The following is a 113560-nucleotide window of genomic DNA, read 5'->3' on the forward strand; positions in this document are numbered from 1 at the left end:
AGGCCACTTGGTCACGACTCAGTACCCGAATTTCTTGACGACCATAGAGCGTTGGAACCACCTGATCCCATCCCGAACTCAGCAGTGAAACGATGCATCGCCGATGGTAGTGTGGGGTTTCCCCATGTGAGAGTAGGTCATCGTCAAGATTAAATTCCGAAACCCCAATTGCGAAAGCAGTTGGGGTTTTGTTTTGCCCGCAGGAAAGTTTTTGTTCGCACCACCGAACAAATTTGCACAGTTATTTTCGTATCAGAACACTAGAATAGCCCCATCTTTTTCGGAGCCAGAGCCTTTATGTCAGATCCGGTTGACGCCCCAGGGCTGTCAGATTTACCGCTGGAAGACCTGGTGGCCTGTCACGAGTGCGACCTGTTGATGCGCAAGCCGAAACTTGCCCACGGCGAAAAAGCCCTGTGCCCACGCTGCGGTTACGAGTTGTACGCCCACCGCCACAATGTGGTGCAGCGCAGCCTTGCCTTGGTCATCGCGGCACTTTTGCTCTACGTGCCAGCGAACTTTTTACCCATCATGCAGCTCAATCTTCTCGGGCAGTCGTCGCACGACACTGTCTGGAGCGGTGTTGTGGGTTTGTTCAACACCGGCATGCAAGGTGTTTCGATCGTCGTATTCCTGTGCAGCATGGCCATTCCGTTAATCAAGTTGCTGTGCCAATTGGCGGTATTGCTGACGATCCGCTTGAACGTTGGGCGTAGCTACGGCCTGTTGCTCTATCGCATTTACCACCACCTCAAAGACTGGGGAATGCTCGAGGTCTACCTCATGGGCGTACTGGTGGCGATCGTTAAACTGGCGGACATGGCGGCCATCACCGTCGGCCTCGGTCTGGCGTGTTTCATCGGCTTATTGTTGATTCAGGTCTGGCTGGAGGTGGTGATGTCGCCGCATCAGATCTGGCAGGCGTTATCTGGAGAGGATGCTCATGCGGGCGATTGATGCGGGCATTCTGACTTGTACCGAATGCCACGAGTTGAACAGGCAAGACGCGGACACCGACGAGCAAACCTGCACGCGCTGCGGCGCACTTGTTCACCCGCGCCGTCCGAACAGCCTGGCCAGAACCTGGGCACTGCTGATCACTGCAGCGATTATCTATATCCCGGCCAATGTGCTGCCGATCATGACTGTCAGTTCTTTGGGGCAGGGTGATCCGAGCACCATCATGTCCGGGGTGATCCAGTTGGTGCAGCACGGCATGATCCCTATTGCTGCGGTCGTGTTCATCGCCAGTATTCTGGTGCCGACTTTCAAACTGGTGGGCATCGCACTGTTGCTGTTTTCGGTGCAACGACGTCAGCCGTTGTCCGCGCGTCAGCGCATCTGGATGTACCGTTTTATCGAATTCATTGGCCGCTGGTCGATGCTCGATATTTTTGTGATCGCCATCCTCGTGGCGGTCGTCAACTTCGGCCGGCTTGCCAGTGTCGAAGCCAATCTTGGCGCCATCGCCTTCGCCACTGTGGTGATTCTGACGATGCTTGCTGCAGTAACTTTCGATCCCCGACTGATTTGGGATAACACGGAGTCGGATGACGACCATGACTGATTTGCCTGTAGCGAAAACCCGACCGGCCTCGAACTGGTCTGCCATTTGGGTACTGCCTTTGATTGCGCTGATCATCGGTGGCTGGCTCGGCTGGCGTGCTTACTCCGAAACCGGTATCGAGATCCAGATTCGCTTCGAGAGCGGCGAAGGCATCCAGGCCAACAAGACCGAGGTCATGTACAAAGGTATGTCGGTCGGTAAGGTCAAGACGCTCAAGCTCGACGATGAAGGGAACTCCAAAGGAGTGATCGCCACGGTCGAGATGAATAAAGACGTCGAGCCATACCTCAAGACCAGCACCCGTTTCTGGCTGATCAAACCAAGCGTCACGCTGGCCGGTATCACCGGGCTGGAAACACTGGTCTCCGGTAATTACGTCGCCATCAGTCCCGGCGAAGGCGAGCCTTTGCGCAAGTTCAAGGCGCTGGCTGAAGAGCCGCCGCTTTCTGATGCCAAGCCTGGTCTGCACCTGACCATCAAGGCTGATCGGCTCGGCTCGCTGAGTCGTGGCAGCCCGGTGTTCTACAAACAGATCAAGGTCGGTCAGGTCAAAAGCTATCTGCTTTCGGAAGACCAGAGTACCGTCGAGCTCAAGGTCTTTATCGAGCCGACCTACGCCAAACTGGTGCGTAAACACACACGTTTCTGGAACGCCAGCGGCATCAGCATCGACGCCAACCTGTCTGGGGTAAAAGTGCGCAGCGAATCGCTGGCGAGTATTGTCGCCGGCGGTATTGCCTTCGCCACGCCAGAGAATCGCAAGGACAGCCCGGCGACCGATCCAAGCTTGCCGTTCCGTCTTTATGAAGACTTCGACGCCGCCGCTGCCGGGATCCGCGTGAAGGTCAAACTCAGTGACTTCGAAGGTCTGCAGGCCGGTCGTACGCCGGTGATGTACAAAGGTATTCAGGTCGGCAATCTGAAGGCGCTGAAGGTCGATGCGGATCTGAACAGCGCCACTGCCGAACTCACCCTTGATCCATTGGCCGAAGACTATCTGGTCGATGGCACGCAATTCTGGGTGGTCAAACCGTCGATTTCCCTGGCTGGTATCACCGGGTTGGAAGCACTGGTGAAAGGTAACTACATCGCCGTGCGCCCCGGTGACAAAGGGGCTGCCCCGAAACGTGAATTCGAGGCCAGACCAAAGGCACCGCCGCTGGATCTGCGTTCGCCGGGCCTGCACCTGGTGTTGTTCACCGATGCCCTTGGTTCGATTGAGGTCGGCAGTCCGATTCTTTACAAGCAGGTCAAGGTCGGTTCGGTACAGAGCTACCAGTTTTCCAGGACCAGAAAGCAAGTGGTTATCGGTGTTCACATCGAGAAGGAATACGAGAACCTGGTTAACGCCTCGACCCGTTTCTGGAATGTCAGCGGTATTACGCTGACCGGTGGCCTGACGGGCGGCATTCAGGTGAAGAGCGAATCACTGCAGACGCTGATGGCCGGTGGTATTGCTTTCGAAACGCCACAGGCCAAGGCGCCATTGCAGAAACGCATTCCGCGCTTCCGCCTGTTTGCCAGCCATGACGACGCCAATCAAAAGGGCGATGTCGTGACGATCAAGGTTGATCGCGCCGATGGTTTGCGCAGTGGTACGCCAGTTCGCTTCAAGGGGCTGGATGTCGGCAAGATTGAAAGTGTCGATCTGACCGACGATCTGCAAGCGGTGATCCTCACCGCACGCATCACGCAAGTGCCGGAGAAAATTGCCCGGGTTGGCAGTCAGTTCTGGGTGGTCAAACCGGAGTTGGGGTTGATCAAGACTTCCAATCTGGAAACCCTGGTCACCGGGCAATACATCGAAGTGCAACCGGCGGCGAAGAATCTCGGGCCGCAAAAAAACTTTGTCGCGCTGGCTAATGCACCGGAAGTGATCAGGCAAGAGGCGGGTTTGAGTCTGGTATTGAGCGCGGCTCGTCGTGGCTCGCTGAAACCGGGTGTGCCAGTGACCTACCGTGAAATCACCGTGGGCAAAGTTACCGGTTATGAACTGGGCCAGACCGCTGATCGCGTGTTGGTGCACATTCTGATCGAGCCGAAGTATGCGCCGTTGGTACGCAGTGGCAGCCGCTTCTGGAACACCAGTGGTGTGGGTTTCGATATCGGCTTGTTCAACGGCTTGACGGTACGCACGGAATCGCTTGAAACGGCGATTCAGGGCGGTATCGCGTTTGCCACGCCGGATGGCGAGCGCATGGGTAATCCGGCGCGGCCTGAGCAGACGTTCCCGCTGTTCGATAAGTTCGAGGATGAGTGGCTGACGTGGGCGCCGAAGATTTCGCTCGGTAAATAACCCGGAGTTGATGTGGCGTCTGAAAAGATGCCTTCGCGAGCAGGCTCGCTCCCACAGTGGATCGGCGGTAGACACAGATTCTGTGCCAACCATAAATCCCGGTGGGAGCGAGCCTGCTCGCGAAAAGGCCTCAGCGTTCAGCACACATCCCAAGCCATAAAAAAGGGCCGCGATCCAATCAGATCGCGGCCCTTTTTATTGCCTTCAGTTAACGCCGATCAAACCGCATCCAGCTCCGGCTCATCCGCTTCAACATTCACCGTGGCTTTGACCACATCATGGCGGCGGATGTACTTCCAGTCCGCCTCGTCGATGTAGATCCCCGCTGGGCCGCTGCCACCTTCCAGGTCGATGGCGACACTGGCGCAGACCTGCGGCTTCACACTCGCCAGAATCGGCACGAAGCCCAGCTGCAGGCTGGTTTCCAGCAAGGCTGCCTGGTTCTTCTCGTCAATGTCCGCCGCCTCATCGAGGTAGTACGGCAGGCGTACACGACCGGCCTGATCGCGGTCCATCAAGTGCAGCAACAAGTACATGTTGGTCAGCGCCTTGATGGTCATGGTGGTGCCGTTGGACGCCGCGCCGTCGATGTCGGTGTGGATAACCGGTTGGCCGTTGACCTTGGTGATCTCGAACGCCAGTTCGAACAAGTCCTTGAGGCCGAGCTGGTTGTGGTTTGCCGCCACCAACCGCGCCAGGTATTCCTTGGCCTCTTCGTTCTTGTTGTCCTGCTCGGCGCTCTGGCTAAGGTCGAACACCGACAGGGTTTCGCCTTCTTCGTACTGACCGGCGCTGTGGATGATCTGGTCGATGTGCTTGAGCGCTTCCTTGTTCGGCGCGAGGACGATACGGAAGCTCTGCAGGTTGGACACCTGACGCTTGTTGATCTCGCGGTTGAACAGCGCCAGTTGGTGCTCGAGGCTGTCGTAGTCGCTACGAATGTTGCGCAGGGTCCGGGCGATGTCGGTGACTGCCGCACGCCGCGCCTTGCCGAGGGTCAGCGCCTCGTCGGTACGGTGCGCGTAGGCGTTGATCAGCAGTGACAGGCGGCGCTCCATGTCGTCTTCGCTGTCGAACTTGGCCACGCCTTTGAGGCGCACTTGCGCGTACAGCGCTTCGATCTGGCCATCGGCGCGCAGCAGACCCTGCCAGCTGTCCTGATAGTCGTTGAGCAGCGGCAGCAGGTTGTCCATCGAATCGTCGACCGGATCCATGAACGGCGTGCCGAACGGCAGGTCCGCCGGCAGCAACTGACGGCGGCGCAGGGCGTCGTCGAGGGTACGTTGCTTGGCTTCCATGTCGGCGATCTGCCGGCCAACCAGTTGCAGCTTGGCCGACAGTTGCTGGACGCGCTCGGTGAACGCGTCGCTGGAGCGTTTGAGTTCGTCCTGCGCGCCTTCCATCTGCGCCAGTTGCTCAAGCTTGTCGCCTTCTTCGGCGCTCAGGGTCTGGCAGCGACGGAAGTCTTCCAGCGCCTTTTGCGCATCCAGAACCTGCTGATACAGCGCTTCGGTCTGGGTCTTGCTCGCGGCGCGGTCGGCGGCCACGGCTTGCTGGGTTTTCAGTTGCTTGAGCTCTTTATCAAGACGCCCTTTCTGATCGCGCAGCGCGGCACGGTCGGCCAAGGCTTGCAGGGCCGGTGGCTCGATGTGCGAGAGGTCGATCGACAGGCCCGGCACTTCGAAGCGCTCGCCTTTGAAGCCATCGAGAATCAGCTCAACCGATTTGACCCACTCGCCATTGTCGTCGAGGGTGATGCCGTGCTCGCCCAGCGGCAAGCTGAACAGTGCGCTGTTGAACAGACGCATCAAACGCTCGACATCAGGCTGCGAGAACTCTTCGCGCAGACGGGCGTAGCTGTTGTTGTCGGCGTGATCGAGTTGCTGCTTCACCGACTTCAGGCGTTTTTCCAGATCGCGCAGACGCTCTTCCAGATCTTCGGCGCTGAACTGACGCGATTGCGCCAAAGCACCGGCCAACTCGTCGTGAGCGTCTTTGGCGGCGAGCAATTGCTGCTCCAGCACTTTGACGTCATCGACCAGCGCAAAGCGATTTTTCAACACCGACAATTCACCGAGCCAGCGCTGGATGCCGGAAATTTCCCGTTCCAGACGCATCAGTTCTTGTGTACCGCCACGCTGATTGTTTTGCAGTGCATCCTGCTCGCCGCGGTAGTGATCGGCCTGAATCGTCAGCTCTTCCTTGCGCGCACCGGCGTAATCCGACCAGGTGCCGAGCAGCGAATCGAGTAGCGGCGACAGGCGGTGCAGTTTGCCGCGCAGCACGTCGCGCTGTTTCACGCCATTGGCCAAGGCTTCGACCAAGGGACCAGCGGCGACCAGCGAGTTGTAGTCCTGTTCCATGCGGCGTACGTCGCGGAACGCTTCTTCGCACGCAGCAATGTAATCAACGCTACCCGAACGCAAGCTGTGCTCAAACGCATCGAGGAACAGTTGCTTGAGTTTGGCCGCGGTGATTTCGCGCATGTGCAGCAGGTTGATGAACAGTGCGCGGAACGTCTTCAGGCTCTGCTCACTGGTGGACCGCAGCGGGATCAGGGTCAGGTCCAGCGGGATCGACGTGTGACCGCCAACCAGCAAGCGACGCAGTTCGTCAGGCTTGAGTTCGTAGGCTTTCAGGCCTTCTTTCTCAAGGTTGCTGAACAGCTCTTTCTGGCGCAGGCAAGTGTCGTTTTTCTGGTAGTGGGCCAGATCGAGTTTGCCGGCGTAGGCGAAGAACTGGTGACCGAAACCACCGCCCGGGCCGCGACCGACCACGCCGATAACGTGCGGGCCGTGGGGCAGGCTTACTTCGACAAGGATGTAACTGGTGTCGGTCGCGAAGTAGAAGCGCCGCGATTGTTCCAGACTGTACTTGCCGAAACTCATGTCCGACATGCGCGCCAGAATCGGGAACTGCAAGGCGTTGATCGACGCCGATTTACCGAGGTTGTTCGCGCCATAAACCGACAGCGGTTCTTCCAGCGGGAACAGGCCGAGGCTGTAACCGGCGGTGTTCAAAAGGGCAAAGCGGCGGATGCCGTAGCGTTCCTGGCTCATGCGTCGGACTCCTGTTCTTCGGCAATGGCGCGGGCCAGTGCGTCTTCTTCGCTCTCTTCTTCAAATTCCGAGAGATCGAGCGGATCGTCGGTTTCGAGGAATTTGGCTTCGGCAGCTTCGTCGATCAGCACTGGCGCTGGCAGCGGCAGAACGCTGTGCACGCTGGCGGCCAGGTCGCGGTCTTGCTGAACCGACAGGCACACATCGAGGAATCGGTGCATCGGCGGCAGGAAACGGTACACACCGTTCTCTTCGCCGGCGAAGCCGAGCTGGGTCATGCGGCGCATGATCTTTTCTTCCAGCTCTTCAACGGTCTGTACTTCGGCCTGAATAAACAGATCGCGGTACTTCTCCAGCAACGATGGCAGCTCTTCGCGGCCGAGGCTGCCACCATCAAGCACAGCAATCGGGTCGCGGCCCTGATCGGCCAGATGCTCGACGAGGATGAAGGTAAACAGGGCCAGACGCTGGGCCGTCTTGTTCACCGCCGCAGCGGCCAGGTCCGGTACGAAATAGTAGAAACCACGGGTGTCGCAGACCAGTTCAAAGCCCAGGGCCTTGAACAGCGTGCGGTACTGATCCTGAAAGTTCGACAGTTGCGCGTACAGCTCCGGATCACGGCGGCTGACGTGGTAGCCCTTGAACAGTTCGCGGAAGATCGGCGCGAGTTGAGACAGTTCGGAGAGATCAAGATGCATTTGGGATGCTCGCAGAATCCTCGGCGGCGGGGTCGCGGGCCGAGAGCAGGGCGAAGGAGCGCAGGCTGACCTGGTGCTCGTGAGTGTGGTATTCGCGGCGTTCCAGACGTTCGCGCTTGAAGCGTTTTTCCCGCGACAGGCGCGAGAACCAGTAAAGCAATTCGTCGGTGGCGCCGTCCGGTTCCTGCTCCAGCAGCCAGACCATAAGGTCCGGCATCGGCAAGGCGTCTTCGCAGCGCTCGAGCATTTCGCGTACCGTGCGTGGCGCACGTGGAGCTTCGCCACCTTTTTGGGTTTTGTGGGCCTTGGGGAAACGCGCCGGCTTGGGCTCGAAACGCGCCAATGCATAAACGTAGGCTTCGACCTGGCTGGCGCTGCCGAGGAAGGTGCTTTGCGGCCGGGTGAACAGCGGCATCGCCGCTTGCGGCACCGCATCGATACCTTTGCGGCGGATCGCGGCCAGCGCCAGTGCGGCGCCACGGGTCACGGCGTTGTGCCGTCGCGCTTCTTCACGCAGCGGCAGCAGCAATTCACGGGCATGACGCAGGGTCAGTTGGGCGCTGGTCTGCATTTCGAGGATGCGCGCGTGCGTGCGCAGCAGCATGTCGTCATCGACCAGATGGCCGAGGCGTTGCTGTTCGCTGAGCATCTTCAGCAGTACGGTTTCGACCTTGCGCACGCCTTGTTCGAAGGCACCGTCGGCGTTGACCAGATCGATCATCGGCTCGACGTATTCGTCCCAGGTCGCCAGGACTTCGGCGTAACGCTGACGCAGTGGAATCTGTCGGTCGCTGGTCTTCGCGCGCTCGGCCACGGCCACCAGCGCCTGCTCGTCGTTGTCGAGCTTCTTCAACACGTCGCGTACGCGCATGTCGAGCAAGCGCAGCTGGCGGGCCAGGTCGTGGCCATCGCGGATATCGAATGCGTCCTGAATATAACCAGCCAGGCGCTCGAGGTGCCGCAGATACGCTTCGATTTCCAGGCACAGGCCCAAACGGTGCTCTCGGCGCAGGTAGGCGAGGAAGTCGTGAATCTGCGCATTGAGTTCGAAACGGTTCGGGCTTTTCGCCACGGGCACCAGAATGTCGAGGCGAATCCACACGTCGAGCAGACTGGTGATGTCCTGCGGCGTGCTGTCCAGTTGTTGGGCGGCCAGTTGCGTGCGCAGTTCGTTGAGGCTCAGTGTGCCTTGGTCGAAGTGCTCGCACAGTGGCTCCAGAAGTGCCCAGTGTTCAGCGAGGGCGCGCAAGACGCGCTTGGGTTCGATCATCGGAATGGCCGGCTGGTTGGCGATTAAAAGCCGCGATTGTACTGCATCACGAAGGATGCGATTCACTCTCGGGACGGGCTGTCGCTTTTTTCAAGGTAAAGAGCATGGATAAAGCGCCAGGCTCAAGACTATCGATCAACAGCGAGCGATCTTGAGCGAAGGGCGGTAGAATCGGCGCACTTCAGTTATCCACAAGTGGCCGACCTTTGCTTATCGAGTCCCGCCGCCGCGCCTATTTGAACGCCATGCAGGTGGTCAATTGGCTGCCGCGCACCGAATTGCCCTTCGCTGCCCCTTCGCGGCCCGAGCTGCTGGACATGCCCGAGCCCGAAATCGAGGCGCCGGTTGTGGCTGCGCCTCAGGCCGAAACCCCGGTGCAGCCTGTCGTTCGCCCCACCGAGCGGCAGAAGATCGAAGTGCCGCGACCTTCGTCGCCGAGTACTCGAGCCAGCACAAAATCGGTCGAGGAGGCGGACGACACGCCGGTGGTCGCCAAACCTGCGCCAGTGCCCCCCCCGCGTTTCGCCCTGCAACTGCTGCGCGCCGGGCGTTGCCTGCTGCTGGTGGAGTTACCCACAGGTGAATCCTTCCAGAGCCGCGATCCGGCGTATCTCTTGCTCAAGGACATGTTGCGTGCCGCCGGTCTGCCGGATGCGCCGCAGATCGTCGGCGAGCCGGTGCGCTGGCCGTGGTTGAATCGCGGCACGATGGATCAGGGGCCGGAAGCTGCGCGCGACTTCGTGCAAGGTTTTCTTTCGGTACAAATGGAAGCGGCGCCGTGCGCCTGCCTATGGCTGATCGGCCTGCCGGCGGTGCGTTTTGCCGGTGAAGCTGACGCCGAAGCGTTCAATCGTGAATTGCAGATCGAAGGTCTGGGCCCGGCCTGGGCCATTCCCGGTCTGGAATTGTTAATGGAAGAGCCACAGCGCAAAGCCGCTGTGTGGCAAGCCATGCGTCGGCTGATGGCGCGCTGGAAAGAATCGAATGAGTGACGCTGTAACGTTCCGCCCGATGACCGAGGCGGACCTGGACGCTGTGCTGAAGATTGAATTCGCCGCCTACAGCCACCCGTGGACCCGTGGGATTTTTCTCGACGGCCTGGGCAAATACCAGATCTGGTTGATGTTCGAAGGTCAGCAGCAGGTCGGTCACGGCGTGGTGCAAATCATTCTGGATGAGGCGCACCTGCTCAACATCACGGTCAAACCGGAGAATCAGGGGCGTGGGCTGGGGCTTACGTTGCTGGAGCATCTGATGTCGCGGGCGTATGCCGCCCAGGCGCGCGAGTGTTTTCTGGAGGTGCGTGACAGCAACCAGTCGGCGTTCCGTTTGTATGAGCGGTATGGCTTCAACGAGATTGGCCGGCGTCGGGATTATTATCCGGCGGTGGGTGGGCGTGAAGATGCGGTGGTCATGGCCTGCACCTTGGTTGACTGATCCCACTGATGTATGGCTGAGCCCCCTGTAGGAACTGCCGAAGGCTATGATCTGTTGATCTTGCTTTGGATGTTGAACAACAAGATCAAAAGATCGCAGCCTTCGGCAGCTCCTACAGGGATTGTGTTACTGCAGGTAATCAGCGATTGCCATCCAACGGTTCGCGCCGCGCCAGCTCTGCTTCATCCAGACCATTGCCGCCGCCGATATCGTCTTCATCGACCACGCTCAAATCCCAGTCCGCAGGATTGTCTTCACCGGATTCGCTGGCATCTCTGGCGCCATCCTCGCGAATCAGGGTTTCCGGGCTCATGTCATCGTCGGTCGGCTCATGGTCGGCAGTCGACGCGCCAGTGAGACCCGCTTCACGCACGCGCTCTTCTGGCATCAGTTGCTTGCGCTCCTGCTCCGGCAGTTCGTCGCCGATTTTCGCGCTGGGCTGTTCGTCGTCGAAATCCAGCTCGTGCATCGAACCCATGCGATCTTCGTTATCATCGATGGGTTCCGGTTGCACCGCATCGTAAGGGCGTCGTGAATCAGTCATGGCAAATCCTCATAGTGTGGGCCTTACTAAGGTGGACTCGCCGGGCACACGAGAATTCCAACAAAAACACTTGCGATCCTTTCGTGACCCCGACCGACGGTCGTCTGTCAAAGCAGCGCATCTTTCTTGAGGCCTTACAGCATGCATGACTTACAAGACCTGATTGATAACAACGAGCGTTGGGCTGACGCGATCACCAAGGAAGACCCGGATTTCTTCGCCAAGCTGGCGCGTCAGCAAACCCCTGAATATCTGTGGATCGGCTGTTCCGACGCACGGGTGCCGGCCAACGAAATCGTCGGCATGTTGCCGGGCGATCTGTTCGTACACCGCAATGTCGCCAACGTCGTGCTGCACACCGACCTTAATTGCCTGTCGGTGATCCAGTACGCGGTCGATGTGCTCAAGGTCAAACACATTCTGGTCACTGGCCACTACGGTTGTGGCGGTGTGCGGGCGTCGATGCAGGATCGTCAGCTCGGTCTGATCGACGGCTGGCTGCGCTCGATCCGTGACCTCTATTACGACAAGCGTGACGAACTGGCCAAGCTGCCGACCGAAGAAGAGCGGGTCGATCGCATGTGCGAGCTCAACGTGATCCAGCAAGTGGCCAACGTCGGCCACACCAGCATTGTGCAAAACGCCTGGCATCGCGGGCAGAGCCTGTCGATCCACGGTTGCATCTACGGCATCAAGGATGGGCGCTGGAAAAGCCTGAACGCGACCATCAGCGGTTTCGAGCAATTGCCGCCGCAGTATCGCTTGCGTCCTGTCGGGGCGCCGTAGCCGCCGAAGGTTGCCGCGCGGATCAGCTTGAGCCTTGCCGTCGCCAGCGCTGTAAAAAGTGCTGGCCCTCGATGCTCGGGGGTTCGTTGTAACCGGTGATCCACCCACGGCAACGTACAGAACCGCAATCGCAGGCAAACTGACGCAGCAGTTTGTCTTCGGTGGCGGCGTAATCTGTGGTCAGCCGCTCACCCCTGTGGATATCTTTCAACGCCCACAGCCACAGTTCGCTCATGTCGAGAAATACGTTCGGGTCGCAGGCGTGTTCGAGTGCTCCGCAAAAGCGTTGATCGTAGACGTGGATACCGTTCAACAGCTGTCGGGTCTGTCGACAGCGGTAGGGCAGTAACTGTCCAGACACCCTGCAAATTCGGCAGGTGCGCTGAAATTCCCGACGCGCCGCGACGCCTGTCGGGGTGCCGTGCTCATCGTGGAAGACTTCGAAGTCGGCGCTGGACGGAAACCCGAGGCGCACCGGGAGGCCAGCGAAGGGATAGATGCCTTCGGTATCGCGTGGAACAGATCCAGCAATCGCATGGGTATTCATAACAGTCCTTGTTGCAAGGATGGCGCGACTTCCTTTATCTGACGCCCTGTCAGCACGGCGCCACTATTCTTTGGATCCAATGTAGTTGTAATAGGTATAGACGGTCTACTGTCAGATCTGACAGGCGAGATAGACGCTTTCCCGCGTCAGTCATGGCTGACACGGGAATGACATCAACGCGATTACAAGTGTGGAGCGGGGGTCGCAGTGGCGGGCAGCGGGGCTTTGAGCTGTTGCAGTTGAGCCTTGACCGGTGGGGTGGCGCACTGGGTGGTGGCTTGCTCCGGGGTCAGGTTGCGAATGGAGGTGTAGAACAACTCGCAGGTTTTGACCTTTTGCGTGACTTGCCAGGTCTGTGTGCACGTACTGAGCGTGCTCTGCGCATCGCTGTCCGGTTTGCTGCCCATGTCGGCCTGCCAGCAGGCGGCGCTCAAATCCTGCCCCATTACCCTCAGGCCTGCCGCGTCAGCCTTGGCTTGCGCATCGTCGCCGGTATAGCTTTTGGGATCGGCGGCGTACCAGATGTAACTGGGGTGGTTCGAACCCAGCACCGGCACGTTCACCCCTGTGCTGGGGCTGATGGTCGCCAGGCCGAGGACGTTCACGGTCGGACCGTATTGCTGCTTGATCCAGTTCCTCACCGGTGCACCGAACGCCACCATCGGCAGCGTCTTGCCGCTGGCGGTCTGGCTGAACTGCTTGACCAGCGTGGTCTGGTAGTCCTTGAAGTAGTCATAGACACCCTCCAGGTCACTGCCGGCGTTGGACGGCGCGGCGATCGGGGCGATGTCGATGATGGTCTGATAGGCCGGGGTCTGATCGGCGGGGATGCCATTGACCGTCAACAGCGTTGCCCAGCGGTCGGTGGTATTGGAGCGCAGATAATCCTGAGCCTGGGTCAGCGAGTAATCCGGCGGAAAGTGCAGCAATTCGACGCTTTTACGGTTTTCCAAGGCCATGCCCAACGGCAGGAACAGATACCAGCTGTACGCCCATTTGCCATCGGCGTTGAGCTTGCTGGCGCCGGTGTAGGCCAGATCTCCCGCGTCCAGCAGCGCCGACAGCGGTTTGTCGTAGCCCTGCGGCACGCCGCTGATTTCGGCGTAGATCTGGTCGTTATCGGTTTTGACCAGGACCTTCGCATTGGCATAGCCGTCGCGTTGCACGCTCTGGGTCAGGTAATGCGCGACGGTCTGCTCCAGCGTCCAGTTGCGGAAGCAGATCACGCTGCAGTTGTTGGGGTAGGCGAACAGACGTGTGACGCGCTCGGTGCTGCCCAGTTTCAGGTCGACATCGGCGTGGGCGGCGGCGCTCAGTGTCAGCGCGGCGAGGGTAAGTCCTGCGAGTTTGAACATGCTCAGATCCTTTTCAGCGTGGTTCCCGGTTGCGGGGCGGGTACATACTGAAACCACGGATGTCGCGCGGTCTAGCGGGCAGTAGAAAAGTTATCGAGTGAGTCGTTGCAAACGTGGGAGTGAGCCTGCTCGTGATAGCAGGCTCACTCCCACATTGGTTTTATATGGTGAGGTCGAACGCTTTACGGCATCACCGGCGGCGTATACGCCAGTGTCGTCCCGAGCGCCCACAGCAACAGCAGCACCAGCGGTGTATGCACCAGCAATTGCACGAACGAGAAACCGATCAGGTCCCGCGCCTTCAAGCCGAGCACGCCCAATAGCGGCAGCATGTAGAACGGGTTGATCAGGTTCGGCAAGGCTTCCGCCGCGTTGTAGATCTGCACCGCCCAGCCGAGGTGGTATTGCAGATCGTTGGCGACTTGCATCACGTACGGCGCTTCAATGATCCACTTGCCGCCGCCGGACGGGATGAAGAAACCGAGAATTGCCGAGTACACGCCCATCAGCAGCGCATACGTGTCGTGCGAGGCGATGCTGACAAAGAACGTCGAGATGTGGTGGGCCAGGGTTTGCGCGTCGGCGCCTTTGACGGTGGTCATCAGCGCGGCAATCGAGCCGTACAGCGGAAACTGGATCAGCACGCCGGTGGTGGTCGGCACCGCGCGGGCGACGGCATCAAGGAAGCTGCGCGGGCGCCAGTGCAGCAAAGCGCCAAGCATGATGAACAGGAAGTTATAGGTGTTGAGCCCGGAAATCGCGGTAATCGCCGGTTTCGTCGAGAACTCGTGGAACAGCCATCCCGCCGCCAGCAGCACCAACACGATGATCAGCAGCGGACTGTGTTCCAGCCATTCGCCAGGGCGCGTGCGCGGTTGCAGCGGCGGCAGGTTGAAGGCCGGGTCAATCCCGCAGGCCTCGGCGCTGCGCGCAGAGTTAGGGCCGGGGGCGGTGGCGTAGGCAATGATGATCGAAACCACGATCAGCGCCAGCAACATCACGCCGGACTGCCAGAGGAAAATGGTTTCGGTGAACGGGATAACGCCAGTGATCGACAGAATCGACGGCGGCAGGCTGCCAGGGTTGGCCTGCAACTGCGCCGCCGACGACGACAGCCCCAGTGCCCACACCGCGCCAAGCCCCAGATACGCGGCGGCGCCAGCTGCACGGTAATCCATTTTCAGATCGGTGCGGCGGGCTAGGGCACGGACCAGCAAACCGCCGAATACCAGCGACAGGCCCCAGTTCAGCAACGAGGCAACCATCGAGATCAACGCGACCCAGGCCACGGCAGAGCGGCCGTTTTTCGGGATACGCGCCAAGCGATCAATCAGTTTAACGGCAGGCGGAGAACTGGCGACCACATAGCCGCCGATCACCACAAAGGCCATTTGCATGGTGAACGGGATCAGGCTCCAGAACCCGTCGCCGAATGCCATGGCGGCGGCGGTCGGTTTGGCGCCCATGGCCATTGTGGCCAGCGCAACGATGATCACGGCCAACGCCGCGAATACCCAGGAATCGGGAAACCAGCGTTCGGCAAAACTTGAACAGCGCAGGGCAAAGCGTGCAGAGCGGCTATCTTCGATATCAACGGCCACGGGAGTACCTCGGATTTTTTATGGTTATTGTGGTCCGCGGGAGCCGCCGCCCCTCTCGACAGCAAAGAGATCCCCTGTGGGAGCGAGCCTGCTCGCGAAGAGGTCGGCACAGTCAACATCGAGGTTGCCTGAACTGACGCTTTCGCGAGCAGGCTCGCTCCCACATGGGGTTCACTGCGGTTGGTCGGCGTTGCGTCGTCCCTCTGGACAGGCCTGAACAGTAATTCAAGCCAAGCCATTTTGTGAGCAGGTTTTGCAAAATCGGGACTATGGTCTAACGGGTTGTCCATCGACGCATTTGCGTAGACCATGTGCGCCTTGGTTTATTGCCTGCCAGAGTTCTTTGCCATGACTGCCCAAAACACGGCCAAACCGGTGCCGTTCAGCCGCTCCGACTACAAGACCCTGGGCCTTGCGGCCCTTGGCGGGGCTCTGGAAATCTACGATTTCATCATCTTCGTATTCTTCGCACTGACCCTCAGCCAGTTGTTCTTCCCGCCGGAAATGCCCGAGTGGCTGCGTCTGCTGCAAAGCTTCGGAATTTTCGTCACCGGTTATCTGGCGCGGCCGCTGGGCGGGATTCTGATGGCGCATTTCGCCGACCGGATGGGCCGCAAAAAAGTCTTCAGCCTGAGCATCCTGATGATGGCGCTGCCGTGCCTGCTGATCGGGATCATGCCGACTTACGCCCAGATCGGTTATTTCGCACCGCTGCTGTTGCTGGCGCTGCGCATCTTGCAAGGCGCAGCGGTTGGCGGTGAAGTGCCGAGTGCCTGGGTATTCGTCGCCGAGCACGCACCGACCGGGCATCGCGGTTATGCTTTGGGCTTCTTGCAGGCCGGTTTGACCTTCGGCTATCTGATCGGCGCGCTGACCGCGACATTCCTGGCACAAGTATTCACCCCGGCGGAAATTCTTGATTACGCCTGGCGCTATCCGTTTCTGCTGGGCGGCGTGTTCGGTGTGATCGGTGTCTATCTGCGCCGCTGGTTGAGCGAAACCCCGGTGTTCATGGCGATGCAGGCGCAGCGCGAGGCGCGGGTCGAGCTGCCGCTGCGTACAGTGCTGCGTGAACATCGACTGGCAATGCTGCCAGCCATGTTGCTGACCTGCGTGCTGACATCGGCAGTGGTGGTGTTCGTGGTCATCACCCCGACCATGATGCAGAAAACCTTTGGCATGACCGCCAGCCACACTTTTGCGCTCAGCGCCCTGGGCATCGTCTTTCTCAACATCGGTTGCGTGATCGCCGGGTTGCTGGTGGATCGCATCGGTGCCTGGCGCACGGTCATGCTGTATAGCGTGCTGCTGCCGCTGGGCATTGGCGTGCTTTACAGCTGCTTGATCATGGGGGGCGGTTGGATTGGTCTGGCGTACGCGGTGGCCGGTCTTGCCTGTGGCGTTGTCGGTGCAGTGCCGTCGGTGATGGTCGGGTTGTTTCCGGCGCGTATTCGGGTTTCCGGCATTTCCTTCACCTACAACATTGCCTACGCCGCCTGGGCGAGTATCACGCCGTTGTTGCTGATCGGTCTGATGCCATGGAGCCCGTGGATCTGCGTAATCTTCTGCGCGGTGATGGGCGCAGTGGGTGTGCTGAGTGCGGCGTATTTTGGCGCGCGGATGCCGCGTACAGGGCCATGTCAGGTTGCCGGAACTGCCTGACTCGCAGAGCCCGAACTATTTTTGACTGACGAGTCTCAATTGCTCTTCAGAAAAGCTGTCCAAGGCCGATGGTTAGGCTGTATCCCGCTTTCCACCCTGCCCATCGGTGCTTTCCCATGTTCAATAAACGCTTGAAGCAAGAGCTGGCTGCTCTTCGTGAAGAACTCTCCAGCCTTGTGCAAGTGAAGGAAAGCCTCGAAAGCGAGATGATGGTGCTGACCCTCGAGCCGGATGGACGGGTTCAGTCGGTCAACCAGAACTTCCTCGACGAGATGTTCTACAAGAGCCATGACCTGATTGGCCGGGCCATCGATGACATCGTCCCGGCCCATGTGAAATCCGACGAATTCCATCAGCGCTTCAAGAACGCCATGACTCGCGGCGAGCATTTCGCCGGCGCTGTGCGACTGCTGCGTGGCAATGGTGACGAGGCCTGGTTGCGCTCGATCGTGCAGCCGGTACGTTCTTCGGATGGGCGGATCAAGCACATCTCTATCTTCTCCAGCGACCTGACCCGCACGATCGAAGCCTCCCGCGAGCATGAAAACCTGATCGGTGCACTGGTGCGTTCCACCGCGGTGATCGAGTTCGATTTGAACGGTAACGTGCTCAACGCCAACGAACGCTTTCTCAGCGGCATGGGTTACAGCCTGGCGCAGATCAAGGGCAAACATCACCGCATGTTCTGCATGCCCGAAGAGTACAACAGTGCCGAGTATCAGAATTTCTGGCGTCGTCTGAACAACGGCGAGTTTGTGGCTGCCCGTTTCAAACGTATCGACAGCCATGGTCGTACAGTGTGGCTGGAGGCCTCCTACAATCCGGTGGTCGATGCCAACAACAAACTGTACAAAGTGGTGAAGTTCGCCACGGTAATTACCGATCAGGTCAATCGCGAACAAGCTGTCGCCGACGCGGCCAGCATTGCCTACAGCACCTCGCAACAAACCGACAGCACTGCCCAGCGCGGCACGACTGTAGTGACCGAAGCGGTCAACGTGATGCGCGACTTGTCGCGGCACATGCAGGCCGCCGGTGAAGGCATTGAAGCGCTCAACGAGCAGTCGCTGGTGATTGGCACCATCGTCAAAACCATCAGCGGAATTGCCGAACAGACCAACCTGCTGGCGCTCAACGCCGCCATCGAAGCCGCGCGTGCAGGCGAGCAGGGCCGCGGGTTTGCGGTGGTGGCCGACGAAGTGCGGCAACTGGCGTCGCGAACTAGCCAGGCGACCGATGAAATCGTCGTGGTGGTACGGCAGAACCAGGAAATGGCACGCAACGCCGTGGCACTGATGACCGACGGCAAGCTCCAGGCCGAGCAAGGGCTGGCGCTGGCGGCGGAGGCCGGAACGGTGATCGTCGAGATTCAGGATGGCGCGCAGAAAGTCGTGGATGCGGTGGGGCAGTTCGCCAATCAACTGTCTAACTGATGCTCCCTGTAGGAGCTGCGGCACGCTGCGATCTTTTGATCTTTTGATTTCAAGTCTCAGAGTCAGGATCAAAAGATCGCAGCGTGCCGCAGCTCCTACAGTGGGGGTCGCCAGCCATTCTGACGCTACAATCAGCTCCTTTTTCCCGGAGCAGATCCCCATGAGCGACTCCCACCGCGGCCCGGTTCCCCTGAACAAAGCCTACCGCCTGCTCAATCACGGCCCGACCGTGCTGGTCAGCGCCGCCCATGACGGCCAGCGCAATATCATGGCCGCCGCGTGGGCGATGCCACTGGACTTCGAACCGCCGAAAGTCGCCGTCGTCCTCGACAAATCCACCTGGACGCGGCAGTTGCTCGAGGCGTCCGGCACCTTCGTACTCAACGTTCCTTGCGTCAATCAGGCCGATATCGTGCAAACCGTCGGTTCGACATCGGGTCTGGAAATCACCCAAAGCCAAGGGCAGGACAAGTTTCAGGCCTATGGCTTGCAAACCTTTAGCGGCGACAAGGTTGAAGCGCCGCTGCTCGAGGGGTGCGTTGCGTGGCTCGAATGCCGCTTGCTGCCGGAGCCGCGCAATCACGATCAATACGATCTGTTCCTCGCCGAAGTCATTGCCGCCCATGCCGATGAACGGGTGTTCAGCGAAGGACGCTGGCATTTCGAAGGGCACGACGGCCTGCGCACTTTGCACCATGTGGCCGGCGGGCACTTCCTGACGATAGGCGCCCCGGTGGACGGCAAGACGCTGGCGGTTTGAGTTTCGTTGATCTCAATCGCCCAGCGCTTCTCCCTCGCGCCGTGGATCTGCGCCACCTTCCAGCGATGCATTTCCCTGCGCATCCTTGACCCGCACGATGGCCTGGGTACCACTGGTCATGTCGATTTCGTTGACGGTGTGGCCCTTGTCTTTCAAAGCCTGAATCAGTGCCGGGCTGAACTGGCCTTTTTCCAGTTCGGTTGGGCCGTTGCGGCTGCCGAAGTTGGGGAGGCTGATGGCGCTTTGCGGGTCGAGGTTCCAGTCGAGCAGGCCGACGGTGGTTTTGGCGACATACTCGATGATTTGCGAGCCGCCCGGCGAGCCGACGCTGGCGAGGAATTCGCCGCTGGTGCGGTCGAAGATCAGCGTCGGGGCCATGGATGAGCGCGGACGTTTGCCGGGTTCGACGCGGTTGGCGACTTTCTGCCCGTTCTCTTCGGGGATAAACGAGAAGTCGGTCATCTGGTTGTTCAGCAGAAAGCCCTGAACCATCAAGTGCGAACCGAACGCCGCTTCGATGGTGGTGGTCATCGATACCGCGCCGCCGAGGTCATCCACCGCGACCACTTGCGAGGTGGAGATGCGCAGCGGTGAGCGATCCGGTGCGTAAGCCACTTGCACGCCCGGCGGTGTGCCCGGTTTGGCGCTGCCCATGCTGCGTTCGCCGATCAGGCTGGCACGGCTGGCGAGATAGCCCGGATCGACCAGGCCTTTGACCGGCACCGGCACGAAGTCAGTATCAGCGACGTATTGCGCACGGTCGGCATAGGCCAGGCGTTCAGCCTCGGCGATCAGGTGCACGGCTTGCGGCGCCGGTTCGAAGCCGGCGGGTTTGTCGGTCTTCAGCGGTTTCAACGGTGCCAGCGCCAGGCGCGGATCGCGGGTCTCCAGTGCCTGCAAGGTGCCGAGGATCTGCGCCACGGCGATCCCGCCCGATGACGGTGGCGGCATGCCGCAGACCTGCCAGCGTTTGTAGTCAGTGCACAAGGGCGCGCGCTCCTTGGCTTTGTAACCTTGAAGATCGTTCAACGACAGGCTGCCGGGATTGGCGTGGCCCTGCACCTTGGCGACGATCTCCTCGGCGATCGGGCCTGTGTACAGCGCATCGGCACCTTCGCTGGCAATGCGTTTGAGCACGGCAGCCAAGGGCGGATTTTGCAGGCGAGTGCCGACGGCTTTGACGCTGCCATCGCCATTAAGAAAGTAAGCAGCCATGTCTGGCGAGCGGCGGATCACCGGATCGGATGCCAGCAGCGAATACAGGCGCGGGGAAATCGCAAAACCGTGTTCGGCCAGTTTGATCGCCGGTTCAAACAGCTTGGCCCAGGGCAGACGACCGTGCTGTTTATGCGCCATCTCCAGTGCACGCAATACGCCCGGTGTACCCACAGAACGCCCGCCGATTTGCGCTTGCGGGAACGGCATCGGTTTACCGTCCGCTTGCAGGAACAGTTTCTCGGTGGCGCCGGCCGGCGCGGTTTCGCGGCCGTCATAAGTGCGCACCTGTTTGCCATCCCACAACACAATCATCGCACCGCCACCGATGCCGGAAGATTGCGGTTCCACCAGCGTCAACACCGCTTGCATCGCAATCGCAGCATCAATCGCCGAACCGCCCTGACGCAGCATTTCCCGACCCGCTTCCGCGGCCAGCGGATTGGCCGCCGCCGCCATGTGTTTGTTGGCGTGACGGGTTTGCAGGTCGGTGCGATAACCGGAGGCGGCTTCCGGTGCCAGCGGCAGGGTCGAGGAGGGCGGGGTGTTGCACGCGGTGAGTGACAGGGCGCTGATGATCAGCGTCAGGGCAGGCAGGCGAAAGCGGCTCAAGGGCAAGGCTGAAAACACGCGGGCTCTCCGTCCGTGGATAAAAAGTCTGAGGGACTTTATCGACCGACCGGTCGCGACGCAAACCGGTGGGCATTATTGTCTTTCTTTTCAGGGCGGATGTTCGCTAGGGTCAATGTCAAATTAATCGAACTGAAACAAGCCCCTGTGGGAGCGAGCCTGCTCGCGAATACGGTGTATCAGCCAGCCTTGATATTGAGTGAAACACCGCTTCGCGAGCAGTCTCGCTCCCACAAAAACAAAACCTACAAGAGGCCAGTAATGCACAGCGAGTTCCCCACCGAGTCCAGCTACCGCGACCAACGCGAACAGTTCATCACCGCGGCCAATGCCGCCGGAGCCACGCTTACCTCCTACGCCCATCCCCGCTGCGGCCCCTTTGGCGAACTCCTGAGCACCGACGTCGCCGTGCTCGGCGATCCACAGGCCAAACGCCGACTGGTAGCGCTCAGCGGCACGCACGGGGTGGAGGGTTATTACGGCTCTGACTGCCAGATCGACTGGCTGAAAACGTTCGTGCCGGGTTCGCTGCCCAAGGATGTCGCCGTGGTGATGGTGCACCTGATCAACCCGTGGGGCACGGCGTGGCTGCGCCGGGTCAACGAAGACAACATCGACCTCAACCGTAATCACCTGGATTTCACCCGGCCTCTCCCAGATAACCGCGCGTACGCCGCACTGCATGAAATCTATGCGTGTACTGACTTGAATGGCCCCGAGCGGCTGCGCGCCGATGCGTTGCTGGATGCGCAGATCAGCGAGCATGGCTGGCCCGCAGTGATGTCGATTGTCGAGGGCGGTCAGCACAGTCATCCCGATGGGCTGTTCTATGGCGGCCGTGCGCCGAGCTGGTCGAATCGAACGTTGCAGCAAATCATCGCTGAGCATCTGACGGGGGCTGCAACCGTGATGTGTTTCGACCTGCACACTGGCGCCGGTGAATATGGCCATCCGATGCTGCTGACGATTACTGAAGCGCCTTATCCGGCGCTACGGCAGGCCCAACAGATTTACGGCCCGTGGCTTTACACGCTGCACACCGGCGCCGATGCCCTGAGTGAAACCGGTGTTGCGGCCACCGCTACCGGCTATACGTCGCAGGCTTTGCTCAATGCGTTGCCGGGCGTGCAATTGATGCCGTTCGTGATTGAGTGCGGGACGTATCCGGGGGCGGATGTGCATCGGCATCTGCGCGATGATCATTGGCTACATCTGCATGGTGATCCACTGGATGCGACGGGGAGGGTGATCAAACTGAATCTGCTGGAGCAGTTTTATCCGGCTGACCCGGATTGGCGGGCGATGGTGGGTTTGCGGACTCGGCAGATCTGGGCGAAGGGTTTGGCGGCGTTGGCGGCGTTGGCGGGGGGAGGGGCCACAGACAAGCTTGAGTTTCGTTGCGCGTTCACTGTTTGAAGCCAGGCAGTCCATTGGCTGCGCGCCATTTTTTTACGGTTTCGGTGATGCCTTCAGGAGTGCAATTCACATCATCCTCCGGCCAGTAGATCAGGTCAGGACCAGCGGGATGCTCGGCGAGTTCACAGAAATTATCTAACATATTCGCCAACACAGTCTCTGGCGTGCCATCCCCATTAGAAGTGAATATATCTTGCAATAAACTAAGCTGTTCGTCTGTGTGCAGCGTGCCGTCGCTCATCTTGGTCGGCAGCATTGCGAGTATTAACACGCTGGCCGGCCCTCCTGCGCCGCGTATGGCCCAGTCGAGGCGTTGTTGCAGAACGCCACCGCCCGCCAAACGCCCCAAGGCCAGATCGGCAGCTATCGTCGTCGCGACAGCGGTGTCGAAGAGGGATTTGAATCGAGCCATGACAACTCCCTCTATGGCTTTGAATCGAGTCGGGGGAGCTTGCCGGTCAATAGGGGAGTCGGGCAAACCGAACGGTTGAGTTACAGGCGCCTGGTTTCACGAAAAATCCAATTCGTACCAGGGTCGAATCCGTTTTCTACGGCGCTTTCTCGGCCTGGCGGAACAGGAGATTACCGAGACTTTTCTACAGGCATAAAAAAACGGCCTACCTTTCGGTAAGCCGTTTTTAGTACTTGGTGGCTACACAGGGACTTGAACCCCGGACCCCAGCATTATGAATGCTATGCTCTAACCAACTGAGCTATGTAGCCAAGTGGCGCGCATTATTCCCCTGAAATGGAAAAGCGTCAAGCGTAAATTTAAAATATTTCTTCTTATTTTCAACCGCTTATCCTCCGGCCCCGAAAATCGTGCCGGGCAGGGCATCAACGAAGCTGAAATCTCGCGGTGTTGGTACTCAAGGCATGACTGCCCTGACTCAAGGTGTCCGCCGCCAGATTCACCGCGCGCGCGCCTTCGAGCAATCGCACTGCTGCCTGATCGACTTGCTGAATACTGCTGCTGACCTCGTCGGCGGTGCTCGCTTGCTCTTCAACCGCCGTGGCGATTTGCGCCAGGGTGTCGGTGACGCTTTGCACGGCGCTGGCAATTTCGCCCAGGCGTTCGCCCAGCCCGGTCACCGCTTCGGCGTCCGTTTGTGCCTGGCCGCAGGCTGCTTCCATCAGGCTCACGGCTTCGTTGACCGTGGCGCGCAGGCTGTCGACCGTGCTGGCGATCTGCGCGGTGGACGATTGCGTGCGTTGCGACAGGCTACGCACCTCATCGGCAACCACGGCGAAACCGCGGCCCTGTTCCCCGGCTCGCGCGGCTTCGATGGCTGCGTTGAGCGCGAGCAGGTTGGTCTGCTCGGCCACACCGCGAATGGTGTCGACCACCAATTGAATCTGCTGCCCTTGCTCACTGACCCGGCCTAGCGCGGCTGCGGTGTCGTTCAAGCGGTGGTTGAGTTGTTGAATGCTCGCTGTGGTGCGCTGACTGTCGCGGCTGCTGTCGGCGGCGATGCGGCGGGTGTTTTGAGCGCTGCCAGAGGCCTGCTCGCAGCTCTGTGCCACGCCTTGGGAGGTCGCGGCCAGTTGCGTGGCCGCAGCGGCAATCTGACTGATTTGCAACTGCTGTGCTTCGACTTCGCTGAGGGCACCGCTGGAATGATCGTTGAGGCTGCGCACCGCGTTGCTCAGTTGTGAAGTCTCGTGATCGACGCCGATCATACTGGTGCGCAATTGCACCACGGCGACGTTGAGTGCGGTGCTGATCGCCGCCAGTTCGTCGTGTCCCACGACCGGTACTTGCAGGCTCAGATTGCCGTCGCGCAGGGCTTCGGCAAGAACGGTGATGCCGCTGGCGCTGCGGCGGATCGAGGCTTGCAGGCAGATGAACAGGTACAGCGCCGCCAGCAGCAGACAGCCGAATACCGCCGCGACGATGATCAGCTGGCGAACCGCCGAGCCGTGATGGTCTTCGAGGCGCTGATCCAGCGACATCAGCGATTGCTGGCGCAGAGAGGCGAGATCAGCCAGCAACGCATCAAGGCTGCGCTCGAAGTCTTCCGGTTTGAGATTGATGCTGCCACCGAACACGCCGTCGTCCAGCACTTTGAGGCCGTTGTCCAGGCGCTTGAGGCTGTCGTGGTATTGGCTAGCCCAGGATTGCAGGCCTGGGGGCAGGCGCGCTTCCAGCAAGCCTGCGGTTTTCACCAACTGCTCACGGGCATCGCCGATGCGGCTACGCAGGTCGCGCAACTGCAAGCGACTTTGCAAAGTGAACTGACCGGACACCACCGACGCCTGACCGACCGCCGCGAGGCGCCCGACCCGTTCGATCAGGTCCGGTGCATGCTGCGTGGAAATCTGCGTCAGCAGATAGGTTTCCAGCCATGGCGCGAGTGTCAGGCGGTTGTCCATGACGATTTGCTCGCGCAGTGCTTGCAGGGCGCTGAGGGCGTTGGTGAAACGGTCGTAACCGTCCGGCCACCAGCCGACGCCGCTCAGGCTTTTCGAGTCCAGGCCGCCGAGCGCGGTTTGCAACGCCTGATAACGGGTGAGGGTTTCGCCTTCGGCGCCCTCGTTATTCAGCGCATTGCCCAAGTCAGTGGTGGCTTGCTGGACAGCTGGCTGCACAGCATCAAACGCAGCCATGGCGGCGAGCGTCGCGGGTGTCGGCTGACGATTGGTTTCCGTGGCACGCCAACGGGCGGCGCGGTCGCGCTGGGCCGCGAGCAGGTTGTCGAGCGCATCGAGCGCGAGCAACTGACGCACGCCGGCACGTTCGCCGGAAATCAGATTGAGTTTGTCGCGATAGTCCTGGCCGATCATCAACAGGCTGCCGGCCAACGGCAAAATGAATAGCAGAAACAACAACTGGAATTTACGTGCGAAGCCAAACCGCCCCAGCAACTTGATCCCCGGTGAAAGGAAAGCCTGCATGCCCCATGACTCCTCTGGACACCACGCACCAATGGCGTGCATCGCGGTCGGTCGACGTTGATGTTGTGCCCTGCTAAAAGGCCTCGAAAGTTCACTCTTGTTCGCTCTGTGGGCAAACTTTGTAGCGAAACTTCCCATTGTCGATCACCTTTGTAAGGCGACCGCGTTCAAGCCAAGAAGCAAGGCAAGATTCAGACCATGGCGTTGCGCTATCACCTGGTCAATGACGAACAGTCAGTTAGTTAGCTGGCTAAGGGGATAGCCTTGGCGCACCGAAAAATGGCACATTGACGCACCTGCCTGCGTGCACCCATCTGCTGTCCGGAAATTTCCATGGCTATCAGCAACGCTCCGACCGCCACTGTTTCGGCGTCCGCTCCACCCCAAAGCAGCCCACTGGTGATGCGCATCATCGGCGCAGTGGCACTGGCGCATCTGATCAATGACTTGATCCAGTCGGTTTTGCCGTCGATCTACCCAATGCTGAAGGCCAGCTACGGCCTGACCTTCACCCAGATCGGGCTGATCACGCTGACCTTCCAGCTGACCGCTTCGCTGTTGCAGCCGTGGGTCGGGTATCACACTGATCGGCACCCGAAACCATGGCTGTTGCCGGCGGGCTCAATTTGTACGCTGATCGGCATCGTGATGATGTCGGTAGTCGGCAGTTTTCCAATGATTCTGCTGGCGGCGGCGCTTATCGGCATCGGCTCCTCGACCTTTCACCCCGAGGCGTCGCGGATCGCGCGACTGGCCTCGGGTGGGCGCTTTGGTCTGGCGCAGTCGACCTTTCAGGTCGGCGGTAACGCCGGTTCCGCGTTCGGTCCACTGCTGGCGGCAGCAATCATCATTCCGTTCGGTCAGGGCAATGTCGCGTGGTTCGGTTTGTTCGCGGTGTTTGCGCTGTTCGTGCTGTACCGCATCAGTCGCTGGTACGCCCATCACTTGAACCTTTTCAAACTCAAGGCGGGCCAGGCGGCGACTCACGGGCTGTCAAAGGGCAGGGTGACCAGTGCGCTGGTGGTACTCGGCCTGCTGGTGTTCTCCAAGTACTTCTACATGGCCAGCCTAACCAGCTATTTCACGTTCTACCTGATCGAGAAGTTCGACCTGTCGGTGGCCAGCTCGCAGTTGCACCTGTTCCTGTTCCTTGGTGCGGTGGCGGCGGGCACGTTCTTCGGTGGCCCGATTGGCGACAAGATCGGGCGTAAGGCTGTGATCTGGTTTTCGATTCTTGGAGTGGCACCGTTTACGCTGCTGATGCCTCACGTCGATCTGTTCTGGACCAGTGTGCTCAGCGTGATAATCGGCTTTATCCTCGCTTCGGCGTTCTCGGCGATTGTGGTGTACGCGCAAGAGTTGGTACCGGGGAATGTCGGGATGATTGCCGGGATCTTTTTCGGTCTGATGTTCGGTTTTGGCGGGATTGGCGCTGCGTTGCTTGGGCATCTGGCGGATGTGCACGGGATTGAATACGTGTACTTCCTGTGCTCGTTCTTGCCGTTGTTTGGGGTGTTGGCGATTTTCTTGCCGCGCACCAAAAAGCCCTGATTTACGCATTACCCATTGCAGGAATGTGTTGGGCCATAAATTTCAGACACAAAAAAGCCGCGTATCAAACGCGGCTTTTTCATGGGTGCAGATTTTATACGTTGAAGCGGAAGTGCATCACGTCGCCGTCTTTGACGATGTAGTCCTTGCCTTCCAGACGCCATTTACCGGCCTCTTTGGTGCCGGCTTCGCCCTTGTACTGGATGAAGTCGTTGTAGGCGATCACTTCGGCGCGGATGAAGCCTTTTTCGAAGTCGGTGTGGATCACGCCAGCAGCCTGAGGTGCGGTGGCACCGACTTTGACGGTCCAGGCGCGGACTTCTTCGACACCGGCAGTGAAGTAGGTCTGCAAGTGCAGCATTTCGTAACCGGCGCGAATGACGCGGTTCAGGCCAGGCTCTTCCAGGCCCAGGGCCTCGAGGAACATGTCCTTCTCTTCACCGTCTTCGAGCTCGGCGATCTCTGCTTCGATCTTGTTGCAGACCGGAACAACGATGGCGCCTTCTTCTTCGGCGATGGCGCGGACAACGTCCAGGTGCGGGTTGTTCTCGAAACCGTCTTCAGCGACGTTGGCGATGTACATGACCGGCTTGGTGGTCAGCAGGTGGAAGCCTTTGATCACTGCTTTTTCGTCAGCGCTCATGGACTTCATCAGGCTGCGCGCAGGCTTGGCTTCGGTGAAGTGAGCGATCAGTTGCTCCAGCAAAGCCTTCTGAACGACCGCGTCCTTGTCACCGCCCTTGGCATTGCGCGCGACTTTCTGCAGTTGCTTCTCGCAGCTGTCGAGGTCGGCGAAGATCAGTTCCAGGTCGATGATTTCGATGTCGCGTTTCGGGTCGACGCTGTTGGAAACGTGGATCACGTTTTCGTCTTCGAAGCAGCGCACCACGTGAGCGATGGCGTCGGTTTCGCGAATGTTGGCGAGGAACTTGTTGCCCAGGCCTTCACCTTTCGAGGCGCCGGCAACCAGGCCAGCGATGTCGACGAATTCCATGGTGGTCGGCAGGATGCGCTTGGGATTGACGATGGCCGCCAGTGCGTCCAGACGTGCATCGGGCATCGGCACGATGCCGCTGTTCGGCTCGATCGTGCAGAAGGGGAAGTTCTCGGCCGCGATGCCGGATTTGGTCAGCGCGTTGAACAGGGTGGACTTGCCGACGTTAGGCAGGCCGACGATGCCGCAATTGAATCCCATGGTGTTTCCCCTCGGATAAGAGTCAGGCCTTCTGGCTGTGCAGGTTTTTCATCGCACGGTTCCATTCTCCGGCGAGGATATCCGGCAGCACGCCGAGGGCAAAGTCGATGCTGGCATCGAGTTTTTCCTGTTCGGCGCGTGGCGCACGACCCAGGACGAAATTTGAAACCATACTGGCGACGCCCGGGTGGCCGATGCCAAGCCGCAGACGGTAAAAAGTATTCTGATTGCCCAGTTGCGCGATGATGTCGCGCAACCCGTTGTGACCGCCATGGCCGCCGCCCTGCTTGAGCTTGGCGACGCCCGGAGGCAGGTCGAGTTCGTCGTGCGCCACCAGGATTTCTTCAGGCTTGATGCGGAAAAAACCGGCGAGTGCCGTCACGGCCTGGCCGCTGCGGTTCATGTAGGTGGTGGGAATCAGCAGACGAACATCCTGACCCTGATGCGAGTAGCGCCCGGTCAGGCCGAAATATTTGCGATCGGCGACAAGGTTCACACCTTGTGCGGCGGCGATGCGCTCAACAAAAAGGGCCCCTGCGTTATGCCGGGTCTGTTCGTATTCAGCGCCTGGATTTCCCAGGCCAACGATCAGTTTGATGGCAGTCACGATAGGGGCCCTTCCTTGGAGTGGTGGATAACATCGCCGCAATCAGGGAGAGCGGCGAAAGTGGACGAAAAAAGCTCATTTACCATAGATGTAAACTCCGCGTTCTCGCCCGCTTTCTCGCTACGTTCCAGTCCGCGATGTTACTTGATCACTCCGGCGTCACAGAGTGAATTACTCTGCTGCGCCTTCTTCGGTAGCTTCTGGAGCAACACGTGGAGCGTGGACGTTGGCAACAGCCTTGTCATCGCCGTGTGCCAGAGCAACGAACTCAACACCTTTAGGAGCTTTGAGGTCCGACAGGTGAATGATGGTGCCGATTTCTGCTTTCGACAGGTCGACTTCGATGAACTCAGGCAGGTCTTTCGGCAGGCAGGTCACTTCGATTTCCGAAGTAACGTGCGAGATTTCGCCGCCTTTCTTCACTGGAGCTTCTTCACCAACAAAGTGCACAGGCACGATAGCGGTCAGTTTCTGACCTGCTACAACGCGTACGAAGTCAGCGTGCAGAACGTGGCCTTTCGACGGGTGACGTTGCAGAGCTTTGATGATGACGTTCTGCTTGGTGCCACCAACGTTCAGCTCGATGATGTGGCTGTAAGCCGCGTCGTTTTCAAGCAGTTTGGCAACTTCTTTGGCCAGCATGCTGATGGATTCAGGGGCTTTTTCGCCACCGTAAACAACAGCTGGAACCAGAGCGGCGAGACGACGCAGGCGGCGGCTCGCACCTTTCCCCAGGTCGGAACGCACTTCAGCATTCAGAGTAAAATCGTTCATTTTGTATCTCCAAAATAGCCATGACCGAGCGGCGTTTGCGACCAGCGCCTAACACGGTATGGGCAAAAAAGCCCCGCCCCGACAGGAATGCCGGGGCGGGGCGCTTTTCGTCAACGAGACATTTCGAGAAGGGCAGGGCCCTTAGCGGAACATCGCGCTGATCGATTCTTCATTGCTGATGCGGCGAACCGCTTCGGCAACTACCGGTGCAATATCCAGTTGACGGATACGTGCACAGGCTTGTGCTGCAGCGGACAGCGGGATGGTGTTAGTCACCACCAGCTCGTCCAGCACGGAATTTTCGATATTCTCGATGGCCCGACCCGACAGCACAGGGTGTGTGCAGTAGGCAAAGACCTTGGCTGCGCCATGCTCTTTCAGGGCCTTGGCCGCGTGGCACAGAGTGCCGGCGGTATCGACCATGTCATCGACCAGAATACAGGTACGCCCTTCGACATCACCGATGATATGCATCACTTCAGAGTGATTGGCTTTCTCACGGCGTTTGTCGATGATCCCGAGATCAACACCCAGCGACTTGGCAACAGCACGTGCACGCACGACGCCACCAATGTCAGGGGAAACGATCATCAGGTTTTCGAAGCGCTGATCTTCAATGTCATCCACCAGAACCGGGGAGCCGTAGATGTTATCTACCGGAATATCGAAGAAACCCTGAATCTGGTCAGCATGCAGATCAACCGTGAGAACACGGTCGATGCCGACTACGGTAAGCATGTCAGCGACGACTTTCGCGCTGATAGCCACACGTGCGGAACGCGGACGGCGATCCTGACGGGCATAACCAAAATAAGGAATAACAGCAGTGATACGAGTAGCCGAGGAGCGGCGGAAGGCGTCAGCCATCACTACCAGTTCCATCAGGTTATCGTTGGTCGGAGCGCAAGTCGGCTGAATAATGAAAACGTCTTTACCACGAACATTTTCATTGATCTCGGCAGTAATTTCGCCGTCGGAAAATTTGCCGACAGAGATGTCACCGAGAGGGATATGCAGCTGACGTACAACACGCCGAGCCAGATCGGGGTTAGCGTTCCCCGTAAAGACCATCATCTTGGACACGCGCAGTACCTAGAGGCTGAGGGTAACCTGGATGAGTATGGAAAATGGCAGGGGCGGCTGGATTCGAACCAACGCATGGCAGGATCAAAACCTGCTGCCTTACCGCTTGGCGACGCCCCTGTATCTGTTGCATCAAGTGCCGAGCACCTGGTTCCTTTAGAGCAGACTTTGCAGCTTGCGATGCAACATCGAAATGTTGCTTCCTTTCGCTACAAACCCTGTAAGGGTCTCTGTCAGAAGGGCCGAGACTTTATCAGCTTCAGCTTTGTTTGGGAAGCCCCCAAACACACAACTTCCAGTTCCGGTGAGCTTTGCTTCGGTAAATTTACCTAACAAATCCAATGCGTTACGTACCTCTGGATAACGCCTTGCAACCACCGGCAAGCAGTCATTTCGACTGTTTCCCTCGGGAACGGGGCGCACTTTAATGGGCGGCGTGTTACGTGTCAACAAAGGATCGGAAAAAATTTCTGCCGTACTTACAGAGACTTGCGGCACGAGCACCAGATACCACTGTTCTTCAGGGTTCACCGGAGTGAGTTTCTCGCCCACGCCCTCGGCAAACGCCGCGTGACCACGGACGAAAACCGGAACATCGGCACCTAGCGACAAACCCAGTGCCGCCAGCCGATCTTCATCCCAGCCCAGTCGCCACAGATGATTGAGACCCAGCAAAGTCGTCGCGGCATTTGAGCTGCCGCCACCAATGCCGCCGCCCATGGGCAGAACCTTGTCGATCCAGATGTCGATCCCCAGCGCACAGCCGGACTGTTGCTGAAGCATCTTCGCCGCACGCACGATCAGATTGCTGTCATGCGGCACGCCGGCAAATTCGGTATGCAGTTGAATCACACCGTCATCGCGCACGGCGAAAGTGATTTCATCGCCGTAATCGACAAACTGAAACAAGGTCTGCAACTCGTGATAACCGTCTTCACGGCGACCCAGAATGTGCAACATCAGATTGAGTTTGGCCGGCGAGGGCAGGGTCAGGCGTGCAGCGGTCATGCGTTATTGCCCCAACTTGCGCGGCTGCCAGGTCTTGATCACCAGCGTCACATCGAGGTCGGTGCCGTGCAGCTTGATGCGCTCGGGCAGCCAGTAACCGTTTTGTTCGGTGTAAGCGGTGTATTCGACTTTCCAGCCATCCTGTTCAAGGTTGGCCAGGCGGCTGTTGGCATCCAGATTCAGTCGGCTTTTGCTGTTCGGCGCAGGCAGGCCGCGGACCCACCAGGCCAGATTCGACACCGGCAATTTCCAGCCCAACTGCTCTTCGAGCAAAGTCTCCGGCGATTGCGATTCGTAGCGGCCCTGATTGGCGACTTCCAGCGAAACTTTGCCCGGACGCCCGGTCAGGCGTGCCGCGCCACGACCCAGCGGGCCGGACAGGCGAATGTCGTAATAGTCCTGACGCTGTAGCCAGAACAGCGTGCCGCTACCGGAATCTTTAGGTGCCCGGATGCCGATCTTGCCGTCGATCTGCCAGCCGTCGAGGCCGGTCAGCTGTTGTTTGTTCGCCGCCCATTGGGCCGGGCTGCCGTGGCCTTCGACCGATTCACGAGCACCGAAACCCGCGCAACCGGCGAGCAGGGCGATAAAGCTGAAAACTATAACGTGGCGCAAAAACATGAGTTAAAGAGTCTCGGATCCGGTCAGGCGCTTGATGGTGCTGCGCAGAATGGTGCTGTCGGGCTGATCCTTGAGGAATTTGCCCCAGACTTGTTTGGCTTCACGCTGGTTGCCCTTGACCCACAATACTTCGCCCAGGTGTGCGGCGACTTCGTGGTCAGGGAAACGCTCCAGCGCTTGGCGCAGATATTTCTCGGCGTCGTCCAGATTGCCCAGGCGGAAATTCACCCAGCCGAGGCTGTCGAGTACCGCCGGGTCTTCCGGATTGATCTGGTGTGCCTGCTCGATCAGCGTCTTGGCTTCAGCGTAGCGGGTCGTGCGATCGGACAGGGTGTAGCCCAAAGCGTTCAGCGCCATGGCGTTGTCCGGGTCGCGCTTGATGATCAGGCGCAGGTCTTTTTCCATCTGCGCCAGGTCATTGCGTTTTTCCGCGAGCATGGCCCGGGTGTACAGCAGATTCAGATCGTCGGGGTATTGCAGCAAGGCTTGTTGCAATACCTTCCAGGCCTTGTCGTCCTGTTTGTTGGCAGACAGGGTTTCCGACTCGATCAGATACAGCTGAATCGCGTAATCCGGTTGTTCGTCGCGTTCGGCCGCCAGTTTGCTTTGGGCTTCGGCGGTCTTGCCGTTGTTCATCAGGATATCGGCCTGACGCAGCTGTGCCGGCAGATAGTCGTTGCCCGGGCCTACCTGGGCGTACTCGATCAATGCGCCCTGCGGGTCGTTGCGTTCTTCGGCGATGCGCCCCAGGTTCAGGTGCGCCGAATCGACATGGCTTTCCCGAGCGATCAGGTCTTCCAGATAGCCTTTGGCCTCATCCCAGGCCTTGGCTTCCAGGCATACCAGCGCCAGCGAATAACGCAGTTCGTCGTCTTCCGGGTACTGCTGAACGAGGCTGGAGAACTCGGCCTTGGCGTCGTCCATCCGATCCTGCTCTACCAGCATGCGCGCATATGTCAGGCGCAGACGTTTGTCGTCCGGATATTTCCTGATGCTTTTTTGCAGCAGTGGCAGGGCCTCGTCGCCACGGTTCAACAGCTGGAGCAGACGGGCGCGCAGCAGAATCGGGGCAATTTCGCCGTCCTCTGGCGTATTGTCTTCTAGCAGTGCCAGAGCCGCTTTGTTGTCGCCATCCTGTTGCAGGAGCAGGGCCTTGCCGAAAATCAGCTGACTGTTGTTCGGGTGACGTTGCAACAAGCGGTCAAAACTTTTCATCAGACCGTTGCGGGTTTCCTGATCGGTATCAGCCGCCGACAGCGCGAGGAAGTCGAAATGGGTGTCGCCCTTGCCTTGCAGGACTTTCTCCATATAGACCATCGAATCGTCATAACGCCCGGCACGCGCCAGTTGCACGGCGGCGGCGCGTTGCGCTTCGAGGTCGTCCGGCGCGTTTTTCGCCCAGATCAATGCGGTATCCAGCGCAGGCTGATCCGCACCGAGGTATTCGGCGATGCGGAACGCGCGCTCGGAGACGCCCGGATCCTGAGTGTTGATGGCCTGAGTCACGTAGTTGTCCAGGGCAATGTCGAAACGATTGCGCTGGCCGGCGAGCTCGGCGCTCAGCAGGCTGAACACGGTTTCTTCACTGAACGAGCTGTAAACCTTGGGTTTTTCAGGCGCAGGGGTGGTGTCTTCAACCGGCGGCGTACCGTCCGGCGACACGGGGGCCAAGGCCTGGCAGCCGCTGAGGAAGACAAAAGCGAGGAGCAACGCGGAGGATCTATTCATATAGGAAGAGGACGACTAACCTGCGGTCGGATCATCATGACACAAGCCTTCGGCCAAACATAACCGAGTCTCAATTGTGCCCATTATAGGGGCCGACAATTGGGACAATAGTCTGCGGTAGTTGTTCTGAATCTGACGAAGGTGGACAATTGCCGGCTTCACGTCACCATCAGCGACTTTGAATGGCCTTCCTTGCACTCGGTATCAACCACAAGACTGCTTCAGTAGACGTCCGCGAGCGCGTGGCCTTTACCCCTGAGCAGCTGGTTGAGGCGTTGCAGCAGCTCTGCCGACTTACCGACAGCCGCGAAGCTGCGATCCTCTCCACCTGCAATCGCAGTGAGCTTTATATAGAACAGGATCAGCTGTCGGCGGATATCGTGCTGCGCTGGCTCGCCGACTATCACCATTTAAGCCTCGAAGAGCTGCGCGCGAGTACTTATGTGCATGAAGATGATGCGGCAGTTCGTCACATGATGCGCGTCGCCTCCGGACTCGACTCGCTGGTGCTGGGCGAACCGCAGATTCTTGGCCAGATGAAATCGGCCTACGCCGTGGCCCGCGAGGCTGGCACCATCGGTCCGCTGCTCGGGCGACTGTTCCAGGCAACCTTCAATGCCGCCAAACAGGTGCGTACCGACACCGCCATCGGTGAGAACCCGGTGTCCGTGGCGTTTGCGGCGGTCAGTCTGGCGAAACAGATTTTCAGTGACCTGCAACGCAGTCAGGCTTTGCTGATCGGCGCCGGCGAGACCATCACCCTGGTCGCCCGCCATTTGCATGAGCTGGGGGTCAAGCGCATCGTTGTCGCCAACCGTACGCTGGAGCGCGCAAGCCTCCTGGCTGAGCAGTTCGGCGCCCACGCGGTGTTGCTGTCGGACATTCCGGCGGAACTGGTGCGCAGCGATATCGTTATCAGTTCGACCGCCAGTCAGTTGCCGATCCTCGGTAAAGGCGCGGTCGAGAGCGCATTGAAGCTGCGCAAGCACAAGCCGATCTTCATGGTCGACATTGCCGTTCCCCGGGATATCGAGCCGGAAGTCGGCGAACTCGACGACGTTTACCTCTATAGCGTCGACGATCTCCACGAAGTGGTCGCCGAAAACCTCAAGAGTCGTCAGGGCGCAGCGCAAGCGGCCGAAGAAATGGTTTCGGTCGGCGCCAGCGATTTCATGGTGCGCCTGCGCGAACTGGCAGCGGTTGATGTGCTCAAGGCCTATCGTCAACAGAGCGAACGCCTGCGCGACGAGGAGCTGCAAAAAGCCCTGCGCCTGCTGGCCAACGGCGGCAACGCCGAAGATGTACTGGGGCAACTGGCCCGCGGCCTGACCAATAAACTGTTGCATGCGCCCAGCGTGCAACTGAAAAAGCTTTCTGCCGAAGGCCGCCTCGATGCGCTGGCCATGGCTCAGGAACTCTTTGCCCTCGAGGGCTCACCGGATAGCTTTTCGGATAAAAAACCGCAATGAAAGCGTCACTGCTCAATAAGCTGGACATCCTCCAGGACCGTTTCGAGGAACTGACCGCGCTGCTCGGCGATGCCGAAGTCATTTCCGATCAGACTAAATTCCGCGCCTATTCCAAGGAATACGCCGAACTTGAGCCGGTCGTACACGCCTATAAAAAACTGCTCAGCGTACAAAGCGATCTTGAAGGCGCGCAGGCGCTGCTCAAGGACAGCGACCCGGACATGCGTGAAATGGCTGTGGAAGAAGTCCGCGAAGCCAAAGAATCGCTGATCACGCTGGAAGGCGATCTGCAACGCATGTTGCTGCCCAAGGATCCCAACGACGGGCGCAACGTGTTCCTCGAAATTCGCGCCGGCACCGGTGGCGACGAGGCGGCGATCTTCTCCGGCGATTTGTTCCGCATGTACTCGCGTTACGCCGAGCGACGTGGCTGGCGTGTGGAGATCCTGTCGGAAAACGAAGGCGAGCACGGTGGCTATAAAGAGGTCATTGCGCGCATTGAAGGCGACAACGTTTACGGCAAGCTGAAATTCGAATCCGGCGCGCACCGCGTACAGCGTGTACCCGCTACCGAATCCCAGGGCCGTATCCACACCTCGGCCTGCACCGTGGCGGTGTTGCCCGAGCCGGACGAGCGCGAAGCGATCGAGATCAACCCGGCGGATTTGCGCGTCGACACGTTCCGCTCCTCCGGGGCCGGTGGTCAGCACGTCAACACGACCGACTCGGCGATCCGCATCACGCACTTGCCGACCGGCACCGTTGTCGAGTGCCAGGAAGAGCGTTCGCAGCACAAAAACCGTGCGCGGGCGATGGCCTGGTTGTCGGCCAAACTCAACGATCAGCAAACCACTGCGGCGGCAAATGCCATCGCCAGCGAGCGCAAATTGCTCGTCGGTTCCGGTGACCGTTCCGAGCGGATTCGCACCTACAACTTTGCTCAGGGCCGTGTGACCGACCATCGCGTCAACCTGACCCTGTATTCGCTTGATGAAATTCTCGCCGGTGGCGTGGAGGCGGTTATCGAACCGTTGCTGGCCGAATACCAGGCTGACCAACTCGCGGCGATAGGTGAATAAATGACCATCATTGCCAGCCTGTTGCGCGCCGCCGACCTGCCGGATTCACCGACCGCACGTCTGGACGCCGAATTGCTACTGGCCGCGGCGCTGGGCAAATCGCGCAGCTTTCTCCACACCTGGCCCGAGCGCATCGTGCCGACTGACGCCGCGCTGAAGTTTGCCGAGTACCTGCAACGCCGCCGCGCAGGTGAGCCGGTGGCTTACATCCTCGGCCAGCAGGGTTTCTGGAAACTTGATCTGGAAGTCGCACCGCACACGCTGATCCCGCGCCCGGACACCGAGTTGTTGGTGGAGGCTGCGCTGCAATTGCTACCCGCGACACCGGCCAAAGTCCTCGACCTCGGCACTGGCAGTGGCGCGATTGCCTTGGCCCTGGCCAGCGAGCGTCCCGCGTGGCAGGTCACGGCTGTGGATCGCGTGCTCGAAGCCGTGGCGCTGGCCGAGCGTAATCGCCAACGCCTGCATTTGAACAATGCCAAGGTGCTGAGCAGTCATTGGTTCAGTGCGCTTGAAGGTCAGCGTTTTCAGCTGATCATCAGCAACCCGCCGTACATTGCCGCGACCGATCCGCATCTGATCGAAGGCGATGTGCGCTTCGAACCCGCCAGTGCATTGGTGGCCGGTGAGGACGGGCTCGACGATCTGCGTCTGATCGTCGCCCAGGCCCCGACGCATCTGGAGGCAGGTGGCTGGCTGATGCTCGAACACGGCTATGATCAAGCCGAAGCCGTGCGCGATCTGCTGCTCGGTCGCGGTTTCGAAGAAGTCCACAGCCGCACCGATCTGGGCGGCCATCAACGTATCAGCCTGGGGCGCCTGCCGTGCTGAATGATCAGGAATTGCTGCGCTACAGCCGGCAGATTCTGCTGCAACACATCGACATCGACGGCCAGTTGAAGCTCAAGGACAGTCGCGTCCTGATCGTCGGCCTCGGTGGTCTCGGCGCGCCGGTTGCGTTGTATCTGGCAGCGGCGGGTGTCGGTGAGCTGCATCTGGCGGACTTCGACACGGTCGATCTGACCAACCTGCAGCGCCAGATCATCCACGACACCGACAGCGTCGGCATGAGCAAGGTCGACTCGGCGCTCAAGCGTCTGGGCGCGATCAATCCAGAGATTCAACTGATCGCCCATCGTCAGGCGCTGGACGAGGATTCCCTCGCGGCGGCGGTGGCGGCGGTGGATCTGGTGCTCGATTGTTCGGATAATTTTTCCACACGCGAAGCCGTCAACGCCGCGTGCGTGGCTGCGCGCAAACCCTTGGTCAGCGGCGCGGCGATTCGCCTTGAAGGGCAACTGTCGGTGTTCGACCCGCGTCGCGCCGAGAGCCCGTGCTACCACTGTTTATACGGGCACGGCAGCGAAGCCGAACTGACCTGCAGCGAAGCCGGCGTGGTCGGACCCCTGGTGGGATTGGTCGGCAGTCTTCAGGCGCTTGAGGCATTGAAGGTGCTGGTCGGTTTTGGTGAACCGCTGGTAGGCCGCTTGCTGCTGATCGATGCGTTGGGTTCGCGCTTTCGTGAATTGCGCGTCAAACGTGATCCGGGTTGCAGCGTCTGTGGATCGCAGCATGCGTGATGCGCCGATCGGCGTGTTCGATTCCGGTGTCGGCGGTTTGTCGGTACTGGCTGAAATTCAGCGCTTGTTGCCCAATGAGTCGCTGCTGTACTTCGCCGATTGCGGGCACATCCCGTATGGCGAGAAAACCCCGGAATTCATCCGTCAGCGTTGCAATGTGATGGCCGGTTTTTTCCGCGAGCAGGGCGCCAAGGCGTTGGTGGTTGCCTGCAATACCGCCACCGTGGCGGCTGTTGCCGATCTGCGCCGCGACTTTCCCGACTGGCCGATTGTCGGGATGGAGCCTGCGGTCAAACCCGCCGCCGCCGCTACCCGCAGCGGCGTGGTCGGTGTGCTTGCCACTACGGGCACCTTGCAGAGTGCCAAGTTCGCAGCCTTGCTCGACCGCTTCGCCACCGATGTACGCGTGATCACCCAGCCGTGCCCCGGTCTGGTTGAATTGATTGAAAGCGGCGATCTGCACAGTGCCGAGTTGCGCACGTTGCTGCAGGGGTATGTCGATCCGCTGCTGGCCAGCGGTTGCGACACGATTATTCTCGGCTGCACGCACTATCCCTTCCTCAAGCCGATGCTCGCGTCGATGATCCCTGAGACCATCAGCCTGATCGATACCGGTGCCGCTGTAGCGCGACAACTCCAGCGCCTTTTGGCCGAACGCGATCTGCTCGCCGCAGGGCCTGACCGACCAGTCAGATTCTGGACCAGTGGTGACGCGAAGCATTTCAGCCAAACCCTGCCCCTGCTGGGGCAAACCGCGTTCGACGTGCAAAAATTCAGTTTGTAAAAAAAATGTGAAATAACTGAAAATCAGCTGAACTTCTGATCAAGCGCTGGCTTCTATAGCGATGAGTTATCCAGAAAACCGAACGATCGTTCCGTAAAGGGAAGTTTCAAAGTGAAGCGACTATTCTGCTTGGCCGCGATTGCGGCCGCATTGATGGGGCAAAGTATTACCGCACAGGCTGCCGGCGTTGAATTCGCCGTTGGCGCTACCAGCGATTCGACCATGACGTATCGCCTGGGCATGAATTTCGACTGGGACAAGAGCTGGCTGCAGAGCGACGTCGGTCGCCTGACCGGTTACTGGAGCGGTGCTTACACCTATTGGGAGGGTGACAAGACCTCCAGCAACAACAGCCTGTCGTTCTCGCCAGTGTTTGTTTACGAATTTGCCGGTGAGTCGGTGAAGCCGTACATCGAGGCGGGGATTGGTGTTGCAGCGTTCTCCAACACCAAATATGAGTCGAACAATATCGGCGGTTCGTTCCAGTTCGAAGACCGTATCGGTGCTGGCGTGCGCTTCAATGGCGGGCATGAAATCGGGATTCGTGCCACGCACTATTCCAACGCCGGCCTGTCCAGCGACAACGATGGTGTAGAAAGCTACGCGCTGCATTACACGATGCCGCTGTAAGCGCACCGTGCGCCGGGCTTGCCCGAGTTTGCGCTGTGTCAGTTGACATCAATGTTGACTGACACAGCGCTTTCGCTAATGAGCCTGCGCACTGTCAGATTTCAGTTTATCAGCGCCGACTAATCAAACCCTGGGCGCTTGGATATATGATGCGCAGGCTGGTTTTGCCGCGTCGGATCAAACTTCTTCATGACCTCTTCTAGCCTGTCGAGCATTTTACCGGGGCAGGGCTCACTCCTCATAATCGCTCTCAGTTGGCTTTTCTCCTCAGGTTCAGCCCTGCTGAAGCCCTCAAGCATGGCCCAGACGCGGCGCTGTAACTGCTGACGCTCGATCCGGAACTCCGGCGTCATGCTCAGTCGGCGAATTACCGGGTTTGTGTCTGCTCCCAAAGCGCTCCAAAGCTCCAGTTTTTCGCGTCTCCCTGCTTCTGGCACATTGTGTAACCAGAGATTCGCCGAGGTGTCGGGATCCATTTTTCCCAGCCAGATGTCGCTGCCGGTCTGGTGACGCGCTGCAATGAATCGCCTTTGGGACGCTGCATCCAGAAGCGGATTGCCCGCCAGGTTAAACCCCTTTCTGAGCTCAAGAGACTCGGGGATTGATGAGATGAAGTTGTCGGCAAGATTCAGTGATGTCTGGGGAATCTCGGAAGTAACGCCTTGCGGAAAGCTGTCGATATGCGTCTCGCGAAGATCGACTTCGCGCAATGCAGTCATTCCTCTGAACGACGGCGCAACAAATAGCGGATTGGCACTCAGATTTAATATCTCCAAATGCAGTGGACCGTTCTGCGGGCCAATCTCGGCAGGCAACTGGGTGATGCCAGTATGTGCCAGATCCAATTCTCGCAAGGCTCTCATGCCTCTTAGCGAAGGGGCATCATCGAGGTTGTTTCTGGCGAGTTTCAATATTTCGAGGCGCATCGGACCGTCCGGCGTACCCAGTTCGGTCGGTAGTTGAGTGATTCCAGTGCCTGTCAGATTCAACTCCCGCAAGCCTGTCATGCCATTGAGCGACACGCCGCCCGTCAGTTGAGTATTTTCGCATCTCAATACCTCAAGCCGCGCCCGCCAGACATTCGCGTTTAATCCACCAAGGCGTCCGCTCAGTGTGTTGAATGACAGATCCAGCTCGCGCAAATAGGACATATTGGTAAAGTCAGGCAGCTCTTCCAAATACACGTTATTGCTCAGATCAAGCACTTGCAGGCGTGACGGACCGGGGCTCTCGGTGAGTCCCCTCGGTGAGAACTGCATGTTGCTGTGGCGGATTCTCAATACCTGCAACTCGGTCAGGCCGCGCACCGAAATAGTATGGTGGACACTGCATTCGATCAGGGTCAGCTCGCGCAGGCGGGGCAATCCAGAGAAGCTCGTAAATTCATGTGTCCACGGGAGCGTGCATTGATGAATCTCCAGTAGTTTCAGCTCCGTGAACCGGTTCATTGCCGCAAACAGTTCTTCGCCTTCGCCCGCCAGGTTCCGGACTTCCAGTGCTTCAACATGAGAAAACGCCGAAAACAGTGCATCCAGTTTCTGCACGGCAGTTCCCTTCAAACCCAGAGAAACAATTGAGTCGACTCGAGTGGAAAGAATCGGCGGCTGTAGATTGGCGCGACTGCCCAGGTCCAATTCAAGCTTGAAGCCAATCAGTTGCCCATCGCGATAGACTTTTTCCGCAGCGTCGCCTTGCCACTTGTACAGTCGATGCAACGTCTCACTGATTGCAAAGCGCCTGATGAGCTCGTCGTTATCAGCCCCTCTATAAGCCGCTACCCAGGCGCTGAGTTCGCGAACCAGTCCAGGCAACCCAAGCCGAAGCCGCTCCAGCTCTGCTTCTGCCTGCACCGAATCACCAAATCGCGCGATGAAGTCATCGGCGTGTTGATCAGTTGCTTCGGGAAAATAGCGTTTGACCTGTGCTCGCGTGGTGCCGACAACGGGCGGGGGTTGCCTGCCTGAGGGGCCTGGCGTGGTGTCGAGCCAGGGCCGGTGCAAATTGCCCGGGTTGGCCGACCCGGGCTCATTGCGCCGCATGCCTCCCCTCAACCCCACGAAGATAGAAACCCAGGCGTTGTCCTCGTTGCGAGTAATGGCCAGGCTCTCGCCGCTTCGGCTGGCGCGGTAGAGGTTGGCACTATCGCTGGCAACGGGATCAGTGGGTTTAACAATGCGCCACACCTTATTCGAGGGTGTGGACGCATCAAGATCATGCAGTGCCTGATACGCGTGATTGAAGATTACTGCGTAGCGCTTGCCGTCGTGGCGATACAGACCGTCGCTATCCGCTTCGGCCGAGCTGAAATCCAGCTCGGTGCGAAACGCCTGCAGACGGGTTTCAGTCAGTGGTGCGGTGTCTTGCGCAGCGTCATTGCGCACATGCCAGAGGCCGGTATCGGGATTACGCTGCAGCTCAGGGCCGGACGGCTGCAATTCGTTTGCGCGTCGGGCTCGGTACAGGCCAGTTTTGGCGTCGAGTGCGACAAGAACGATGCCGCCGTCGGACAAATCCACATACTGACGTTTGTTGTACACCCTGAAGCCATCACTGTCGGCATGCGGCAGTTTTATCTGCGCATCGATCAGGTAGTGCTCCAACAGCGGCTGCGTGGAGGGACGGGTTTGAGTTGCCATTGAAGTCTGCTGCACCGTGACAATCGCAGCCGGCAGAATTGCATCAATGTCGATCTCATTCACGGAGCTGGGCCGCGTTGCCGAGTCCACTTTGAACGTCAAGGGATCGAAGCCGTTTTGATTCAGCCCGTCAGGATGGGTTGAGTCCCCTTGTGATTGCCGGTTGGGGCTGACGTGGACATCGGCCTCTACGTGGGTTTTGCCACCGCGAGGTGGTTTTACTGCCATATTTCTTCATCCTTGAAAAATTGCCCTCGGCGCTTGCGAGGCTCGGTATTTCGGCATCCTGCCGATTGACGTGTTGGGAGCGATTCAGCTGTCGATCGTTTCGCACCAGACGGGCAAGCAATCGACCAGCCTGCTCAAACTGATACCGAGATAAAGCCGTCGAATATCGGCGTTATTTTGCGGTGTGTCTTGACGCGATCAGCACCCTCGAACTAGGACGTGAACGATATCGACTGGAGATACTGAATGAGATCAGAAACGCAGACAGGGGCGGCAGGAAATGACGGCAACACGCGTAGGAACTGATTGACCTGCAGGGCAGCAGGTTATGGCCTGGTCCATTTGCAAAAGGATCTCCAGCCACCCGCCGTCCTCGACCAGAAACAGCTGGCTGAGCGATGCCGGTTCATCGCACAGGCTCGTTGAAAGATCAGCGATATACCGTGGCAATGCCCCGGCGTTCTTCGATGCACTCCGGCGCGCCCATTTCGAACTCGCGACAGATCAGCGGACGCTTCTCATAGATCGTGCACATCATCGTGTCGCGATCCAGCGCCGCACACCAGCCGTCGTCCAGACGCAGCATCACTTCGCCGCCCCATTCATCGGTATCGATAAAACGATCAGGCACGCCGGTGTCGGTGATCAGCATCACTTCGAGCTGGCAGCAGCAGGCTGCGCAGGTCGAACAGGTGACCGCCGGTTCGGCGATTTGTTGGTGGGGAATGGTCTTCATGGGCGGCAGTGTAAGGCAGTGGATGCTGCGTGTGTGAACGCTCTGACAGACGCTCAATGAGCCAAGCGTCGAGCCATCAGGTGCAGCAGCGGGAACAGCAACGCCCAGAGCAGGCCGATGCCGATCAGACTGGGGAGCTCGCCGTAGGGAAATTGCACGCCGGCCAGGCGCCCACCGCCGTAATACGACAGCGCACCACCGACGGCCCCTAGCACGCTGGCCAGCCACCATGGCCGTGCGGTCCATTGCAGACAGTGGCGCAGCGTGGTTGCCAGCAACGCCCATAGCAGCATCAGCCACAACGGAATCAGCGGTGACGAATCCTCGAACGCGAACACACCGAGGCTGCGCAAAACGCTGTCCACCGCCGTACCGACAATCACCACGCTGAGAATCAAACGTCCCTCCGCCGCCCAACTGCTGATCCAGAGCAGATGAATCACCAGCGCCGCCAGCGCCAGCAACAGCCACAAACTGTTGCCGCCGAGCACGCAGGCCAGCCAGCCGATCTGGAACAGCACGGCATTGGCGATCCGCTTAAGCATCGAAGCGTCCGAGCAGCGGCGCGGGCATGGCGGCCGGTTTGGCCAGCAACAATTGCGCGGTGCCGATGGTGCGCTCCAGGAAGCCACCCTCGCAGTAGCACAGGTAAAACTCCCACAACCTGAGGAAGTAATCGTCGTAGCCCAGTTCGCTCAAGCGGCCATGGGCGCGGCGAAAATTCTCGTGCCACAGGCGCAGGGTTTTGGCGTAGTGCAAGCCGAAATCTTCCATGTGCAGCAGGTTCATGTCGGTGTCGCGGCCAACGATTTCGAGCATCTTCTGCACGCAGGGCAGGGCGCCGCCGGGGAAGATGTAGCGCTGGATGAAGTCCACGCCGCGCTTGGCTTGCTCATAACGCTGCTCGCGGATGGTGATCGCCTGTAGCAGCATCAGGCCGTTGCTCTTGAGCAACTGCGCGCATTGCTTGAAGTAGGTCGGCAGGAAGCGGTGGCCGACCGCTTCGATCATCTCGATCGACACCAGTTTGTCGTACTCGCCGGTGAGGTCACGGTAATCCTTGAGCAACAACGTCACTTGATCCTGCAGGCCCAGTTGTTCGATGCGTTTTGCGGTAAACGCGTACTGCTCTTTCGACAACGTGGTGGTGGTCACGCGACAGCCGTAATTTTGCGCCGCGTAAAGCGCCATGCTGCCCCAGCCGGTGCCGATTTCCAGCAGGTGATCGCTGGGTTTGAGCGCGAGTTTCTGGCAGATGCGCTCCAGTTTGTTCAGTTGCGCCTGTTCCAGGTTGTCTTCGGGGGTCAGGAACTGCGCCGCCGAATACATCATGGTCGGGTCGAGAAACTGTTCGAACAGCTCGTTGCCGAGGTCGTAGTGCGCGGCAATGTTTTTCTGGGAGCCTTTGCGCGTGTTGCGATTGAGCCAGTGCAAGCCTTGCACCAGTGGTCGGCCGACACGAGCCAGCCCCCCTTCCATCGCATCGAGAACTTCGAGGTTGCTGACGAACACTCGCACCACGGCGGTCAAGTCCGGCGAGCTCCAATAGCCGTGGATAAACGCTTCGCCTGCGCCGATCGAGCCGTTGCTGGCGACCATGCCCCAGGCGGCGGCGTCGAGAATGTGGATCTCGCCCACCAAAGCACTGCCGGATGCGCCGAACAGCATCCGTTCGCCATCCTCGACCACCACAAGCTGACCATGTTTGAGCCGGGCCATTTGCCGTAGCACGCCACGACGCAGCAGCGAACCGGTCAAGCCGTTGGCACTGAGCCGACTGACCGACAGACTAGAGGATTTCATGGCGGTGTTCCTTGGTAGGCACGGTGGCGGTTTGAAAGCTGCCGTCAGCAGCCTGATGAGAAAAAATCGGAGCGCGTTTGAACAGCAGTCGTACGGCTTGCCAATAAATCGCCAGAGCGGTTTTCGCGGTCATCCACGGGAAGCGTCGCAAGTAGCGGTGCAGGCTCTGACGGTCGAGCGTTTCGCGTTGCAGGTTGAGCGTGGCGTCGAACAGTTTGTGCTCGCCCTGCCAGTCGGCCATGTGTACGCCGAGGGTTTGTGCGGCGGGGCTGAAGCTCATGCGGTATTCGAGATCGCGCGGCAGAAACGGTGAAACATGAAAGGCCTTGGCTACCGCGAAATGCTGATGAGCGCTCTGCGGATCGATTGGCGCGCGCGCAGGCAACACATAGTGATAGCGCTCGCGCCACGGTGTGTTGGTGACTTCGCAGACAATCGCCGCCAGTTGCCCGTCGGCCTCATGGCAATAAAAGAAACTCACCGGATTGAACGCCAGCCCCCAGCTGCGCGGTTGCGTGAGCAGGCACACCGACCCTTGCGGTTCATGGCCGATGGCGATGCCGACCTGCTGGCGCACGGCGTCGATCAAGCGCATGCCGGTGCCGGTGAAGGCCTTGAGGTAGTCGGTCTCGCGAAATGAAAACGGCGCAAAGCGACTGCGGCTGGCCAGCGCCGACAGGCCGAACAACGCGTCCTGTTCGGTCAGATCGAGGTACAGCAAACCAATCCGGTAACGAAATTCGTGTCGGCGCGGGGAGAAACGCCGATGGCCGATCCAGCCGCTGTAGAGGGCGCTGTTCATAGGGTTTCCCCGAACGCGGCCGCCACGCGCAGTGCGCTGACCACACCGTCCTCATGAAAACCGTTGGCCCAATAAGCGCCGCAGTAGTGCGTGTGCTGGATGCCATCCAGTTCGGCCCAGCGGTTCTGTGCCGCCACCGCCGCGAGGCTGAACTGCGGATGGGCATAAGTGAAGCGGGCCAGCACTTTGTTTGGGTTGATGCCGGCGCTCTGGTTGAGGCTGACACAGAACGTGGTATCGCTTTCGATGCCCTGAAGAATGTTCATGTCGTAAGTGACGGCCGCGTGAGTATGGCCAGCACCGCTCAGGCGATAGTTCCAGCTGGCCCATGCCAGTTTGCGCGTGGGCAACAGTTGCGTGTCGGTGTGCAACACCACTTCGTTGTCGGCGTAGGGCAGGGCACCGAGGATCGCGCGTTCGGCCTCGCTCGGGCTGGCCAGTATTTGCAGGGCCTGATCGCTGTGACAGGCGAACACCACTTTGTCGAAGTGTTCGATCCCCGCCGGGCTGTGGATAACCACGCCGTGTTCGTCGCGGTCCACTCGCTTCACCGGACAATTGAGGCGAATCCTGTCCTTGAACGCGGCGGTCAGTGGCGCGATGTAAGCGCTGGAACCGCCCTCGATCACTTGCCATTGCGGCCGGTCACTGACTGACAACAAGCCATGATTCTTGAAAAAGCGCACAAAGAATTGCAGCGGAAAATTGAGCATCTCGGCCATCGGCATCGACCAGATCGCGGCACCCATCGGCACGATGTAATGAAGGATGAAGCGCTCGCCGTAGCCGCCGGCCTTGAGGTAATCATCCAGGGTCATGTCGGCATCGATGCGCAGCTCGTTGAGGTCGCGCTGGGCTTCTTTATTGAATCGCAGAATGTCGCGCAGCATGCCCCAGAATCCCGGCGACAGCAGATTGCGCCGCTGGGCAAACAGGCTGTTGAGGTTGTTGCCGTTGTATTCCAGGCCGCTGTCCGGATCGTTGACCGAGAAGCTCATTTCGGTCGGTTTGAAGCTCACGCCGAGCTGGCCGAGCAGGCGGATGAAATTCGGGTAGGTCCAGTCATTGAACACGATGAAACCAGTGTCCACGTCATATTGGCGACCTTCGACGCTGACCTGCACCGTGTGCGTGTGGCCACCGACCCAGTCGCCGGCTTCGAACACCGTGACGTCATGTCGGCGATTGAGCAGGTGGGCGCAGGTGAGTCCTGCGATACCGCTGCCGATAATGGCAATTTTCATACTGGATCTCGCTGCGGTGGCGGTTTGCGCACCATGCGTTTACCGATTGCCAGTTGCAGACCCGTTGGCAGTTTCGATAAGGGCCACAGCGCGGCCATGAACAGCGCCGGGAAGGCGATCTCCAGTGGGCGATCCTTGAGTTTGGCAAAGATATGCCGCGCAGCTTTATCCACAGGCCAACTGAGCGGCATCGGGAAATCGTTCCTGGCGGTCAGCGGTGTTTCGACAAAACCGGGGCTTATGATCGTGACTTCGATGCCCTCATCCGCCAGGTCGATGCGCAACGACTCGAACAGATAGCGCAGCCCGGCCTTAGACGCGCCGTAAGCTTCTGCCCGTGGCAACGGCAGGTAAGTGACCGAACTCGCCATCCCCACCAGATGCGGCGCGGTGCCTTTGCGCAGTAGCGGCAGGGCGGCTTCGATGCAGTAGGCGCTGGCGAGCAGATTGGTGCGCACCACGTGCTCGACGATGGAAGAATCGAATTGCCGGGCATCGACATATTCACAGGTGCCGGCATTGAGGATCACTGTGTCCAGCGACCCCCAGTCCTCAGCGATCTGCTCACCGATTTCACGCACGGTCTGGCTATTGGTCAGATCGCCCGGCACCACCAGCACTTGTCCCGGATAGCGTTGCGACAACACTTTGAGCGCGGCGACCTGGCGCGAACTGACGGCCAGGTGCGCGCCGGTGGCGAGGATGCTCTCTGCCAATGCTGCGCCAATGCCACTGCTGGCACCCGTCAACCAATAACGCCGTGGAGGTGTACGACTCATCCCATTCTCCTTTTCAGCCAGGCGATCACCCGGCCCAATATTGGCAAGTGTTCATACAGCAGCGCCCCGGCATCGAAATAATCCCGGTGACGATAAACCTTGTCGCGCCACAGCAAGTGCGAGCAGCCGCCGACGCGGATCTCCCGACCACTGGCCAAGCGCGGGTGGCGATAACTCATGACCCAGCGCAGGTAGCCTTCACCCTCGCCAATCTGGTCGTAGCCGTGAAAATCGAAACGCAGCTCGCTGACGTTGGCGTACAGCTCACCGAAGTAATCGCGTAGCTGCGCCAGCCCCTGAACTTCATGCAACGGGTCGGTGAAGTGAATGTCATCGCTGTACAACTCGCCCAGACGTTGCAGGTTGTCTTTGTTCAGCGCTGAAAATTGCCGGGCGAAGCTGCGCAGGAATTCACTCATGATCGACTCCGGCTGGTTGGCGGGAGGGCAGGTTCTTGAACGCAGTCAGCGCCCGCTCCCGTGATGCACTGAGGTTGACGATCGGCTTCGGATAATCCGCCACGCCGAACAAGCCTCCGGCACTGGCCGGGTCATGCACCTGTTTTTTGTCGAGGTCGGCGAGTTCCGGCAGCCAGTGCTTGATGAACAGGCCCTCGCTGTCGAATTTTTCCGATTGGCTCAACGGGTTGAAAATGCGGAAGTACGGCGCCGAATCGGTGCCGGTCGACGAGCTCCATTGCCAGCCGCCGTTGTTCGCCGCCAGATCACCATCGATCAAATGACGCATGAAAAACCGCTCGCCTTCGCGCCAGTCGATCAGCAGGTTTTTGGTCAGGAACATCGCCACGACCATGCGCAGGCGATTGTGCATCCAGCCGGTTTCGAGCAATTGGCGCATCGCCGCATCGATGATCGGCAGTCCGGTACGCGCCTCTTGCCACGCCGCGAGTTCGTCGGGGGCGTCGCGCCAGGCCAGCGCTTCGGTTTCCGGACGGAAGGCGCGATGGCGCGAGACCCGTGGATAGCCGACCAGAATGTGTTTATAGAACTCGCGCCACAACAGCTCATTGATCCAGGTAATAGCGCCGACTTTGCCGCTTTCGAATTCACCCTGATTGCTTTGCAGGGCGGCGTGCAGGCATTGGCGTGGCGAAACCACGCCAGCGGCCAGATACGCTGACAGCTGACTGGTGCCGGGCTTGGCCGGGAAGTCGCGTTCGCTTTTGTAGTAATCGATTTGGGCGTCGGCGAAGGTATCGAGACGGCGCCGGGCTTCTTTCTCACCGGCAGGCCACAGATCGCGCAAGGTTTCGCTTGGCGTGGCGAAACCGGTGACGGATGCAGGAATCGGATCGCTGTCGATGCCCAGTGGCGACTGTTTGCCGGGTGCGGCCACCAACGCCGGGATCGAGCGATGCAGGCGTTCGTAGCAGACCTTGCGAAACTGGCTGAACACCTGGAAGTAAGTCCCGGTCTTGGTCAGTACGGTGCCAGGCTTGAACAGCAATTGATCGAGATAACGGTGAAATTCGATGCCCTCGGCCTGCAATGCCTCGGCCACGGCCGCATCGCGCCGGCTCTCGTTCAAGCCATATTCTTCGTTGACGTGCACGACCTTGATATTCAGTTGGCGACAGAGTTTGCACAGTTCTGCCGGCGCCTGGTCCCAATGCGCCGCCGTACGGATCAACAGAGGAATATTCAGTTGGCCGAGGCTTTTGCTCAGTTCGTGCAGATTGCGCAGCCAGAAGTCGACCTTGCAGGGCGCGTCGTCATGTTCTTGCCATTGCTGCGGGCTCACCAGATACACGGCAACAGTCGGACCGTGCGCTGCGGCAGCCGCGAGTGCGGTGTTGTCATGTTGGCGCAAGTCGCTGCGCAGCCAGATCAATTGCATATCGGTCGTCGTCGAGTCCATTAAATCAGCCCACGCTGAACGAGTGCCTGATGCGCTGACAGTGGATCTTCAGCCAGGTACAACTCAGCAGTTTCCAAGGTTCTTGCGGACAACTCGGCCTGGTGGATGCAAACCGTTGGTCCGACGATGATTTTCGGGCAAGCGACGCCAGCCAAAAGTTTTGGCAACTGCGCAAGCTGCATGGCTTTGCTGGAATACAGCAGTACGCCGCGGGCTTGCAGGTGTTCGACCGCCAGTGCCAGCTCTCCGGAGGGCAGTGGCCAGTCAAACACCTGCACCGGGCAATCAGCGCTGCTGACCAGCCACGCGCACAGCCACAGGTGAGGTTCCAGTGACAGGTCGGAATGATTGATCAGCAACAGTGGCGCGGTGTGCAATTGACGGTTGTTATGGTAGATGCGCGCGCCAAATTTGCTGCGTAACCACGAATAAAAAAATACCCGTTCCATCTGCGCGCCGAACTGGCCCTGCCAGCGCTGTTCAAGTTCAGCCAGCAGCGGCACCAGCAACTGCTCACACAGCGTGCGCGGGGGATACAGGGCCATGACTTGATTGATGCTGTCGTCGATGGTCCGTTCATTGAGTTGCGTAACGGCCATGAGCAGGGTCTGGCGCAAGCGTTGCCAATCGTTTTCCACCGACTCGCCGAGGTCTTGCGCAGTGTCGAGAAGCGGCTTGACCTGGCTGACCGCGACGCCACGGTTGAGCCAGGTGAGGATCGTCAGGATGCGCTGCACGTGCTCGGCCGAATACAACCGATGACCCTTGGGCGTGCGTTGCGGGACGATCAGACCATAGCGCCGTTCCCACGCACGTAGCGTGATCGCATTGACGCCGGTTTGCCGCGCGACTTCGCGGATCGGCAACCAGCCATCGTCGAGGGCTTTCTTGAAATCGGCGCCGAGGTCTTCCTGGGCGCTGGTGTCGGGGCTCACGTTCATCAAATCAAGTTTCGCAGGCTGAGATTTTCCGGGTGCGGTTGCAGGTAAACCTGTCGCGCAATGTACGGGTCGGGGTGTTGGCGAAAGTGATGCTTGAGCAGGGTCAGCGGCACCACGAGCGGAACGATGCCCAACCGATATTGGCCGATCACATGCACCATCTCCTGCTTGTCTTCGGCGCTGATTGCCTGTTTCAAGTAGCCGGTGATGTGCTGCAGAACATTGCTATGGGTGCCGCGGGTCGCACATTTTTTTAGCGCTGCCATCAATTCGCTGAAGTAGCGCGGGCCAAGTTCGGCAGGGTCGCTCTGCGCCATGTTGCCCAGCAACTTGCCTAGCGCCTTGTATTGCAGCGGGTTGTGCGCCATCAGCTGGTATTTGTAGCGTGAGTGGAATTCGGTGAGCACACGGCGGCTCAGGCCTTGGGCAAGCACTTGCTGCCAGGCGCTGTAGGCGAGAACCCGGGTGATGAAGTTTTCACGCAGCACCGGATCATTCAGGCGCCCGGCTTCTTCCACCGGCAAGTCCGGGTGTCGCGCACAGAAGGCCTGCGCGTAGATGCCCCGGCCACCGCCATTCACCGGCGCGCCGTTATCGTGATAGACCTTGACCCGTTCCAGCCCGCAGGAAGGTGATTGCTGCATGAAGATGTAGCCGCAGATGTCATTGAGCTCGCCGGCCATTTTCTCGCCGTACTCGGCCAGAGGCGCGGTAACGTTGATCGAGGGATTGACAGTGCCGACGGCTTGCGGGCTTTGCGGATCGCCAACCAGACGGATCGGTTCGCGGGGGATGCCCATGCCGATGGCGACTTCCGGGCACAGCGGCACGAATTCGAAATGTTCAGCGAGGGTGCGGCTGCACAGGCGTGATTCCTTGTGACCGCCGTTAAAGCGAACCTCGGCGCCCATCAGGCAGGCACTGATGGCGATCTTCGGCCGGGACATGGAAAGGTCTGACATGGATACCTCTCGAATCTATACCTGTACAGAGATTGATCTCTGTACAACATTTCCTAAGCATAGATTCATAGCTGTACAAGTCAAATCATTTGTATAAGTTTTTCTGTAGGCGCTGCCGCAGGCTGCGATCTCTTGATCCTGTCTTTGATTTGGGGGTTTTGAGAAGCAAAGATCAAAAGATCGCAGTCTTCGGCAGCTCCTACATGAGCCAGCCGATTTTCCATTGGGCGTTGTTTTGTAAAGCATGCCAATCGAATCGTTCGACGCGCTTGGTCAGCACCGCCTGCAACTCGACTTCGAGCACCGTGCCCTCTTCATCGCAAATCAGCTCAGTCACCAGGAAATGTTTTTCACGGTTTTGCGGGTGGGCTGCTGTCCATTTCGACAGCAGCAATTTGCGTGGGTTGATGCGATTCATTGCAAGTGCTCATGCAAGCGGCGGGCAGCTTCCTGGCCGCTGAGCCAGGCACCTTCGACGCGTCCGGACAGGCACCAGTCGCCGCAGGCATACAGGCCCAGATCAGCATCCGCCAGCGTGCCCCATTCGTGGCCCGTCGCCGGGCGTGCATAGAGCCAGCGATGGGCAAGACTGAAGGTCGGTGCGGGCATCGCGCTGTGCAGCAATTCGGCGAATGCGCCGTGCAGTTGCTCGATCACCGCTTCCTTGGGCAGGTCGATGTGCTGTCGGCTCCAGGCGCTGGTCGCGTGCAGTACCCACGTGTCGAGGGTGTTGTCGCGCCCCGGTTTACTGCGATTGCGCGCCAGCCAGTCGAGGGGACTGTCCTGCACGAAGCAACCCTCGATCGGAGTATCCAGCGGCGTATCGAAGGCGAGGGCGACGGCCCAGGTCGGGTCCATTTTTACCCCGGCGGCGGCACCGGCGAGTTTCGGTGCGGCGGCCAGCAGCGCGGTAGCTTGCGGTGCCGGTGTGGCGATCACGACATGACTGAATGGGCCGTGGGTAAAGCCTTCGGCGTCTTGCAGATGCCAATGCTCTTCGCCGCGATAGACCTCGGTAATCCGACAGGCAAATTGCACCTCCAGCCCCTCGAGCAAGCCGCGGGTGATGGCGCTCATCCGCGGTGCACCGACCCAGCGGGTCTGCTCGTCCGGCGACAGATTCAGTTGCCCGCCCTGGAAGGTGTAGAGCTGCGGTGTCCACTCGGCGACCCAGCCCTGACTTTGCCAGCGCTGTACCTCGGTGACAAAACGCCGATCACGGGCGGTGAAATATTGCGCGCCCAGATCCAGCGAACCGGCGTCGCTGCGTTTGCTCGACATACGTCCGCCGCTGCCGCGACTTTTATCGAACAATTGGACGGTGTGCCCAGTCTCCGTAAGAGCCTGAGCCGCCGAGAGTCCGGCGATGCCGGTGCCGATGATTGCGATAGGTACAGTCATAGGGGCCTCGTTTACCTTTCTGTACAGACTACGCCGTCGTTGAAACCTGTACAATTTTGTTTTTTGGTATAACTTCTAGCGTTCTCGTTCTGGCAGCTTGGCCTATGGTTAAACAATAGAACCTGCCCGATAGAAAAGATCCCTGCTTTTAAAAATAGACTAGTGATCCGGGTAAAACGCCACGCGAGGAAGATGTCATGCACATATTGCTGACCGGCGGTACTGGTTTGATCGGACGTCAACTCTGTCGACACTGGTCGGGGCAGGGGCATCACCTGACGGTTTGGAGTCGACGCCCGGAAGCGGTCGCGAAAATCTGCGGGACGCAGGTGCGCGGCATTGCAACGCTGGAAGAGCTTGGCGAAGAACCCGTCGACGCAATCATCAATCTTGCTGGCGCGCCGATTGCCGACCGACTCTGGACCCATCGACGTAAAGCGTTGCTGTGGAGCAGCCGCATCACGCTCACGGAAACCTTGTTGGCGTGGCTGGAAAAACGCGCGCAGAAACCGGCGCTGCTGATTTCGGGTTCGGCCATCGGCTGGTACGGCGACGGTGGTGAGCGCGAGTTGACCGAAGACTCACCGCCAGTAATCGACGATTTCGCCAGTCAGTTGTGCGTTGCCTGGGAAGAGACTGCCCAGCGCGCAGAGGCGTTGGGCATGCGCGTGGTGCTGGTGCGAACCGGTCTGGTGCTGTCGGCCGAGGGCGGCTTTTTGTCGCGGCTGTTGCTGCCGTTCAAACTTGGATTGGGCGGGCCTCTGGGCAATGGCCGGCAGTGGATGCCGTGGATTCATATCGACGACCAAATCGCCCTGATTGATTTTCTTCTGCATCGTGATGAGGCCAGTGGTCCTTATAATGCGTGCGCGCCAAAACCTGTGCGCAATCGCGAATTTGCCAAGACGCTGGGCAGTGTTTTACATCGTCCGGCGTTCATGCCAATGCCGACCCTGGCACTGAAGGTCGGTCTGGGCGAGTTGTCATTGCTGTTGCTGGGCGGCCAACGGGCCACGCCGGCACGCTTGCTGGAAGCGGGATTCAGTTTCCAGTTCACGGATTTACGCGCGGCTCTGGATGATCTCTCCAGCCGCCTCTGAAATAGGACGTTGCATGACCGATCACGCCTTGCTTCTGGTCAACCTGGGTTCCCCGGCCTCCACCTCGGTGGCCGATGTACGCCGCTACCTCAATCAATTTCTGATGGATCCGTACGTGATCGACCTGCCGTGGCCGGTGCGGCGTTTGCTGGTGTCGCTGATCCTGATCAAGCGACCCGAGCAATCCGCGCACGCCTACGCCTCGATCTGGTGGGAGGAGGGTTCGCCGCTGGTGGTGCTCAGCCGTCGCTTGCAAGAGCAGATGAAGGCGCAGTGGAAGCATGGCCCGGTCGACCTGGCCATGCGTTACGGCGAGCCTTCAGTTGAAACGTGCCTGACAAGGCTGGTCGCGGCAGGGCACAAGCGCATCACGCTGGCGCCGCTTTATCCACAGTTCGCCGACAGTACGACGACCACGGTGATCGAAGAGGCCCGGCGTGTAATCCGTGCGAAGAACCTCGATGTGAAGCTGTCGATCCTGCAACCGTTCTACGATCAGCCGGAATACCTCGACGCGCTGGTCGCCAGCGCCAGGCCGCATTTGCAGCAGGATTATGACCACCTGCTGCTGAGCTTCCATGGTTTGCCGGAGCGGCATCTGACCAAGCTTGATCCGACCGGGCAGCATTGTTTCAAGAACGAAGACTGCTGCAAGAACGCATCCCCAGCGGTTCTGGCTACCTGTTATCGCGCGCAATGCCTGCGCACGGCGGCACTGTTCGCCGAGCGCATGGGGCTGGCGGACGGCAAATGGTCGGTGTCGTTTCAGTCCCGTCTGGGCCGGGCGAAATGGATCGAACCCTACACCGAAGCGCGGCTTGATGAGTTGGCGAAAAGCGGCGTGAAGAAGCTTCTGGTGATGTGCCCGGCGTTTGTGGCCGATTGCATCGAGACGCTGGAAGAGATTGGCGATCGCGGCAAGGAGCAGTTCCGCGAAGCGGGGGGCGAGGAGCTGGTGCTGGTGCCGTGCCTGAATGACGACCCGCAATGGGCGAAGGCGTTGGCTACCTTGTGTGAACGAGCGCCTTTGGCCCTTTAGAGCCAACAGCTTCGCAAGCAGGCTCGCTCCCACATTTGATCTTCAGTGCGCTGAAGAACCTCTGTGGGAGCGAGCCTGCTCGCGAAAGCTATCTGTCAGGCAATAAACATCTTGAAGCCTTAGATCAGCGGCTCGTCCGGCTTCTTGTTCTTCCAGCCATCATTGCCCGGCAGCAGCAGGTTCAGCGCAATCGCCACCACCGCGCACAGCGCGATGCCTTTGAGGCCGAAGTCGTCCGGACCGGTGCCAGTGCCAACCAGCACACCGCCAATCCCGAACACCAACGTGACCGAAACAATCACCAGATTGCGTGCTTCGCCCAGATCGATCTTGTGGCGGATCAGGGTGTTCATGCCCACCGCCGCGATCGAACCAAACAACAAACACAGAATCCCGCCCATCACGGGTACCGGGATGCTTTGCAGCAGCGCGCCGAACTTGCCGACAAACGCCAGGCTGATGGCGAAGATCGCCGCCCAGGTCATGATTTTCGGGTTGTAGTTCTTGGTCAGCATCACTGCGCCAGTCACTTCGGCGTAGGTGGTGTTAGGCGGGCCGCCGAACATCCCGGCTGCGGTGGTGGCGATGCCGTCACCGAGCAGGGTGCGATGCAGGCCCGGCTTCTTCAGATAGTCACGACCGGTCACGCTACCGACTGCAATCACGCCGCCGATGTGTTCGATCGCCGGGGCCAATGCCACTGGAACGATGAACAGAATCGCCTGCCAGTTGAACTCCGGCGCGGTGAAATGCGGGATCGCGAACCACGGTGCTGCGGCAATTTTCGCGGTATCGACCACACCGAAATAGAACGCCATGGCGAATCCGACCAGCACGCCGGAAATGATCGGCACCAGACGGAAAATGCCTTTGCCGAACACTGCCACGATCAACGTGGTCAGCAGCGCTGGCATCGAGATCATCATTGCAGTCTGGTAATGGATCAGTTCGGAACCGTCGCCAGCCTTGCCCATCGCCATGTTCGCGGCAATCGGCGCCATGGCCAGGCCGATGGAGATGATCACCGGACCGATGACCACTGGCGGCAGCAGGCGGTCGATGAAACCGGTGCCTTTGATCTTCACGGCCAGGCCAAGAAAGGTGTAGACGAAACCGGCCGCCATCACGCCGCCCATGGTCGCGGCCAGGCCGAACTGGCCCTTGGCGAGAATGATCGGGGTGATGAATGCAAAGCTGGACGCCAGGAACACCGGCACCTGACGGCCAGTGACGATCTGGAACAGAATCGTCCCAAGACCTGCGGTAAACAGTGCCACGTTCGGGTCAAGGCCCGTGATCAGCGGCATCAGCACCAGAGCGCCGAAGGCCACGAACAGCATCTGGGCGCCGGACAGCACCGTGCGCCAGAGCGGATCGTTGAACTCTTGTTGCATGGTCACGCGTCCTTCTGCTTGGTGCCGAAGATCTTGTCACCGGCATCGCCAAGCCCTGGGATGATGTAACCGTGTTCGTTCAAACGTTCGTCAATCGAGGCGGTGTAGATGGTCACGTCCGGGTGAGCCTTTTCTACAGCGGCAATGCCTTCCGGCGCTGCAACCAGCACCATCGCGCGGATTTCCTTGCAGCCAGCCTTTTTCAGCAGGTCGATGGTCGCAACCATCGAGCTACCGGTGGCGAGCATCGGGTCGATGATCATCGCCAGACGTTCGTCGATTTCCGGAACCAGTTTTTCCAGATAGGTGTGGGCTTGCAGGGTTTCTTCGTTGCGGGCAACACCCACAGCGCTGACCTTGGCACCCGGGATCAGGCTGAGCACGCCTTCGAGCATGCCGATGCCGGCACGCAGGATTGGCACGACAGTGATCTTCTTGCCGGCAATTTTCTCGACCGACACGGTGCCGCACCAACCTTCGATATCGTAGGTTTCCAGCGGCAGGTCTTTAGTTGCTTCGTAGGTCAGCAGCGCACCGACTTCCTGAGCGAGCTCGCGGAAATTCTTGGTGCTGATGTCTGCGCGGCGCATAAGGCCAAGTTTGTGACGGATCAGCGGATGGCGGATCTCTTGGATGGACATGGGGAAAGGCTCCGGCGGCGGGCAAAAAAACCGGCCTAGATTAATCTATCCGAGGGTGATGTCCTATAGGACATAGAGTACGTTAGTCCATAAAGGCTTGATTCAGCCGTGCGAGATGCGTACCTTTGCCCGCTTTTCGCGACTATACCCCCCTTCAACCACCCCCCGGAGAGCGCCATGTCCGCTGATCTCGAGCATATCCGTCAAATCATGCGAGAGGCTGACTGCCTGTACACCGAGTCTGAAGTCGAGGCCGCCATTGCCCGCGTCGGTGCACAAATCAACGAAACACTGGCCGAGAGCAACCCGGTGGTGTTCTGCGTGATGAACGGCGGGCTGATTTTTTCCGGCAAGCTGCTGACTCATCTGCATTTCCCGCTGGAAGCGTCCTACCTGCACGCGACTCGCTATCGCAACGAAACCAGCGGCGGTGATCTGTTCTGGAAGGCCAAGCCAGAAGTCTCGTTTCTTGACCGTGACGTGCTGATCATCGACGACATCCTCGATGAAGGTCACACCCTCGGCGCGATCATCGATTACTGCAAACACGCCGGCGCGCGCAAAGTGCACACCGCCGTGCTGATCGACAAGGATCACGACCGCAAGGCGCGTCCTGACCTGAAAGCAGACTTCGTCGGCCTGCCGTGCATCGACCGTTACATCTTCGGTTACGGCATGGACTACAAAGGCTACTGGCGTAACGCCAACGGGATCTTTGCTGTTAAAGGGATGTAAGCAAGATCAAAAGATCGCAACGTTCCGCAGCCCCTGCAAGGGATTGATGTACACCCTGCAGGAGCTGCGGAACGCTGCGATCTTTTGCTTTTAATCCCATGCTAGAGTGCTTGGCCCCGCCCTCCGGAGCCTGCCATGAGCCTCTTGATTCGCAGCCTTGCCGCCCTGTTGCTCACCCTCAGCCTGCCTTTGTCCGCCGCGCCGATGCACAGCCAGTTCCTGCCGCCGGACGATCTGACCCTGCGCGATGCCGAGCCCGAACATCAGCAACTGATGCAGGTCACGGACTATTCGGTGGTGGTCGGCGCGCAACGTCAGTCCAATCAGCAGCCGATTCCGGTCACCTCGCCACTGATGATCCGCCTCAAGGGCAAATCCCTGAACAAAGGTGCGACAATCACTCAGGTGCTGGTCAGCTTCGATGGCGAAAGCAAAAGCCTGAAAAAACCGCTCTATGACGACAAAAGCAAAACCCTGACGCTGTTTTATCCGCTGGCTCAATACCGTGTGGTGATCGATCTGCTGCGCAACGACACCGTCTATGCGCAATTCCTCAGTTACGCCAACGGCCATATCTGGGCCGATTTGCACACCGGTAGCGTGCGTGCGCGTTGAGCCGAGCGGCAGGGCAGGGGTAAACTGCCCGCCCCGTGTCATGTCTGCGAGCTGGAGTCGGCAATGCGTAAAGATAAGAAACAAGTGATTGGTGACGAGATCGGCGATGAGCAGATCAAGCTGTTCCTCGATTTTGAACCGGTCGACGCCACTTCGCCGTCGTTGCACAAACTGATCAAGGCTTACCGTGGTCTGCGAATCGACGATTTCGAGCGGTTTCTGACGTTCTTTGTGGCGGCTGGGTACGATGTCGACGGCAAGGACGAGCAGGGCCAGACGTTTGTTGACCAGATCCGCGATCAACGCAACGCTGCGGAATACATCGAACTGATCGACAAGGCTCGCGGTTAAGGTCTAAAGACAAGATCAAAAGATCGCAGCCTTCGGCAGCTCCTACAGAGGATTGGTGTTCACCCTGTAGGAGCTGCCGAAGGCTGCGATCTTTTGCTTTTTGGCAGGCATAAAAAAACGCCCCGCACTCAGTGAGCTGCGGGGCGTTTTTTATGCGGCACGATCAAGCGTAGCTTGGCGTCTCGCTGCTTTCTTCAACCAGTTCCAGGGCGATGTTGTTCTGCGTGTTGATCTTGCGATACAGCGCAGCATCGGTTTCCAGAACCTTTTCACGGGCCGGGAAGATTTCCGCCAGTTTGCCAGCCCACTCGCCGGACGCTTTGCCCGGGAAGCACTTCTCGATCAGTTCCAGCATGATCGAAACGGTCACCGATGCACCTGGCGATGCGCCGAGCAGGGCCGCAAGGGAACCATCCTTGGCCGCGACCAGTTCGGTCCCGAATTGCAGGATGCCGCCCTTTTTCGGGTCTTTCTTGATGATCTGTACCCGTTGGCCGGCCACTTCCAGGCGCCAGTCTTCGGCTTTCGCCTCCGGGTAGAAACGGCGCAGGGAATCCAGACGCTGCTCCATCGACTGCATCACTTCGCTGACCAGGTACTTGGTCAGGTCCATGTTGTTTTTTGCCACCGCCAGCATCGGCCCGATATTGCCGGCGCGAACCGACAGCGGCAGGTCCATGAACGAACCGTGCTTGAGGAACTTGGTGGTGAAACCGGCGTAAGGGCCGAACAGCAGGGATTTCTTGCCATCGACCACGCGGGTGTCCAGGTGCGGCACCGACATCGGTGGCGAACCTACGGCAGCCTGGCTGTAAACCTTGGCCTGGTGCTGTTTGACCACTTGCGGGTTGTCGCAACGCAGCCACTGGCCGCTGATCGGGAAGCCGCCGAAACCTTTGCTTTCTTCGATGCCCGAAGCCTGCAGCAATGGCAGGGCCGCGCCACCGGCGCCGAGGAAGACGAATTTGGCATCGACTTCACGGCTGCTGCCGCTGTTGACGTCCTTGATGCTGACGGTCCAGCCGCTGCCGTTACGCTTGAGGCCGGTGACGCGCTTGCAGTATTTGACCTGGGCGTCGGGAGCGCTGGTCAGGTGCTTGAGCAACTGATTGGTCAGGGCGCCGAAGTTGACGTCGGTGCCGTTCATCACGCGGGTCGCGGCGAGCACTTCGTCCGGCGAGCGGCCCGGCATCATCAGCGGCATCCACTCGGCCATTTTGGCCTTGTCCTCGGTGTACTCCATGTCGGCGAAGGCGTGGTGCTTGCTCAGCACATCGAAGCGTGACTTGAGGAAGGACACGCCACTGTCGCCCTGCACGAAACTCAGGTGCGGCACCGGGCTGATGAAGGATTTGCACGAGCCGAAGGTGCCTTTTTTGGTCAGGTACGACCAGAACTGCTTGGACACTTCGAACTGGGTATTGATGTGCACGGCTTTCTTGATATCGACGCTGCCGTCGGCCGCTTGCGGCGTGTAATTCAGCTCGCACAGGCCAGCGTGGCCAGTACCGGCGTTGTTCCACGGATTGGAACTCTCCGCAGCACCGGAGTCCATCAGCTCGACAACTTCCAGTTTGATCGCCGGATCGAGCTCTTTGAGCAGCACTGCAAGGGTGGCACTCATGATGCCGGCCCCAACCAGTACTACGTCGACTGCTTCGTTATGCGCCATTTAACGCGTCTCCAAAATCTGCAGCACCAAATTGTCGGCATGGCTGCCAGGCATTCAGGGACAGGTCAATTATGTCCCGGCTATCCGTGGTCAGGTTCGCCATGTCCGAATCTTCGCAATTTTTCGCAACTTTGACGGATGCGTGCGGCGTGGCTTCCAGAGCTCCATGAACTCATTTCAGCGCCCGGCTGGCAATTCGACTTATGGTCGAGACATCCGTTTTTGTGCAACCAAATCCGTAGCGGACAGGCTTCAGGCTCCGGTATTCGAGGTATACCCGGTCCTGTGTCGTTGGGCTGTTTCAGACGCTAATGGTGCATGTTCAGACGCAAAACTATTCATTTGCTCGCCACACTCTTGTGAAGTTGTGAAAACCCGTTTTTTTCACGCTCTTTTGAAGACGTGAACCTCAAAAAAGGGCTGTCCAAGCCTGGCACCCTGCCCGCAAAGGCAAAACAACGCGGTGGCCGAGCGTCATGACAGCTCTGCAGATTCGCGAAAAGCGGGGGTTTTGCCGGAAGAACAGGCAAGCGCGCCAACTTCACTCGATCTGTGTGGGCGACTCTCTGTGGGCGATTTTGGATGCCAATGCAAACGCATTGACGGTGTTGCGGGGCCCGATCAGGAGACGTCCTTATAATCGGGGGGAGATTGTATCGAAGAAATGCGCGGAGTTGGTCGAGTTTAATGACTTTTATTAGGCATCCGGTCAGATGCTCAACTGCACCTGCGCCCGTGCGCGCATTTGACGCGGTACGACCCGGGCGCTGGCGGGCAGCGGCTGGTTCAACCAGGTAAGGCGGATTTCTTCTATTTCCACCCAGCCATCGCCCATCGGCTGCAGGCTGCACTGCTTGAAGGCCTGACAGTGACCGTTGCGGTCGAGCAGGGCAAAACTGCGATGCAGCGGGCGTGGCGCGAACAACGAGATCAGATAACGCATGGCCGAGTACCTGGTTGGAGGACTGATTTGAAGGATGCCGACCAGCCGTGACGTGTACATGTATGGCGGGTGAAGAATCTGTGACAGGAACCGCTTTCGACGGGGTTTGTCAGACATTTCAGTATTCACTGTGCGGCGCTGGTTACCCGCAGTGGCCCACCGCTATACTGCCGGCCTGTTTGTGCCTGATTCTGGAGAGAAAAGCATGTTGCAACGCCTGTTGTTCGGTTTGATCACTGTGGCCGGTTTGACTCTGGCCGGCTGCGCCCACAGCCCGCAACAACTGAGTCCGGAACCGAAGCTGACCACGCAATTGCCTGCGGTCGGCCGTGGCCAGCCAGTCGTCGTGCGTGTGGTTGACGGTCGTCCGTCGCCAACTCTGGGCACCCGTGGCGGTCTGTATCCTGAGACCAGTGCCATTACTGTACAGCGCGAGCAGATCCTGCCGAAGTTGCAGGCTCAGGCTGAAGCCGCCGTGCGTTTGCTCGGGTTCACCCCGACCAACAACGCGCCCAACGCTCCGCAACTGACTGTGACCCTGGCCGAACTGAAATATCAGTCGCCCAAAGAAGGCATGTACGTGACTGAGGCGACCATCGGCGCGACCTTCCGCTCTGACGTGCAGAACGCCAACCGTCGCTACAGCGGCCGTTACGGTGCTTCGCTGGACCAGCGCTTCGGCATGGCGCCGAACCAGGAAACCAATACCAAACTGGTCAGCGATGTGTTGAGCGATGCGCTGACGCGTTTGTTCAAGGATCCGACCGTGGGTCAGGTTCTGGCTGAATAAGCGGGTCGCCTGATGTGAAAAAGCCCGGTGCCAGTGATGGTTCCGGGCTTTTTCATGCCTACATCTCTACCTGCATAACCCCCATCCCTGTAGGAGCTGCCGCAGGCTGCGATCTTTTGATCTTGTTTTCAAACAATCAAAATCAAAAGTTCGCAGCCTGCGGCAGCTCCTACAGGGGGCGTATCGTTCAGGCAGCCTGCGAATAAAAATCGAGAACGCTAACCCCCGTCAGCAAATCTGTCTCGGGCAAATCCGCGTGCTGATGCCCGCCCAGCGCGCAATACACCAGCCAATGACGATCCTGAACATTGAAGGCGAGGCTGCCAACGAGACTTTGCTGCTCGTCGTAGGGGGTGATGAGGTACAGACGATCCTGGTTTTCAGCGTGAAGCATGACGCGTTCCATGTGTGTTTCGAGGCGCGCATGGTGGTGCATCCACATGACGAAGCCGTGACACAGGACAGCCATCGGTCGATTGCCGGGTTATTTGTCGTAAATGAGAGGCGTCGGGGACAGGTTTCGGTAGAATCCTGGCGCGGTCGTCTGTCTGGCGTCTGCCACACTGATTAAGTTTGAGGTCTGTGATGTCGCTGCATTTGATGACGCTGTTTACCAACCATCCCGCCAAATTGATCAATCTGCTGGCGCTGCTGTTGGCGTTCCCCGGCAGTTGGCTGCTGCACGCGACCCGCCGCCGCGAACAACGCGCATCGGCCAGCATCGCCGCGCAGCGCCAGGCTCAGCCGAACGCTGAACCGATCCTCGATTGGTCGACGTTGCGCATGAACCGCTTTTTCTATCGCTTCGGTTTTGCCTGCCTGGGCTTGGCGCTGGTCATTTCCTGGATCAGCACCCAATTCTGAATTGAATGCAAAACCCCTCGCCACCGTCACGTGGTGTCAGGAAAAAAAACGGCGCCCTCGGGCGCCGTTTTCGCGTCGGATCGAAGCCGCTTATAACGGCAACCCAGCCTTGACCCGATACTGGTTACGCACCGGCGTTGCATATTGCAGCACCAGATACGGACGATGCTCTTCAGGGCAAGCGTCCAGCCGTGACTGCCACTCTTCCTGCGCCTTGGCCAGCTCATCCGCCGGGAACACCTCGGCAGCTTTCGGCACATTCAGTTGCGGATCAGCATCGGCCCACTGCGCATACGCCAGGTAATGCACCGGGAACAACCGGTAGCCGCCGAGAATCTGCTTGTCCATTTCGACTGCCAATTGCTTGGTGTCTTCAAACAGCTCGGTAATGGGCGCGGCAAAGTTCACGTGCACCCGGCCCTTATAGCCGGTGATGCCCTTGGCAATGCTCACGTCATCTTCGCCCGACACTTTGCTGTAGGTGCCGGTAGTGGCGCGGATGTACAGCTCGCGGGCCTTGGCCTGGTCGCACGGATCGTATTCGTAGCTGATCGACACCGGGGTGACGTTCAGCGACTGAATCACTTCGCCGAACGGCTCGTCCTTGCGGCTCATGTGGAACATCTTGAGAATCGCCGATTCGGTGCGGTCGTCGCCATCCTTCGCCCGGCCTTCGGCCTGTGCAATCCAGATCGAGGCGCAATCATTGCGGATCGAGTGGTTGATGTACGCCGACAGCAACTGATACGCGGCCATTTTTTCGCGACGGCCGGTGATCGAGCGATGCACGATGAAACTCTTGTTCAGACGCATCAGGTCGCTGACAAACGGCTTCTGCAACAGGTTGTCACCAATCGCGATACGCGGGGTCGGCAGGCCGGCGTGGTACACGGCGTAGTTGACGAAGGCCGGGTCCATGACGATGTCGCGGTGGTTGGCGATGAACAGATACGCGCTGCCGGACTTGAATTGCTCGACCCCGGTGTAGGTCACGCCGTCGGTGGCGCGCTCGATGGTGTGGTCGACGTACGCCTCGATTTTGTCCTGCAAAGTTGCCACCGATGTCACGTCGGCAAACTCACGACGCAGCCGATGGGCTATAAGTGGTTTGAGCATCCAGCCGAAAGGACCGGCAAAACGCGGGAAGCGGAAGTGGGTGAGGATATCTAGAAACGCCTTGTCGCCGAGCAGTCTTGCCAGTACCACGGGTACTTCGCTGTCGTCGTAAGGTCGGATGGCATCGAATTCGCCCATCATGCTCTCTTGTTGGAAACGGCTAGGGTAAGTAAAGGTTTTGATCGAAAACCAACGGGGCACGGTCTGAAAAAATAGCCAGACAAAAATAGCCCTGCAAATAGACCGGCGATTATACGCACAAGTCACTTGGGAGACCGCGATGCTGGAAGCTGCACTGTATGAATGTCCTTATTGTAGGGAGCAGGTCGAGACGTCAGTGGACTTGTCCGGCGGCGATCAGACTTATATCGAGGACTGTCAGGTGTGTTGTCGCCCGATCACGTTTGTATTGCAGGTTCACGGTGAGGAATGGCATCTGGAAGTGTTCAGCGAAAACGAGTGAGGGGCGCCCATGCAGCGGATCTACGAACCGGAAAACCTGTTGGAAGGCGAAATGCTCAAGGGCATGCTCGCCAGCGAAGGTATCGAGGCGCATCTGGTGGGCCGGGATTTGCTCGGCGGCGCGGGCGAGTTGCCGATTTTCGGGTTGCTGGGGCTGTCGGTCGATAACGATCAGGCCCAATACGCCCTCGAACTGATCACCGCGTACAATGCCGCGCTGCCGCTGCCCGGCGACGAACCGGAGAGCTTCCCCGGTACGCTGGTCTGTTAGGCTGACGTTCGTTTTATTTTTTGAGTTGTGTTGCCCCATGTGTGGACGTTATGCCCTGTTTCGCTGGAACCGCGACTTCGCGGCTCTGCCAGGTTTTCCTGCCGATCAACTGGCGCAGTGGAACATTTCCCCCAACGATTCGGTGTTGATGCTGCGTGCCGGTGAAGACGGCGAGCGCACGCTGGCCCGCGCCCGCTGGGGGCTGACGCCGCCGTGGTTGACGGACTTGTCACGCACGCCGGCGCATGCCCGCGCCGAAACCGTGGCCGAGCAACCGATGTTTCGCGAGGCGCTACGTTTGCGTCGCTGCCTGCTGCCGGCCAACGGCTTTTATGAATGGCGCGGCACCCAGCGCAAGCGCCCGTACTGGCTGACGCCGGGCGAGGGGGCTTCGCTGTTTTTTGCGGCGATCTGGGAAGCGTACCCGGTGCAGGAGCAGGTGTGGTTGAGCACGGCGGTGATCACTCAATCAGCGGCCAGTCAACGCCGGCCGTTGATTCTGGATGAGGCGGGGCAGGCTGCGTGGCTTGATCCCGCGACGCCGCTGCATGCCTTGCAAGCATTGCTCGCCAGTGAACCGGCCGCGTTGCGCGAGCGGGTGTTGGCGAACATGGTCAATGATCCGAAACTCAATGGGCCGGAGTGTCTGACGCCGGGTTAAAGCGAAAGCCCCTCCCTCCAGCCCTCAGGGAGAGGGCTGGGGGGAGCTTTTGCTCTGCGGGATATGTCTGAAAGTCGCTGCAACACGTCCGTTGTATCTGGCGCCAATACAATTACCCACCTACGATACGCGACAGGTTTTCAGGGAGCTTTTGAATGAACAAGACATTGGTTGTAAGTGCACTGAGCGCAGCGCTGTTGCTGGCCGGTTGTCAGTCGGTCAACACCACCAGCGGCGGCGCCGTGGGTGTGGAGCGCAAGCAATACATGTTCAGCATGCTGTCCTCGCAAGAGGTCGATCAGATGTATGCCCAGTCGTATCAGAAGACCGTGGGTGAGGCGTCGGCCAAGGGTGTGCTGGACAAGACCAGCAGCGACGCCAAGCGAGTTCAGGCCATCTCCAGCCGTCTGATCGCCCAGGCGCCGAATTTCCGTCCGGATTCGGCGCAGTGGAAGTGGGAAGTCAATCTGATCAAGAGCGACGAGCTCAACGCCAACTGCGGCCCTGGCGGCAAGATCATTTTCTACACCGGGCTGATCGACAAACTGAAACTCACCGACGATGAAATCGCCGCAATCATCGGCCATGAAATCGCCCACGCTCTGCGCGAGCATGGTCGTGAAGCGATGTCCAAGGCCTATGGCATTGAAATGGCCAAACAGGGCGCGGGCGCACTGCTCGGTCTTGGCCAGGACAGCCTGGCGCTGGCCGATACCGTGGCCAACTACGGCATGACCCTGCCTAACAGCCGCGCCAACGAAAACGAAGCCGACCTGATCGGCCTGGAGCTGGCCGCTCGCGCCGGCTACAACCCGAACGCCGCGATCACTCTGTGGAACAAGATGAGCAAGGCGTCGGAAGGTTCGCCGCCAGAGTTCATGAGCACACACCCGGCGTCGACCAGCCGGATTGCTTCGTTGCAGGCGGCGATTCCGAAGGTGATGCCGCTTTACGAAAAAGCTCCGAAGTCCTGATTATCTTTCAGCGAGGCTGATGCTCCCTTCGCGAGCAGGCTCGCTCCCACAGGTTCGGTAGTGCTCACACAATCTGTGAGCGCCGTAAATCCCTGTGGGAGCGAGCCTGCTCGCGAAGAACGATGACGCGGTTTATCGACTTGTGCCGTTAAATCCAGCCGCTGCTCTGCATCGCCTTGTACACCGCAACCAGCGCCAGAATCAGGAATGCCGAGGCCGCCAGGCGTCGGATCAAGGTCAGCGGCAGTTTGTCCGCGGCAAAATTACCCGCCAGTACGACCGGCACGTTGGCAATCAGCATGCCCAATGTGGTGCCGATGATCACCAGCCACAACTCCGGATATTGCGCGGCGAGCATCACCGTCGCAACCTGGGTTTTGTCACCCATTTCTGCAAGGAAGAACGCGATAAGCGTGGTCAGGAACGGCCCGAACTTGCGCGCGGTGCTGGCTTCATCGTCATCCATTTTGTCCGGGACCAACGTCCACAGTGCAGTGGCTGCGAAGCTTGCGGCGAGAATCCAGTGCAACACGGAGTCGGAGAAGAAGCTGCCAAACCAGGCACCTACCGCACCGGCTGCTGCGTGGTTGGCCAGGGTCGCAGCGACGATGCCGGCAATGATCGGCCAGGGTTTGCGAAAGCGAGCAGCCAGAATCAGCGCGAGCAGTTGCGTCTTGTCGCCGATTTCGGCCAAGGCAACGATTGCGGTGGGAACGAGTAATGAGTCCAGCATCAGGATTTTCCTAAGGGGCGGGTCGACACGGCTATGACACGTACAGCCTTCCCGCCCCGGGTAAGGTGTGCGTGTCATAGGTCTTGTCAAACCCTGCAATCCGTCTGATGCGGACGCTTGGGTCGCATACGCCATGATCTGAGGATCAAGTATGTTGACGTATGCCGGACGAGCTTGGTGCTCGTGGGAGACTACTCCCCTAGGACGGAGCGGATTCTGCCTTCGCAAATCCGATAGAGCAAGAACAAATTTTCAGCCGCGCTTGGCCCGGTAAATCCGGAAACCGTTACCCTCAGCCTTGATCGCACAGATTCCGAGGTGCTCTTCAATCAGCGGTTGATACTTCAGGAAGCTATTGGCAACCAAGCGAAGTTCGCCACCGTTTTTCAGATGTTTGGCCGCTTTTCGCAGCAAGTTCTCGGTGGCGAAATAATCGGTATGAACGCCGACATGGAACGGCGGATTGCTCAGAATCGCGCTCAGACCCATCGGTGCAGCATCGATACCGTCACCGGTCAGTACTTCAGCCTCCAGCCCGTTGGCTGCAAGTGTCAGACGGCTGCTGGCGGCGGCAAAAGCATCGACGTCGAGCAAAGTGACCTGATTGTGCGGGTAGCGACGTTTTACCGCAGCCCCCAACACTCCAGCGCCACAGCCGAAATCCAGCAGGTGGCCGCTCGGCAGTTTGTCCAGATGCTCCAGCAACAGCGCGCTGCCGCGATCCAGTCGACCATGGCTGAACACGCCCGGCAGGCTGATGACTTTTAGCGCACCTTCGGCCAGCGGCAACTCATACGTTTGAGCCAGGCTTTCCAGCGACTTCACTTCAGGGGCATCGGCTACTGTGACTTGCCAGAGCTGGCAGTGCCGCGCGCTGTCGAGCTTGCGCGGCTTGCCGAACGGGTTGAGCTGCTTGGAAGCGCCTTCGATGCCGCTGCGTTTCTCCCCGACCAGAAATACTTCGCGCCCGGCCAGGCGCGCGGCCACGGCGTTGAGGATGTAGTCGGTCAAGTCCTTGGACTTGGGCAGGAACACCACGGCGCTGTCGAACTCGCGCTCGGGGATGTTCACGCCGAAATGGCTGCGGCCTTCGAAGCGCGCCTCCAGGGCGTTTTGATCACCGGCATGCCAGCACCAGCCAAACGCGTTGGGCAGGCGACCGAGCAAATCGTCGGCAGGCAAACCGGCCAACAACAACGAACCCTGGAATAACTCGGGCTGACGAAGCAGTACTTCACTGCGCGGATCCATATCTGCTCCTCAAAAAAAAGTGCCGCAGTTTATCAACTGACGACTCGCAGCGCCTTACCGCTGAAGAACGCTTCGGCGTTTTCGGTCAATTGACCGACGATGCGCTGCCGCGCCTCACGGCTGCCCCAGGCGTTGTGCGGCGTGACGATGAGACGCGGAATGTCGGCGGCCAGCAGCGGATTGCCCTGAGTGGGCGGCTCGACACTCAGCACGTCAGTGGCGGCGCCACCTAGATGACCGGCGCGCAAGGCATCGGCCAGCGCCTGCTCATCGATCAGTCCGCCGCGGGCGGTGTTAATCACGAGCGCGCCGGGTTTCATCGAAGCCAGTTCGCGAGCGCCGATGAAGTGGCGAGTGTGTTCGTTGAGCGGGCAGTGCAACGTCAGGGCGTCGATCTGCGGGAGCAACTCATCCAGCGGCAAACGATCCGCCCGGGCGGGGCGCCCTGGAATCTGTCCGAGCAATACGCGCATGCCGAACGCTTCGGCCAGTCGCGCAACGGCGCCGCCGAGTTCGCCATGACCGAGCAAGCCGAGGGTTTTGCCTTGCAGTTCGACAATCGGGTAGTCGAGCAGGCAGAACTGTTTCGCCTGCTGCCAGCGACCTTCACCGACGGCTTTTTGATAATCGGCCAGGCGGGTGGCGAGGTTGAGCAGCAGCATGATGGTGTGTTGCGCCACCGATGGCGTGCCGTAACCCTGGCAGTTGCACACCGTGATGCCGTGGGCGCGAGCGGCCACCAGATCGACGTTGTTGGTGCCAGTGGCGGTGATCAGGATCAGTTTCAGGTCAGGGTTGGCGGCCATGGCGGCGGCGTCGATCAGGATCTTGTTGCTGATCGCCACGGTGGCACCTTGCAGGCGTTGGGCAACCTGTTCAGGCAAGGTCTGAGCGAACAATTGCAAGTCGCTGAAGCAGGCGCGCAACGGGCTGAGGTCGAGATCGCCAAGATCCAGTGAAGGATGATCAAGGAATACGGCGCGGCGCGGGTTCGTCATCAACTGTACCTTTTGTGCTGTGAACGGAAGGCGTAATCTGCCGAGCCTACCAGATGAAACAATTGGTTACTCGGTGTCGGCGGTGCTCCAAAATCCTGTGGGAGCGAGCACCTGCGCCTTGAGTCCGATTTGACTGATCAACTCCAGAGGAGCCCCCATGTACTGGACCGAGTTCTTGACCGTTGCACTGATCCACCTGCTGGCCGTCGCCAGCCCCGGCCCGGACTTTGCCGTGGTCGTGCGCGAAAGCGTCACCCACGGAAGACGCGCCGGTACCTGGACGGCGCTGGGTGTGGGCACGGCGATTTTCCTGCATGTGGGCTATTCGCTGCTGGGCATCGGTTTGATCGTGTCGCAGTCGATTGTGCTGTTCAACGCACTGAAATGGGCGGCTGCGGCGTACCTGCTATACATCGGCTTCAAGGCGTTGCGTGCGCAACCGGCAAAAGCCGTCAGCGATGACCTGCACAAGGAAGCGGGCGAGCGCACCGCCCGTGGTGCGTTCACTTCGGGCTTCGTGACCAACGGCCTGAATCCGAAAGCCACACTGTTCTTCCTGTCGTTGTTCACCGTGGTGATCAACCCGCACACGCCCCTGGCGATGCAGGCCGGCTACGGCGTTTACCTCGCCGTAGCGACCGCTTTCTGGTTCTGCCTGGTGGCCATGCTGTTCAGCCAGCAACGTGTACGCGCCGGTTTCGCCCGCATGGGCCACTGGTTCGACCGCACCATGGGCGCTGTGCTGATCGCCCTCGGTGTGAAAATCGCGTTCACCGAAATGCATTGATCGATGAGAAACGGGCAAATGCTGGCGCAAAGCTAGCATTTGTACGGCTCTGCAAATCATTCCTTTGGCTGATTTGGCTGGCGTATAAGGGTTTTAGAGTACAAATCTCTCCGCCAACACCGAGCCGTCAGAAAAGGGATTCTTATGTTGCAGACTCGCGTCATTCCCCCAGCCGATGGGGCCTACCAGTATCCATTGCTGATCAAACGGCTGCTGATGTCCGGTGCCCGTTACGAGAAAACCCGCGAGATCATCTACCGTGACCAGTTTCGCTACAGCTACCCGACCCTGATCGAGCGCGTGGCGCGGCTGGCCAACGTGTTGACGGCTGCCGGCGTCAAGGCCGGTGACACCGTGGCGGTGATGGACTGGGACAGTCACCGTTACCTGGAATGCATGTTTGCCGTTCCGATGATCGGCGCGGTGATCCACACCATCAACGTGCGCCTTTCGCCGGAGCAGATCCTCTACACCATGAACCACGCCGAGGACCGCTTTGTGCTGGTCAACAGCGAGTTCGTCGGGCTGTACCAGGCGATTGCGCCGCACCTGACCACGGTCGAGAAAACCCTGCTGCTGACCGATCTGCCGGAAAAAACCGCCGAGCTGCCGAATCTGGTGGGCGAGTACGAGCAACTGCTGGCCGCCGCCAGCCCGCAGTACAACTTTGAGGACTTCGACGAAAACTCGGTCGCCACCACGTTCTATACAACCGGCACCACCGGCAACCCGAAAGGTGTGTACTTCACCCATCGGCAACTGGTGCTGCACACCATGGGCGTGTCGACGATCATGGGCTCCATCGACAGCGTGCGCCTGCTCGGCACCAACGACGTCTATATGCCAATCACGCCGATGTTCCATGTCCACGCGTGGGGCCTGCCGTATGTGGCGACCATGCTCGGGCTCAAACAGGTTTATCCGGGGCGTTACGATCCGGAGTTTCTGGTGGAGCTGTGGCGCAAGGAGAAGGTCACGTTCTCCCATTGCGTGCCGACCATTTTGCAAATGCTGCTCAACGCCAAAGGTGCGCAGGAAACCGATTTCGGCGGCTGGAAAATCGTCATTGGCGGCAGCGCACTCAACCGTACCTTGTACGAAACCGCCAAGGCTCGCGGCATTCAACTGACCGCCGCCTATGGCATGTCCGAGACCGGACCATTGGTATCGTGCGCACACCTCAACGACGAACTGATGGCCGGCACCGAGGACGAACGCACCACTTATCGAATCAAGGCCGGTGTGCCGGGCCCGCTGGTGGAAGCCGCGATTGTCGATGCCGAAGGCAACTTCCTCCCGGCCGATGGCGAAACTCAGGGCGAGCTTGTGCTGCGTGCGCCGTGGCTGACCGAAGGTTATTTCAACGAACCGCAAAAAGGCGCCGAACTGTGGGCCGGCGGCTGGCTGCACACCGGCGACGTCGCGACGCTCGACAGCATGGGCGTGATCGACATCCGTGACCGGATCAAGGACGTGATCAAGACCGGTGGCGAATGGATTTCCTCGCTGGACCTCGAAGACCTGATCAGCCGTCACGTCGCGGTACGCGAAGTAGCAGTGGTGGGCATCGCCGATCCGCAGTGGGGCGAGCGCCCGTTTGCCCTGCTGGTGATCCGTGAAGGGCATGAAATCGGGGCGCGGGAGCTCAAGGAACACCTCAAGCCATTTGTGGAGCTGGGGCATCTGAGCAAGTGGGCGATTCCGAGCCAGATCGCTCTTGTTACGGAAATTCCCAAGACCAGCGTCGGCAAGCTCGACAAGAAGCGCATCCGCCTCGACATCACTGAATGGCAGGCCAATAACAGCACCTTCCTCTCGACCCTTTAAGTCCCTGCTGGCGCGCCGAAAACGGCGCGCCAGACCCGCCAAGCAAGCGCTTGCCTTGTGAAATCGAAAATTTCAGCCATCCTTGCCATGCCGACACGTGTCGGCCTGGCGAAAGGACTGTTCCAGAGTGGTCGGCAGCTGCAAATCACACTTTAGAGGGATCAAGCTCTACAACCTGCTGGCTATAGTCCACTTAAGGATTTTTAAGAACGTGGCACACGCACAAGATGGGGCGATGCATCTTTGGAGTGACGTCGGACAGCCTTTGGCATCCGGTCCTCCAGACGTTTTTAAAAGTACTCACTGCCATAACAATAATGCACATGGAGTAGCGTCGATGACCTCAGTAAACCAGTTCTGGCGCCGGGCGAAACTGCCTCTGGCGGTCAGTCTTGCTTCTTCGCTCGCCGGGCCTGCATTCGGCGTCAGTTTCAACGTTGGTGAAATCGAAGGTCAGTTCGATTCATCCCTGTCGATCGGCGCAAGTTGGTCTACCCAGAGCCCGAACAAGAACCTCATCGGCGTCAACAATGGTGGTCACGGCCTGTCGCAGACTTCTGACGATGGCCACGCCAACTTCAAGAGCGGCGAAACCTTTTCGAAGATCTTCAAGGGCATCCATGACCTTGAGTTGAAATACGGCGACACCGGCGTGTTCGTCCGTGGCAAATACTGGTACGACTTCGAACTCAAGGACGAAAGCCGTCAGTTCAAGGACATCAGCGACAGCAATCGCAAGGAAGGCGCCAAGTCTTCCGGCGGGCAGATCCTCGACGCCTTCGTCTACCACAACTACGCCATCGCCGATCAACCGGGCTCGGTTCGTCTGGGCAAGCAGGTAGTGAGCTGGGGTGAAAGTACCTTCATCGGTGGCGGCATCAACTCGATCAACCCGATCGACGTGTCTGCATTCCGTCGTCCAGGTGCCGAGATCAAGGAAGGCCTGATCCCGGTCAACATGTTCTACGTGTCTCAGAGCCTGACCGACAATCTGTCGGCCGAAGCCTTCTATCAGCTGGAATGGGACCAGACCGTCGTCGATAACTGCGGCACCTTCTTTTCACAGCCGGACATTGTCGCCGACGGTTGCAACGACAACCTGCGCGTGCTGAACAAGCGTTCGACTATTCCAGCCGTTGCACTGGGGCCGTTGGCCGCCAACGGCGTCGATGTCAATCAGGAAGGCGTTCTGGTGCGCCGTGGTCCGGATCGCGATGCCCGTGACAGCGGTCAGTGGGGCGCGTCCCTGAAGTACATGTTCGAGCCTCTGGATACCGAGTTCGGCGCGTACTTCATGAACTACCACAGCCGTGCGCCGATCTTCAGCGCAACCGGTGCGCCGCGGTCGGTCTACAACACTGCCGCCGGTCTGCCCGGGCCGTTCGCAGCTCTCGCACCACTGCTGGTGGCGGGCAACTCGAATTACTTTATTGAATACCCTGAGGACATTCGCCTCTACGGCCTGAGCTTCTCCACCACCCTGCCTACCGGTACGGCGTGGAGCGGTGAGATCAGCTATCGCCCGAATGCACCCGTACAACTGAACTCCACCGACATCCTGTTCGCCGGTGTTCGTCCGCTGGGCGGCGCACTGACCAACGCTTCGCTGCTAAATGGCGTTCCTGGTCAGGATCTGCACGGCTATGAGCGCAAGGAAATCACCCAACTGCAGACGACCTTCACGCACTTCTTCGATCAGGTCATGGGCGCCAGCCGTCTGACCCTCGTGGGTGAAGCGGGCATGACCTACGTGGGCGGTCTGGAAAGCCGTTCCGACAAGCGTTATGGCCGGGATCCGGTTTATGGCCCGGGTGAGTTGCCGGCCACTGGCGGTATCAATACCTGCGCCAACATTCTCAACGCCAGCACCATCAATGGTGCAGGGCCGGGTTCGCCGCAGAACAACCGCAGCCGCAATTGCGACAACGACGGCTTTACCACATCGATGTCGTGGGGCTATCGCGGTCGGGCCATCTGGGATTACAACGACGTCTTCGCCGGTGTGAACCTCAAGCCGAACGTGGCCTGGTCCCATGACGTCAGCGGCTACTCGCCGGGCCCTGGCGGCAACTTCGAGGAAGGTCGCAAAGCGGTCAGTCTGGGCGTCGATGCCGAGTACCAGAACACCTACACCGCGAGCCTGGCCTACACCAACTTCTTCGACGGCAAGTACACCACCGTGGATGACCGCGACTTCGTTGCGCTCAGCTTCGGCGTGAACTTCTAAGCACTGCATTTCAGGACGAACGAATTTATGAAAATAACAAAAAGTCTGTTCCACGCCGGTGTTCTGGGTCTGTCGCTGCTGGCGACCGGCGTCATGGCCGCAGTGCCTGCTGGCGAAGCGGACAAGCTGGGCAAGAGCCTGACCCCGATGGGCGCAGAAATGGCGGGTAACGCCGATGGCTCGATCCCGGCCTGGAAGCCGTTGCCGAAGAATGCCGGTGCGGTCGATGCGCGTGGTTTCCTGTCCAACCCTTACGCCAGTGAGCAACCGTTGTTCACCATCACCGCCAAGGATGTCGACAAGTACAAAGACAAACTTGCGCCGGGCCAGTACGCGATGTTCAAGCGCTACCCGGAAACCTTCAAGATGCCGGTCTATCCATCGCATCGCGGCGCTACCGTGCCGGATGAGGTGTTCGCCTCCATCAAGAAAAACGCCACCACCACCACGCTGGTGTCGGGCGGCAACGGTCTGGAAAACTTCGAAACGGCTGTGCCGTTCCCGATTCCGAAAACCGGCGTCGAAGTCATCTGGAACCACATCACCCGCTATCGTGGCGGCAGCGTGACGCGTCTGGTGACCCAGGCCACGCCGCAACCGAACGGCTCTTACAGCCTGGTGTATTTCCAGGATCAGTTCGTGTTCCGCGACAAGATGAAAGACTACGATCCGGCGAACCCAGGCAACATCCTGTTCTACTTCAAGCAGAAAGTGACTGCGCCGGCACGTCTGGCCGGTGGTGTGCTGCTGGTGCACGAGACCCTCGACCAGGTTAAAGAGCCACGTTCGGCGTGGGTCTACAACGCCGGTCAGCGCCGTGTGCGCCGCGCACCGCAAGTGTCCTATGACGGCCCGGGTACTGCGGCGGACGGTCTGCGTACCTCCGACAACCTGGACATGTTCAACGGCGCGCCGGATCGCTACGACTGGAAGCTCGAAGGCAAAAAAGAGATGTACATCGCCTCCGACAGCTACAAGCTCGACGATCCGAAACTGAAATACGCCGACATCATCAAGGCCGGCCACATCAACCAGGATCTGGCACGTTACGAGCTGCGCCGCGTCTGGCACGTGGTTGCGACCCTGAAGGAAGGTCAGCGCCACATCTACGCCAAACGTGACTTCTACATCGACGAGGACACCTGGCAAGCAGCGGTCATCGACCATTACGACGGTCGTGGTCAGCTGTGGCGTGTGGCCGAGGCGCATGCCGAGAACTACTACGACAAACAAGTGCCGTGGTATGCCCTGGAAACCCTCTATGACCTGCAATCCGGCCGCTACCTGGCGCTGGGCATGAAGAACGAAGAGAAGAGTGCGTATGACTTCGGCTTCACCGCGACCACCAGCGACTTCACCCCGGCCGCTCTGCGTCAGGAAGGTGTTCGTTAAACCGCTGTAAACCCGAGGCCGCATCCTCGTGAAAACGCCCCGACTGGTTCGGGGCGTTTTTTTTATGATCATTTTTGTACCGCTTTGTGTAGGCGCTGCCGCAGGCTGTGATCTTTTGATCCTGCTTTGGATTCAGAAACATTCTCGTCAAAAGATTGCAGCCTTCGGCAGCGCCTACAGGATTTGGCGTGCAGGTCGTTGTAGCCTTTTTGTAGCCATTTGTAGCAACTACCTTCATTACCGGTTCGTTTAAGGCTAGTCTGCGGACATCTGCAACGCCGCCAACAGCAAATCGAACAAGAGCCGGCCATGACTGATCTGTCCCCACTTCCGGGTCCCGCAAGCGTTGCCGTCGCGGCACTGGACGGGCGTTTTTTTCGCCCGCCGCTGCCTGACGGACACGTGTTGCGACCACGCCTTTGCGAGCGCCTGCAAGCAGGACTCGGTGGACGGCTGTTGCTGGTCAGCGCCCCCGCAGGCTTCGGCAAGAGTTCGCTGGCCGTGGAGTTTTGCCAGAGTCTGCCGGCGCATTGGCAAAGTCTCTGGCTGGGCCTGAGCCCACGGGACAGCGACCCCGGTCGCTTTCTCGAGCGCTTGCTCGAAGGCCTGCAGGACTATTTCCCCCAACTGGGCAGCCGCGCGCTCGGCCTGCTGAAGATGCGTCAACGCCACCAGCCGTTTGCCTTTGAAGAATGGCTCGACGGGCTGCTCGACGAACTGACACAGCACCTTGATCCCGCGACACCCTTGTTGCTGGTGCTCGACGATTATCATCTCGCCCAAGGCCCGGTGCTCGACCGTTGCCTGCAGTTTTTCCTCAACCACTTGCCCGAGGGTTTGCTGGTGATGGTCACCAGTCGGCAGCGCCCTGACTGGCACCTGGCGCGCTTGCGACTGTCGCGGCAATTGCTGGAGCTGCACGAGCAGGATTTACGCCTGACCCACGACGAAGCCCTGACATTGCTCGATCGCCACAGCACTTCTCTGCGCGGCGAAGCGCTGGAAAACCTCATCCAGCGCAGCGAAGGCTGGGTCGCCGGGCTGCGTTTCTGGCTGCTGGCAGCATCCGAAGCCGGCAGTGAAGCGGCATTGCCGCAAGCGCTGAACGGCGGGGAAGGGCTGATCCGCGACTATCTGCTCGAAGAAGTCATCGATTGCCTGCCCATCGAAGTGCAATCATTTCTCTACGACACCGCACCGCAGGAGCGCTTTTGCAGCGAGCTGTGCGATGCCGTCCGCGAAGCCCATGACAGTGCCGAGATCCTGCGTTTCCTGCAGGCGCATCAAGTATTCCTGGTGCCGCTGGATGAGCATGGTCACTGGTATCGCTATCACCACTTGTTTTCCGACCTGTTGCGCAGTCGCCCGGTTGCTCAGGCCTTGGTGCCCACCGGAACGCTGCATTTGCGCGCCTGTCGCTGGTTCAACGCTCAGGGCTTGCTCGACGAAGCGGTGGAGCAGGCATTACGTGCCGGCCATCTGGATGTGGCGGCGAATCTGGTGCAGAACCTGTCGGAGGAGCAACTGCTGGCCGAGCAGAATGTCGGCATGCTGTTGCGCTGGAAGATGGACTTGCCCGACAGCTTGCTGATCAGCACGCCGCGCTTGATCGTGCTGTACAGCTGGGCGCTGGGGCTGGCGTGTCAGCTCGACGCGGCTGAAGAATTGTCCAGCCATCTGAGCCGCTTCCTGCCGGCGCCGTCCGCTACGGCGCAAAAGTCGATGCTGGCGCAATGGCTGGCGTTGAGCGGGATCATCGCGCGCGGACGCGGGCATCGCGAGTTGACGCTCAAGTACTGCAGCGAAGCGCTCGAAAGTCTGCCGGCCAAGCGCTACGGCCAGCGGCTGATGTGTTTGTCGACGTTATCCAACCTGGCGATTGCCGACGGTGATCTGTGGCGCGCGCGGGGATTGAACCGTGAGTCCCTTGAGTTGGCGCAACGCGTCGGTAACCCGTTATTTGAAGCACTGGCGCATTACGATCGCGCCCGCGTTTTGCAGGCTCGCGGTGAAATTCTGCGTTCGCTCGATGAAGTCCATCAGGGTCTGGAACGGTTGCGCGGACTGTCCCCGCAGCGCCTGTATGCCGTGCGCGCGCGACTGACGCTGTACGAAGGTTTTCTGTTGGCGATGCGCTTGCAGCCGCAGCTCGCACGCGTGCGGTTATTGGCCGGGCTCAGTGAAGCACGGGCCTGTCGCGACATCAGCGTGTTGATCGGTCACTGCGTGATCGCGCGTCTGGATGGCGCCAGCGGTGAGTTCGCCAAAGCCTTCGCCGAACTCGCCGAAGCCGAGCGGCTGATGCACATCTGGGACGTCCCGCCGATCTACTATCTGGCGATGATCACCCTGGTCAAATGTGAACTGTGGCTGGCGCAGGGCCGCACCGATCTGGCTGAAGCCTGGCTCACGCGGCTGGGCCAGACCTATACGGGCGAACGTGCGGCGGCGCCGCCGGAATTTCATCCACAACTGCCTTTGCATGTCGAACTGCAACAGGCACTGCTCGATGTGATTCAAGGGCAACCGATGCTCGCCGAAGGGCGCTTGAACGTATTGCACGAAAACGGCCAGCAAACCGGGCGTCAGTTGCTCAGCGTGATGGCGTTGACGCAGAAGGTGGCGTTGCTGTTGGCGAGCGGGCGCGAAGCGGAGGCGCGCAAAGCGCTGAATCAGGCGTTGGAGGCAGCGGCCGGGGGCGTGCTGCAACCGTTCGATGGTTTGGTCAAAGGGCACGCGGACTGGTTGCGCGGACAATTGCTGACGTCGCCAACGCTGGCAGGACAGCAATTGCTGCAACACTTTCCGCCAGCGGCGCCCCGTCCGGCCGTGGAATCAAGTACTACCGAACAGCTCAGCAGTCGCGAACTGGCGGTACTGCGGTTGATCGCCCAAGGCTGTTCGAATCAGGAAATCAGCGAGCAATTGTTCATCTCGCTGCATACCGTGAAGACTCATGCCAGCCATATCAACAGCAAGCTTGGGGTTGAGCGGCGTACGCAGGCAGTGGCGCGGGCGAAGGAACTGGGGGTTTTGAGCTAGCCGCGACAAACGGCGGTCGATAAAAAACGCCCCGATTGATCGGGGCGTTTTTTTGAAGGTGACCCGGTCCATCTTGTCGGCCGGGTCGGGCAGAAGAAGGTCAGGCCATCAGATCGTTGGCACTGAAGGAGTTCACCCCCAACAACTGGATTTCGAAGTCCGCACCGGCGTTGCCGCTGACGTTGCCCGACAAAATGTGGTCAACGAAACGCAATTGACCCGCACCCGTGAAGGTGTCCGCACCAATGAAGGAGAACGTGTTGACGCCATTTTGCAGCAGGTTGGCATCAAGCATTCTGAAATCGATCTTGTCACCCTCAAGGCTACTGAAGTCGTTGATGACGTCCCTCGAACTGCCAAGCCCCATATGCTCCAAGTGGATGAAGGCAAACTGGTCGCTGCCAGTCCCACCGATCAGCGTGTCCTTGCCGGGTCCGCCGACCAATCTATCGGCCCCAGCCCCCCCATCTAGCAAATCGTCGCCGATGCCACCGTCCATTATGTTGTCGTCGGCATTACCGATCAGCTTGTTGTCAAAAAAATTGCCCCATAGTGTGAAAGCACCTGTGCCATTGATTTTCAGGTTTTCCACGTATTTTAGATAAGGCGTATCCAGGTTTATAAAACTGCTCTGATTTTCAGTAGAAAAATCGATAACCACCCAATCCTGCCCACTGTCAGCCGCCTCTTTGACCCGCGACAATTCGATGGATTGATCAAGAATGTAGGTGTCATCGCCGCTACCACCGATCATGGTATCCATCCCGGCACCACCGTTAAGGATATCGTTGCCATCCCCACCATTGAGGGTGTTGTTGCCGTCATTACCAGTCAGCACGTTGTTCTTCTCGTTACCGGTACCGTTTAGGTCGTCGATGCCGACAAGTGTCAGGTTTTCGAGGTCGGAGCCAAGGGTGTAGTTGACGGAAGACATGACCTGGTCGACATCGTTCGCCTCGCCCCCCATGTCCATGACGAAGTCAAATTTGTCATCGACGTAGTAGGTGTCTGAGCCAGCGCCGCCCATCAACAGGTCGCGACCCGAGCCGCCGTTGAGGATGTCGTCACCGGCCCCTCCTTCGAGCGTATTGTTTTCACTGTTGCCAGTCAGCATGTTGTTCAGATCGTTGCCGGTGCCTTTAATCGCACTGCCGGTGAGCACAAGGTTTTCCAGATTGGCGCCAAGGATCCAGTTGATCGATGAACGCACAGTGTCGATTTCGCTCGGCAAGGTGCTTTTTTCAATGATCGTGTCGCCGACGTTATTGACAATGTAAGTGTCATTGCCCAATCCGCCGATCAGCGTATCGGTACCCAGGCCACCATCGATAATGTTGTTGCCGGAATTGCCTGTAATAACGTTGTTATAGCCGTTGCCTGTGCCATTCAGGTCGGCGTTGCCAGCGAGTGTGAGGTTTTCGAGGTTGACGCCAAGGGCGTAATCGATCGTCGCGATTACTTCGTCGATAGCCGTTGGCGACGTATCAGTCTCGATCACCTGATCGCCAATGTTATTGACGTGGTAACGGTCGGCGCCGTCGCCACCGATCATGATGTCGTTGCCCAGACCACCGATCAGAGTGTCGTCACCGGCACCACCGTAGAGCGTGCTGTTGCCGTTGTTACCGTGCAACTCGTTGTTCAGTTCGTTACCGGTGCCGACGAGGTTGTCATGGCCGGTAAGGACGAGGTTCTCGAAGTTGGCGCCCAGAGTCCAGTTGATCGACGACCATACAGAGTCGATTTCGCTGACCAGGTTGCTGGTCTCGCTTACGGAGTCGCCGGCGTTGTCGACTACGTAGGTATCGTTGCCCAGCCCACCGATCATCTCGTCAGCCCCGAGGCCGCCGTCGAGGACGTTGTTGCCAGCGTTACCGGTCATGCGGTTGCTGACGGCGTTGCCGGAGCCTTTGAGATCGGCGTTGCCGATGAGGATCAGGTTTTCGACGTTGCTGCCCAGCGTGTAATCAATGGATGAGAACACTCGATCAAGGGCAGTCAACGAGGCGTCAGTTTCAATCACCACATCGCCGGCGTTGTCGACGTAGTAGGTGTCGATGCCGTCGCCGCCAGTCATGACGTCAGCGCCGGTGCCGCCATCCAGAGTGTTGGCGCCGGCGTTGCCGGTGAGAGTGTTGTTCAGTGCGTTACCGGTGCCGTTGACTGCATTGCCAGTGAGCACCAGGTTTTCCAGGTTGGCGCTCAGGGTCCAGTCGACCGATGAACGCACCGTGTCGATCTCGTTCGCCAGCGTGCTGGTTTCACTGACGCTGTCGCCGATGTTGTCGACGATGTAAGTGTCGTTGCCCAAGCCGCCGGCCATGCTGTCGGCACCGAGACCGCCATCAAGGATGTTATTGCCGCTGTTGCCGGTCAGCATGTTGTTAAGGCTGTTGCCGCTGGCGTTCAGGTTGTCGGTGCCGGCGAGAAAGAGGTATTCCAGGTTGGCGCCCAAGGTCCAGGTGACCGACGACCAAACGGTGTCGATCTCGTAGGAAGCCGTGCTGGTTTCGCTGATGGTATCGCCGACGTTGTCGATGATGTAGGTGTCATAGCCGGTGCCACCGACCAGTCTGTCGGCGCCGATTCCGCCGTTTAGGGTGTCGTTGCCCGCACCGCCGTCGAGAATGTTGTTGCCACTGTTGCCGGTCAGCGTGTTGTCCAGGCTGTTGCCGGTGGCGTTCAGGTTGTCGGTGCCGGCCAGGTAAAGGTTTTCGAGGTTGGCGCCCAAGGCCCAGCTGACCGACGACCAAACGGTGTCGATCTCGTAGGAAAGCGTGCTGGTTTCGCTGATGGTATCGGCGACGTTGTCGACGATGTAGGTGTCATAACCCAGGCCGCCGATCATCAGGTCGGCACCGAGACCGCCATCAAGGATGTTATTGCCGCTGTTGCCGGTCAGCATGTTGTTAAGGCTGTTGCCGGTGGCGTTCAGGTTGTCGGTGCCGGCGAGAAAGAGGTATTCCAGGTTGGCGCCCAAGGTCCAGGTGACCGACGACCAAACGGTGTCGATCTCGTAGGAAGCCGTGCTGGTTTCGCTGATGGTATCGCCGACGTTGTCGATGATGTAGGTGTCATAGCCGGTGCCACCGACCAGTCTGTCGGCGCCGATTCCGCCGTTTAGGGTGTCGTTGCCCGCACCGCCGTCGAGAATGTTGTTGCCACTGTTGCCGGTCAGCGTGTTGTCCAGGCTGTTGCCGTTGGCGTTCAGGTTGTCGGTGCCGGCCAGGTAAAGGTTTTCGAGGTTGGCGCCCAAGGCCCAGCTGACCGACGACCAGACGGTGTCAATCTCGTAGGAAAGCGTGCTGGTTTCGCTGATGGTATCGCCGACGTTGTCGACGATGTAGGTGTCATAACCCAGGCCGCCGATCATCAGGTCGGCACCGAGACCGCCGTCGAGAACGTTGTTGCCATCGTTACCGGTCATGCGGTTGCTGGCGGCGTTACCGGTGCCTCTGAGGTCGGCATTGCCGATCAGGATCAGGTTTTCGACATTGGCGCCCAAGGCGTAGTTGATCGACGAGAACACCCGATCAAGGGCCGTTGGCGAAGCGTCAGTCTCAATCACTACATCGCCGACGTTGTCGACGTAATAGGTGTCGAGACCGTCGCCGCCAGTCATGACGTCAGCGCCGGTGCCGCCATCCAGAGTGTTGGCGCCGGCATTGCCGGTGAGAATGTTGTTCAGTGCGTTACCGGTGCCGTTGACTGCATTGCCAGTCAGCACCAGGTTTTCCAGGTTGGCGCTCAGGGTCCAGTCGACCGAGGAACGCACCGTGTCGATCTCGTTCGCCAGCGTGCTGGTTTCACTGACGCTGTCGCCGATGTTGTCGACGATGTAAGTGTCGTTGCCCAAGCCGCCGGCCATGCTGTCGGCACCGAGACCGCCATCAAGGATGTTATTGCCGCTGTTGCCGGTCAGCATGTTGTTAAGGCTGTTGCCGGTGGCGTTCAGGTTGTCGGTGCCGGCGAGAAAGAGGTATTCCAGGTTGGCGCCCAAGGTCCAGGTGACCGACGACCAAACGGTGTCGATCTCGTAGGAAGCCGTGCTGGTTTCGCTGATGGTATCGCCGACGTTGTCGACGATGTAGGTGTCATAGCCGGTGCCACCGACCAGTCTGTCGGCGCCGATTCCGCCGTTGAGGGTGTCGTTGCCCGCACCGCCGTCGAGAATGTTGTTGCCACTGTTGCCGGTCAGCGTGTTGTCCAGACTGTTGCCGGTGGCGTTCAGGTTGTCGGTGCCGGCCAGGTAAAGGTTTTCGAGGTTGGCGCCCAAGGCCCAGTTGACCGACGACCAGACGGTGTCAATCTCGTAGGAAAGCGTGCTGGTTTCGCTGATGGTATCGCCGACGTTGTCGACGATGTAGCTGTCATAACCCAGGCCGCCGATCATCAGGTCGGCACCGAGACCGCCGTCGAGAACGTTGTTGCCATCGTTACCGGTCATGCGGTTGCTGACGGCATTACCGGTGCCTTTGAGATCAGCGTTGCCGATCAGGATCAGGTTTTCTACGTTGCTGCCCAGCATGTAATCAATGGACGAGAACACTCGATCAAGGGCAGTCAACGAGGCGTCAGTTTCAATCACCACATCGCCGACGTTGTCGACGTAATAGGTGTCCAGGCCGTCGCCGCCAGTCATGGTATCGGCACCGATGCCACCGTTGAGGGTGTTGTCACCGCTGTTGCCGGTCAGCACGTTATTGAGGTCGTTACCTGCAAGAACTGTCGATGCATTGCCCAGCAGTACGGCTTCTTCGATGTTGGCACTCAGGGCGTAACTTACCGAAGCACGCACGACGTCGTAGCCTTCGTTAGTCTCCTCGATGATCTGATCGCCAGAATTGTCGACGATGTAAGTGTCGTTACCCAGGCCGCCGATCAGCGTGTCCGTACCGTAACCACCATCCAGAACGTTATTGCCACTGTTACCGGCAATACGGTTATCGCTGTAGTTACCCGTACCGTTGAGGTTGTCTGAGCCCATCAGGTACAAGGACTCGATATCGGTCGTCAGGGTGTAGTTGACGGACGCATACACTTCGTCGTAGTTGGCAAAGCCGTTTTCCACGACAACGTCGCCGATATTGTCGACCATGTAAATGTCATTACCTGCGCCGCCGATCATTCTGTCGGCGCCCAATCCACCGTCGAGAATATTGTTGCCATCGTTGCCGGTCAGAGCGTTGTTCAGTTTATTTCCGGTGAGGTTCAGCGACGCGGTGCCCAGCAGTTCGCTGTATTCGATGTTGGCGCCGAGGGTATAGGTGACCGATGTGCGAACCAGATCCGTGCCTTCGTTCGCGAATTCGACCAGTGAGTCTTCCAGGCTGTTGATGATGTAAACGTCATCGCCAGTGCCACCCATAAGTGTGTCACTACCGGCGCCGCCATCAAGCATGTCGTTACCGGCGCCGCCCTGCAGATTGTTGGCGAAGGCATTGCCGACGAGGGAGTTGCCCCGATCGTTGCCAAGCACATTGAAAGTGCCTGTACCGTTCACGGTAACGTTTTCGAGATTGCTCAGCGAATTGCTGTTCAAGTCGATCAGGGTGCTGGACTGCACGCCATATTCAAGAACCAGCGTATCGCTGCCCTCGTTGACGTTCTCCTTGACCAAGTCCAGTTCAGCGGCCTGATCAATGACATAGGCATCGTTGCCGGCGCCGCCGATCAGGGTATCCAGACCGCCCAGACCATTAAGAACGTTGTGGCCGGCGTTGCCGGTCAGGACGTTGTTCTGACCATTGCCGAAGGCATTGATGTTGGAATTGCCGCTGAGTTCGAGATTTTCCAGGTTGTCGCCCAACGTCCAACTGATCGATGCGCGTACGGTATCTATTTCACTCGCGAGGGTACTGGTCTCACGGATGACGTCGGCTGCATTGTCGACCACATACGTGTCGTTGCCTGTCCCACCGATCAGGGTGTCGACGCCGGCGTCACCGTCGAGAATATTGTTGCCGGAGTTACCTGTGATTACGTTATTCGATGCGTTGCCATAGCCATTGATATTGGCATTGGTCAACAGCGTCAGATTCTCCACATTCTCGCCGTTGTACAACAGGCTGAAACTGGCCGTCGAGAATACCGCGTCGATCTCGCTGGGCGAGTTGCTGGTTTCAATAATATTGTCGTCGCGGCTGTCGACGTAGTAAGTGTCATTACCGGCACCGCCATACATCGAGTCGTTACCTGTTCCGCCATTGAGGACGTTATCCAGGTCGTTCCCGCGCAGTATGTCGTTGAAATTCGAGCCAATGGCATTTTCGATTTTGGCGCCATAGGCAATAGCCAGGCCGCTATGGAAAATGGAGCCTCCCGTGAGATTGGGTAAACCAATGCTGCTATAGGCACCTTCGTTCAGGTTGATGTCGACTCGATCAGCCTGGGAGCTTGCGTCGATCGTGTCGTTGCCGCCGGCATCCCAGATCGTTTCGAAGATCGGTTGATAGGCTTTCCAGGAATAAACGTTGTCACCGGTTTGCCAGGTCATGTTGGCGCCGTAAAGCGCTTGTATGGCAAGGATGTCCAACACCATCGGCGTCATCGGCTGGTATGAGTAATTGTTGTCGTAACTCATCACCGTGAGTTGGACATCGTCCAGCGCCGGATCAAGAATAGTCGTGTTCGCGCTGCTGGCGGAAAAAGGGTGCTTGAGTCCCAGGGCATGACCGATTTCGTGGATAAAGGTCATGTAGTCGTAAGTACCCTTGGTGGCGTACTCGGACGTTGGATCGCCGATCCATACGTCACCGCCGCGAGGGGTGTTGGATGGGGTGTAAGCCCAGGCTGCCGCCTGGTTGCTCATCAAGCCATAGCCACCAAAACGCAAGTCGCCGACGTTGGAAATGTCGTCGGTAGTCTGAGTGAACGTAATATTGGCGACAGCGCTCCAGGAGGCCAAGGCATCGATGATGCCGCTTTTCTGGCTGTTGGACAGCGCGTAAATCGCGTTGTACTCGTTATCGGCACTGTAGTTGGTCGCGAAATACGAGGTGTTTGGTTCGATAAAGCTGTACGTCAGTTTGGCCGGGCCATCGAATGGCCAATTGGCGCCTGCCCAGTAGGTGCCGGAAAGCAAACTGTCGAGCGCACTGATGCCCGTCAACTTGGAAGTAAGACTTAAAGTGATACCGGTTGGGCTAGGCATTAAATTTTCCTGAATGAGCTGCGGTCCTTCCCGATGCGACCGCTACGAATGCGCAATTTTGCATCAGAAACGTTACGAATGGCATCAATTGGCCATCACTTTCTGACTGGTGGCGTCGAATATCGCCTCCAGTGAATTAGTCGGCGAGTGGCGTAGAATCCTGAATCAATATGTGCCCGTCCGATTACCGACTCAGGATCTTTCATGACTGTTACAGCTCTCGCGTTGATCCGCGAAACTTTCCCCGTCGGACCTTTGCAGTGCAACTGCACGATCATCGGCGATCCGGTCACAAAAAAAGCCATCGTCGTCGACCCGGGTGGCAATCCCGACCTGATCATGGCCCGCCTCGATGCGCTGGACCTGAAAGTGGTCAGCATCATCCATACCCACGCGCACCTCGATCACTTCCTCGCCTCAGGGCAGATGAAAGAAAAAACCGGCGCGACCCTGCATCTGCACAAGGAAGATCAGTTCCTCTGGGACAACCTCGAGATGCAATGCCAGATGTTCGGCGTGCCCTACGTTCCGGTGCCATCACCGGATCGCTGGTTATCGGACGATGAGGAGCTGGCTTGCGGTTGCGGGGTTGCATTGCATACGCCGGGTCATACGCCCGGTTCCATGAGCTTTTGGTTTTCCGAGGCTAAGCTGTTGATTGCCGGCGACACACTTTTTCGTCGCGGGGTAGGGCGCACGGATTTATGGGGTGGCGATCAGGCGACCATCGTGCGATCGATCAAGCAGCGGCTGTACACCCTGGACGAAGATGCAACGGTGGTTACCGGGCATGGTCCGGATACGCGTCTGGGTGATGAAATGCGCGAAAACCCTTTTGTACGGGCGTAAATATTTTGTCATGAGTGGGCGGCGGAATTTTTGTCCATTGTCATGATCCAACGCCCGCAGAGGTTTATTGCCAACCGGCCGCTGCACCTCAGAATGCAGAAAAGTAGGAGCTCTTCATGTTCACCAAGCGTCGTTTGATTGTTGTCGCTACTGCCGTGGCCTTGTTGTCCGGCTGCGCCTCGCCTAACCCTTATGACAATCAGGGCCAGGCCGACGGTGGCTCCCAAGGCATGAGCAAAACCGCCAAGTACGGCGGCCTCGGCGCTCTGGCCGGTGCACTGGCTGGTGCAGCTATCGGTCACGATAACCGTGGCAAGGGTGCCTTGATCGGTGCTGCCGTGGTGGGTGCTTCGGCGGCCGGTTACGGTTACTACGCCGATCAGCAAGAGAAGAAACTGCGTGCCAGCATGGCCAATACCGGGGTTGAAGTGCAGCGTCAGGGGGATCAGATCAAGCTGATCATGCCAGGTAACATCACGTTCGCCACCGATTCGGCGAATATCGCCTCCAGCTTCTATCAGCCACTGAATAACCTCGCCGGCTCCCTGAAGGAGTTCAGCCAGAACCAGATCGAAATCGTCGGCTATACCGACAGCACCGGCAGCCGCCAGCACAACATGGACCTGTCCCAGCGTCGTGCGCAGAGCGTGGCGACCTACCTGACGTCGCAAGGTGTCAGCGGTGCCAACCTGTCGGCCCGTGGCGCCGGTCCGGATAATCCGATTGCCAGCAACGGCGACGTCAATGGCCGAGCTCAGAACCGTCGCGTTGAGGTCAACCTGAAGGCGATTCCGGGCCAGCAGTATGGTGCTCAGCAACAGCCGGGCACGGTTCAGCAGTATCCGTAACTGAATGCCTGAATGAAAAAATGCCCGATCCTGTGATCGGGCATTTTTTTGTGGCCGGTGCTGGCTCCATCGCGGGCAAGCCCGTGATAGGGCCGGTGCATTCACCGTAAAATCATCAGGCACAAAAAAGCCCTCGGACAACGGAATTGTCCGGGGGCTTTTTGCTTGTCGCTGCGACTGATTACTTCTTCAAACCATAATGCTCATCAAGCATGCCTGGCGCATTCGGAGTCTTCGGCGCGTAATCGCGTGGCGGCTCCTGATCGCGCGGTGGCGTCAGACGCTCGCGTGGGGCCTGCACCGATTCAGAGTGCAACGAGGCGAGCAAGCGCTGGCGAGTCTGCTCGTCCAGGGCCAGACGATTGGCACCCTCGGCGAGATGATCCTGCACTTCCTGATAGCTTTGGGTCAGTTTCTTGACCAGCATCGCGGTGCTGTTGAAGTGGGTGACCACTTCGTTTTGATAACTGTCGAAACGCTCCTGGATATCATCCAGTTGACGCTGCGTACGGCTCGGCGCAGCGTTCGGCGCAACGCGCGCGATCAGGAATCCAATGGCGACACCCACAACCAGGGCAAGAGTCGGTAACAACCAAACTAAGAGCGAGTGTTCCACGAGTCCTTCCTCTATAAACGGCTTTGCTTTACGTTAACGGCTCGAACCTGCGCTGTATACCGCGATTCACTCGCAATAGATTGGCACAGACAATTTGCTAGACGAGTCGACCCGATTCGAGGTCACGGAGTTCCTTCCTTGCTGATGCGTGAAACCCCTGTAGTGATTGATGGCCCAGTCGGCCAAATTGAAGCTCTTCACCTGGATAACGAGCAGCCGCGCGGCATCGCGCTGATCTGCCATCCGAACCCGGTGCAGGGCGGCACCATGCTCAACAAGGTCGTTTCGACCCTGCAGCGCACGGCCCGCGACGCCGGTCTGATCACCCTGCGCTTCAATTATCGCGGCGTCGGCGCCAGCGAAGGTAGCCACGACATGGGCACCGGTGAGGTCGACGACGCTCAAGCCGCCGCCGCATGGCTGTTGGAAAAACACCCGAATCTGCCACTGACCCTGTTCGGTTTCTCCTTCGGCGGATTTGTTGCAGCAAGTCTCGGCGGCCGTCTCGAAGCCCAGGGCGTGCAACTCAAGCATCTGTTCATGGTTGCGCCGGCGGTGATGCGTCTGGGCGAGCAGGATCAACTGCCAGCGCATGTCGAGTTGACCGTGATCCAGCCGGAAACCGACGAAGTCATCGATCCGCAATTGGTCTATGACTGGTCGGACGAACTCCAGCGCCCCCATGAGCTGCTGAAAGTGGCAGAATGCGGACACTTTTTTCATGGCAAGTTGACCGATCTCAAGGATCTGATCCTGCCGCGTCTCTCGAATTGATTGCAGTCTGACAAGCGATTACCCATGACGAACCGTACCCGCATCCTCACCGGCATCACCACCACCGGCACGCCACACCTTGGCAACTACGCCGGCGCCATCCGTCCGGCGATCCTCGCCAGCCGCGACAGCAATGCCGATTCGTTCTACTTCCTGGCCGACTACCACGCCCTGATCAAATGCGATGACCCGCTGCGCATCCAGCGCTCGCGTCTGGAAATCGCTGCGACCTGGCTGGCCGGTGGCCTGGATGTCGACCGCGTGACCTTCTACCGTCAGTCGGACATCCCGGAAATCCCCGAGCTGACCTGGCTGCTGACCTGCGTCGCCGCCAAGGGCTTGCTCAACCGTGCGCATGCCTACAAGGCCTCGGTGGACAAGAACGTCGAAACCGGTGAAGACCCGGATGCCGGCATCACCATGGGCCTCTACAGCTATCCGGTGCTGATGGCCGCAGACATCCTGATGTTCAACGCGCACAAGGTGCCGGTCGGTCGTGACCAGATCCAGCACGTGGAAATGGCCCGCGACATCGGCCAGCGTTTCAACCACCTGTTTGGCCAGGGCAAAGAATTCTTCACCATGCCTGAAGCACTGATCGAAGAAAGCGTGGCAACGTTGCCAGGCCTCGACGGTCGCAAGATGTCGAAAAGCTACGACAACACCATCCCGTTGTTCTCCAGCGCCAAAGAGATGAAGGACGCGATCTCGCGGATCGTCACTGACTCCAAAGCGCCAGGCGAAGCCAAGGACCCGGACAACTCGCACCTGTTCACTCTGTTTCAGGCCTTCGCCACGCCTGCACAGGCTGACGAATTCCGCAGTGAACTGCTCGGTGGCCTGGGTTGGGGCGAGGCGAAGAACCGCCTGTTCCAGTTGCTCGACAACGAATTGGGCGAAGCGCGCGACAAGTATCACCAGTTGATCGAGCGTCCGGCGGATCTGGAAGACATCCTGCAGATAGGCGCGAAAAAGGCCCGTGCCGTGGCAACGCCGTTCCTCAACGAACTGCGTGAAGCCGTGGGCCTGCGTTCGTTCGTCAATCAGGTTCAGGTGGCTGCGACCACCAAGAAGAAAGCCGTAAAAGCCGCACGTTTCGTCAGTTTCCGCGAGGACGACGGCAGTTTCCGTTTCCGTCTGCTGGCGGCCGATGGCGAGCAATTGCTGCTGTCGCGCAACTTCGCTGATGGCAAAACCGCTGGCCAGGTGACCAAGCAACTGCAATCCGGTCAGCCTATGGACGTGCGCAGCGAAGACTTGAGCTTCAGCGTGTGGCTGGAAGGCGACTGCATCGGCGACAGCCCGGCATTCGCTGACAGCACGACGCGGGACGCGGCCATCGAGGCCCTGCGCATCGCGTTGACCCCGGTACAGGAATAATCAGCGGCTCGGCCCGACCAAGGGCTGATTGCCATTCCCATGGGCCGTCGCTACAGTGACGGCCCGTTTTTGTTGCCTTGCTAACGAATTATGACGCCCCTAGAACGATACCAAGCTGATCTGAAACGCCCGGACTTCTTCCATGACGCCGCGCAGGAAACTGCTGTGCGTCATTTGCAGCGCCTGTACGAGGATCTGATCGCCGCCGATCAGAACAAACCGGGTCTTTTGAGCAAGCTGTTTGGCAAAAAGGATCAGACGCCGGTCAAGGGTCTGTACTTCTGGGGCGGCGTGGGTCGCGGCAAGACTTACCTGGTCGACACCTTCTTCGAAGCGCTGCCGTTCAAGGAAAAGACCCGCACGCACTTCCACCGCTTCATGAAGCGTGTGCACGAAGAGATGAAAACCCTCGGCGGCGAGAAAAACCCGCTGACCATCATCGCCAAGCGTTTTGCGACTGAGTCGCGGGTCATCTGCTTCGATGAATTCTTTGTCTCCGACATCACTGACGCAATGATCCTCGGCACGCTGATGGAAGAGTTGTTCAAGAACGGCGTGACCCTGGTTGCGACCTCGAACATCGTTCCCGATGGTCTGTACAAGGACGGCCTGCAACGCGCGCGCTTCCTGCCGGCCATTGCGCTGATCAAGCAGCACACCGAAATCGTCAACGTCGACAGCGGCGTCGACTATCGTTTGCGTCACCTCGAGCAGGCGGAACTGTTCCACTATCCGCTCGACGAAGCCGCTCACGAAAGCCTGCGCAAGAGCTTCAAGGCACTGACACCGGAATGCACGGCGGCGGTGGAAAACGACGTGCTGATCATTGAAAATCGCGAGATCCGTGCCCTGCGCACGTGTGATGACGTGGCCTGGTTCGACTTCCGCGAACTGTGCGACGGCCCGCGCAGCCAGAACGATTACATCGAATTGGGCAAAATCTTCCACGCCGTGCTGCTCAGCGGTGTCGAGCAGATGAGCGTCACCACCGACGACATCGCTCGCCGCTTCATCAACATGGTCGACGAGTTCTACGACCGTAACGTGAAGCTGATCATCTCTGCTGAAGTCGAATTGAAGGATCTGTACACCGGCGGGCGCCTGAACTTCGAGTTCCAGCGCACGCTGAGTCGCCTGCTGGAGATGCAGTCGCACGAATTCCTGTCGCGGGCCCATAAGCCTTAAGCAGATCTCGAATTCAGAAAAAGGGCCTGCAATTGCAGGCCCTTTTTTTGCGCGTTTGGTTAACCAGTTTGATCGAGGTAAGACGCCAGATGCTCTTGCTGTCGGCACCCGACCAGCAGCCAGAGCAAAATCCTCGCTTTGCGCGGGCAGGTGAACCCTGCCATCAAGGCACCCTTGCGCTGTAAATCGATTTCGCTGCCCTCAAAGCCGTAGGTTGACCGTGCCGTGGAGCCACAGCCGGTACGTGTCGCGATGATTACCGGAATGTGTCGGGCGATGGTTTCGATGACTTTGGCCCAGTGTGCGGACACATGTCCGGCACCGAATCCGGCGATCACCAGCCCGTCATAGCCCAGCTCGACGACATTTTCCAGCAGCAGACTGTCCGCAGAGAGCGACGCTTCCAGGAAGGCAATCGTCTGGTTGGTGGTTTGCGGCAGGGGCAAGACTTGACGTGCAACAGGCGGCTGCAAATAACGCACAACACCTTCCATTAGAACGCCGGCAGGACCGGTCACAGGCGATGCGAACGCGTGCAGCGCCATGGAGTCGACTTTGCGCACGGCGCTCGCCCGGTGAATCTGCCCGTGGATAACCACTTGGGCGCCGCGTCCCCGACTGCTTTGCGCCAGTGCGACGCGGCCGGCATCCAGCAGGTTTGCCGGGCCATCGGCACCCGCCTGGGCCGCCGAACGCATGGCGCCAGTCAGCACCAGCGGTTCGTCGTGGTCCCACAGATGATCAAAAAAAGTGGCGGATTCCTCTAGCGTGTCCGTGCCTTGAACAATGATGACGCCTGCCGCACCTTGATTGATCTGAAAGTTCGCCCAGCACAACACGCTCAGCAGATATTCGAAATCAAGTGAGGCGCCGGGCAACAGTCCGAGCGTCTCTACAGTCAACTGCGCAAGTGTTTTCAGTTCCGGCACCGTGTTCAGGAGCGCCTCGCCTGACACCGATGGAACGACGCCTTCGCCGCTTTGGAGCGATTGCATGCTGACAGTACCGCCGAGTGCGGCAATGGCCAGTTTGGGCAAGTCCATGTGATACCTCGCAAAGGAAACCGGCGGCTCCTGAATCGGATTCAAGCGCCAGCCGGGAAGGGGGACGTCAGTGGCTTGCCAGCCAGCCGACGAGCGGAAGGATCAGCAGCGTGCTGATGGCCATGGACAACACATTTCCGATGAAACCGTGCATGTGCCCCGGCACTCGTTGCGCGAGGGCGCAAGCCAGCGGTGGGGCGATCAGGGCACCGAGCAATGCGCTTGAGGCAATCACTTGCCAGTCGCCGCCGTAGGTCAAAATAGCTGCCGGAACGACTGATACCAGCGGCACATAGGTCGGGTACCAGCCTCGGGCTATCCATTGTTTGCGCCAGATCAGCACGCCCAGTGCCGAGGTCAATGCCTGGCCCGCCAGTAGTTGTGGCAACAAACCGGTGCCATAGACAGGGCTCATAGGGTTAAGGGTAAACGCCAGCAATGCGCCGACGATCAGCCCAAGACTGGCCCATTCATTGCCGAAAAAAGGCGCTTCGGAGAAGTCCGCCAAGACCCGGCGAATGCTCCAGATCACCCCATGATCGGGAGCCTTGGCGGTCACCGGGATGCTGGCCTCCTCGGCGACCTGTTCGGGCGCCGCGGATGTCACCAGACTCGGTATGTAGCGGCAGAGTACGAAGGCGCCGATGCTGGCGATTGCCATGCCCGATACATTGCCGATCACCACGGGCAGGCCGAGGGGGTTGCAGACGTAATTCACTATCAGCATGCACATGGGCGTCACGAAAAGGGCTCCCATGATTGCGCCATTGATAGCGACCTTCCAGCCACCCCCAAACATCAGAACCATCGCCGCGGGCAACGACACAAATGCCGCAAACGTTGGCTGCCAGCTCGTGGCGGTGACGGTCCAGCCCCACACGAGATTGCTCAGTACCAGGCCCAGTAAAGAGCTGGTAACGAGCCACGGCCATAGTCCGCTGCCGTAACAGATGGTAAAGCCTTGCCAGGATTTTCCCGTTCGATTCGCCCAGTACCCCAGATAAGCACCTGCCAGAAGGCCAATGGATGCGAACTCGTGTTTATAAAATGCCACCTCACTGATATCTCCCAACACCCAGCGCAGCCAGGCGGTCGGCTCGGGAAGATTCGAGACCATGTGGCCGTAATCCGGCCAGCGTGCTGACCAAAGTGAGTGATTGTTCATTGAGAGCCAGACAATCAGCGCTGTAGCACTCAGCAGCAATCCAATGATCATGCTGTCGAGCATTGTTCTGGCGGCGATTTGTTTCCGTGGTTTTGCGTGGATAGTTCCCATTGCTTGGCCCCCGGTTAGCGCGGAAGGCACGGATGCTGGGTGTAGCCGAGCATTCGGTCGTAGACATCGCAGCGACGATCCCGATGGAGGTCGTTCAAGTCATTCCAGATAGGCGCGCTGCGAGCGCTGGTCAGGTCAATATCGGCATAGAGAATTTCCTGCTGGTCGGCAGATGCCACGCGGCCGATCGGCCAGCCGTTGGTGCCGGCGATCAACGAACATCCAAGGTATCGAGCGCCGCGCTCTTCGCCGATTCGACTCGCCGCCGCGATAAACACATTGTTGACATGCGCGGCGGTCATGGTCAGATACGAGGCCATGCATTTGCCGGCGTCATCGAACAACGGTGGCGGAGTCCAGACCCAATTGTTCAGGCTGCAAATGATGTCTGCGCCTTGCTGGCTCAGGATCCTCGGGACCTCGGGAAACCAGATGTCCCAACAGATCAGCAATCCAATGCGACCGATAGGCGTGTCAAAGACCGGGAATCCCGAGTCGCCGGCAGTGAACCAGAGCTTTTCCAGGTTCCAGAGATGAGCCTTGCGGTACTTGCCGATAAACCCGTCAGGCCCCACTAGCACGCCAGTGTTGTAAAGCTTCGATCCCTCGCGCTCGGTCAGCCCGGCTACCAGATAAACCTGATGATGACGGGCGAAATCTTCCCAACTGCCAACACTCGGCCCATCTGGAACCGCTTCGGCATGGTCAAACGCATCCTGCCGGTTCTGAAAGAAATAACCGGTGCTGGTCAGTTCGGGCAAAACGATAAGGTTTGCGCCGTTGTTAACCGCTTCCAGTGCCAACTCCAGACTGGTACTCAAGTTTGCCGCGCGGTTTTGCTTGCCGACCTGTGGATCGAATTGCACGACCGCAACACGAACGGGGCTTGTGGACTCACTCATTTTTCATGACCTCTTATTATTGTTTTCACGCCGTTGAATGGCGGGGTCATAAGAGTCGAGTCGGGAGCAAAGCGTAAGTCGGCGGTTTCCGGTTAAGTTGTAGGCCTTCTCCTAGGAAGCGTAGTCCTGCGTTAACGCAAGGTCCTCGGCCTGCTGCCGGGACCCTTCGTGAACAGTGGATGGCGTGCGCAGAGAATCAGGTGGCGTGGTGAAAATGCGGGTAGTCATCCATGGTGAAGCCGCCGTTGAAACGCGCATTGGTCTTGTCGCAAATATGAATGACTGCATCGACGGCACCGCGAAAGCAGGGCTCGGTCCAACCGGCATCGACTGAAAATGACTCTCCCGATAAATACAGGCCCGAAGCCTTTGAATAGTCTCGGTTGTATTTCAGCAGGCGGACGGCATCGTGGTAAGTCCCGGGACGGTAAAGCTTGGCGCACCCCAACGAATTTTTATCGGTCATCCAGCGCTGTACGACGGCTTGTTGCAGGCCAATGTACGGGGAAATACGTTGTTGAATATTGCTGGAGTTCATGAGGATTCTGTCCAGTTCTTCTGCGCACTTTGCGATCAGTTCTTTGTCGCTGAAGCAGGAAAGTTTGGTTGCGTCGTCCTCCCAGGTGTAACTCAAAAGAATGCAGTCGTAGCTGTAGTTCTCGTTGTAGCGGTAGGTATAAACGTCATGGATAAAGCTGTCCGTGACAATCGCTTGGGGAATGTTGGTATTGCCCGACAGAAAGGATTTTTTCAGCGGTGCGAAGACCTTGCAGCTGGTTTCCCAGTGCGCGGTTTTGTACGCGTTAATCGTTTCGAACGGCAGCATCTGAGGCGTGAAGTCTTCCAGCTTGACTCGGGTCTCGATCAACCATGAGGGCAGCGTCATGATCACTGAATCAAAGTCATTGAAGTGTTCCTGGGTCAACTCGGGCTGGCTATGTTTGCGGTTGAAATAGACGCGGATTTTTCCGTTGCCGAGTTTTTTCAATCTGCTGACGGCGCAGTCGGTCAACAGGCCTTCACTGCTTTGCTGGCAGTGCTCATAAAACGATTGGGTGGACTCGTCGGGCTTCATGAACATCAGGCATTCACTCAGCGCAGCGAGCCCCAGATAGCGTGGTTTATCAAACTGCAGGCCAGTCGAATCGAAAACCGCATTGGTGTTCACAAGGGGTGAGTCAGGCAACGGGTCGCCTTGTTCATCCACTCGGCCATGCACTAATTGCAAATGGCTGCTGAAACCAAATATGGCGGTGCGCAGAGGATATAACGCGCACACGTCATAGAAGGCTCCCCAGCTACCGTCGCCAATCCCGATGGCGTAGAAAATGGCCGACTCCTTTGCCGACATGCCCATCCCGCCAAAGTCACCGGGGGCGTCGCGATTCCAGCGCTGCAAGGCAGGCATGCCAACCAGTTCGCGGAAGGATACGGCGTGGTATTTTTCGACGATAGCGGCCCAGGCGGCTTCCCAGTCATCGCCCGCGTACATTTCGGCGACATGCCGGGTCATGCGGTCGGCGAAAGCTCTCCACTTGGCGTGCACCGCTTGCAGTTCATCGCTGGGAGGCGGCGTCTGGCCGTCGGTATTTTTCCAGATCAGCATTTGCGGTGCCGCATCGACCGCCAGACGGCCCTCGCGCAGGTAAATGCCGGTTGATTTGACCCATTGGCTGCCAGGGTTGGCGAAGTCCGACAGCGACAAGTCAAAGGTCTTCGCGTAATAGGCCATGAGCGATCGACCCTCAGTCGGCAACTCGCCTTCGCGGTTGAACAGAGGCATGCGCATCGCGCCCATTTCAAACGGGGTATGACTCGCGCTGGATTGAGGGCTTCCCGGAACGGTCAGGTGCCTGCCGCCTATGCGGGAGGATTGCTCGATCAGCGTGATATGCCTGAAGCCGCAGCGCAGCAACTCTCGGGCGGCGGTGAGACCGGTGACGCCAGCGCCAATGATGCAGATCCGGTGTTGTGGGTCAGTGGCGCGAGCGATGCCGTCTTTTTGCTCGACCAATGCGCGATAGTCAAAGCACAAGTCAGGAGGATTGGGAAAGCGGGGCTTCCATTTGGATGGCGTTGAGCGTTTTTTGCGAACCTCAACGCCAGCGGCTTGTGATGGGTAGTTGTAACTGGATCCGATGGTCACTGTTCATCTTCCTTGATGCGATGTGCATGCGAAGGAGTCTGTACGGCGAACCTATGTATGGACAGTCGTAAAAGAGGTCGGAAAGCTGATCTGTTTTCGCTGGTTTGTGTGGGAAAAAACACGCCAAGAGCCGTCCATGTGAAAGGGCTACTCGCACATGGACGTCTGTCTGATTGTGTTTATGCAGCCTGCTGAAACTGCTGCCGATACTGGTTTGGCGACAATTCAGTGTGCTGACGGAACAGCCGCGCGAAGAAGCTCGCATCGTCATAACCGACTTCATAACTGATGGTCTTGATGCTCTTGCGGCTGGCGGACAACAAGCCCTTGGCCGTTTCGATGCGCAGGCGTTGCAGATAGTGCAGGGGTTTGTCGCCGGTGGCGGTCTGGAAGCGGCGCATGAAATTGCGGATGCTCATGCCGTGCTCGCGCGCGACGTCCTCGAAGCGAAACTTGTCGGCGAAGTGCTCTTCGAGCCAGTGCTGGATCTGCAGGATGATCACGTCCTGATGCAGCTTCTGCCCGCCAAAACCGATGCGGCCCGGCGAGTAGCTGCGCTGCACTTCGTAGAGGATGTCACGCGCAACAGCCTGTGCGACGTTGGCGCCGCAGAAGCGCTCGATCAAGTAGATGTAGAGGTCGCAGGCCGAGGTGGTACCGCCGGCACAGTAGAGATTGTCTGCATCGGTCAGGTGTTTGTCCTGATTGAGGTAGACCTTGGGGAAGCGCTCGGTGAAAGCGTTGAAAAAACGCCAGTAGGTCGTAGCTTCCTTGCCATCGAGCAGGCCGGCCTCGGCCAGCCAGAACACCCCGGTGGCTTCGCCGCACAGGACGGCTCCGCGAGCGTGTTGCTCACGCAGCCACGGCAGGACTTGCGGGTAGCGGGTACACAGCGTGTCGAAATCGTCCCAGAACGCCGGGAGGATGATGATATCGGTATTTTCCAGGCCGCCGTCCACTGGCATGACCACATTACTGAAGCTTTTCACCGGCTTGCCATCGGGGCTGACCAGGCGGGTTTCGAACGCCGGAGTCAGGCCTTGGCCCAGTTGCTTGCCGTAACGCAGGCTCGCCACATGGAAGAAGTCCTTGGCTTGCATGAGTGTGTAGGCGAAAACCTGGTCGATCGCCAGGATGCTGACGCGCCGCAAGGGCGTGGAGACGTGCTTGGACATAATTCAACTTTTGTTTTGTTTTTATAAGGGAAAGTGGTCACCAGACGGCTGGATCGTCTTATTTTTTGTCGGATGTGTCCAGTGTCCTCTATCGGAGGGGAGGCTTAGTCTCTGAAGGACACAGCCCTCCAACAAGAAAGAAAGGTGCCGCATGATCCCCAGAACCTTGTTCAGTTCCGAGCACGAATTGTTCCGCGACAGCGTACGAACCTTCCTCGAAAAAGAGGCCGTGCCGTTTCACGGGCAATGGGAGAAACAAGGCCACATCGACCGTAAACTCTGGAACAAGGCAGGGGAGGCGGGGATGCTCTGCTCGCATCTGCCGGAAGAGTACGGTGGCTTGGGGGCGGACTTTCTTTACAGTGCGGTGGTGATCGAAGAGGTTGGGCGATTGGGCCTGACGGGCATCGGTTTTTCGTTACATTCAGACATTGTTGCGCCCTACATTCTGCATTACGGCAGCGAAGCGCTGAAGCATAAATACCTGCCGAAACTGGTGTCGGGCGAGATGGTCACGGCCATTGCCATGACTGAGCCCGGCGCGGGTTCCGACCTGCAAGGCGTCAAGACCACCGCCGTGCTGGACGGTGACGAGTACGTGATCAACGGCTCCAAGACCTTTATCACCAACGGCTTTCTCGCTGATCTGGTGATTGTCGTCGCCAAGACCGATCCAAAGGCTGGCGCCAAGGGCACGAGTCTGTTTCTGGTGGAGGCGAATACGCCGGGCTTCGAGAAGGGCAAACGCCTGGAGAAGGTCGGAATGAAGGCCCAGGATACGTCGGAATTGTTCTTCCAGGACGTACGCGTGCCGAAGGAAAATTTACTGGGGCAGGCCGGGGCGGGGTTCGCTTACCTGATGCAGGAATTGCCGCAAGAGCGTTTGACCGTGGCGATTGGTGGTCTCGCTTCGGCGGAAGCAGCGTTGCAGTGGACAATCGATTACACCCGTGATCGCAAGGCATTCGGCAAGGCGATTGCCGATTTCCAGAACACCCGCTTCAAACTGGCGGAAATGGCGACGGAAATTCAGATCGGTCGCGTGTTCGTTGATCGCTGTCTTGAGCTGCATCTGCAAGGCAAGCTCGATGTGCCGACGGCGGCGATGGCCAAGTACTGGGGCACTGACCTGCAATGCAAGGTGCTCGACGAATGCGTGCAGTTGCACGGCGGTTACGGGTTCATGTGGGAATACCCGGTGGCTCGGGCGTGGGCGGATGCGCGGGTGCAGCGGATTTATGCCGGCACCAATGAAATCATGAAGGAGATCATTGCGCGGTCGCTTTGAGTTTTGCAGTGAGTTGACAGGCCCCTTCGCGAGCAGGCTCGCTCCCACAGGTACGGTGATCTCCTGTGGGAGCTAGCTAGCTTGCTCGCGAAAGCGTTGCATCAAACGATCACGGCGCTGGATTCGGATGATCCTTGTGAATCGCCTCGATCCCCGCCAGCACTTCATCCGACAGTTTCAGATCGAAACTGGCGATGTTGCTGTCCAACTGCTCAAGCGTTGTCGCGCCAATGATGTTGCTGGTGACGAACGGCTGCTGAGTCACGAACGCCAAGGCCATTTGCGCCGGATCCAGACCGTGTTCACGGGCCAGTGCGACATAACGGCTGCACGCCGCTTCCGATTGCGCGTTGAAATAGCGGCTGAAGCGGCTGTAGAGGCTCAGACGACCTTTTGCTGGACGCGCGCCACCTTCGTACTTGCCGGACAGGAAACCGAACGCCAGCGGCGAATAAGCGAGCAAGCCGCATTGTTCGCGGATGGCGATTTCTGCCAGGCCAATTTCAAAGCTGCGGTTGAGCAGGTTGTAGGGGTTCTGGATCGACACGGCACGCGGCCACCCCCGTGCTTCGGCCAGGGCGAGGAAGCGCATGGTGCCCCACGGCGTTTCGTTGGACAGGCCGATGTGGCGGATTTTGCCGGCCTTCACTTGCTCGTCGAGTGCTTCGAGGGTGTCTTCAAGTGGCGTCAGGTTGGCTTCGATCTTGTGTTTGTAGCCCAGCTGTCCAAAAAAGTTGGTGCTGCGCTCCGGCCAGTGCAGTTGGTAGAGGTCGATGTAATCGGTCTGCAGACGCTTGAGGCTGGCATCCACCGCTTCCGTGATGTGTTGGCGGTTGTGGCGCAGGTTTTTGTCGCGGATGTAGTCGATGGTGTTGCCGGGGCCGGCGATCTTGCTGGCCAGGATCCAGTCGGCGCGATCACCACGGCTTTTGAAGTAATTGCCGATATAACGCTCGGTGGTGGCATAGGTTTCGGCTTTCGGCGGTACCGGATACATCTCGGCGGTGTCGATGAAATTGATCCCGGCCTCTTTGGCCCGTTCGATCTGGGCGAAGGCTTCAGCTTCAGTGTTTTGCTCGCCCCAGGTCATGGTGCCGAGGCAGATTGCACTCACGTTCAGGTCGGTACGGCCTAGCTGGCGATAGTCCATCGGGTGCTCCTTGGGCAAAACAATCATAAAAGCAGGTTGAAATATTTTTCGCAATCTGCATAATTGCCGACCTCTTTCTGCAGTGGAAGTGATGCGCCGCCGCCGAAGAATCTTGCCGTTGAACGGACGCGCCGACCCGAGCCCCCGAAAGCGTCTGTATCCGGCTGCCTTTGACTTGTCAAAGTACGCACTATTCAGTAAGATCCGCCGTCTAATTTACAGGGCGGCCCCTGAGGCTATAAAGAATGAAAACTTTTACTGCTAAACCAGAAACAGTAAAGCGCGACTGGTTTGTCGTCGACGCTGCTGGTCAGACCCTGGGTCGTCTGGCCACCGAAATCGCGAGCCGTCTGCGTGGCAAGCACAAGCCTGAGTACACTCCTCACGTTGATACCGGCGACTACATCGTCGTAATCAATGCTGAGCAGATTCGTGTTACCGGTGCTAAAACCACTGACAAAATGTACTACTCCCACTCCGGTTTCCCGGGCGGCATCAAGTCGATCAACTTTGAAAAGCTGATCGCTAAAGCCCCTGAGCGCGTGATCGAGACCGCGGTTAAAGGCATGCTGCCTAAAAACCCGCTGGGTCGCGACATGTACCGTAAGCTGAAAGTCTATGCGGGCGCTGCACACCCACATACTGCTCAGCAGCCCCAAGAACTGAAGTTTTAACGGAATAGTACATTATGTCGGCGACTCAAAATTACGGCACTGGCCGTCGCAAGACCGCAACCGCACGCGTTTTCCTGCGTCCGGGTACTGGTAATATCTCCATCAACAACCGTTCGCTGGAAAACTTCTTCGGCCGCGAAACTGCCCGCATGGTAGTTCGTCAGCCGCTGGAGCTGACTGAGACTGTCGAGAAGTTCGACATCTACGTCACCGTGATCGGTGGTGGTGTAAGTGGTCAGGCTGGCGCAATCCGCCACGGCATCACTCGCGCTCTGATGGACTACGACGAAACCCTGCGTGGCGCTCTGCGCAAAGCTGGCTTCGTTACTCGCGACGCCCGTGAAGTTGAACGTAAGAAAGTTGGTCTGCGTAAAGCGCGTAAGCGTCCGCAGTACTCGAAGCGTTAATTCCGCTTCCGCGTTCAAAAGAACGCCCGCCTCCTCACGGAAGCGGGCGTTTTTTTATGCCTGCGATTTATCAAAAGAATTGCGCTGTGACAACTTGCCACATTCATAGAGCCCCTATACTGCAAGGCTTGAGGGTGAGAGCTCCGGGTAATTCCCTTGTCAGAATTGGGGCTTTTCATTACCATTCGGCAAAATTTTTATAAGTAACATTGATTTATTTAGTAGATGCCTGATTTAACAGGCCACAAAAGCTGATGGGAGAGGACTGAATGAGCAATGACGGCGTGAATGCAGGCCGGCGTCGCTTCTTGGTAGCAGCCACATCCGTGGTGGGTGCTGCAGGAGCGGTGGGGGCTGCGGTCCCGTTCGTGGGGTCATGGTTTCCCAGTGCCAAGGCGAAAGCCGCTGGTGCACCGGTGAAAGTGAATGTCAGCAAAATCGAGCCAGGACAGCAGATGATTGCTGAATGGCGCGGCCAGCCGGTGTTCATTGTCCGCCGTACCGAGGAAATCCTGGGGAATCTTAAAAAGATCGAGGGGCAACTCTCCGATCCGACCTCCAAAAACTCCACGCAACCCACCTATGTCGACCCTGAAGTGCGTTCGATCAAGCCGGAAATTCTCCTGCTGATCGGGATTTGCACACACTTGGGTTGCTCACCGACCTTCCGTCCCGAAGTGGCACCTGCGGATCTGGGTAAAGACTGGGTAGGCGGTTATTTCTGTCCTTGCCACGGTTCCCACTACGATCTGGCTGGCCGCGTCTACAAGTCGCAACCCGCGCCTTTGAACCTGCCAGTTCCCCCGCATTCCTATGAGACCGATGACCTGATTGTCATTGGCGTCGATACGGAGAAAGCGTGATGAGCAAGTTCATGGATTGGGTTGATGCGCGCTTCCCTGCCACAAAAATGTGGGAAGACCATCTCAGCAAGTATTACGCTCCAAAGAACTTCAACTTCTTCTACTTTTTCGGCTCGCTGGCGCTGCTGGTTCTGGTTAACCAGATCGTCACCGGTGTCTGGCTGACGATGAGCTACACCCCGTCGGCAGAAGAAGCGTTCGCTTCCGTTGAATACATCATGCGCGACGTCGAGTACGGCTCGATCCTGCGTCTGCTGCACTCGACTGGCGCTTCGGCGTTCTTCATCGTGGTCTATCTGCACATGTTCCGTGGTTTGCTCTACGGTTCGTACCAGAAACCGCGTGAGCTGGTCTGGGTGTTCGGCATGCTGATCTACCTGGCGCTGATGGCCGAAGCCTTCATGGGTTATTTGCTGCCGTGGGGTCAGATGTCCTACTGGGGTGCGCAGGTGATCATCTCGCTGTTCGGTGCGATTCCGCTGATCGGCGACGACCTGACCCAGTGGATTCGTGGTGACTACCTGATCTCCGGGATCACCCTGAACCGCTTCTTCGCCTTGCACGTTGTGGCCTTGCCGATCGTGATTCTCGGTCTGGTGGTGCTGCACATTCTGGCGCTGCATGAAGTGGGTTCAAACAACCCTGACGGCGTCGATATCAAGAAGCACAAAGACGAGAACGGCATCCCGCTGGATGGCATTCCTTTCCATCCGTACTACACCGTGAAAGACATTGTCGGTGTTGTAGTGTTCTTGTTCATCTTCTGCTTTATCGTGTTCTTCTTCCCGGAAATGGGTGGCTATTTCCTCGAAAAGCCGAACTTTGAACCGGCCAACCCGTTCAAGACGCCAGAGCACATTGCGCCGGTTTGGTATTTCACGCCGTACTACGCGATCCTGCGGGCGATCCCGGACAAACTCATGGGTGTTATCGCCATGGGTGCGGCCATTGCAGTGCTGTTCGTCTTGCCATGGCTCGATCGTAGTCCGGTCAAGTCGATGCGCTATAAAGGCTGGATGAGCAAAATCTGGCTGGTGGTGTTCTGCATTTCGTTCGTGATCCTCGGCATTCTCGGCGTTCTGGCGCCGACCCCGGGTCGTACGTTGCTATCGCAGGTCTGCACCTTCCTGTACTTCGCCTACTTCATTCTGATGCCGTTCTACACCAGGCTCGAGAAGACCAAACCGGTTCCGGAAAGGGTGACTGGCTGATGAAAAAGTTATTTTTTGCTCTGATTTTTGCTGCTTTGCCTGTCCTGTCTTTCGCGGCCCCACACGGTGGTCCGGAACTGGAAAAAGTCGACATTGACGTCGGCGACAAGGCTGCTCTGCAGGATGGTGCGCGTACCTTTGCCAACTATTGCATGGGTTGCCACAGTGCCAAGTTTCAGCGTTATGAGCGGGTTGCCGATGATCTTGGCGTACCCCACGAACTGATGCTGGAGAAGCTGGTGTTCACTGGCGCCAAGATCGGTGACCACATGAACATCGGCATGCAGCCGGCCGACGCCAAGACCTGGTTCGGCGCAGCGCCGCCGGATCTGACGCTGGTGGCTCGAGTTCGTGGTACTGACTGGCTCTACGGTTACCTGAAGTCGTTCTACGAAGACCCTGCACGTCCATGGGGCGTGAACAACACGGTCTTCCCGAACGTCGGCATGCCTAACGTGCTGGTCGGCCTGCAAGGTCGTCAGGTCGTGGGTTGCAAACAGGTGCAGATCGTCGAGGACGGCAAGAAGCAATATGATCCGCTGACCGGTACGCCTCTGACTCACGAAGCGTGCGATCAACTGACCATCGTGCCGAAATCCGGTGCTCTGAATGAAGAGCAGTTCGATGAGAAGGTCAAGAATCTGGTAACCTTCCTGGCTTACTCGGCTAACCCGGTTAAGCTGCAACATCAGCGCATCGGTACTTACGTTTTGCTGTACCTGGCGTTCTTCTTTGTGTTCGCCTATTTGCTCAAGCGTGAATACTGGAAAGACGTGCACTGATACGCTTCAAGCATTGCTGTTAATCGCGCGCGCCCAAGGGCGCCTCCGACAACGTAGCGCCTGGTAAGCCAGGTGTTGCGGGAGGCGCCCTCTGGGCGCGCGCGTTTTTCCGGTTCCGATAATTTCAACAAGCGAGGAGGATCGCCATGGGCGTGACCAATCGGTTGGCCTGCTACTCCGACCCCGCCGACCACTATTCCCACCGAGTGCGCATCGTGCTTGCAGAGAAGGGTGTCAGCGCCGAAATCATTTATGTGGAAGCTGGTCGCCAGCCGCCTAAACTGATTGAGGTGAACCCTTACGGAAGTCTGCCGACGCTGGTCGATCGTGACCTGGCGTTGTGGGAGTCGACCGTGGTGATGGAGTATCTGGATGAGCGTTACCCGCACCCGCCGTTGCTGCCGGTTTACCCGGTGGCACGTGCCAACAGCCGACTGCTGATTCATCGCATTCAGCGTGACTGGTGTGGTCTGGTGGATCTGATTCTGGATCCTAAAAGCAAGGAGGCCGCGCGCGTCGTGGCGCGCAAGGAATTGCGCGAAAGCCTGACTGGCGTGTCGCCGCTGTTTGCCGACAAGCCGTTTTTCCTCAGTGAGGAACAAAGTCTGGTGGATTGCTGCCTATTGCCAATACTCTGGCGTTTGCCGATTCTGGGTATTGAACTGCCGCGGCCTGCCAAGCCGTTGCTTGATTACATGGAGCGCTCGTTTGCGCGTGAGGCTTTCCAGGCGAGTCTGTCTGGTGTCGAACGCGACATGCGCTAAGGCTTAAGGAGCCGCTATGAACTCCAGTCGACCTTATCTGGTCCGCGCGCTCTACGAGTGGATTGTGGATAACGATTGCACCCCGCACATGCTGGTTAACTCCGAGTATCCAGCCGTGCAGGTGCCGCAGGGTTTCGCCAGTGACGGGCAGATTGTTCTGAACATCTCGCCAAGTGCTGTGCGTCATTTGCACATGGACAACGACGTGGTGACCTTTGAAGGTCGCTTCGGTGGTGTACCGCACAGTCTGTACGTGCCGATCAGCGCCATCCTGGGCATTTATGCCCGGGAGAACGGTCAGGGCATGGTGTTCGATATCGAGTCGCCGATGGGTGACGAAGACGATATCGAGCAGGACGATGACCTGCCGCCACCGGACAGCGAGCCACCGCGCCCAAGCGGCCGGCCAAGTCTGAAGGTAGTGAAGTAATAAAAAAGGCGATCCGGATGGATCGCCTTTTTTATTGCCTGCTTTAAACCTGTAAGAGCTGCCGAAGGCTGCTCCTACCAGGCAGAAGTCAGTCGATGTACTCGAACAGCTTCACAATCTTCTGCACGCCGGATACGCCCTGCACCAGGTTGGTCGCCTGAGCGGCTTCCTGCTTGGTCAGCAGGCCCAGCAGATAGACGATGCCATTCTCGGTCACGACCTTGATGCGCGAGCCGGGGATACTGGCGTCGGTGAGCATCTGGGTCTTGATCTTGGTGGTCAGCCACGTGTCGTTCTGACGCGCCAGCAGGGAGGAGGGTGGCAGCACTTGCAGCTCGTTGTGCACCTTCTTCACGCGCTGAACGTTGGCAGCGGCCTGTTCGGCCTTGGCCTTGAGGTCTGCGCGCGGTGTCTGGCCAGCCAGCAGCACGACGCCGTTGAAACTGGTGACGACCACGTGCGAGTCGTTGTCCAGCGCCGGGTCGGCCTTGGCCACGTTAACGCCCACTTTGGTTTCGATCAGCGAGTCATCGATTTTGCTGCCGAAGGTGCGAGTGCCGCGGTCGTCATCAATCGGCGCTTCACGGCTGGCATTCACCACCGAAGTGCAGCCGCTGATGCCGAGGCACAGAGTCAAGGCCAGAAGGCCAAGGCGATTAGGGGTCATTCTTCACTCCCGAACAGTTGGCTGTCGATCAGATCGCAGAGGCAATGGATCGCCAGCAAGTGGACTTCTTGAATACGTGCAGTGACGTTGGCCGGTACGCGAATCTCGACGTCCTCGGGCAACAGCAGTGACGCCATGCCGCCGCCATCGCGTCCGGTCAAAGCTACGACAATCATTTCGCGATCATGTGCGGCCTGGATCGCTTGAATAATGTTCGCCGAGTTACCGCTGGTCGAAATCGCCAGCAAAACATCGCCTGGCTGACCGAGTGCACGGATCTGCTTGGAGAACACTTCGTTGTAGCTGTAGTCGTTGGCGATCGAGGTGATCGTCGACGTATCGGTGGTCAGGGCGATGGCCGGCAGGCTCGGACGCTCGCGCTCGAAGCGGTTGAGCAGTTCCGAGGAGAAATGCTGGGCGTCGCCGGCAGAACCACCGTTGCCGCACGAAAGCATTTTGCCTTCGTTGAGCAGGGCGTTGACCATGATCTGGCTGGCTTGCTCGATGTGCGGTGCAAGTACGTCCATCGCCTGTTGCTTGGTGTCGATACTGGCCTGAAAAAGCTGGCGAATTCGCGATTGCATGTCCATCTGTGTGACCTTAAGTAGCGCGGCTGTTCGGCACATGAATGTGCAGCCCGCAAAGCAAAGAGCAAAAGTTGTCGGGTGGAAATATCCGGGTTGGCGGCAGGCAATCAACTGTCGAAAGCATTCTGCAACCAGTTCAGCTGGCTCGGATGGCTGTCGATGGCCACCACGTCGAAGCGGCAGGGGGAATTGGCCCAACGCGACTCGCGCTGAAGAAAATACTGTGCAGCGAAAATCAGTTTCTGCTGCTTGCGCCCATCGATGCTAGCGAGCGCACCACCCCATTGAGTGTTTTTTCTGTAGCGAACTTCAACGAATACTACTGTATCGCCATCAAGCATGACCAGATCAAGCTCGCCGCGTTTACATAACCAGTTCTGCGCCAGCAGGCGCAGCCCCTGATTTTGTAGATGTTCGAGCGCCTGCCGCTCGGCATCCTTACCGCTTTGCGAGCGTGACCTGTCAGGCATTAGCGCTGGGTGTCCGGCAGGCGCTGAACCTGGCCGCTGACGAATTGAGCCCAAGGCAGCTGACGCACAATACGCTGAGTCTGGGTCATGCTGAGGCTGCCCGACTGACCTTCGATGCGGCTGTCCGGCAGGGCTTTGAGTTGGCCCAGACGCGGTGCCAGACGATAAGCATCCGCGCCCATGGCGTACAGACGCCCAAGGCTGCCGGCGGCTTGTGGCCACTGCGCGGTGACTTGCTGGCGCAGCGGATCGCTGGTTTCCAGCAGCCAAGGCGTTTCGCAGAAGCGGACGCCGTTCATGTCGTTGTACTGGTTCACATCGCCGCTGGCGCTGTAAACGTGCGAGGTCGCATAGACGGGAACGTCACCGGCGTACTGGAAATTCAGGGTCGGCTTGATCTGCTGCGCCTGTTGCGGAGTCGCGGCGAGGAAGATGAATTCGATGTCCTGGCGGCGCGATGGCTGAGCGGCGACGTTGGTGCCTGCAGCATTTTGCAGGCTCTTGGCGCGGGCTTCGCTCTGGCGCAGCTGGAACATGTCGGCAATTTGCTGGGCCAGTTGCACTGGCTGGTCGACGCGCTCGGTGGCAACGATGCTGCCGCCATTGGCTTGCCAATCCTGGCTGAACGCACGCAGGACGCGGTCGCCCCATTCGCCTTTCGGCACCATGATCGCGGCGCGTTGCAGGCCATCTGCGCGGGCACGGCGGGATACTTCGCGGGCTTCGTCTTCAGCGGCCAGGCCAAACTGGAACAGCTGCGCCGGACCTTGATCACCTTCGCTGTAGTTCAGCGCGAGGGTGGTGATCGGCAGTTGCGGGCGGGTGCTCAGTTGTTTGACCAGCGTTTTTTCCAGTGGGCCGACGACCAGTTGCACGCCGTCAGCCTGAGCCTTACGGTAGAACTCGTCCATGGAGGTCAGTTTCGAGCTGTCATAGAACTCGATCGCTGGTGGCTTCTGCCCGGCCTGTTGGGCCTGATAGTGCGCAGCCATGAAACCTTCGCGCAGTGCTTTGCCGACCGACGCCAGTTGGCCGTCCTGTGGCAGCAGCAGGGCGATTTTGCTCAGCGGCTGGCTGGCCAGTTCCTTGAGCTTGGTCAGCGGCAGCGGCAGATTGATTGCTGCCGGGTGCTTTGGATTCTGCGCGCGCCAGGTATCGATTGCGGCTTGTTGCTTTTCGAGCGTGCCGGCGGTTTTCACGGCCAGCGCCAGACCCATCCAGCCGCCGAGGTCATCGGTGGTGTTCGGTTGCAGTTGATCGGTCGGCAGTGAGGCGATCAATGTCCAGATCGCTTCATGGTTCTTGCTCGCAGCTTCGTCTTTCAGCATCGGCGCAATGAAGATGCGCTCGCGGGCGGCAGCCAGGGTCTGACCATCGGCTTCGAGGGCGCGGGCATGAACGGTGCCGGTGCGGACTTGTTGCTCTTCCGGCATCTCACCCAGTTTCTGCAGGCTTGGATGGCTCAGGGCGGTCAGCGCCGCTTTCGGCTGATTACGCGTCATCGCGAGTTCGGCGGACAGCGTATTGGCAAAAATCTGCTGGCCCGGCTTGAGTTGCTCCACCGGCACTTGTTGCAGGATCTGCGCAGACTGCCCGGCATTGCCTTGGCGATAAGCCAGGTCTGCTGCGCTCAGGCGCAACAGGGCGGCTTTTTCCGGGGTTTTAGCCTGGGAAGCCTGTTCGAGCAGTTGCTCGATGCTGGCGTCCGGAGTCCGTGGAAGTTCGCCAAGGCTGGAGGAAGGGGAGCTGGCGCAAGCCGCCAAAAGGGCAGCGAGGCAGAGGGCAGTGAACAGCCGCAGGCAAGCGATCATGTAAGTGTTCCTGATACTCGATCAAATTAGCGTGGAATTGTACCCAAGCACTGGCCGGGGCGCGATGTTGCTGGCGTGAATCGGTCAATTTAGCTGAAGTAAATGTTGCGGCGTCGCATGACTGCGCGCAAAAACCGCAGGCCAGCAGAGGACGTCGCAAGCCTCGTGACGCGTTACAATGCCGGTTTTTACCGATCATGAGGTGTGCGCTTTGACTGCTCCAGGTTCCCTGAATTCCGCTACCGGCTCGCTTTATGTGGTGGCGACGCCCATCGGCAACCTGGACGACATCAGCGCCCGGGCACTGAAAATCCTCCGTGAAGTGGCGCTGATCGCTGCCGAGGATACGCGTCACTCGCAACGACTGATGCAGCACTTCGGTATTTCGACGCCGTTGGCCGCTTGCCACGAACATAACGAACGAGATGAAGGTAGCCGCTTTATCACCCGTCTGCTGGCGGGAGATAGCGTCGCGCTGATTTCCGACGCGGGCACGCCGCTGATTTCCGATCCGGGCTATCACCTGGTGCGTCAGGCTCGCGCTGCCGGGATCAATGTGGTGCCGGTGCCGGGTGCCTGCGCTTTGATCGCAGCATTGTCGGCAGCAGGCTTGCCGTCTGATCGATTCATCTTCGAAGGTTTCCTGCCGGCCAAGTCGGTTGGGCGCAAGGCGCGACTCGAAGCAGTCAAGGAAGAGCCGCGTACGCTGATTTTCTACGAAGCCCCGCACCGCATTCTGGAATGTCTACAGGACATGGAAGCAGTGTTCGGCGGCGAACGGCAGGCACTGCTGGCCCGTGAAATCACCAAAACCTTTGAAACGCTCAAGGGGCTGCCACTGGCTGAATTGCGCGCATTCGTCGAGTCCGACAGTAATCAGCAGCGCGGCGAGTGCGTGGTGCTGGTCGCCGGCTGGACTGCCCCTGAGAGCGAGGACGCGGTCAGCAGCGAAGCCATGCGCATCCTCAATCTGTTGCTTGAAGAGATGCCGCTCAAGCGTGCCGCCGCGCTGGCAGCGCAGATCACCGGTGAGCGTAAAAACGTCCTTTATCAGGTCGCGCTGGATAAACAGAAAGACGTGTAAGCCGTCGCCCATAGCGGTCTTGAGGCTTTTAGCGCTTGTTCTTCGCTCACTCTGCCGTTAACCTTCGCGGCGGAGAGTCGATCGGACAGTCGCTGCCCTCTATGAAAATTAGGGGGGGGAGGAAAGTCCGGGCTCCATAGGGCGAAGTGCCAGGTAATGCCTGGGAGGCGTGAGCCTACGGAAAGTGCCACAGAAAATAACCGCCTAAGCGCTTCGGCGCCGGTAAGGGTGAAAAGGTGCGGTAAGAGCGCACCGCGCGTCTGGCAACAGTTCGTGGCTAGGTAAACCCCACTTGGAGCAAGACCAAATAGGGTCCCAAGGCGTGGCCCGCGCTGGGACCGGGTAGGTTGCTAAAGATGTCCAGTGATGGCCATCGTAGACGAATGACTGTTCAAGACAGAACCCGGCTTACAGATCGACTCTCCACCTTTTTCTTTCCCTGCTTGAATCAATGGCATCGGGGCTGTGTAATATCAGCAGGCCTGCTCTTAAAGTTCGGCAGCGGCAATTGCAGTAATAGCCTTTTCCCACCTTGCTTCAATCAACAGCAGAAGCGCTTTTGTAATACCGAAAAAATCTTACTCTTAACAAATTACTTTAACTTTCGAGCGCAGCTTTCAGTGCTGCATCAAGTTATGGGTCAAAAGTCCCCGTCAGATTCTCGTTACTCCTCCTTTTATGCTCCTAAATCTCCGTTCTGTAAGGCTTTTCCTTTAATCCGCGCCTTGACGGTGTGGTAGCCGCATTCCTATAGTGTGCACAAGTGGCGGAAAGTGGCATGAAGTGGGTTTTTTGAGCTCAAAACGATAAAAATTGGAGAAACGCAGACGTGTTTCGCGGAGCTAACGCTATCAGTCTCGATGCAAAGGGCCGTCTCGCTATGCCGAGCCGGTACCGTGACGAGCTCGATTCGCGTAGTTCTGGCCAATTGATCGTCACCATTGATGCCGTTGATCCGTGTCTTTGTGTCTACCCGCTCGACGAGTGGGAAATTATTGAAACCAAGTTGCGCGCGCTCCCTTCGCTTCGTGAAGAGAACCGTCGCTTGCAGCGTTTATTGATTGGTAATGCCGTCGACCTCGAACTCGATGGCAGTGGTCGTTTTCTGGTTCCACCGCGTCTGCGCGAATACGCAAAGCTTGATAAGAAAGCGATGCTGGTGGGCCAACTGAACAAGTTCCAATTGTGGGACGAGGATGCATGGAACGCGGTATCTGCCGCTGACCTTGCTGCCATTCAACAACCGGGCGCGATGCCTGATGAACTGCGTGATTTGATCCTGTGACTATTGATAGCGGCTTTAACCACATCACCGTACTGCTTGACGAAGCCGTCGAGGCTCTCGCCGTACGTCCTGATGGCTGCTATCTGGACGGTACGTTCGGGCGCGGCGGACACAGTCGGTTGATCCTCAGCCAGCTCGGACCGGACGGTCGACTCATCGGATTCGACAAGGATCCTCAAGCGATTGCCACCGGGCAAACGCTAGCGGCCGAAGACGGCCGCTTTGTCGTTGTGCAGCGCAGCTTTGCCGAGCTCGGTTCTGAAATCGCCGAGCGCGGTCTGGCCGGCAAGGTCAGCGGTATTCTGCTCGACCTGGGCGTGTCCTCGCCGCAGCTCGATGACGCTGAGCGCGGTTTCAGTTTCCTCAACGACGGTCCGCTGGACATGCGCATGGATCCGTCCCGCGGCATCAGCGCCGCTGAATTCGTCAACACCGCGCCGGCTGAAGAAATCGCCCGGGTGTTCAAGGAATACGGTGAAGAGCGTTTCTCCGGCCGCATGGCACGTGCCGTCGCCGAGCGTCGCGATATCAAGCCTTTCGAGCGTACCGCCGATCTGGCCGAAGTGCTCAAGGTTGCCAACCCGGCATGGGAAAAGGGCAAGAACCCGGCCACCCGTGCGTTCCAGGGTTTGCGCATTCACGTCAACAACGAATTGGGCGATCTGGAAGCCGGCCTCGAAGCAGCGCTGGAAGCCCTGGAAGTGGGCGGCCGTCTGGTCGTGATCAGCTTCCATTCGCTGGAAGACCGCATCGTCAAACTGTTCATGCGCAAGCTGGTGAAAGGCGAAGCCGATAACCTGCCGCGCAACCTGCCGGTTCGCCATGTGGCGTTCGAGCCGAAAATCAAAGTCCATGGCAAAGCGCAGACGGCCTCCGACGCCGAACTCAAAGCCAACCCACGTTCCCGTAGCGCCGTCATGCGCGTCGCGGAGAAATTGCGTTGAGCAAGCTTTTCGCCAAGCCACTGCCCGGCGGCAGCTTTTTCATGCTGCTGCTGTTTGTTGCCGTGCTCGTGTCGGCCATCGCGGTGTCTTACAGCGCGCACTGGAACCGCCAGCTGCTCAACAATCTTTATAACGAACTCAGCGTGCGCGACAAGGCGCAGGCCGAGTGGGGTCGCTTGATTCTCGAGCAAAGCACCTGGACCGCGCACAGCCGGATCGAAGTGCTGGCCACCGAACAACTGAAAATGCATATCCCTGGCGCGGCTGACGTGAAGATGGTGGCGCCATGATGAAACTTGAAGGCGCACTGTTCCCGTGGCGCTTCCGCCTGATGGTGACGCTGCTCGGTTTGATGGTGGCTGCGATCTGCTGGCGCATCATTGACCTGCAAGTGGTTGACCGTGACTTCCTCAAAGGTCAGGGCGATGCACGCAGTCTTCGTCACATCCCGATTCCTGCTCACCGTGGTCTGATCACCGACCGTAACGGCGAGCCTTTGGCCGTCAGTACCCCGGTAACCACCCTGTGGGCCAACGCCAAGGAAATGCAGGCGGCCAAAGAGAAGTGGCCAGCACTGGCCGCCGCGCTGGGTCAGGACCCGAAAGCCCTGACCGAACGCCTTGAGGCGCAGGCCAACAAAGAATTCATTTATCTGGTGCGCGGGCTAACCCCTGAGCAAGGCCAGTCCGTGCTCGACCTGAAAGTGCCGGGCGTTTACGGCATCGAAGAATTCCGCCGGTTCTACCCTGCCGGTGAGGTCACCGCGCACATGGTCGGCTTTACCGACATCGATGATCACGGGCGCGAAGGCGTCGAACTGGCCTACGACGAATGGCTGGCCGGTGTGCCGGGCAAGCGACAAGTCATCAAGGATCGGCGCGGTCGGCTGATCAAGGATGTCCAGGTCACCAAAAACGCCAAGGCCGGCAAGCCCTTGGCGTTGTCCATTGACCTGCGTCTGCAATATCTGGCCAATCGTGAGCTGCGTAACGCGATCATCGAGAACGGCGCCAAGGCTGGCAGCCTGGTGATCATGGACGTGAAGACCGGCGAGATCCTCGCCATGGTCAACCAGCCTACCTACAACCCGAACAACCGTCGCAACCTGCAACCGGCGATGATGCGTAACCGCGCGATGATCGACGTGTTCGAACCGGGTTCGACCATGAAAGCCATCTCGATGGCCGCCGCGATCGAAACCGGCCGCTGGAAACCGAGCGA

Annotated in this window: 102 protein-coding genes, 2 tRNA genes, 1 rRNA gene, 1 other RNA gene, 2 pseudogenes and 1 riboswitch (1 of these 109 cut by a window edge); of the genes and pseudogenes, 54 read left to right on the forward strand and 54 right to left on the reverse strand. The window is 58.8% G+C overall.

Annotated elements, in window-relative coordinates; genetic code table 11:
- The first annotated feature begins 33 nt into the window (after window positions 1-33).
- The 4 genes from rrf (at window position 34) to H8B20_RS04950 (ending at window position 3863) form a co-directional block, all read left to right on the forward strand.
- Window positions 34-149, forward strand: a 5S ribosomal RNA gene (rrf, locus tag H8B20_RS04935).
- Window positions 150-297: 148 nt separating this feature from the next.
- Window positions 298-957, forward strand: coding sequence for a paraquat-inducible protein A (locus tag H8B20_RS04940; RefSeq protein ID WP_210622530.1), 660 nt, complete (start codon window positions 298-300; stop codon window positions 955-957).
- Window positions 944-1567, forward strand: a complete 624-nt coding sequence (locus H8B20_RS04945; protein WP_210622531.1) for a paraquat-inducible protein A — start codon at window positions 944-946, stop codon at window positions 1565-1567. The genes H8B20_RS04940 and H8B20_RS04945 overlap by 14 nt, the downstream gene beginning before the upstream one ends.
- Complete coding sequence (locus H8B20_RS04950) at window positions 1560-3863, forward strand: PqiB family protein (RefSeq protein ID WP_210622532.1); 2304 nt, start codon at window positions 1560-1562, stop codon at window positions 3861-3863. The genes H8B20_RS04945 and H8B20_RS04950 overlap by 8 nt, the downstream gene beginning before the upstream one ends.
- Window positions 3864-4081: 218 nt before the next feature.
- Here H8B20_RS04950 and mksF read toward each other — a convergent pair whose 3' ends face one another.
- Genes mksF through mksB form a run of 3 tightly spaced genes read right to left on the reverse strand, consistent with a single transcriptional unit; the run spans window position 4082 to window position 8890 of the window.
- Window positions 4082-6922, reverse strand: a complete 2841-nt coding sequence (mksF, locus tag H8B20_RS04955; protein WP_210622533.1) for an Mks condensin complex protein MksF — start codon at window positions 6920-6922, stop codon at window positions 4082-4084.
- Window positions 6919-7620: an Mks condensin complex protein MksE gene (gene mksE / locus H8B20_RS04960; protein WP_047303175.1), complete on the reverse strand. Its 702-nt coding sequence runs from the start codon at window positions 7618-7620 to the stop codon at window positions 6919-6921. Before mksE ends, mksF begins: the two co-directional genes overlap by 4 nt.
- Window positions 7610-8890, reverse strand: coding sequence for an Mks condensin complex protein MksB (gene mksB, locus H8B20_RS04965; RefSeq protein WP_191626511.1), 1281 nt, complete (start codon window positions 8888-8890; stop codon window positions 7610-7612). Before mksB ends, mksE begins: the two co-directional genes overlap by 11 nt.
- A 245-nt stretch (window positions 8891-9135) precedes the next feature.
- Between mksB and H8B20_RS04970 the strand changes: the two genes are divergently transcribed.
- Together H8B20_RS04970 and rimI are read left to right on the forward strand one after the other, a co-directional pair.
- The gene (locus H8B20_RS04970) at window positions 9136-9882 is read left to right on the forward strand and encodes an energy transducer TonB (protein ID WP_210622948.1); all 747 of its coding nucleotides are present in this window, start codon (window positions 9136-9138) and stop codon (window positions 9880-9882) included.
- Window positions 9875-10327 carry a ribosomal protein S18-alanine N-acetyltransferase gene (gene rimI, locus H8B20_RS04975; protein ID WP_042561071.1) on the forward strand — a complete coding sequence of 151 codons (453 nt, stop codon included), beginning with the start codon at window positions 9875-9877 and terminating at the stop codon, window positions 10325-10327. Before H8B20_RS04970 ends, rimI begins: the two co-directional genes overlap by 8 nt.
- Window positions 10328-10466: 139 nt before the next feature.
- On the opposite strand, the gene H8B20_RS04980 is transcribed toward rimI, so the two are convergent.
- Window positions 10467-10871: a serine kinase/phosphatase gene (locus H8B20_RS04980; RefSeq protein ID WP_210622534.1), complete on the reverse strand. Its 405-nt coding sequence runs from the start codon at window positions 10869-10871 to the stop codon at window positions 10467-10469.
- A 141-nt stretch (window positions 10872-11012) separates the two neighbouring features.
- Between H8B20_RS04980 and can the strand changes: the two genes are divergently transcribed.
- Window positions 11013-11657: a carbonate dehydratase gene (gene can / locus H8B20_RS04985; protein ID WP_042561069.1), complete on the forward strand. Its 645-nt coding sequence runs from the start codon at window positions 11013-11015 to the stop codon at window positions 11655-11657.
- A gap of 22 nt (window positions 11658-11679) precedes the next feature.
- Here the strand turns inward: can and H8B20_RS04990 are convergent, their stop codons facing one another.
- From H8B20_RS04990 to H8B20_RS05000, 3 genes are all read right to left on the reverse strand, one after another.
- Window positions 11680-12204 carry an SET domain-containing protein gene (locus H8B20_RS04990; protein WP_210622535.1) on the reverse strand — a complete coding sequence of 175 codons (525 nt, stop codon included), beginning with the start codon at window positions 12202-12204 and terminating at the stop codon, window positions 11680-11682.
- 182 nt (window positions 12205-12386) lie between these two features.
- A complete protein-coding gene (locus tag H8B20_RS04995; protein WP_210622536.1) occupies window positions 12387-13559 on the reverse strand; it encodes a hypothetical protein in 1173 nt (390 codons plus the stop codon).
- Between the two features lie 182 nt (window positions 13560-13741).
- Entirely contained in the window at window positions 13742-15160 is a 1419-nt protein-coding gene (locus H8B20_RS05000) for a short-chain fatty acid transporter (RefSeq protein ID WP_042561066.1), read from the reverse strand.
- Window positions 15161-15508: 348 nt separating this feature from the next.
- Between H8B20_RS05000 and H8B20_RS05005 the strand changes: the two genes are divergently transcribed.
- The 4 genes and pseudogenes from H8B20_RS05005 to H8B20_RS05015 all read left to right on the forward strand — a co-directional run bounded on the left by H8B20_RS05005 (window position 15509) and on the right by H8B20_RS05015 (window position 19015).
- Window positions 15509-16822 (forward strand): MFS transporter, encoded by a 1314-nt coding sequence (locus H8B20_RS05005; RefSeq protein WP_042561065.1) that lies wholly within the window; start codon window positions 15509-15511, stop codon window positions 16820-16822.
- Between the two features lie 209 nt (window positions 16823-17031).
- Window positions 17032-17715, forward strand: a pseudogene (locus H8B20_RS28200) (PAS domain-containing protein); the annotation flags it as partial.
- Window positions 17716-17817: 102 nt separating this feature from the next.
- Window positions 17818-18255 (forward strand): annotated as a pseudogene (locus H8B20_RS28205) (methyl-accepting chemotaxis protein); the annotation flags it as partial.
- A 160-nt stretch (window positions 18256-18415) separates the two neighbouring features.
- Window positions 18416-19015, forward strand: coding sequence for a flavin reductase family protein (locus H8B20_RS05015; RefSeq protein ID WP_210622538.1), 600 nt, complete (start codon window positions 18416-18418; stop codon window positions 19013-19015).
- 12 nt (window positions 19016-19027) lie between these two features.
- Here the strand turns inward: H8B20_RS05015 and ggt are convergent, their stop codons facing one another.
- Window positions 19028-20860 carry a gamma-glutamyltransferase gene (gene ggt, locus H8B20_RS05020; protein ID WP_210622539.1) on the reverse strand — a complete coding sequence of 611 codons (1833 nt, stop codon included), beginning with the start codon at window positions 20858-20860 and terminating at the stop codon, window positions 19028-19030.
- A gap of 261 nt (window positions 20861-21121) precedes the next feature.
- Here ggt and H8B20_RS05025 point away from each other — a divergent pair, with 261 nt between their 5' ends.
- Complete coding sequence (locus H8B20_RS05025) at window positions 21122-22276, forward strand: DUF2817 domain-containing protein (RefSeq protein ID WP_210622540.1); 1155 nt, start codon at window positions 21122-21124, stop codon at window positions 22274-22276.
- On the opposite strand, the gene H8B20_RS27750 is transcribed toward H8B20_RS05025, so the two are convergent.
- From H8B20_RS27750 to H8B20_RS05040, 3 genes are all read right to left on the reverse strand, one after another.
- The gene (locus tag H8B20_RS27750) at window positions 22266-22688 is read right to left on the reverse strand and encodes a bacteriocin immunity protein (RefSeq protein ID WP_228732651.1); all 423 of its coding nucleotides are present in this window, start codon (window positions 22686-22688) and stop codon (window positions 22266-22268) included. The two genes, H8B20_RS05025 and H8B20_RS27750, sit on opposite strands and share 11 nt — an antisense overlap.
- Window positions 22689-22922: 234 nt before the next feature.
- Window positions 22923-22999, reverse strand: a tRNA-Met gene (locus tag H8B20_RS05035).
- Window positions 23000-23113: 114 nt separating this feature from the next.
- A complete protein-coding gene (locus tag H8B20_RS05040; protein ID WP_210622541.1) occupies window positions 23114-25171 on the reverse strand; it encodes a methyl-accepting chemotaxis protein in 2058 nt (685 codons plus the stop codon).
- A 333-nt stretch (window positions 25172-25504) separates the two neighbouring features.
- On the opposite strand from H8B20_RS05040, the gene H8B20_RS05045 reads away from it, so the two are divergent.
- Entirely contained in the window at window positions 25505-26722 is a 1218-nt protein-coding gene (locus tag H8B20_RS05045; RefSeq protein WP_042561060.1) for an MFS transporter, read from the forward strand.
- A 94-nt stretch (window positions 26723-26816) separates the two neighbouring features.
- On the opposite strand, the gene ychF is transcribed toward H8B20_RS05045, so the two are convergent.
- The 8 genes from ychF to H8B20_RS05085 form a co-directional block, all read right to left on the reverse strand.
- Complete coding sequence (gene ychF, locus H8B20_RS05050) at window positions 26817-27917, reverse strand: redox-regulated ATPase YchF (protein ID WP_150592616.1); 1101 nt, start codon at window positions 27915-27917, stop codon at window positions 26817-26819.
- 22 nt (window positions 27918-27939) lie between these two features.
- Window positions 27940-28524: an aminoacyl-tRNA hydrolase gene (pth, locus tag H8B20_RS05055; protein ID WP_210622542.1), complete on the reverse strand. Its 585-nt coding sequence runs from the start codon at window positions 28522-28524 to the stop codon at window positions 27940-27942.
- A 171-nt stretch (window positions 28525-28695) separates the two neighbouring features.
- Window positions 28696-29298 carry a 50S ribosomal protein L25/general stress protein Ctc gene (locus H8B20_RS05060; protein ID WP_042561057.1) on the reverse strand — a complete coding sequence of 201 codons (603 nt, stop codon included), beginning with the start codon at window positions 29296-29298 and terminating at the stop codon, window positions 28696-28698.
- 141 nt (window positions 29299-29439) lie between these two features.
- Window positions 29440-30381 (reverse strand): ribose-phosphate pyrophosphokinase, encoded by a 942-nt coding sequence (locus H8B20_RS05065; RefSeq protein WP_003171603.1) that lies wholly within the window; start codon window positions 30379-30381, stop codon window positions 29440-29442.
- Window positions 30382-30426: 45 nt separating this feature from the next.
- Window positions 30427-30501: transfer RNA gene (locus H8B20_RS05070), tRNA-Gln, on the reverse strand.
- 36 nt (window positions 30502-30537) lie between these two features.
- The gene (ispE, locus tag H8B20_RS05075; protein ID WP_210622543.1) at window positions 30538-31389 is read right to left on the reverse strand and encodes a 4-(cytidine 5'-diphospho)-2-C-methyl-D-erythritol kinase; all 852 of its coding nucleotides are present in this window, start codon (window positions 31387-31389) and stop codon (window positions 30538-30540) included.
- Between the two features lie 3 nt (window positions 31390-31392).
- Window positions 31393-32010 (reverse strand): lipoprotein insertase outer membrane protein LolB, encoded by a 618-nt coding sequence (gene lolB, locus H8B20_RS05080; protein WP_042561055.1) that lies wholly within the window; start codon window positions 32008-32010, stop codon window positions 31393-31395.
- A gap of 3 nt (window positions 32011-32013) precedes the next feature.
- Window positions 32014-33738, reverse strand: coding sequence for a tetratricopeptide repeat protein (locus H8B20_RS05085; RefSeq protein WP_115148149.1), 1725 nt, complete (start codon window positions 33736-33738; stop codon window positions 32014-32016).
- A gap of 182 nt (window positions 33739-33920) precedes the next feature.
- Here H8B20_RS05085 and hemA point away from each other — a divergent pair, with 182 nt between their 5' ends.
- From hemA to H8B20_RS05115, 6 genes are all read left to right on the forward strand, one after another.
- Complete coding sequence (gene hemA / locus H8B20_RS05090) at window positions 33921-35207, forward strand: glutamyl-tRNA reductase (protein WP_210622544.1); 1287 nt, start codon at window positions 33921-33923, stop codon at window positions 35205-35207.
- Window positions 35204-36286: a peptide chain release factor 1 gene (gene prfA / locus H8B20_RS05095; RefSeq protein ID WP_210622545.1), complete on the forward strand. Its 1083-nt coding sequence runs from the start codon at window positions 35204-35206 to the stop codon at window positions 36284-36286. The genes hemA and prfA overlap by 4 nt, the downstream gene beginning before the upstream one ends.
- Window positions 36287-37117, forward strand: coding sequence for a peptide chain release factor N(5)-glutamine methyltransferase (prmC, locus tag H8B20_RS05100; RefSeq protein ID WP_047303151.1), 831 nt, complete (start codon window positions 36287-36289; stop codon window positions 37115-37117).
- Entirely contained in the window at window positions 37111-37866 is a 756-nt protein-coding gene (locus H8B20_RS05105) for a molybdopterin-synthase adenylyltransferase MoeB (protein WP_042561050.1), read from the forward strand. The genes prmC and H8B20_RS05105 overlap by 7 nt, the downstream gene beginning before the upstream one ends.
- Window positions 37859-38650 carry a glutamate racemase gene (murI, locus tag H8B20_RS05110; protein WP_210622546.1) on the forward strand — a complete coding sequence of 264 codons (792 nt, stop codon included), beginning with the start codon at window positions 37859-37861 and terminating at the stop codon, window positions 38648-38650. Before H8B20_RS05105 ends, murI begins: the two co-directional genes overlap by 8 nt.
- Window positions 38651-38761: 111 nt before the next feature.
- Window positions 38762-39280: an acyloxyacyl hydrolase gene (locus tag H8B20_RS05115; protein WP_042561048.1), complete on the forward strand. Its 519-nt coding sequence runs from the start codon at window positions 38762-38764 to the stop codon at window positions 39278-39280.
- 119 nt (window positions 39281-39399) lie between these two features.
- On the opposite strand, the gene H8B20_RS05120 is transcribed toward H8B20_RS05115, so the two are convergent.
- From H8B20_RS05120 to H8B20_RS05180, 13 genes are all read right to left on the reverse strand, one after another.
- Entirely contained in the window at window positions 39400-42144 is a 2745-nt protein-coding gene (locus tag H8B20_RS05120; RefSeq protein WP_210622547.1) for a leucine-rich repeat domain-containing protein, read from the reverse strand.
- Window positions 42145-42574: 430 nt separating this feature from the next.
- Window positions 42575-42880 carry a YkgJ family cysteine cluster protein gene (locus H8B20_RS05125; protein ID WP_042561046.1) on the reverse strand — a complete coding sequence of 102 codons (306 nt, stop codon included), beginning with the start codon at window positions 42878-42880 and terminating at the stop codon, window positions 42575-42577.
- A gap of 53 nt (window positions 42881-42933) precedes the next feature.
- The gene (locus H8B20_RS05130; protein WP_210622548.1) at window positions 42934-43425 is read right to left on the reverse strand and encodes a DUF2878 domain-containing protein; all 492 of its coding nucleotides are present in this window, start codon (window positions 43423-43425) and stop codon (window positions 42934-42936) included.
- Window positions 43418-44683, reverse strand: coding sequence for an SAM-dependent methyltransferase (locus H8B20_RS05135; protein WP_210622549.1), 1266 nt, complete (start codon window positions 44681-44683; stop codon window positions 43418-43420). The genes H8B20_RS05130 and H8B20_RS05135 overlap by 8 nt, the downstream gene beginning before the upstream one ends.
- Complete coding sequence (locus tag H8B20_RS05140) at window positions 44670-45485, reverse strand: DUF1365 domain-containing protein (RefSeq protein ID WP_042561043.1); 816 nt, start codon at window positions 45483-45485, stop codon at window positions 44670-44672. Before H8B20_RS05140 ends, H8B20_RS05135 begins: the two co-directional genes overlap by 14 nt.
- Complete coding sequence (locus H8B20_RS05145) at window positions 45482-46729, reverse strand: NAD(P)/FAD-dependent oxidoreductase (protein ID WP_210622550.1); 1248 nt, start codon at window positions 46727-46729, stop codon at window positions 45482-45484. Before H8B20_RS05145 ends, H8B20_RS05140 begins: the two co-directional genes overlap by 4 nt.
- Window positions 46726-47508 (reverse strand): SDR family NAD(P)-dependent oxidoreductase, encoded by a 783-nt coding sequence (locus H8B20_RS05150; RefSeq protein ID WP_210622551.1) that lies wholly within the window; start codon window positions 47506-47508, stop codon window positions 46726-46728. The genes H8B20_RS05145 and H8B20_RS05150 overlap by 4 nt, the downstream gene beginning before the upstream one ends.
- On the reverse strand, window positions 47505-47927 hold the full coding sequence (locus H8B20_RS05155) for a nuclear transport factor 2 family protein (protein WP_042561040.1): 423 nt from the start codon (window positions 47925-47927) through the stop codon (window positions 47505-47507). Before H8B20_RS05155 ends, H8B20_RS05150 begins: the two co-directional genes overlap by 4 nt.
- Complete coding sequence (gene phrB / locus H8B20_RS05160; RefSeq protein WP_210622552.1) at window positions 47920-49365, reverse strand: deoxyribodipyrimidine photo-lyase; 1446 nt, start codon at window positions 49363-49365, stop codon at window positions 47920-47922. The genes H8B20_RS05155 and phrB overlap by 8 nt, the downstream gene beginning before the upstream one ends.
- Window positions 49366-49385: 20 nt before the next feature.
- Complete coding sequence (locus H8B20_RS05165; protein WP_210622553.1) at window positions 49386-50327, reverse strand: MerR family transcriptional regulator; 942 nt, start codon at window positions 50325-50327, stop codon at window positions 49386-49388.
- A complete protein-coding gene (locus H8B20_RS05170; RefSeq protein ID WP_210622554.1) occupies window positions 50327-51289 on the reverse strand; it encodes a YbgA family protein in 963 nt (320 codons plus the stop codon). Before H8B20_RS05170 ends, H8B20_RS05165 begins: the two co-directional genes overlap by 1 nt.
- 199 nt (window positions 51290-51488) lie before the next feature.
- Window positions 51489-51707, reverse strand: coding sequence for a TIGR02450 family Trp-rich protein (locus tag H8B20_RS05175; protein WP_042561036.1), 219 nt, complete (start codon window positions 51705-51707; stop codon window positions 51489-51491).
- Window positions 51704-52690, reverse strand: a complete 987-nt coding sequence (locus H8B20_RS05180) for an NAD(P)/FAD-dependent oxidoreductase (protein WP_047303137.1) — start codon at window positions 52688-52690, stop codon at window positions 51704-51706. Before H8B20_RS05180 ends, H8B20_RS05175 begins: the two co-directional genes overlap by 4 nt.
- Window positions 52691-52887: 197 nt before the next feature.
- Between H8B20_RS05180 and H8B20_RS05185 the strand changes: the two genes are divergently transcribed.
- Both H8B20_RS05185 and hemH read left to right on the forward strand, forming a co-directional pair.
- Entirely contained in the window at window positions 52888-53790 is a 903-nt protein-coding gene (locus tag H8B20_RS05185) for a TIGR01777 family oxidoreductase (RefSeq protein ID WP_210622555.1), read from the forward strand.
- Window positions 53791-53803: 13 nt separating this feature from the next.
- Complete coding sequence (gene hemH, locus H8B20_RS05190; RefSeq protein ID WP_042561033.1) at window positions 53804-54829, forward strand: ferrochelatase; 1026 nt, start codon at window positions 53804-53806, stop codon at window positions 54827-54829.
- 119 nt (window positions 54830-54948) lie between these two features.
- Here the strand turns inward: hemH and H8B20_RS05195 are convergent, their stop codons facing one another.
- Window positions 54949-56223 (reverse strand): uracil-xanthine permease family protein, encoded by a 1275-nt coding sequence (locus H8B20_RS05195; protein ID WP_042561032.1) that lies wholly within the window; start codon window positions 56221-56223, stop codon window positions 54949-54951.
- Window positions 56224-56225: 2 nt separating this feature from the next.
- On the reverse strand, window positions 56226-56864 hold the full coding sequence (gene upp, locus H8B20_RS05200; RefSeq protein ID WP_042561031.1) for a uracil phosphoribosyltransferase: 639 nt from the start codon (window positions 56862-56864) through the stop codon (window positions 56226-56228).
- 177 nt (window positions 56865-57041) lie between these two features.
- Here upp and H8B20_RS05205 point away from each other — a divergent pair, with 177 nt between their 5' ends.
- From H8B20_RS05205 to H8B20_RS05215, 3 genes are all read left to right on the forward strand, one after another.
- Complete coding sequence (locus H8B20_RS05205) at window positions 57042-57599, forward strand: hypoxanthine-guanine phosphoribosyltransferase (protein ID WP_042561030.1); 558 nt, start codon at window positions 57042-57044, stop codon at window positions 57597-57599.
- A 135-nt stretch (window positions 57600-57734) separates the two neighbouring features.
- Window positions 57735-58214, forward strand: a complete 480-nt coding sequence (locus tag H8B20_RS05210) for a hypothetical protein (RefSeq protein WP_210622556.1) — start codon at window positions 57735-57737, stop codon at window positions 58212-58214.
- A 63-nt stretch (window positions 58215-58277) separates the two neighbouring features.
- Window positions 58278-58565: a PA4642 family protein gene (locus H8B20_RS05215; RefSeq protein ID WP_210622557.1), complete on the forward strand. Its 288-nt coding sequence runs from the start codon at window positions 58278-58280 to the stop codon at window positions 58563-58565.
- A 163-nt stretch (window positions 58566-58728) separates the two neighbouring features.
- On the opposite strand, the gene mqo is transcribed toward H8B20_RS05215, so the two are convergent.
- Complete coding sequence (gene mqo, locus H8B20_RS05220; protein WP_042561027.1) at window positions 58729-60237, reverse strand: malate dehydrogenase (quinone); 1509 nt, start codon at window positions 60235-60237, stop codon at window positions 58729-58731.
- Window positions 60238-60946: 709 nt separating this feature from the next.
- Entirely contained in the window at window positions 60947-61180 is a 234-nt protein-coding gene (locus H8B20_RS05225) for a hypothetical protein (RefSeq protein WP_042561026.1), read from the reverse strand.
- A gap of 205 nt (window positions 61181-61385) precedes the next feature.
- Here H8B20_RS05225 and H8B20_RS05230 point away from each other — a divergent pair, with 205 nt between their 5' ends.
- On the forward strand, window positions 61386-61970 hold the full coding sequence (locus H8B20_RS05230) for a YajG family lipoprotein (RefSeq protein ID WP_007912832.1): 585 nt from the start codon (window positions 61386-61388) through the stop codon (window positions 61968-61970).
- A 187-nt stretch (window positions 61971-62157) separates the two neighbouring features.
- Here the strand turns inward: H8B20_RS05230 and H8B20_RS05235 are convergent, their stop codons facing one another.
- Window positions 62158-62364, reverse strand: coding sequence for a hypothetical protein (locus H8B20_RS05235; RefSeq protein WP_008083982.1), 207 nt, complete (start codon window positions 62362-62364; stop codon window positions 62158-62160).
- 191 nt (window positions 62365-62555) lie between these two features.
- Here H8B20_RS05235 and H8B20_RS05240 point away from each other — a divergent pair, with 191 nt between their 5' ends.
- Entirely contained in the window at window positions 62556-62834 is a 279-nt protein-coding gene (locus tag H8B20_RS05240) for a hypothetical protein (protein WP_042561025.1), read from the forward strand.
- 90 nt (window positions 62835-62924) lie between these two features.
- Here H8B20_RS05240 and H8B20_RS05245 read toward each other — a convergent pair whose 3' ends face one another.
- Window positions 62925-64088, reverse strand: a complete 1164-nt coding sequence (locus tag H8B20_RS05245; protein WP_200892968.1) for a 1-acyl-sn-glycerol-3-phosphate acyltransferase — start codon at window positions 64086-64088, stop codon at window positions 62925-62927.
- A gap of 142 nt (window positions 64089-64230) precedes the next feature.
- On the opposite strand from H8B20_RS05245, the gene H8B20_RS05250 reads away from it, so the two are divergent.
- The 4 genes from H8B20_RS05250 to H8B20_RS05265 all read left to right on the forward strand — a co-directional run bounded on the left by H8B20_RS05250 (window position 64231) and on the right by H8B20_RS05265 (window position 66318).
- Window positions 64231-64413, forward strand: a complete 183-nt coding sequence (locus H8B20_RS05250) for a CPXCG motif-containing cysteine-rich protein (protein ID WP_210622558.1) — start codon at window positions 64231-64233, stop codon at window positions 64411-64413.
- 9 nt (window positions 64414-64422) lie between these two features.
- Window positions 64423-64683 carry a putative signal transducing protein gene (locus tag H8B20_RS05255; protein ID WP_047303124.1) on the forward strand — a complete coding sequence of 87 codons (261 nt, stop codon included), beginning with the start codon at window positions 64423-64425 and terminating at the stop codon, window positions 64681-64683.
- A 37-nt stretch (window positions 64684-64720) separates the two neighbouring features.
- Window positions 64721-65344 (forward strand): SOS response-associated peptidase, encoded by a 624-nt coding sequence (locus H8B20_RS05260; RefSeq protein WP_042561021.1) that lies wholly within the window; start codon window positions 64721-64723, stop codon window positions 65342-65344.
- 155 nt (window positions 65345-65499) lie between these two features.
- Window positions 65500-66318, forward strand: coding sequence for a M48 family metallopeptidase (locus tag H8B20_RS05265; protein WP_210622559.1), 819 nt, complete (start codon window positions 65500-65502; stop codon window positions 66316-66318).
- Window positions 66319-66466: 148 nt separating this feature from the next.
- On the opposite strand, the gene H8B20_RS05270 is transcribed toward H8B20_RS05265, so the two are convergent.
- The 3 genes from H8B20_RS05270 to H8B20_RS05280 form a co-directional block, all read right to left on the reverse strand.
- Window positions 66467-67051 (reverse strand): TMEM165/GDT1 family protein, encoded by a 585-nt coding sequence (locus H8B20_RS05270; RefSeq protein WP_115148164.1) that lies wholly within the window; start codon window positions 67049-67051, stop codon window positions 66467-66469.
- Between the two features lie 88 nt (window positions 67052-67139).
- A riboswitch (yybP-ykoY riboswitch) is annotated at window positions 67140-67264 on the reverse strand.
- A 39-nt stretch (window positions 67265-67303) separates the two neighbouring features.
- Window positions 67304-68302 carry a class I SAM-dependent methyltransferase gene (locus H8B20_RS05275; RefSeq protein WP_210622560.1) on the reverse strand — a complete coding sequence of 333 codons (999 nt, stop codon included), beginning with the start codon at window positions 68300-68302 and terminating at the stop codon, window positions 67304-67306.
- A 32-nt stretch (window positions 68303-68334) separates the two neighbouring features.
- The gene (locus H8B20_RS05280) at window positions 68335-69300 is read right to left on the reverse strand and encodes a 2-hydroxyacid dehydrogenase (RefSeq protein ID WP_210622561.1); all 966 of its coding nucleotides are present in this window, start codon (window positions 69298-69300) and stop codon (window positions 68335-68337) included.
- Window positions 69301-69457: 157 nt separating this feature from the next.
- Here H8B20_RS05280 and H8B20_RS05285 point away from each other — a divergent pair, with 157 nt between their 5' ends.
- From H8B20_RS05285 to H8B20_RS05300, 4 genes are all read left to right on the forward strand, one after another.
- A complete protein-coding gene (locus H8B20_RS05285) occupies window positions 69458-70087 on the forward strand; it encodes a LysE family translocator (RefSeq protein ID WP_042561016.1) in 630 nt (209 codons plus the stop codon).
- Between the two features lie 144 nt (window positions 70088-70231).
- The gene (locus tag H8B20_RS05290; RefSeq protein WP_210622562.1) at window positions 70232-71914 is read left to right on the forward strand and encodes a fatty acid--CoA ligase; all 1683 of its coding nucleotides are present in this window, start codon (window positions 70232-70234) and stop codon (window positions 71912-71914) included.
- A 337-nt stretch (window positions 71915-72251) separates the two neighbouring features.
- Window positions 72252-74141: a DUF1302 domain-containing protein gene (locus H8B20_RS05295; protein ID WP_042561014.1), complete on the forward strand. Its 1890-nt coding sequence runs from the start codon at window positions 72252-72254 to the stop codon at window positions 74139-74141.
- 27 nt (window positions 74142-74168) lie between these two features.
- Window positions 74169-75533 carry a DUF1329 domain-containing protein gene (locus H8B20_RS05300; protein ID WP_042561013.1) on the forward strand — a complete coding sequence of 455 codons (1365 nt, stop codon included), beginning with the start codon at window positions 74169-74171 and terminating at the stop codon, window positions 75531-75533.
- On the opposite strand, the gene H8B20_RS05305 is transcribed toward H8B20_RS05300, so the two are convergent.
- Window positions 75496-75771, reverse strand: a complete 276-nt coding sequence (locus H8B20_RS05305) for a hypothetical protein (RefSeq protein ID WP_210622563.1) — start codon at window positions 75769-75771, stop codon at window positions 75496-75498. The genes H8B20_RS05300 and H8B20_RS05305 overlap by 38 nt on opposite strands.
- Window positions 75772-75842: 71 nt before the next feature.
- On the opposite strand from H8B20_RS05305, the gene H8B20_RS05310 reads away from it, so the two are divergent.
- On the forward strand, window positions 75843-78575 hold the full coding sequence (locus H8B20_RS05310; RefSeq protein ID WP_210622564.1) for a winged helix-turn-helix domain-containing protein: 2733 nt from the start codon (window positions 75843-75845) through the stop codon (window positions 78573-78575).
- Window positions 78576-78675: 100 nt separating this feature from the next.
- Here the strand turns inward: H8B20_RS05310 and H8B20_RS05315 are convergent, their stop codons facing one another.
- Entirely contained in the window at window positions 78676-85728 is a 7053-nt protein-coding gene (locus H8B20_RS05315; protein ID WP_210622565.1) for a M10 family metallopeptidase C-terminal domain-containing protein, read from the reverse strand.
- A gap of 204 nt (window positions 85729-85932) precedes the next feature.
- On the opposite strand from H8B20_RS05315, the gene H8B20_RS05320 reads away from it, so the two are divergent.
- Window positions 85933-86577, forward strand: a complete 645-nt coding sequence (locus H8B20_RS05320; RefSeq protein WP_210622566.1) for an MBL fold metallo-hydrolase — start codon at window positions 85933-85935, stop codon at window positions 86575-86577.
- Between the two features lie 116 nt (window positions 86578-86693).
- The gene (locus H8B20_RS05325) at window positions 86694-87425 is read left to right on the forward strand and encodes a YiaD family glycine zipper/OmpA-like lipoprotein (protein ID WP_210622567.1); all 732 of its coding nucleotides are present in this window, start codon (window positions 86694-86696) and stop codon (window positions 87423-87425) included.
- 181 nt (window positions 87426-87606) lie between these two features.
- On the opposite strand, the gene H8B20_RS05330 is transcribed toward H8B20_RS05325, so the two are convergent.
- A complete protein-coding gene (locus tag H8B20_RS05330) occupies window positions 87607-88041 on the reverse strand; it encodes a Z-ring associated ZapG family protein (RefSeq protein WP_042561009.1) in 435 nt (144 codons plus the stop codon).
- A 144-nt stretch (window positions 88042-88185) separates the two neighbouring features.
- Here H8B20_RS05330 and H8B20_RS05335 point away from each other — a divergent pair, with 144 nt between their 5' ends.
- The 3 genes from H8B20_RS05335 to zapE all read left to right on the forward strand — a co-directional run bounded on the left by H8B20_RS05335 (window position 88186) and on the right by zapE (window position 91380).
- Window positions 88186-88815, forward strand: a complete 630-nt coding sequence (locus H8B20_RS05335; RefSeq protein WP_210622951.1) for an alpha/beta hydrolase — start codon at window positions 88186-88188, stop codon at window positions 88813-88815.
- A gap of 24 nt (window positions 88816-88839) precedes the next feature.
- Window positions 88840-90195, forward strand: a complete 1356-nt coding sequence (locus tag H8B20_RS05340) for a tryptophan--tRNA ligase (RefSeq protein ID WP_210622568.1) — start codon at window positions 88840-88842, stop codon at window positions 90193-90195.
- A 90-nt stretch (window positions 90196-90285) separates the two neighbouring features.
- A complete protein-coding gene (zapE, locus tag H8B20_RS05345; RefSeq protein WP_042561007.1) occupies window positions 90286-91380 on the forward strand; it encodes a cell division protein ZapE in 1095 nt (364 codons plus the stop codon).
- Between the two features lie 59 nt (window positions 91381-91439).
- Here zapE and H8B20_RS05350 read toward each other — a convergent pair whose 3' ends face one another.
- From H8B20_RS05350 to H8B20_RS05370, 5 genes are all read right to left on the reverse strand, one after another.
- Entirely contained in the window at window positions 91440-92423 is a 984-nt protein-coding gene (locus H8B20_RS05350) for an asparaginase (RefSeq protein ID WP_210622569.1), read from the reverse strand.
- A 67-nt stretch (window positions 92424-92490) separates the two neighbouring features.
- Window positions 92491-93699, reverse strand: a complete 1209-nt coding sequence (locus tag H8B20_RS05355) for a hypothetical protein (protein ID WP_210622570.1) — start codon at window positions 93697-93699, stop codon at window positions 92491-92493.
- Window positions 93700-93713: 14 nt separating this feature from the next.
- Window positions 93714-94601: a nitrilase family protein gene (locus tag H8B20_RS05360; RefSeq protein WP_210622571.1), complete on the reverse strand. Its 888-nt coding sequence runs from the start codon at window positions 94599-94601 to the stop codon at window positions 93714-93716.
- A gap of 196 nt (window positions 94602-94797) precedes the next feature.
- Window positions 94798-96747 carry a flavin monoamine oxidase family protein gene (locus H8B20_RS05365; protein ID WP_210622572.1) on the reverse strand — a complete coding sequence of 650 codons (1950 nt, stop codon included), beginning with the start codon at window positions 96745-96747 and terminating at the stop codon, window positions 94798-94800.
- Between the two features lie 179 nt (window positions 96748-96926).
- Window positions 96927-97823, reverse strand: a complete 897-nt coding sequence (locus H8B20_RS05370) for a GlxA family transcriptional regulator (RefSeq protein ID WP_196304183.1) — start codon at window positions 97821-97823, stop codon at window positions 96927-96929.
- A 250-nt stretch (window positions 97824-98073) separates the two neighbouring features.
- On the opposite strand from H8B20_RS05370, the gene H8B20_RS05375 reads away from it, so the two are divergent.
- The gene (locus tag H8B20_RS05375; protein ID WP_042561001.1) at window positions 98074-99210 is read left to right on the forward strand and encodes an acyl-CoA dehydrogenase family protein; all 1137 of its coding nucleotides are present in this window, start codon (window positions 98074-98076) and stop codon (window positions 99208-99210) included.
- A 109-nt stretch (window positions 99211-99319) separates the two neighbouring features.
- On the opposite strand, the gene H8B20_RS05380 is transcribed toward H8B20_RS05375, so the two are convergent.
- Window positions 99320-100360, reverse strand: coding sequence for an NADP(H)-dependent aldo-keto reductase (locus H8B20_RS05380; protein WP_210622573.1), 1041 nt, complete (start codon window positions 100358-100360; stop codon window positions 99320-99322).
- Window positions 100361-100605: 245 nt separating this feature from the next.
- Between H8B20_RS05380 and rplM the strand changes: the two genes are divergently transcribed.
- From rplM to H8B20_RS05415, 7 genes are all read left to right on the forward strand, one after another.
- Complete coding sequence (gene rplM, locus H8B20_RS05385; RefSeq protein ID WP_007917032.1) at window positions 100606-101034, forward strand: 50S ribosomal protein L13; 429 nt, start codon at window positions 100606-100608, stop codon at window positions 101032-101034.
- A 14-nt stretch (window positions 101035-101048) separates the two neighbouring features.
- Entirely contained in the window at window positions 101049-101441 is a 393-nt protein-coding gene (rpsI, locus tag H8B20_RS05390) for a 30S ribosomal protein S9 (protein ID WP_008080273.1), read from the forward strand.
- Window positions 101442-101710: 269 nt separating this feature from the next.
- Complete coding sequence (petA, locus tag H8B20_RS05395; protein ID WP_007917031.1) at window positions 101711-102304, forward strand: ubiquinol-cytochrome c reductase iron-sulfur subunit; 594 nt, start codon at window positions 101711-101713, stop codon at window positions 102302-102304.
- The gene (locus tag H8B20_RS05400) at window positions 102304-103515 is read left to right on the forward strand and encodes a cytochrome b (protein ID WP_042561000.1); all 1212 of its coding nucleotides are present in this window, start codon (window positions 102304-102306) and stop codon (window positions 103513-103515) included. Before petA ends, H8B20_RS05400 begins: the two co-directional genes overlap by 1 nt.
- The gene (locus tag H8B20_RS05405; RefSeq protein WP_047303099.1) at window positions 103515-104297 is read left to right on the forward strand and encodes a cytochrome c1; all 783 of its coding nucleotides are present in this window, start codon (window positions 103515-103517) and stop codon (window positions 104295-104297) included. The genes H8B20_RS05400 and H8B20_RS05405 overlap by 1 nt, the downstream gene beginning before the upstream one ends.
- Before the next feature lie 146 nt (window positions 104298-104443).
- On the forward strand, window positions 104444-105061 hold the full coding sequence (locus H8B20_RS05410) for a glutathione S-transferase N-terminal domain-containing protein (protein ID WP_047303097.1): 618 nt from the start codon (window positions 104444-104446) through the stop codon (window positions 105059-105061).
- A 16-nt stretch (window positions 105062-105077) separates the two neighbouring features.
- Window positions 105078-105491: a ClpXP protease specificity-enhancing factor gene (locus H8B20_RS05415; protein ID WP_150592664.1), complete on the forward strand. Its 414-nt coding sequence runs from the start codon at window positions 105078-105080 to the stop codon at window positions 105489-105491.
- An 88-nt stretch (window positions 105492-105579) separates the two neighbouring features.
- Here H8B20_RS05415 and H8B20_RS05420 read toward each other — a convergent pair whose 3' ends face one another.
- The 4 genes from H8B20_RS05420 to H8B20_RS05435 form a co-directional block, all read right to left on the reverse strand.
- Complete coding sequence (locus tag H8B20_RS05420; RefSeq protein WP_042560996.1) at window positions 105580-106158, reverse strand: BON domain-containing protein; 579 nt, start codon at window positions 106156-106158, stop codon at window positions 105580-105582.
- Window positions 106155-106748 (reverse strand): phosphoheptose isomerase, encoded by a 594-nt coding sequence (locus H8B20_RS05425; RefSeq protein WP_008082788.1) that lies wholly within the window; start codon window positions 106746-106748, stop codon window positions 106155-106157. Before H8B20_RS05425 ends, H8B20_RS05420 begins: the two co-directional genes overlap by 4 nt.
- 104 nt (window positions 106749-106852) lie before the next feature.
- Window positions 106853-107215 carry a YraN family protein gene (locus tag H8B20_RS05430; protein ID WP_150592666.1) on the reverse strand — a complete coding sequence of 121 codons (363 nt, stop codon included), beginning with the start codon at window positions 107213-107215 and terminating at the stop codon, window positions 106853-106855.
- Window positions 107215-109026: a penicillin-binding protein activator gene (locus tag H8B20_RS05435; RefSeq protein ID WP_210622574.1), complete on the reverse strand. Its 1812-nt coding sequence runs from the start codon at window positions 109024-109026 to the stop codon at window positions 107215-107217. Before H8B20_RS05435 ends, H8B20_RS05430 begins: the two co-directional genes overlap by 1 nt.
- Window positions 109027-109204: 178 nt before the next feature.
- Between H8B20_RS05435 and rsmI the strand changes: the two genes are divergently transcribed.
- The 6 genes from rsmI to H8B20_RS05465 all read left to right on the forward strand — a co-directional run.
- Window positions 109205-110110, forward strand: coding sequence for a 16S rRNA (cytidine(1402)-2'-O)-methyltransferase (gene rsmI / locus H8B20_RS05440; protein ID WP_401189624.1), 906 nt, complete (start codon window positions 109205-109207; stop codon window positions 110108-110110).
- Window positions 110111-110183: 73 nt separating this feature from the next.
- An RNA gene (rnpB, locus tag H8B20_RS05445) (RNase P RNA component class A) lies at window positions 110184-110537 on the forward strand.
- A 402-nt stretch (window positions 110538-110939) separates the two neighbouring features.
- Complete coding sequence (gene mraZ / locus H8B20_RS05450; protein ID WP_042560992.1) at window positions 110940-111395, forward strand: division/cell wall cluster transcriptional repressor MraZ; 456 nt, start codon at window positions 110940-110942, stop codon at window positions 111393-111395.
- Complete coding sequence (gene rsmH / locus H8B20_RS05455) at window positions 111392-112339, forward strand: 16S rRNA (cytosine(1402)-N(4))-methyltransferase RsmH (protein WP_390896372.1); 948 nt, start codon at window positions 111392-111394, stop codon at window positions 112337-112339. The genes mraZ and rsmH overlap by 4 nt, the downstream gene beginning before the upstream one ends.
- Complete coding sequence (ftsL, locus tag H8B20_RS05460) at window positions 112336-112629, forward strand: cell division protein FtsL (protein WP_042560990.1); 294 nt, start codon at window positions 112336-112338, stop codon at window positions 112627-112629. The genes rsmH and ftsL overlap by 4 nt, the downstream gene beginning before the upstream one ends.
- On the forward strand, window positions 112629-113560 hold the 5' portion of the coding sequence (locus tag H8B20_RS05465; RefSeq protein WP_210622952.1) for a peptidoglycan D,D-transpeptidase FtsI family protein. The gene runs 808 nt beyond the window's last position; the window shows 932 of its 1740 coding nt (coding positions 1-932); its start codon is at window positions 112629-112631; the stop codon falls past the right edge of the window. Before ftsL ends, H8B20_RS05465 begins: the two co-directional genes overlap by 1 nt.

Source organism: Pseudomonas sp. P42 (assembly GCF_017973755.1).
In the GTDB taxonomy this organism is placed as follows: Bacteria; Pseudomonadota; Gammaproteobacteria; order Pseudomonadales; family Pseudomonadaceae; genus Aquipseudomonas; species Aquipseudomonas iridis.

What these genes read in the sequence shown, in the direction of transcription:
- mksE (WP_047303175.1), bottom strand. Translation starts at nt 7,620, where the DNA reads ATGCATCTTGATCTCTCCGAACTGTCTCAACTCGCGCCGATCTTCCGC.
- H8B20_RS05120 (WP_210622547.1), bottom strand. Translation starts at nt 42,144, where the DNA reads ATGGCAGTAAAACCACCTCGCGGTGGCAAAACCCACGTAGAGGCCGAT.
- H8B20_RS05175 (WP_042561036.1), bottom strand. Translation starts at nt 51,707, where the DNA reads ATGAATCGCATCAACCCACGCAAATTGCTGCTGTCGAAATGGACAGCA.
- H8B20_RS05195 (WP_042561032.1), bottom strand. Translation starts at nt 56,223, where the DNA reads ATGCAACAAGAGTTCAACGATCCGCTCTGGCGCACGGTGCTGTCCGGC.
- rpsI (WP_008080273.1), top strand. Translation starts at nt 101,049, where the DNA reads ATGTCGGCGACTCAAAATTACGGCACTGGCCGTCGCAAGACCGCAACC.
- rimI (WP_042561071.1), top strand. Translation starts at nt 9,875, where the DNA reads ATGAGTGACGCTGTAACGTTCCGCCCGATGACCGAGGCGGACCTGGAC.
- mksB (WP_191626511.1), bottom strand. Translation starts at nt 8,890, where the DNA reads ATGATCGAACCCAAGCGCGTCTTGCGCGCCCTCGCTGAACACTGGGCA.
- H8B20_RS05240 (WP_042561025.1), top strand. Translation starts at nt 62,556, where the DNA reads ATGTCGCTGCATTTGATGACGCTGTTTACCAACCATCCCGCCAAATTG.
- zapE (WP_042561007.1), top strand. Translation starts at nt 90,286, where the DNA reads ATGACGCCCCTAGAACGATACCAAGCTGATCTGAAACGCCCGGACTTC.
- H8B20_RS05310 (WP_210622564.1), top strand. Translation starts at nt 75,843, where the DNA reads ATGACTGATCTGTCCCCACTTCCGGGTCCCGCAAGCGTTGCCGTCGCG.
- murI (WP_210622546.1), top strand. Translation starts at nt 37,859, where the DNA reads ATGCGTGATGCGCCGATCGGCGTGTTCGATTCCGGTGTCGGCGGTTTG.
- H8B20_RS05125 (WP_042561046.1), bottom strand. Translation starts at nt 42,880, where the DNA reads ATGAAGACCATTCCCCACCAACAAATCGCCGAACCGGCGGTCACCTGT.
- H8B20_RS05285 (WP_042561016.1), top strand. Translation starts at nt 69,458, where the DNA reads ATGTACTGGACCGAGTTCTTGACCGTTGCACTGATCCACCTGCTGGCC.
- H8B20_RS05170 (WP_210622554.1), bottom strand. Translation starts at nt 51,289, where the DNA reads ATGTCAGACCTTTCCATGTCCCGGCCGAAGATCGCCATCAGTGCCTGC.
- H8B20_RS05265 (WP_210622559.1), top strand. Translation starts at nt 65,500, where the DNA reads ATGAACAAGACATTGGTTGTAAGTGCACTGAGCGCAGCGCTGTTGCTG.
- lolB (WP_042561055.1), bottom strand. Translation starts at nt 32,010, where the DNA reads ATGTTTTTGCGCCACGTTATAGTTTTCAGCTTTATCGCCCTGCTCGCC.
- H8B20_RS05415 (WP_150592664.1), top strand. Translation starts at nt 105,078, where the DNA reads ATGAACTCCAGTCGACCTTATCTGGTCCGCGCGCTCTACGAGTGGATT.
- H8B20_RS05435 (WP_210622574.1), bottom strand. Translation starts at nt 109,026, where the DNA reads ATGATCGCTTGCCTGCGGCTGTTCACTGCCCTCTGCCTCGCTGCCCTT.
- H8B20_RS05260 (WP_042561021.1), top strand. Translation starts at nt 64,721, where the DNA reads ATGTGTGGACGTTATGCCCTGTTTCGCTGGAACCGCGACTTCGCGGCT.
- prfA (WP_210622545.1), top strand. Translation starts at nt 35,204, where the DNA reads ATGAAAGCGTCACTGCTCAATAAGCTGGACATCCTCCAGGACCGTTTC.
- H8B20_RS05295 (WP_042561014.1), top strand. Translation starts at nt 72,252, where the DNA reads ATGACCTCAGTAAACCAGTTCTGGCGCCGGGCGAAACTGCCTCTGGCG.
- hemH (WP_042561033.1), top strand. Translation starts at nt 53,804, where the DNA reads ATGACCGATCACGCCTTGCTTCTGGTCAACCTGGGTTCCCCGGCCTCC.
- rsmI (WP_401189624.1), top strand. Translation starts at nt 109,205, where the DNA reads ATGCCGGTTTTTACCGATCATGAGGTGTGCGCTTTGACTGCTCCAGGT.
- H8B20_RS05215 (WP_210622557.1), top strand. Translation starts at nt 58,278, where the DNA reads ATGCGTAAAGATAAGAAACAAGTGATTGGTGACGAGATCGGCGATGAG.
- H8B20_RS05335 (WP_210622951.1), top strand. Translation starts at nt 88,186, where the DNA reads ATGCGTGAAACCCCTGTAGTGATTGATGGCCCAGTCGGCCAAATTGAA.
- H8B20_RS05410 (WP_047303097.1), top strand. Translation starts at nt 104,444, where the DNA reads ATGGGCGTGACCAATCGGTTGGCCTGCTACTCCGACCCCGCCGACCAC.
- H8B20_RS05135 (WP_210622549.1), bottom strand. Translation starts at nt 44,683, where the DNA reads ATGAAATCCTCTAGTCTGTCGGTCAGTCGGCTCAGTGCCAACGGCTTG.
- H8B20_RS05405 (WP_047303099.1), top strand. Translation starts at nt 103,515, where the DNA reads ATGAAAAAGTTATTTTTTGCTCTGATTTTTGCTGCTTTGCCTGTCCTG.
- H8B20_RS05210 (WP_210622556.1), top strand. Translation starts at nt 57,735, where the DNA reads ATGAGCCTCTTGATTCGCAGCCTTGCCGCCCTGTTGCTCACCCTCAGC.
- H8B20_RS04970 (WP_210622948.1), top strand. Translation starts at nt 9,136, where the DNA reads ATGCAGGTGGTCAATTGGCTGCCGCGCACCGAATTGCCCTTCGCTGCC.
- H8B20_RS05290 (WP_210622562.1), top strand. Translation starts at nt 70,232, where the DNA reads ATGTTGCAGACTCGCGTCATTCCCCCAGCCGATGGGGCCTACCAGTAT.
- H8B20_RS05300 (WP_042561013.1), top strand. Translation starts at nt 74,169, where the DNA reads ATGAAAATAACAAAAAGTCTGTTCCACGCCGGTGTTCTGGGTCTGTCG.
- mqo (WP_042561027.1), bottom strand. Translation starts at nt 60,237, where the DNA reads ATGGCGCATAACGAAGCAGTCGACGTAGTACTGGTTGGGGCCGGCATC.
- hemA (WP_210622544.1), top strand. Translation starts at nt 33,921, where the DNA reads ATGGCCTTCCTTGCACTCGGTATCAACCACAAGACTGCTTCAGTAGAC.
- H8B20_RS05275 (WP_210622560.1), bottom strand. Translation starts at nt 68,302, where the DNA reads ATGGATCCGCGCAGTGAAGTACTGCTTCGTCAGCCCGAGTTATTCCAG.
- H8B20_RS05350 (WP_210622569.1), bottom strand. Translation starts at nt 92,423, where the DNA reads ATGGACTTGCCCAAACTGGCCATTGCCGCACTCGGCGGTACTGTCAGC.
- H8B20_RS05315 (WP_210622565.1), bottom strand. Translation starts at nt 85,728, where the DNA reads ATGCCTAGCCCAACCGGTATCACTTTAAGTCTTACTTCCAAGTTGACG.
- phrB (WP_210622552.1), bottom strand. Translation starts at nt 49,365, where the DNA reads ATGCAATTGATCTGGCTGCGCAGCGACTTGCGCCAACATGACAACACC.
- H8B20_RS05155 (WP_042561040.1), bottom strand. Translation starts at nt 47,927, where the DNA reads ATGAGTGAATTCCTGCGCAGCTTCGCCCGGCAATTTTCAGCGCTGAAC.
- H8B20_RS05355 (WP_210622570.1), bottom strand. Translation starts at nt 93,699, where the DNA reads ATGGGAACTATCCACGCAAAACCACGGAAACAAATCGCCGCCAGAACA.
- H8B20_RS05185 (WP_210622555.1), top strand. Translation starts at nt 52,888, where the DNA reads ATGCACATATTGCTGACCGGCGGTACTGGTTTGATCGGACGTCAACTC.
- H8B20_RS05250 (WP_210622558.1), top strand. Translation starts at nt 64,231, where the DNA reads ATGCTGGAAGCTGCACTGTATGAATGTCCTTATTGTAGGGAGCAGGTC.
- rplM (WP_007917032.1), top strand. Translation starts at nt 100,606, where the DNA reads ATGAAAACTTTTACTGCTAAACCAGAAACAGTAAAGCGCGACTGGTTT.
- H8B20_RS05400 (WP_042561000.1), top strand. Translation starts at nt 102,304, where the DNA reads ATGAGCAAGTTCATGGATTGGGTTGATGCGCGCTTCCCTGCCACAAAA.
- H8B20_RS05025 (WP_210622540.1), top strand. Translation starts at nt 21,122, where the DNA reads ATGCACAGCGAGTTCCCCACCGAGTCCAGCTACCGCGACCAACGCGAA.
- H8B20_RS05320 (WP_210622566.1), top strand. Translation starts at nt 85,933, where the DNA reads ATGACTGTTACAGCTCTCGCGTTGATCCGCGAAACTTTCCCCGTCGGA.
- upp (WP_042561031.1), bottom strand. Translation starts at nt 56,864, where the DNA reads ATGTCCATCCAAGAGATCCGCCATCCGCTGATCCGTCACAAACTTGGC.
- prmC (WP_047303151.1), top strand. Translation starts at nt 36,287, where the DNA reads ATGACCATCATTGCCAGCCTGTTGCGCGCCGCCGACCTGCCGGATTCA.
- H8B20_RS05005 (WP_042561065.1), top strand. Translation starts at nt 15,509, where the DNA reads ATGACTGCCCAAAACACGGCCAAACCGGTGCCGTTCAGCCGCTCCGAC.
- H8B20_RS05325 (WP_210622567.1), top strand. Translation starts at nt 86,694, where the DNA reads ATGTTCACCAAGCGTCGTTTGATTGTTGTCGCTACTGCCGTGGCCTTG.
- H8B20_RS27750 (WP_228732651.1), bottom strand. Translation starts at nt 22,688, where the DNA reads ATGGCTCGATTCAAATCCCTCTTCGACACCGCTGTCGCGACGACGATA.
- H8B20_RS05130 (WP_210622548.1), bottom strand. Translation starts at nt 43,425, where the DNA reads ATGCTTAAGCGGATCGCCAATGCCGTGCTGTTCCAGATCGGCTGGCTG.
- H8B20_RS05140 (WP_042561043.1), bottom strand. Translation starts at nt 45,485, where the DNA reads ATGAACAGCGCCCTCTACAGCGGCTGGATCGGCCATCGGCGTTTCTCC.
- H8B20_RS04990 (WP_210622535.1), bottom strand. Translation starts at nt 12,204, where the DNA reads ATGAATACCCATGCGATTGCTGGATCTGTTCCACGCGATACCGAAGGC.
- H8B20_RS05420 (WP_042560996.1), bottom strand. Translation starts at nt 106,158, where the DNA reads ATGACCCCTAATCGCCTTGGCCTTCTGGCCTTGACTCTGTGCCTCGGC.
- H8B20_RS05060 (WP_042561057.1), bottom strand. Translation starts at nt 29,298, where the DNA reads ATGAACGATTTTACTCTGAATGCTGAAGTGCGTTCCGACCTGGGGAAA.
- H8B20_RS05150 (WP_210622551.1), bottom strand. Translation starts at nt 47,508, where the DNA reads ATGAGTCGTACACCTCCACGGCGTTATTGGTTGACGGGTGCCAGCAGT.
- ychF (WP_150592616.1), bottom strand. Translation starts at nt 27,917, where the DNA reads ATGGGATTCAATTGCGGCATCGTCGGCCTGCCTAACGTCGGCAAGTCC.
- H8B20_RS05235 (WP_008083982.1), bottom strand. Translation starts at nt 62,364, where the DNA reads ATGCTTCACGCTGAAAACCAGGATCGTCTGTACCTCATCACCCCCTAC.
- petA (WP_007917031.1), top strand. Translation starts at nt 101,711, where the DNA reads ATGAGCAATGACGGCGTGAATGCAGGCCGGCGTCGCTTCTTGGTAGCA.
- H8B20_RS05045 (WP_042561060.1), top strand. Translation starts at nt 25,505, where the DNA reads ATGGCTATCAGCAACGCTCCGACCGCCACTGTTTCGGCGTCCGCTCCA.
- H8B20_RS05085 (WP_115148149.1), bottom strand. Translation starts at nt 33,738, where the DNA reads ATGAATAGATCCTCCGCGTTGCTCCTCGCTTTTGTCTTCCTCAGCGGC.
- H8B20_RS05375 (WP_042561001.1), top strand. Translation starts at nt 98,074, where the DNA reads ATGATCCCCAGAACCTTGTTCAGTTCCGAGCACGAATTGTTCCGCGAC.
- H8B20_RS04950 (WP_210622532.1), top strand. Translation starts at nt 1,560, where the DNA reads ATGACTGATTTGCCTGTAGCGAAAACCCGACCGGCCTCGAACTGGTCT.
- H8B20_RS04980 (WP_210622534.1), bottom strand. Translation starts at nt 10,871, where the DNA reads ATGACTGATTCACGACGCCCTTACGATGCGGTGCAACCGGAACCCATC.
- H8B20_RS04945 (WP_210622531.1), top strand. Translation starts at nt 944, where the DNA reads ATGCGGGCGATTGATGCGGGCATTCTGACTTGTACCGAATGCCACGAG.
- H8B20_RS05205 (WP_042561030.1), top strand. Translation starts at nt 57,042, where the DNA reads ATGTCCGCTGATCTCGAGCATATCCGTCAAATCATGCGAGAGGCTGAC.
- H8B20_RS05230 (WP_007912832.1), top strand. Translation starts at nt 61,386, where the DNA reads ATGTTGCAACGCCTGTTGTTCGGTTTGATCACTGTGGCCGGTTTGACT.
- H8B20_RS05280 (WP_210622561.1), bottom strand. Translation starts at nt 69,300, where the DNA reads ATGACGAACCCGCGCCGCGCCGTATTCCTTGATCATCCTTCACTGGAT.
- H8B20_RS05360 (WP_210622571.1), bottom strand. Translation starts at nt 94,601, where the DNA reads ATGAGTGAGTCCACAAGCCCCGTTCGTGTTGCGGTCGTGCAATTCGAT.
- H8B20_RS05380 (WP_210622573.1), bottom strand. Translation starts at nt 100,360, where the DNA reads ATGGACTATCGCCAGCTAGGCCGTACCGACCTGAACGTGAGTGCAATC.
- mksF (WP_210622533.1), bottom strand. Translation starts at nt 6,922, where the DNA reads ATGAGCCAGGAACGCTACGGCATCCGCCGCTTTGCCCTTTTGAACACC.
- H8B20_RS05015 (WP_210622538.1), top strand. Translation starts at nt 18,416, where the DNA reads ATGAGCGACTCCCACCGCGGCCCGGTTCCCCTGAACAAAGCCTACCGC.
- H8B20_RS05255 (WP_047303124.1), top strand. Translation starts at nt 64,423, where the DNA reads ATGCAGCGGATCTACGAACCGGAAAACCTGTTGGAAGGCGAAATGCTC.
- H8B20_RS05145 (WP_210622550.1), bottom strand. Translation starts at nt 46,729, where the DNA reads ATGAAAATTGCCATTATCGGCAGCGGTATCGCAGGACTCACCTGCGCC.
- H8B20_RS05040 (WP_210622541.1), bottom strand. Translation starts at nt 25,171, where the DNA reads ATGCAGGCTTTCCTTTCACCGGGGATCAAGTTGCTGGGGCGGTTTGGC.
- H8B20_RS05180 (WP_047303137.1), bottom strand. Translation starts at nt 52,690, where the DNA reads ATGACTGTACCTATCGCAATCATCGGCACCGGCATCGCCGGACTCTCG.
- can (WP_042561069.1), top strand. Translation starts at nt 11,013, where the DNA reads ATGCATGACTTACAAGACCTGATTGATAACAACGAGCGTTGGGCTGAC.
- H8B20_RS05430 (WP_150592666.1), bottom strand. Translation starts at nt 107,215, where the DNA reads ATGCCTGACAGGTCACGCTCGCAAAGCGGTAAGGATGCCGAGCGGCAG.
- H8B20_RS05340 (WP_210622568.1), top strand. Translation starts at nt 88,840, where the DNA reads ATGACGAACCGTACCCGCATCCTCACCGGCATCACCACCACCGGCACG.
- H8B20_RS05225 (WP_042561026.1), bottom strand. Translation starts at nt 61,180, where the DNA reads ATGCGTTATCTGATCTCGTTGTTCGCGCCACGCCCGCTGCATCGCAGT.
- H8B20_RS05425 (WP_008082788.1), bottom strand. Translation starts at nt 106,748, where the DNA reads ATGGACATGCAATCGCGAATTCGCCAGCTTTTTCAGGCCAGTATCGAC.
- ispE (WP_210622543.1), bottom strand. Translation starts at nt 31,389, where the DNA reads ATGACCGCTGCACGCCTGACCCTGCCCTCGCCGGCCAAACTCAATCTG.
- H8B20_RS04995 (WP_210622536.1), bottom strand. Translation starts at nt 13,559, where the DNA reads ATGTTCAAACTCGCAGGACTTACCCTCGCCGCGCTGACACTGAGCGCC.
- H8B20_RS05165 (WP_210622553.1), bottom strand. Translation starts at nt 50,327, where the DNA reads ATGAACGTGAGCCCCGACACCAGCGCCCAGGAAGACCTCGGCGCCGAT.
- H8B20_RS05270 (WP_115148164.1), bottom strand. Translation starts at nt 67,051, where the DNA reads ATGCTGGACTCATTACTCGTTCCCACCGCAATCGTTGCCTTGGCCGAA.
- H8B20_RS04940 (WP_210622530.1), top strand. Translation starts at nt 298, where the DNA reads ATGTCAGATCCGGTTGACGCCCCAGGGCTGTCAGATTTACCGCTGGAA.
- H8B20_RS05305 (WP_210622563.1), bottom strand. Translation starts at nt 75,771, where the DNA reads ATGAAGGTAGTTGCTACAAATGGCTACAAAAAGGCTACAACGACCTGC.
- H8B20_RS05245 (WP_200892968.1), bottom strand. Translation starts at nt 64,088, where the DNA reads ATGGGCGAATTCGATGCCATCCGACCTTACGACGACAGCGAAGTACCC.